This window comes from Martinezella miluonensis, assembly GCF_900094545.1.
In the GTDB taxonomy this organism is placed as follows: domain Bacteria; phylum Pseudomonadota; class Alphaproteobacteria; order Rhizobiales; family Rhizobiaceae; genus Rhizobium; species Rhizobium miluonense.
In genome coordinates, this window is sequence record NZ_FMAH01000023.1 from 1 (window position 1) to 103,755 (window position 103,755).

The 103,755-nt window shown below is 58.8% G+C and carries 90 protein-coding genes and 4 pseudogenes; 52 read left to right on the forward strand and 42 right to left on the reverse strand.

Annotation, left to right across the window (positions count from 1 at the left end):
- On the reverse strand, window positions 1–137 hold a 137-nt coding region (locus GA0061102_RS18285; protein ID WP_139115070.1), incomplete at its 3' end, for a sigma factor-like helix-turn-helix DNA-binding protein.
- On the opposite strand from GA0061102_RS18285, the gene GA0061102_RS34065 reads away from it, so the two are divergent.
- Window positions 84–575: a dTDP-4-dehydrorhamnose 3,5-epimerase family protein gene (locus GA0061102_RS34065; RefSeq protein ID WP_092851831.1), complete on the forward strand. Its 492-nt coding sequence runs from the start codon at window positions 84–86 to the stop codon at window positions 573–575. The two genes, GA0061102_RS18285 and GA0061102_RS34065, sit on opposite strands and share 54 nt — an antisense overlap.
- Before the next feature lie 143 nt (window positions 576–718).
- Here GA0061102_RS34065 and GA0061102_RS18295 read toward each other — a convergent pair whose 3' ends face one another.
- Together GA0061102_RS18295 and GA0061102_RS18300 are read right to left on the reverse strand one after the other, a co-directional pair.
- Window positions 719–1,732: a zinc-binding alcohol dehydrogenase family protein gene (locus GA0061102_RS18295; protein WP_092851833.1), complete on the reverse strand. Its 1,014-nt coding sequence runs from the start codon at window positions 1,730–1,732 to the stop codon at window positions 719–721.
- Between the two features lie 142 nt (window positions 1,733–1,874).
- Window positions 1,875–3,011, reverse strand: a complete 1,137-nt coding sequence (locus tag GA0061102_RS18300) for a mannitol dehydrogenase family protein (RefSeq protein ID WP_092851835.1) — start codon at window positions 3,009–3,011, stop codon at window positions 1,875–1,877.
- A 238-nt stretch (window positions 3,012–3,249) separates the two neighbouring features.
- Between GA0061102_RS18300 and GA0061102_RS34070 the strand changes: the two genes are divergently transcribed.
- Window positions 3,250–3,366 carry an SWIM zinc finger family protein gene (locus GA0061102_RS34070; RefSeq protein WP_159432175.1) on the forward strand — a complete coding sequence of 39 codons (117 nt, stop codon included), beginning with the start codon at window positions 3,250–3,252 and terminating at the stop codon, window positions 3,364–3,366.
- A 193-nt stretch (window positions 3,367–3,559) separates the two neighbouring features.
- Complete coding sequence (gene fba / locus GA0061102_RS18305) at window positions 3,560–4,624, forward strand: class II fructose-bisphosphate aldolase (protein WP_092851837.1); 1,065 nt, start codon at window positions 3,560–3,562, stop codon at window positions 4,622–4,624.
- A 9-nt stretch (window positions 4,625–4,633) separates the two neighbouring features.
- Here fba and GA0061102_RS18310 read toward each other — a convergent pair whose 3' ends face one another.
- The 7 genes from GA0061102_RS18310 to GA0061102_RS18340 form a co-directional block, all read right to left on the reverse strand.
- On the reverse strand, window positions 4,634–6,379 hold the full coding sequence (locus GA0061102_RS18310; protein ID WP_092851839.1) for a glycerol-3-phosphate dehydrogenase/oxidase: 1,746 nt from the start codon (window positions 6,377–6,379) through the stop codon (window positions 4,634–4,636).
- A gap of 61 nt (window positions 6,380–6,440) precedes the next feature.
- On the reverse strand, window positions 6,441–7,970 hold the full coding sequence (locus GA0061102_RS18315; RefSeq protein WP_092851841.1) for an FGGY-family carbohydrate kinase: 1,530 nt from the start codon (window positions 7,968–7,970) through the stop codon (window positions 6,441–6,443).
- 54 nt (window positions 7,971–8,024) lie between these two features.
- Complete coding sequence (locus GA0061102_RS18320; RefSeq protein ID WP_245298056.1) at window positions 8,025–8,780, reverse strand: DeoR/GlpR family DNA-binding transcription regulator; 756 nt, start codon at window positions 8,778–8,780, stop codon at window positions 8,025–8,027.
- 271 nt (window positions 8,781–9,051) lie between these two features.
- A complete protein-coding gene (locus GA0061102_RS18325; protein WP_167668014.1) occupies window positions 9,052–9,999 on the reverse strand; it encodes a D-ribose ABC transporter substrate-binding protein in 948 nt (315 codons plus the stop codon).
- A gap of 103 nt (window positions 10,000–10,102) precedes the next feature.
- Window positions 10,103–11,155 (reverse strand): ABC transporter permease, encoded by a 1,053-nt coding sequence (locus tag GA0061102_RS18330; protein WP_092851845.1) that lies wholly within the window; start codon window positions 11,153–11,155, stop codon window positions 10,103–10,105.
- A gap of 22 nt (window positions 11,156–11,177) precedes the next feature.
- Window positions 11,178–12,722 carry a sugar ABC transporter ATP-binding protein gene (locus GA0061102_RS18335; RefSeq protein WP_092851847.1) on the reverse strand — a complete coding sequence of 515 codons (1,545 nt, stop codon included), beginning with the start codon at window positions 12,720–12,722 and terminating at the stop codon, window positions 11,178–11,180.
- Window positions 12,719–13,375 carry a DUF2291 domain-containing protein gene (locus GA0061102_RS18340; protein ID WP_092851849.1) on the reverse strand — a complete coding sequence of 219 codons (657 nt, stop codon included), beginning with the start codon at window positions 13,373–13,375 and terminating at the stop codon, window positions 12,719–12,721. The genes GA0061102_RS18335 and GA0061102_RS18340 overlap by 4 nt, the downstream gene beginning before the upstream one ends.
- An 859-nt stretch (window positions 13,376–14,234) precedes the next feature.
- Between GA0061102_RS18340 and GA0061102_RS18345 the strand changes: the two genes are divergently transcribed.
- The 7 genes from GA0061102_RS18345 to derI all read left to right on the forward strand — a co-directional run bounded on the left by GA0061102_RS18345 (window position 14,235) and on the right by derI (window position 21,508).
- Complete coding sequence (locus tag GA0061102_RS18345) at window positions 14,235–15,785, forward strand: FGGY-family carbohydrate kinase (protein WP_092851851.1); 1,551 nt, start codon at window positions 14,235–14,237, stop codon at window positions 15,783–15,785.
- Window positions 15,786–15,853: 68 nt separating this feature from the next.
- Entirely contained in the window at window positions 15,854–17,365 is a 1,512-nt protein-coding gene (locus GA0061102_RS18350) for a glycerol-3-phosphate dehydrogenase (protein WP_092851853.1), read from the forward strand.
- A 22-nt stretch (window positions 17,366–17,387) separates the two neighbouring features.
- Window positions 17,388–18,320, forward strand: a complete 933-nt coding sequence (locus GA0061102_RS18355) for a sugar phosphate isomerase/epimerase family protein (RefSeq protein WP_092851856.1) — start codon at window positions 17,388–17,390, stop codon at window positions 18,318–18,320.
- Between the two features lie 123 nt (window positions 18,321–18,443).
- The gene (locus GA0061102_RS18360) at window positions 18,444–19,382 is read left to right on the forward strand and encodes a sugar-binding transcriptional regulator (RefSeq protein WP_092851859.1); all 939 of its coding nucleotides are present in this window, start codon (window positions 18,444–18,446) and stop codon (window positions 19,380–19,382) included.
- A gap of 115 nt (window positions 19,383–19,497) precedes the next feature.
- Window positions 19,498–20,274: a DeoR/GlpR family DNA-binding transcription regulator gene (locus GA0061102_RS18365; protein ID WP_092851862.1), complete on the forward strand. Its 777-nt coding sequence runs from the start codon at window positions 19,498–19,500 to the stop codon at window positions 20,272–20,274.
- Window positions 20,271–21,041 carry a triose-phosphate isomerase gene (locus GA0061102_RS18370; RefSeq protein WP_092851866.1) on the forward strand — a complete coding sequence of 257 codons (771 nt, stop codon included), beginning with the start codon at window positions 20,271–20,273 and terminating at the stop codon, window positions 21,039–21,041. The genes GA0061102_RS18365 and GA0061102_RS18370 overlap by 4 nt, the downstream gene beginning before the upstream one ends.
- An 11-nt stretch (window positions 21,042–21,052) precedes the next feature.
- On the forward strand, window positions 21,053–21,508 hold the full coding sequence (gene derI, locus GA0061102_RS18375; protein WP_092851868.1) for a D-erythrulose-4-phosphate isomerase: 456 nt from the start codon (window positions 21,053–21,055) through the stop codon (window positions 21,506–21,508).
- An 85-nt stretch (window positions 21,509–21,593) separates the two neighbouring features.
- Here derI and GA0061102_RS18380 read toward each other — a convergent pair whose 3' ends face one another.
- On the reverse strand, window positions 21,594–22,463 hold the full coding sequence (locus tag GA0061102_RS18380; RefSeq protein ID WP_092851870.1) for a glycerophosphodiester phosphodiesterase family protein: 870 nt from the start codon (window positions 22,461–22,463) through the stop codon (window positions 21,594–21,596).
- Between the two features lie 222 nt (window positions 22,464–22,685).
- Here GA0061102_RS18380 and GA0061102_RS18385 point away from each other — a divergent pair, with 222 nt between their 5' ends.
- Window positions 22,686–23,813 (forward strand): ROK family transcriptional regulator, encoded by a 1,128-nt coding sequence (locus GA0061102_RS18385; protein ID WP_092851872.1) that lies wholly within the window; start codon window positions 22,686–22,688, stop codon window positions 23,811–23,813.
- Window positions 23,814–24,016: 203 nt separating this feature from the next.
- Entirely contained in the window at window positions 24,017–24,634 is a 618-nt protein-coding gene (locus tag GA0061102_RS18390; protein ID WP_245298053.1) for a glycosyltransferase family 29 protein, read from the forward strand.
- A 54-nt stretch (window positions 24,635–24,688) separates the two neighbouring features.
- Here GA0061102_RS18390 and GA0061102_RS18395 read toward each other — a convergent pair whose 3' ends face one another.
- Complete coding sequence (locus GA0061102_RS18395; protein WP_092851874.1) at window positions 24,689–25,654, reverse strand: DUF1402 family protein; 966 nt, start codon at window positions 25,652–25,654, stop codon at window positions 24,689–24,691.
- 202 nt (window positions 25,655–25,856) lie between these two features.
- Here GA0061102_RS18395 and GA0061102_RS18400 point away from each other — a divergent pair, with 202 nt between their 5' ends.
- Complete coding sequence (locus GA0061102_RS18400) at window positions 25,857–26,177, forward strand: hypothetical protein (RefSeq protein WP_092852001.1); 321 nt, start codon at window positions 25,857–25,859, stop codon at window positions 26,175–26,177.
- Here the strand turns inward: GA0061102_RS18400 and GA0061102_RS18405 are convergent.
- Entirely contained in the window at window positions 26,165–26,839 is a 675-nt protein-coding gene (locus GA0061102_RS18405) for a transglutaminase-like cysteine peptidase (RefSeq protein WP_092851876.1), read from the reverse strand. The two genes, GA0061102_RS18400 and GA0061102_RS18405, sit on opposite strands and share 13 nt — an antisense overlap.
- Window positions 26,840–27,154: 315 nt before the next feature.
- On the opposite strand from GA0061102_RS18405, the gene GA0061102_RS18410 reads away from it, so the two are divergent.
- Window positions 27,155–29,626: a glycoside hydrolase family 3 C-terminal domain-containing protein gene (locus tag GA0061102_RS18410; protein ID WP_092851878.1), complete on the forward strand. Its 2,472-nt coding sequence runs from the start codon at window positions 27,155–27,157 to the stop codon at window positions 29,624–29,626.
- A gap of 99 nt (window positions 29,627–29,725) precedes the next feature.
- Here GA0061102_RS18410 and GA0061102_RS18415 read toward each other — a convergent pair whose 3' ends face one another.
- Window positions 29,726–31,804 (reverse strand): putative bifunctional diguanylate cyclase/phosphodiesterase, encoded by a 2,079-nt coding sequence (locus GA0061102_RS18415; protein ID WP_092851880.1) that lies wholly within the window; start codon window positions 31,802–31,804, stop codon window positions 29,726–29,728.
- A 480-nt stretch (window positions 31,805–32,284) separates the two neighbouring features.
- Between GA0061102_RS18415 and GA0061102_RS18420 the strand changes: the two genes are divergently transcribed.
- Window positions 32,285–33,577, forward strand: a complete 1,293-nt coding sequence (locus GA0061102_RS18420; RefSeq protein WP_092851882.1) for a TadE/TadG family type IV pilus assembly protein — start codon at window positions 32,285–32,287, stop codon at window positions 33,575–33,577.
- On the opposite strand, the gene GA0061102_RS18425 is transcribed toward GA0061102_RS18420, so the two are convergent.
- Window positions 33,567–34,481 carry a LysR family transcriptional regulator gene (locus tag GA0061102_RS18425; protein WP_092851884.1) on the reverse strand — a complete coding sequence of 305 codons (915 nt, stop codon included), beginning with the start codon at window positions 34,479–34,481 and terminating at the stop codon, window positions 33,567–33,569. The genes GA0061102_RS18420 and GA0061102_RS18425 overlap by 11 nt on opposite strands.
- A gap of 138 nt (window positions 34,482–34,619) precedes the next feature.
- Here GA0061102_RS18425 and GA0061102_RS18430 point away from each other — a divergent pair, with 138 nt between their 5' ends.
- Complete coding sequence (locus tag GA0061102_RS18430) at window positions 34,620–35,726, forward strand: aldo/keto reductase (protein WP_092851887.1); 1,107 nt, start codon at window positions 34,620–34,622, stop codon at window positions 35,724–35,726.
- A gap of 126 nt (window positions 35,727–35,852) precedes the next feature.
- On the opposite strand, the gene nrcR is transcribed toward GA0061102_RS18430, so the two are convergent.
- Window positions 35,853–36,206 carry a transcriptional regulator NrcR gene (nrcR, locus tag GA0061102_RS18435; protein ID WP_092851888.1) on the reverse strand — a complete coding sequence of 118 codons (354 nt, stop codon included), beginning with the start codon at window positions 36,204–36,206 and terminating at the stop codon, window positions 35,853–35,855.
- 328 nt (window positions 36,207–36,534) lie between these two features.
- On the opposite strand from nrcR, the gene GA0061102_RS18440 reads away from it, so the two are divergent.
- Window positions 36,535–36,750 (forward strand): hypothetical protein, encoded by a 216-nt coding sequence (locus tag GA0061102_RS18440; RefSeq protein ID WP_092851890.1) that lies wholly within the window; start codon window positions 36,535–36,537, stop codon window positions 36,748–36,750.
- A 49-nt stretch (window positions 36,751–36,799) separates the two neighbouring features.
- Here GA0061102_RS18440 and GA0061102_RS18445 read toward each other — a convergent pair.
- From GA0061102_RS18445 to GA0061102_RS18490, 10 genes and pseudogenes are all read right to left on the reverse strand, one after another.
- A pseudogene (locus GA0061102_RS18445) lies at window positions 36,800–37,403 on the reverse strand (ATP-binding cassette domain-containing protein); the annotation flags it as partial.
- Window positions 37,404–37,503: 100 nt separating this feature from the next.
- Window positions 37,504–37,857, reverse strand: coding sequence for a hypothetical protein (locus GA0061102_RS18450; protein ID WP_245298054.1), 354 nt, complete (start codon window positions 37,855–37,857; stop codon window positions 37,504–37,506).
- A 237-nt stretch (window positions 37,858–38,094) separates the two neighbouring features.
- Window positions 38,095–38,757, reverse strand: coding sequence for a dihydroxyacetone kinase subunit DhaL (dhaL, locus tag GA0061102_RS18455; protein WP_092851892.1), 663 nt, complete (start codon window positions 38,755–38,757; stop codon window positions 38,095–38,097).
- 55 nt (window positions 38,758–38,812) lie between these two features.
- A complete protein-coding gene (locus tag GA0061102_RS18460) occupies window positions 38,813–40,909 on the reverse strand; it encodes a bifunctional sugar-binding transcriptional regulator/dihydroxyacetone kinase subunit DhaK (protein WP_092851894.1) in 2,097 nt (698 codons plus the stop codon).
- Between the two features lie 130 nt (window positions 40,910–41,039).
- Window positions 41,040–41,681 (reverse strand): dihydroxyacetone kinase subunit DhaL, encoded by a 642-nt coding sequence (gene dhaL, locus GA0061102_RS18465; protein WP_092851896.1) that lies wholly within the window; start codon window positions 41,679–41,681, stop codon window positions 41,040–41,042.
- A gap of 13 nt (window positions 41,682–41,694) precedes the next feature.
- Entirely contained in the window at window positions 41,695–42,687 is a 993-nt protein-coding gene (locus GA0061102_RS18470; RefSeq protein ID WP_092851898.1) for a dihydroxyacetone kinase subunit DhaK, read from the reverse strand.
- A gap of 33 nt (window positions 42,688–42,720) precedes the next feature.
- On the reverse strand, window positions 42,721–43,494 hold the full coding sequence (locus GA0061102_RS18475; protein ID WP_092851900.1) for an SDR family oxidoreductase: 774 nt from the start codon (window positions 43,492–43,494) through the stop codon (window positions 42,721–42,723).
- Window positions 43,495–43,555: 61 nt separating this feature from the next.
- Window positions 43,556–44,545, reverse strand: coding sequence for a substrate-binding domain-containing protein (locus GA0061102_RS18480; RefSeq protein WP_092851902.1), 990 nt, complete (start codon window positions 44,543–44,545; stop codon window positions 43,556–43,558).
- Between the two features lie 84 nt (window positions 44,546–44,629).
- Window positions 44,630–45,634 (reverse strand): ABC transporter permease, encoded by a 1,005-nt coding sequence (locus GA0061102_RS18485; protein WP_092851904.1) that lies wholly within the window; start codon window positions 45,632–45,634, stop codon window positions 44,630–44,632.
- A gap of 55 nt (window positions 45,635–45,689) precedes the next feature.
- Window positions 45,690–47,168: a sugar ABC transporter ATP-binding protein gene (locus GA0061102_RS18490; protein WP_092852005.1), complete on the reverse strand. Its 1,479-nt coding sequence runs from the start codon at window positions 47,166–47,168 to the stop codon at window positions 45,690–45,692.
- 630 nt (window positions 47,169–47,798) lie between these two features.
- Between GA0061102_RS18490 and GA0061102_RS18495 the strand changes: the two genes are divergently transcribed.
- The 4 genes from GA0061102_RS18495 to GA0061102_RS18510 all read left to right on the forward strand — a co-directional run bounded on the left by GA0061102_RS18495 (window position 47,799) and on the right by GA0061102_RS18510 (window position 51,683).
- Window positions 47,799–48,515 (forward strand): FadR/GntR family transcriptional regulator, encoded by a 717-nt coding sequence (locus GA0061102_RS18495; protein WP_092852007.1) that lies wholly within the window; start codon window positions 47,799–47,801, stop codon window positions 48,513–48,515.
- Between the two features lie 64 nt (window positions 48,516–48,579).
- A complete protein-coding gene (locus tag GA0061102_RS18500; RefSeq protein ID WP_092851906.1) occupies window positions 48,580–49,554 on the forward strand; it encodes a mannonate dehydratase in 975 nt (324 codons plus the stop codon).
- A gap of 38 nt (window positions 49,555–49,592) precedes the next feature.
- Window positions 49,593–50,495, forward strand: a complete 903-nt coding sequence (kdgD, locus tag GA0061102_RS18505) for a 5-dehydro-4-deoxyglucarate dehydratase (RefSeq protein ID WP_092851908.1) — start codon at window positions 49,593–49,595, stop codon at window positions 50,493–50,495.
- A gap of 66 nt (window positions 50,496–50,561) precedes the next feature.
- Entirely contained in the window at window positions 50,562–51,683 is a 1,122-nt protein-coding gene (locus GA0061102_RS18510; RefSeq protein ID WP_092851910.1) for a lactonase family protein, read from the forward strand.
- On the opposite strand, the gene GA0061102_RS18515 is transcribed toward GA0061102_RS18510, so the two are convergent.
- Complete coding sequence (locus tag GA0061102_RS18515) at window positions 51,680–53,632, reverse strand: putative bifunctional diguanylate cyclase/phosphodiesterase (RefSeq protein ID WP_245298057.1); 1,953 nt, start codon at window positions 53,630–53,632, stop codon at window positions 51,680–51,682. The two genes, GA0061102_RS18510 and GA0061102_RS18515, sit on opposite strands and share 4 nt — an antisense overlap.
- Here GA0061102_RS18515 and GA0061102_RS33575 point away from each other — a divergent pair.
- Both GA0061102_RS33575 and GA0061102_RS18520 read left to right on the forward strand, forming a co-directional pair.
- Window positions 53,519–53,941: a hypothetical protein gene (locus GA0061102_RS33575; RefSeq protein ID WP_245298058.1), complete on the forward strand. Its 423-nt coding sequence runs from the start codon at window positions 53,519–53,521 to the stop codon at window positions 53,939–53,941. The two genes, GA0061102_RS18515 and GA0061102_RS33575, sit on opposite strands and share 114 nt — an antisense overlap.
- Before the next feature lie 335 nt (window positions 53,942–54,276).
- Entirely contained in the window at window positions 54,277–55,191 is a 915-nt protein-coding gene (locus GA0061102_RS18520) for a DMT family transporter (protein WP_092851912.1), read from the forward strand.
- 97 nt (window positions 55,192–55,288) lie between these two features.
- Here the strand turns inward: GA0061102_RS18520 and GA0061102_RS18525 are convergent, their stop codons facing one another.
- Window positions 55,289–56,851 carry a glycosyltransferase family 39 protein gene (locus GA0061102_RS18525; protein ID WP_092851913.1) on the reverse strand — a complete coding sequence of 521 codons (1,563 nt, stop codon included), beginning with the start codon at window positions 56,849–56,851 and terminating at the stop codon, window positions 55,289–55,291.
- A 514-nt stretch (window positions 56,852–57,365) separates the two neighbouring features.
- On the opposite strand from GA0061102_RS18525, the gene GA0061102_RS18530 reads away from it, so the two are divergent.
- From GA0061102_RS18530 to GA0061102_RS32650, 7 genes and pseudogenes are all read left to right on the forward strand, one after another.
- Window positions 57,366–58,712: a type 2 periplasmic-binding domain-containing protein gene (locus GA0061102_RS18530; RefSeq protein WP_092852010.1), complete on the forward strand. Its 1,347-nt coding sequence runs from the start codon at window positions 57,366–57,368 to the stop codon at window positions 58,710–58,712.
- Window positions 58,713–58,774: 62 nt separating this feature from the next.
- Window positions 58,775–60,076 carry a carbohydrate ABC transporter permease gene (locus tag GA0061102_RS18535; RefSeq protein ID WP_092851915.1) on the forward strand — a complete coding sequence of 434 codons (1,302 nt, stop codon included), beginning with the start codon at window positions 58,775–58,777 and terminating at the stop codon, window positions 60,074–60,076.
- Between the two features lie 2 nt (window positions 60,077–60,078).
- Window positions 60,079–60,921, forward strand: coding sequence for a carbohydrate ABC transporter permease (locus GA0061102_RS18540; protein ID WP_092851917.1), 843 nt, complete (start codon window positions 60,079–60,081; stop codon window positions 60,919–60,921).
- Window positions 60,921–61,976 (forward strand): ABC transporter ATP-binding protein, encoded by a 1,056-nt coding sequence (locus GA0061102_RS18545; protein ID WP_092851919.1) that lies wholly within the window; start codon window positions 60,921–60,923, stop codon window positions 61,974–61,976. Before GA0061102_RS18540 ends, GA0061102_RS18545 begins: the two co-directional genes overlap by 1 nt.
- On the forward strand, window positions 61,976–62,755 hold the full coding sequence (locus GA0061102_RS18550) for a glycerophosphodiester phosphodiesterase (protein WP_092851921.1): 780 nt from the start codon (window positions 61,976–61,978) through the stop codon (window positions 62,753–62,755). The genes GA0061102_RS18545 and GA0061102_RS18550 overlap by 1 nt, the downstream gene beginning before the upstream one ends.
- Complete coding sequence (locus GA0061102_RS18555; protein WP_092851923.1) at window positions 62,739–63,743, forward strand: LacI family DNA-binding transcriptional regulator; 1,005 nt, start codon at window positions 62,739–62,741, stop codon at window positions 63,741–63,743. The genes GA0061102_RS18550 and GA0061102_RS18555 overlap by 17 nt, the downstream gene beginning before the upstream one ends.
- Window positions 63,743–63,853 (forward strand): annotated as a pseudogene (locus GA0061102_RS32650) (inositol monophosphatase family protein); the annotation flags it as partial. The gene GA0061102_RS18555 and the pseudogene GA0061102_RS32650, both read left to right, overlap by 1 nt.
- Here GA0061102_RS32650 and GA0061102_RS18560 read toward each other — a convergent pair.
- From GA0061102_RS18560 to GA0061102_RS18585, 6 genes are all read right to left on the reverse strand, one after another.
- On the reverse strand, window positions 63,839–64,702 hold the full coding sequence (locus GA0061102_RS18560; RefSeq protein ID WP_092851927.1) for a glycerophosphodiester phosphodiesterase: 864 nt from the start codon (window positions 64,700–64,702) through the stop codon (window positions 63,839–63,841). The pseudogene GA0061102_RS32650 and the gene GA0061102_RS18560 overlap by 15 nt on opposite strands.
- 166 nt (window positions 64,703–64,868) lie before the next feature.
- On the reverse strand, window positions 64,869–65,606 hold the full coding sequence (locus GA0061102_RS18565; protein WP_092851929.1) for a tyrosine-protein phosphatase: 738 nt from the start codon (window positions 65,604–65,606) through the stop codon (window positions 64,869–64,871).
- Window positions 65,606–66,466 carry a carbohydrate ABC transporter permease gene (locus tag GA0061102_RS18570; protein WP_092851931.1) on the reverse strand — a complete coding sequence of 287 codons (861 nt, stop codon included), beginning with the start codon at window positions 66,464–66,466 and terminating at the stop codon, window positions 65,606–65,608. Before GA0061102_RS18570 ends, GA0061102_RS18565 begins: the two co-directional genes overlap by 1 nt.
- Complete coding sequence (locus GA0061102_RS18575) at window positions 66,456–67,397, reverse strand: carbohydrate ABC transporter permease (protein WP_092851933.1); 942 nt, start codon at window positions 67,395–67,397, stop codon at window positions 66,456–66,458. Before GA0061102_RS18575 ends, GA0061102_RS18570 begins: the two co-directional genes overlap by 11 nt.
- 109 nt (window positions 67,398–67,506) lie before the next feature.
- The gene (locus GA0061102_RS18580) at window positions 67,507–68,814 is read right to left on the reverse strand and encodes an ABC transporter substrate-binding protein (RefSeq protein ID WP_092852012.1); all 1,308 of its coding nucleotides are present in this window, start codon (window positions 68,812–68,814) and stop codon (window positions 67,507–67,509) included.
- Between the two features lie 17 nt (window positions 68,815–68,831).
- Window positions 68,832–69,704 (reverse strand): metallophosphoesterase, encoded by an 873-nt coding sequence (locus tag GA0061102_RS18585; RefSeq protein WP_092851937.1) that lies wholly within the window; start codon window positions 69,702–69,704, stop codon window positions 68,832–68,834.
- Between the two features lie 115 nt (window positions 69,705–69,819).
- Here GA0061102_RS18585 and GA0061102_RS18590 point away from each other — a divergent pair, with 115 nt between their 5' ends.
- Both GA0061102_RS18590 and GA0061102_RS18595 read left to right on the forward strand, forming a co-directional pair.
- A complete protein-coding gene (locus tag GA0061102_RS18590) occupies window positions 69,820–70,425 on the forward strand; it encodes a TetR/AcrR family transcriptional regulator (protein ID WP_092851941.1) in 606 nt (201 codons plus the stop codon).
- 596 nt (window positions 70,426–71,021) lie between these two features.
- Window positions 71,022–73,379 carry a methyl-accepting chemotaxis protein gene (locus tag GA0061102_RS18595; protein ID WP_092851946.1) on the forward strand — a complete coding sequence of 786 codons (2,358 nt, stop codon included), beginning with the start codon at window positions 71,022–71,024 and terminating at the stop codon, window positions 73,377–73,379.
- A 96-nt stretch (window positions 73,380–73,475) separates the two neighbouring features.
- On the opposite strand, the gene GA0061102_RS18600 is transcribed toward GA0061102_RS18595, so the two are convergent.
- From GA0061102_RS18600 to GA0061102_RS18610, 3 genes are all read right to left on the reverse strand, one after another.
- Window positions 73,476–74,243 (reverse strand): SDR family NAD(P)-dependent oxidoreductase, encoded by a 768-nt coding sequence (locus GA0061102_RS18600; RefSeq protein ID WP_092851949.1) that lies wholly within the window; start codon window positions 74,241–74,243, stop codon window positions 73,476–73,478.
- A gap of 226 nt (window positions 74,244–74,469) precedes the next feature.
- Window positions 74,470–75,711, reverse strand: coding sequence for an NAD(P)/FAD-dependent oxidoreductase (locus GA0061102_RS18605; protein ID WP_092851951.1), 1,242 nt, complete (start codon window positions 75,709–75,711; stop codon window positions 74,470–74,472).
- Window positions 75,708–76,025 carry a MocE family 2Fe-2S type ferredoxin gene (locus tag GA0061102_RS18610; protein WP_092852014.1) on the reverse strand — a complete coding sequence of 106 codons (318 nt, stop codon included), beginning with the start codon at window positions 76,023–76,025 and terminating at the stop codon, window positions 75,708–75,710. The genes GA0061102_RS18605 and GA0061102_RS18610 overlap by 4 nt, the downstream gene beginning before the upstream one ends.
- A gap of 179 nt (window positions 76,026–76,204) precedes the next feature.
- Between GA0061102_RS18610 and GA0061102_RS18615 the strand changes: the two genes are divergently transcribed.
- Window positions 76,205–77,245, forward strand: coding sequence for a LacI family DNA-binding transcriptional regulator (locus tag GA0061102_RS18615; protein WP_092851953.1), 1,041 nt, complete (start codon window positions 76,205–76,207; stop codon window positions 77,243–77,245).
- Between the two features lie 176 nt (window positions 77,246–77,421).
- On the opposite strand, the gene GA0061102_RS18620 is transcribed toward GA0061102_RS18615, so the two are convergent.
- Both GA0061102_RS18620 and GA0061102_RS18625 read right to left on the reverse strand, forming a co-directional pair.
- Window positions 77,422–78,456: a sterol desaturase family protein gene (locus GA0061102_RS18620; RefSeq protein WP_092851955.1), complete on the reverse strand. Its 1,035-nt coding sequence runs from the start codon at window positions 78,454–78,456 to the stop codon at window positions 77,422–77,424.
- Between the two features lie 196 nt (window positions 78,457–78,652).
- The gene (locus GA0061102_RS18625; RefSeq protein WP_092851957.1) at window positions 78,653–79,582 is read right to left on the reverse strand and encodes a sugar ABC transporter substrate-binding protein; all 930 of its coding nucleotides are present in this window, start codon (window positions 79,580–79,582) and stop codon (window positions 78,653–78,655) included.
- A 230-nt stretch (window positions 79,583–79,812) separates the two neighbouring features.
- Here GA0061102_RS18625 and GA0061102_RS18630 point away from each other — a divergent pair, with 230 nt between their 5' ends.
- The 4 genes from GA0061102_RS18630 to GA0061102_RS18645 all read left to right on the forward strand — a co-directional run bounded on the left by GA0061102_RS18630 (window position 79,813) and on the right by GA0061102_RS18645 (window position 83,412).
- Window positions 79,813–80,646 carry a sugar phosphate isomerase/epimerase family protein gene (locus GA0061102_RS18630; RefSeq protein WP_092851959.1) on the forward strand — a complete coding sequence of 278 codons (834 nt, stop codon included), beginning with the start codon at window positions 79,813–79,815 and terminating at the stop codon, window positions 80,644–80,646.
- A gap of 50 nt (window positions 80,647–80,696) precedes the next feature.
- Complete coding sequence (locus GA0061102_RS18635) at window positions 80,697–81,824, forward strand: S-(hydroxymethyl)glutathione dehydrogenase/class III alcohol dehydrogenase (RefSeq protein ID WP_092851961.1); 1,128 nt, start codon at window positions 80,697–80,699, stop codon at window positions 81,822–81,824.
- A gap of 139 nt (window positions 81,825–81,963) precedes the next feature.
- Window positions 81,964–82,335 carry a PsiF family protein gene (locus GA0061102_RS18640; protein ID WP_092852016.1) on the forward strand — a complete coding sequence of 124 codons (372 nt, stop codon included), beginning with the start codon at window positions 81,964–81,966 and terminating at the stop codon, window positions 82,333–82,335.
- Window positions 82,336–82,503: 168 nt separating this feature from the next.
- Window positions 82,504–83,412, forward strand: a complete 909-nt coding sequence (locus GA0061102_RS18645) for a TIGR03571 family LLM class oxidoreductase (protein WP_092851963.1) — start codon at window positions 82,504–82,506, stop codon at window positions 83,410–83,412.
- Between the two features lie 167 nt (window positions 83,413–83,579).
- Here the strand turns inward: GA0061102_RS18645 and GA0061102_RS18650 are convergent, their stop codons facing one another.
- Together GA0061102_RS18650 and GA0061102_RS18655 are read right to left on the reverse strand one after the other, a co-directional pair.
- Complete coding sequence (locus tag GA0061102_RS18650) at window positions 83,580–84,500, reverse strand: alpha/beta fold hydrolase (protein ID WP_092851965.1); 921 nt, start codon at window positions 84,498–84,500, stop codon at window positions 83,580–83,582.
- A 90-nt stretch (window positions 84,501–84,590) separates the two neighbouring features.
- Entirely contained in the window at window positions 84,591–85,448 is an 858-nt protein-coding gene (locus tag GA0061102_RS18655) for an alpha/beta fold hydrolase (RefSeq protein WP_092851967.1), read from the reverse strand.
- A 168-nt stretch (window positions 85,449–85,616) separates the two neighbouring features.
- On the opposite strand from GA0061102_RS18655, the gene GA0061102_RS18660 reads away from it, so the two are divergent.
- The 3 genes and pseudogenes from GA0061102_RS18660 to GA0061102_RS34075 form a co-directional block, all read left to right on the forward strand.
- On the forward strand, window positions 85,617–86,090 hold the full coding sequence (locus GA0061102_RS18660; protein WP_092851969.1) for a winged helix-turn-helix transcriptional regulator: 474 nt from the start codon (window positions 85,617–85,619) through the stop codon (window positions 86,088–86,090).
- 309 nt (window positions 86,091–86,399) lie between these two features.
- Window positions 86,400–86,853 (forward strand): annotated as a pseudogene (locus GA0061102_RS18665) (phytoene desaturase family protein); the annotation flags it as partial.
- Window positions 86,854–87,494: 641 nt separating this feature from the next.
- A pseudogene (locus GA0061102_RS34075) lies at window positions 87,495–87,557 on the forward strand (hypothetical protein); the annotation flags it as partial.
- A gap of 591 nt (window positions 87,558–88,148) precedes the next feature.
- Here GA0061102_RS34075 and GA0061102_RS18675 read toward each other — a convergent pair.
- Window positions 88,149–88,781, reverse strand: a complete 633-nt coding sequence (locus GA0061102_RS18675) for a TetR family transcriptional regulator C-terminal domain-containing protein (RefSeq protein WP_092851973.1) — start codon at window positions 88,779–88,781, stop codon at window positions 88,149–88,151.
- 244 nt (window positions 88,782–89,025) lie between these two features.
- Here GA0061102_RS18675 and GA0061102_RS18680 point away from each other — a divergent pair, with 244 nt between their 5' ends.
- The 12 genes from GA0061102_RS18680 to GA0061102_RS18735 all read left to right on the forward strand — a co-directional run bounded on the left by GA0061102_RS18680 (window position 89,026) and on the right by GA0061102_RS18735 (window position 103,567).
- Entirely contained in the window at window positions 89,026–89,871 is an 846-nt protein-coding gene (locus GA0061102_RS18680; RefSeq protein ID WP_245298055.1) for a uracil-DNA glycosylase family protein, read from the forward strand.
- Window positions 89,872–89,874: 3 nt separating this feature from the next.
- Window positions 89,875–91,500 carry a GMC family oxidoreductase gene (locus GA0061102_RS18685; protein WP_092851977.1) on the forward strand — a complete coding sequence of 542 codons (1,626 nt, stop codon included), beginning with the start codon at window positions 89,875–89,877 and terminating at the stop codon, window positions 91,498–91,500.
- A gap of 13 nt (window positions 91,501–91,513) precedes the next feature.
- Entirely contained in the window at window positions 91,514–91,834 is a 321-nt protein-coding gene (locus GA0061102_RS18690) for an NIPSNAP family protein (RefSeq protein ID WP_092851979.1), read from the forward strand.
- A gap of 51 nt (window positions 91,835–91,885) precedes the next feature.
- A complete protein-coding gene (locus GA0061102_RS18695; RefSeq protein WP_092851981.1) occupies window positions 91,886–92,950 on the forward strand; it encodes a BMP family ABC transporter substrate-binding protein in 1,065 nt (354 codons plus the stop codon).
- A 95-nt stretch (window positions 92,951–93,045) separates the two neighbouring features.
- Window positions 93,046–94,629 carry an ABC transporter ATP-binding protein gene (locus tag GA0061102_RS18700; RefSeq protein WP_092851983.1) on the forward strand — a complete coding sequence of 528 codons (1,584 nt, stop codon included), beginning with the start codon at window positions 93,046–93,048 and terminating at the stop codon, window positions 94,627–94,629.
- Between the two features lie 2 nt (window positions 94,630–94,631).
- The gene (locus GA0061102_RS18705) at window positions 94,632–95,669 is read left to right on the forward strand and encodes an ABC transporter permease (protein ID WP_092851985.1); all 1,038 of its coding nucleotides are present in this window, start codon (window positions 94,632–94,634) and stop codon (window positions 95,667–95,669) included.
- Window positions 95,666–96,556 carry an ABC transporter permease gene (locus tag GA0061102_RS18710; protein ID WP_092851987.1) on the forward strand — a complete coding sequence of 297 codons (891 nt, stop codon included), beginning with the start codon at window positions 95,666–95,668 and terminating at the stop codon, window positions 96,554–96,556. The genes GA0061102_RS18705 and GA0061102_RS18710 overlap by 4 nt, the downstream gene beginning before the upstream one ends.
- A gap of 15 nt (window positions 96,557–96,571) precedes the next feature.
- A complete protein-coding gene (locus GA0061102_RS18715) occupies window positions 96,572–98,089 on the forward strand; it encodes an amidohydrolase family protein (RefSeq protein ID WP_092851989.1) in 1,518 nt (505 codons plus the stop codon).
- Between the two features lie 510 nt (window positions 98,090–98,599).
- The gene (locus GA0061102_RS18720; RefSeq protein ID WP_092851991.1) at window positions 98,600–99,655 is read left to right on the forward strand and encodes a LacI family DNA-binding transcriptional regulator; all 1,056 of its coding nucleotides are present in this window, start codon (window positions 98,600–98,602) and stop codon (window positions 99,653–99,655) included.
- A gap of 6 nt (window positions 99,656–99,661) precedes the next feature.
- Entirely contained in the window at window positions 99,662–101,275 is a 1,614-nt protein-coding gene (locus tag GA0061102_RS18725; protein WP_092852018.1) for an acyl CoA:acetate/3-ketoacid CoA transferase, read from the forward strand.
- Entirely contained in the window at window positions 101,268–102,047 is a 780-nt protein-coding gene (locus GA0061102_RS18730; protein WP_092851993.1) for an enoyl-CoA hydratase/isomerase family protein, read from the forward strand. Before GA0061102_RS18725 ends, GA0061102_RS18730 begins: the two co-directional genes overlap by 8 nt.
- Window positions 102,047–103,567, forward strand: coding sequence for an aldehyde dehydrogenase family protein (locus GA0061102_RS18735; protein WP_092851995.1), 1,521 nt, complete (start codon window positions 102,047–102,049; stop codon window positions 103,565–103,567). The genes GA0061102_RS18730 and GA0061102_RS18735 overlap by 1 nt, the downstream gene beginning before the upstream one ends.
- The last annotated feature ends 188 nt before the right edge of the window (window positions 103,568–103,755 follow it).

Here is a 103,755-nt window from a genome sequence, read left to right on the forward strand (position 1 = left end):
CACGACAACCCGGCAACCGCCGCGCGCCGTAGCGTCTCGCGCACCGTCGAGGGCGCAGTCCCAACCCGCACCGCAATCGACTTGTGCCCAAGTCCTTGCTCAAAGCGATATCTCAATATCTCGCGGACACGCCGCATCTCCACTCTCTCCGCAGGCATCCCGTTCCTTCCTCGTCAACGTCCAAGGAAGAAACTTCACACCGGCAGACCACCCTTGCCAGATGCCCGCCAAAGGGGGCGCAATCATCTCGGAATAAGGGGGCGACTATTTCTCGGAATTGGGGGGCGACATCATTTCGGAATCAGGGGGCGGATTGCCTCGGAATTTGCATTCTATCGGCGGAAAACAAGCGTCAGCTTTGGATCCCGGAGGGATTTGCCCATGGCTTCCTGACATTGAGCGATCACGCCGAATTCGTTTACAAGACCACGAACTACTATGCGCGAGAGAGCGACCGCGGCATTTGCTGGAACGACCCGCAAATCGCCATCGATTGGAAACTTCATGATCAGCCGATACTCTCGTCGAAGGATCAGTTCCAACCTTGCCTCACAGATGCTGAATGCTTCGAGTGAAGTACTTCGGTATGATTATTCGCACTGAGAAAAGCATCCTCAAAGCTTAGCGCAAGAGGTCAGTCTGCGCGCACCCTTGGCGCGCAGCGGATGTTCTCTTAGACGTAAGGCCCGCTTCGATGAGCAGCTTACGCCGCTCCAGATTAGCTTACACCTAATATGGCCTTGATAACCCCGGCCTCGGGCCGCAGCCATTCCTTGAAGAGCGCCGGTCCATCGTCCAGCGAACCCTGATGCGTGTTCAGCGCCGCCGTGGGTACCTTGCCGCTTTCCATCTGCTTTACAACCTCCGCAAAGTCGTCCGGCTGCGCATTCCTGCTGGCAAAGAGCGTGGTTTCGCGCTTGTGAAACTCAGGGTCCGAGAAGGTAATGTCGTCGCGCACCACGCTGACGAGCACGTAGCGGCCGCCATGCGCGACAAAGCCGAAGCCGCGTTGCATGGCTTTGGCGTTGCCGGTTGCGTCGACGACGACGTCGAAAAAGTCGCCGTCGGTCAGGCGTTTTGCTTTTGCTTCCGCGTCGTCATTGGCAAGCAATGTCCCGTCGGCACCGAGTGCGGCGAGGGTGAACTCCAATCGGTCTTCGCGTATGTCCATCACGGTGACATCTGCACCGCGCGCCTTGGCGAAAATAATGGCGGACATGCCGATTGGGCCGGAGCCGACGACAAGGACGCGGTCCTTGGCCGTGATGCCGCCTCGCTTGACGCCGTGGGCACCGATCGCCAGGAATTCGATCATGGCGGCTTCGTCCAGCGAAGCCTTGCCGGCCGAGATGACATTCTGCTCCGGAAGGCACATGAATTCCGTCATACCGCCGTCGCGATGCACGCCAAGCACGGAAAGGCTCTGGCAGGCATTGGTCACACCGCGCCTGCAGGCGACGCATTTGCCGCAGGCGAGATAGGGAACTATGTAGACGTTCTCGCCATTCTTGAGGCGGCTCGATCCATTTGCATCCTCGACTGTGCCGGACAGCTCGTGCCCCATGACACGTGGATATTCGAGAAAGGGGTGCTTGCCCTGATAGATGTGAAAATCCGTGCCGCAAATGCCGACGCGTCTGATGCGCACCAAGACCTCACCCTCTGTTGGAGTTGGGACATCGCGCTCGATTAGCGAGAGACGGCCGGGTTCATTGCAGATCAGTGTTCTCATGATGATGCACTTTCGAAAGGCCGGCGTGCCGGCCGTTGGTGTTACAAAATAGGTGTCTGGCCGACGTCGCGAGGCGAGACCCAGGCTTGGTTCTGTTCATTCATCGCGTGTCCGGTCGGATTTGCCGCCGTGGCTCGAAACATCATGGCGCAGCCTCAACCAGCGGGTAGCGCGCTGCGATTTCTCTCAGCACCGGCGCGCTCGAAGGACTGCCTGCTCTGCCCGCCCATTCCAGGAAGGCGTGAATGCGGCGGCCAACTTTTTCGCGATGATGCTGACTGATATCGGCGATGCGATGGTCCAGAAAGGGATTGCGGAAACGGTCGATCGTCGTCGCGACATAGCTCTGCGCCACGTCGCCCATGCCGTTTGCGGCAAAGCCGGGCAGCACTTCGCTTTGATAGAGCCAATCCAGCCTTGCGCGTATGTCCTTGTCGGCCAGTATCGCGCGCACGGTTTCCTCCGCTGGCCGGTTTTCGCGCTGCCAGATCTCGGCAAGGAAGGTGTGGCCGAGATTGAGGATATGCAGCTTCAGGCGCTCATAGGGTTCCAGATCATCGGTCAATACGATGTTTGCGTGGGTGCATGGCGGGCGAACGCCTGGAGCTCGCTTGATCGCCCACAGCGCATAGGGTTCGGCAACAGCGCCAATCGGCTCGATCGGCTCGGAAACGATTCGGTCGACCAGGGTCTCCGCGAAAGCGACGCTGTCATCGAGCCAGGTATAGAATTCAGCGGGCGCGGCGTTGAGTCTGGCGCTATCGATCACAGCATGTTTAAGGACGTGGCCATTGCCAGTGACGAGCTCACAAGGAAGGATCACCAAGGGGCGAGCGGATGCCTGCCAGCGCTTGACGAGGAGAGCTGCGAGCTTGGCGGGGAAGGATCTCGGAATCTGGCCATTCACGCCAAAGCCGTCTTCCTCTGGTTGGGTCTGGTAGCCGGTGTCGCCGGTATTGGAGATGATGAATTCGGCATCCTCGGCAAAGAGCTTTGAGAGCTCTTCCCAGTTTTCGTTGGCAGATAGACCGCGCTCGACGCTAGTGACTTGCACGGATTGCTCGACGGGCTGCCCTTCCGACATGCCACGGATGGCGACTGGATAGCCCTCCGCATTGTTGAAAGCTTCAACGCGCCCGCTACGGCTGCTGGCGCCTGAAACCTGAACAACGGTGATGGGGCCGACATCCTGGCCCGATTGCCGCGCTTCATGCACGAAGAACGCCGCATGCGCCTGTAGAAACCGGCTGGTGCCGAACTGGATGATCCGCGAGCTCACGCCAAGACCCTCTTATGCTCAATGCTGATAAATATGGTCGCTTGATCAGGGCGATATGCCGACTTCAAGCATTTCTCCCATAATATGTTTTTTATCTATAGAAAACAGTTAAGCGATCGGCAGTCAAATGTTTTTAATGGCAATAGATAAACGCTATGACGCGACACCCTCGACCGAACATCGTGAGCACGATTGCGTGTTTCGAGCAGCGCAACCATGAATTCGTATCGGCGGCTATTTGAAAACGCCGCTTAGAGCTGGGGCGCCGGCCGCGCGATTTTTCTCTGGGGTATCCGACCCTTGCCGCCACGTTCTGGCGCTATTTCTTCATGAAAATCACAATAAAATGTCATAAAATTTGTGATTTTGTCATTTCTATTTGTTATCAGCGCGGGGAGGTGATGCACTCCGAGTGCGAGCGTCGTGCTTGCCGGAGTTCGAGGCAAGCAGGATGTCGACAGCGAGTATTCTGTTTGTGCGGCGGCTCAAAGCAGATAGCATCATCCAAGCGATCATAACTGCCAACTATGACCCAGGGAGAGAGTTGAATGGCACGTATCACCTTAAGGCAATTGCTCGATCATGCCGCTGAAAACGGCTACGGCGTTCCTGCTTTCAATATCAACAACATGGAACAGGCGCTTGCCATCATGGAAGCTGCCGATGCCGTCAGCGCACCCGTGATCATGCAAGCGTCTCGAGGCGCAAGGGCCTATGCCAATGACATCATGCTCAAGCACATGATGGATGCAGTCGTTGAGATCTATCCGCATATTCCCGTTTGCGTGCATTTGGACCATGGCAACGATCCCTCGAGCTGTATGACGGCGATCCAGGCCGGCTTCACATCGGTCATGATGGATGGTTCGCTGAAGGCGGATGCCAAGACCCCGGCCGATTGGGATTACAACGTCGGCGTGACGAAGACGGTTACCGACATGGCGCATCTCGGCGGCATTTCCGTCGAGGGTGAACTCGGCGTGCTGGGATCGCTGGAAACCGGTATGGGCGAGGCGGAGGACGGTCATGGCGCGGAAGGCAAGCTGTCGCATGATCAGTTGCTCACCAATCCTGAGGAAGCGGTGAAATTCGTGCGCGAGACCAAGGTCGACGCGCTGGCGATCGCCATGGGCACGTCCCATGGCGCCTATAAATTCACCCGCAAGCCGGATGGTTCCGTGCTGGCGATGAATGTGATCGAGGAAATCCATCGCAAGCTGCCGACTACGCATCTTGTCATGCACGGCTCCTCCTCGGTTCCTGAGGAATTGCAGGAGATCATCAACAAGTATGGCGGTCAGATGAAGCCGACCTGGGGCGTGCCGGTCGAAGAGATCCAGCGCGGCATCAAGAATGGCGTGCGCAAGATCAACATCGACACCGATGGCCGCATGGCGATGACCGGCCAGATCCGCCGCGTGCTGCAGGAGGATCCGAGCGAATTTGATCCCCGCAAATATATGAAGCCCGCCATGGCTGCCCTGACGAAACTCTGCAAGGAACGCTTCGAGCAGTTCGGGACCGCCGGTCATGCCTCGCGCATCCAGCCACTGACAGTCGCCGAGATGGCCAGGCGTTATAAGTCCGGTTCGCTCGACCCGGTTTTCTCCTGAGCCAGTAGATCAGCGTGTCGCCGGGATTGCCGCCCGGCGCACGCCTTCTTCGGTCAGCACCTGACCGTGAAACTTTGCCAGCGACGTCACGACGTCGTCGATTTCCCTGCTCAGTCGCTGTGCATCCCATTGCAAGGCCACAGCTGCGATCGCGCCGATTTCACGCAAGCCCTGGATCGTCAAGAGACCTTCGATCGCCATTGTCGTGCGGCGGAAGACAATATCCGAGAGATGGACGACCAATTCTTGCCGCGAGATCCAATCGATCTCGAGCGTGCTATGGCGTTGCGCGCCGCTGATACGTTGGCTGTCGCTATACTCCGAACGATGGGCAAGGATCGCCGCTGCCGTCGTGCCGTATCTGCTCAACAGCTCATCGGCCCTGCTTGCCTCCACGCCGGTTTTTGCTGCCATCGATCGGATCCAGCTCGTACGCTCATGGGAGCCCACCGGATAATCCCGTCCGCCGCCGATGGCGAGGCGCTCGGTCGATCTCTTTCGGCTGCGTTGAAGGCGCGTCAGCACAGTATCGGCAACCTCCTCGGCAAAGCCGCGGAAGGTGGTCCATTTGCCGCCGACGAGCGAGATGATCGGGAAGGGGCGTCCAAGCTGCGGCTCGAAGATGGGTGCGGAGTGATCGCGGCTGATCAGGCCCGGTGACGAGGCGTCCGAGGCGGGCAGGGGGCGGATGCCGCTATAGCTATAGGTCACCTGGTCGCGCTCGAAACGCAGGCTCGGCAGAAGCGACCGCACGCTGTCGAGGAAATAGTCGATCTCATGTTCTTCGCAGCGCACATTGTCGGGGTCGTCGCAGGGAATGTCGGTCGAGCCGACCAGCGCTTGGCCGAGATAGCCATAGACGAGGCAGATGCGGCCGTCGTCGGCCTCGAAATAGATCATGTGGCCGTTCAGGCTGCGCACCAGCTCCGGATGATCGAGCAGGATGTGCGAGCCTTTGGTGCCGCCGATGAGATGATGAGCCGGTGCGCCGAGAGCGGCATTGACTTGATCGATCCAGGGGCCGGCGGCGTTGACGACGAGCTTCGGCTTGACCGAGAAGGCATATCCATCCGCGCGTTGGAAGGTCAGTAGGCCTTCTGCCGCGGAAACGAGCTTTGTGGTATTCGCCGCCAGCGAGCCCTTGTTCGCCTCAAGCCCATCATTGACCAATTCATAGACCAACCGCTCCGGTCGGCTGATCTTAGCGTCATAATAGATGCCGCCCGCCACGATCTGTGGTGTGACATGCGGCATTTCCTTTAGGGCGCGGCCCTTCAACAGGAACCTGTGGCGGGGCATGACGCGGTTGCGCGACCCGAAGAAGTCGTAGAGCGCAAGTCCGATCTTGATGAGCACTGCGCCACGGCTGCGCGGAGCAGTCGTCGATCCGACAAGCGTGCGAAGGGCCGCCGGTATACCACGCATCCAAGAGAAGATCGGCACGAATGTCGGTAGCGCCTCGACGCAATGCGGCGCGTTCTTCAATAGAAGGTTGCGCTCAAGCGCCGATTGAGCGACGAGTCGGAATTCGCCGGTTTCCAGATATTTCAGGCCGCCATGGATCAGCCGTGATGGTGCTGCACTCGTTCCAGAGCCGAAGTCGGCTTTATCGACGATCAGGCAGTTGATGCCCTGGGCCGAGAGATCGCGAAACAATCCGGCACCATTGACGCCGGCACCGAAGATGACGACGTCGATCCCTCCGTCTTGAAGTTGCGAGAAGCGTTGTTTCAGATCGGCGGCCATATCGGTCATAACATTATCGTCCTGCTGAACTGCCGCGAAAACAGCCGGTCTGCGCGGCGTAATTGGCGGTCTAGTCTTGGGAGTGTTGAACTGCGAGATTGCCGATCCGCGGCCAGAGCGGCGACATCGCCTCGGCGATGTCGCGAAAGAGGTCATAGCGGATGCGATAGGCGGCACTGCGGGCGGAATCGGGATAATAGGTTCTGGCGATCTTGCCGACATTTCGGGGATCGCTTTCCGGGTTGGCGTAGACGCCGATCCCGGCGCCGGCACAAAGTGCTGCACCCCAGGCGGCTGCCTCGTCGGTTTCGGTGACGGTAACAGGCATGCCGAACACATCGGCAAACATCTGCACAACGAGCGGATTGCGCGACACGCCACCCGCCAACCGTGCCTGATTAAAGGAAAAACCGTCACTTAGGGCATCAATGTGAATCTTGTGGTTGAAGGCGATGCCTTCAAGGACGGCACGCAGCATGTCGCCGCGATCATGCCAGCCGCCAAGCCCGAAGAAGCTGGCGCTCGCATCGGCGCCGTAGGGCGAGCCGAACAGATATGGATGGAATAGGGCGCTCGACGGACGGTTGAACGCAGCCTCGATTTCGGGCGCCAACACGGCGTGGATCGATTGGCCTGAAGCCTCTGCTCCTGTACGCTCGCCGGCGCAAAGCTTGTCCAGGAACCAGTCGTAATTGGCCGTCGATGCCGGTGAGATCGACATGTTATTCCATTGTCCAGGCGCGATGGCATTGCGGCAGAACCAGCGGGGGTCGGCGCGCGGCTCCGACGAAAGTGTCTCATTGATCGAATAGGTGCCGGCAATGACGGCGACGACGCCGTCGGCATACCCGCCAGCGCCAAGGGCGGAGGCGGTCACATCATGCAGGCCGGCAACAACGGGCGTGCCCTCGGCAAGGCCCGTCCGCCTCGCGACGGCTTCGGTCACGTATCCCACAACCTCGTCGGATCGCGAGGCAGGCGGCAAGGCACCGATCATCTCACCGAGGTCGAACAGTTTCAGGGCATCCGGCGAATAGTCCTGCGTCGAAACATTGGTAAAGGAGGTGCTGGCCTCCGTCCGGTCGGTGCCGGCAACGCCAGTCAGGCAGAAGCGTAGCCAGTCTTTGCAGCTGAGGATATGCCCGATTTGTGCAAAGCGCTCGGGCTCATTGGCCTTGATCCAGGCAAGCAGCGCTGATGGGGCCGAGACATGCGGCAATTGACCGGTGAGCGTCAGGGCTTCGTCGGCAAGCGGGCTGTTCAACCATTGTTCGACGATCGACCGGGCGCGACTGTCGAGGGAAAGAATGGCGCGCCCGAGCGGCTTCTTGGCCTTGTCGACCAGATAGATGCCATCGCCGTGGGCAGTGGCGGCGATCGCCTGAATATCACTGGCGGGGCGGTTGCTGAGCTTGATCGCCTCGGCTATGGCGTCGGCCGTTCGGGTCCAGAGTTCCTCCATGTCGCGCTCAACGTGGCGGGCCTTCGGCATGAACTGGGTCACACGGCGGCGGGCGACAGCAATCGGAGTTCCATCGATATCGAAGATGACGGCCTTGGTGACGGTCAAACCGCTGTCAATTCCGAGCAGACTCGGCATTCTCATTACTCCCGATCGTGAGCGACGTAAGGCGGCCCCTGCCGGAGCCGTCCGTCAGGATCGCTCCTTGTCGCCCTTGGCGACGACCACATTGATATTCTTGTTACGCATGCGCTCCAGATGAGCGGCAGGTGTCTTCTCGTCGACGATGACGACGTCGAATTCGCTCAAATGCGCGAAACTATGCAGGGCCCGTCGTTCGAACTTGGTGTGATCCATCAGCAAGATGCGCCTGGCCGAACTGTCGAACATCGCCCGCTTGATGTCGACGATCTCGGGCGATTGATGAAACACGACATCGTCGATGATGGCTGACATGGAAATGAAGGTAACGTCGGCCCGCAGCCGGTTGATCTCGTTGATGGTCATGCGCCCCATGAAGGCGTTGCACCAATTGTAATACTGCCCACCAAGCGCCAGCAGGTTGACGTCATGCATGTCCTTGAGCGCATTCATCAGCGTCAGCGAATTGGTAATCGCCGTCAGCGGAACTTTGGCCGGCAACTGCGAAGCCATCTGCAGGACGGTGGTGGAATCGTCGAGGAAGATCGCCTGGCCCGGCTCGATGAACTGCATGGCGGCGGCGGCAATCATCTTCTTCTCACTTGCCTGTCGGTTGGCGCGGTAGACGTCACTCGATTCAATCAGGCTGGTCGCGGCGGCGGAGACGATGCCGCGCGTCTTTCGGAACAGTCCTCGGCTGACCAGCTCGTCAACGTCGCGATGTGCCGTCATCAGGCTGATACCGAACCGATCCGTCAGATCTTCGATACGCATGGAACCTTCCGCCATGACGGCTTCGGCAATCATCTGGCGTCGGGCGATCTGACGGGAGTGCCGGCTGTCGCTCGGCAACTCGTCTTGCAGGAATGATACGGGGCTTGTCTTGTCTTTCACGTTGGCCTCTGGCGCTGTGCCTTGCGGATGTTAATTTGCTGCAGCGAATGTCATGCTATGGGAAAAGAATAGAAAGAACAATTCGCTACTAGGGTTTCCGCAAGTTGTGTCTGACGTTCAGCCAGGGTGCCGCCGATAGCGGTCAAGGGGTTGGGGACGCCGGCTTGCGGCGCCCCCGATGTCATTACTCGGACAGAACGAACGGTGCCGTGTACTTCGCGACATTGTCCTTGGTGATCAGGAGGCAATCGAAAAGCTGCTTTTCGCTCTTGGCGCCGGTCTTGCCGGTCTTGATGAAGCTATCGGCCTGTTTGACGGCTTCTTGCGAGAAGACGGCAACCGGCTGCAGAACGGTGTACTGCAATTCGCCGGACTTGATAGCGGCGACCGCGTCCGGCGAACCGTCGAAGCCGCCGACCTTGACGTTGGCGAGTTTGCCGGCTTCCTTGAGGGCGGCGATCGCGCCGAGCGCCATTTCGTCATTGCCGGAAATCACGCCGCTGATATCCGGGTGAGCCTGCAGCATGGACTGCATCTTGTTGTGGCCCTGGGTGCGGTCCCAGTTGGCGACTTCCTTGGCAACCTTCTGCAGATCGGGATACTGCGTCAGTACGGTTTCATAGCCGTTCGAACGGGTTGCGGCATTGTTATCCGAGGGAGCGCCGAACAGTTCGGCATATTTGGCCTTGTCGCCAATAGCTTCGACCCATTGCTGTGCACCGATGGCCGCGCCCTGGGCGTTGTTGGAGACGAGCTGGGCCTTGGCAAGGCCTTCCTGGTTGATTTCGGCGTTAACGAGGAAAACCGGGATGCCGGCGGCCACGGCCTTCTTGACCGCACCGACGGAACCATCGGCATTGGCCGGATCGAGGATGATGGCAACCGACTTGTTGGTAATCGCCGTATCGATCAGGTTGCTTTCGGTATTCGTGTCGCCCTTGTGGGCACCGACTGTTGCCGTGTAGCCAAGCTTTTCAGCGGTCGCCTTGGCGACATTGCCTTCCGTCAGCCAGTAGGGGTTGGACGGGTCGTTGACGATAACGGTAATCTGGCCGGCGGCCCATGCAGCTCCTGTTAGAAGCGGTGCCACAGCAACCGCTGCCATGACAATGCGCAAACCTTTTTTAAACATTAGTCTCTCTCCCTTTTGATGAGCTCTGGTGATGCCGGCGAACCGGCCGTTCTTTCTCCGGCCGATGCATTTCATCGGTCGGTGACAAGGTCGTATGGAAGTGTCAGCCGGATTTGGTCCGCCGTCCGTACTGGATGCTGTTCATGAGAACGGCGAGCACGATGACCGCGCCGGTAAAGACTGTCTGCCAGTAGGCCGAGACGCCGATGATCACGAGACCGTCGGACAGGAAGCCGATGACGAAGGCGCCGAGCATGGTGCCACGCGTCGTGCCGCGTCCACCCGTCAATGCGGCACCGCCGATGACGACAGCGGCGATCGCCGTCAGCTCGTAGGTGGTGCCGGCGGTGGGGCCTGCGGAGGTCAGCTGTGAGGAGAGCACCAGGCCTGCGATAGCGGCGCAGACGCCCGACAGGACATAGACGACGATCTTGACGCGCTTGACCGGCACGCCGGAAAGATCGGCCGCACGCTCGTTGCCGCCTGAGGCATAAAGCCAGCGGCCGAAGGCCGTGCGGCTGAGGACGAGGCCACAGATGATAGCCAGTGCTGCAAGCACGATGACGCTGATCGGAATGCCGGCAAGCCGATTGAAGCCGAGCCAGCCGAAGCCGGTATTGCCGAGCTCCGGACGACCGCCAAGATTGTTGTAGGTAAGACCGTTGGTCATCAGCAATGCGATGCCGCGGGCGACGTAGAGCACGCCGAGCGAGGCGACGAAGGCGGGGACGCGCAGATAGGCAACCAGCACGCCGTTGACGGCGCCGATGACGGCTCCGAAAGCGCAGGTCAAAACGACGACGGCCCAGACTGGCGGATAGAGAATGACGCCAAGGCTCGAAAGAGTGACGCCCTGCATCAGGAAGCCGGCGGCGCAACCGGCAAGGCCGAGCGTCGAGCCGACCGACAAGTCGATGCCGCCATTGAGGATGACGAGCAACATGCCAATCGCAAGGATACCGAAGATGGCCACATGCGAGGACATGGTCAGAAAGTTGCCCAGCGTGAAGTAATTGGGCGACAGAAAGGAGAAGACCGCGATGATGACGATCAGCGCGAAGAAAGCGCGCCCTTCAAGGATCAGCCGTACGATATTGAAGCTTCGCCGCTGTTCGTTCGAAATGGGTTTCTTATCTGTGATGTTCGTGACTGACATAATCAGTGCTCCATGAATGCGGCTAGTGCGCGACCACTGCTTCGCCAGAGGCGGCCATGATCTTTTCCTTGGGGACGTCGGGACCGAATTCGGCTGATATCTTGCCGCGGTGCATGACGATGATGCGATGGGCGATGCTTAGGCATTCGGCGACTTCCGACGTCGAATAGATCACCGCCAGACCTTCCTTGGCGCGCTCTGCCAAAAGCTTGAAGACCTCGGCCTTGGCGCCGATGTCGATGCCGCGGCTTGGCTCGTCGAGCAGGATCACTCTTGGGTTCGTCGCCAGCATCTTGCCGATCACGACCTTCTGCTGGTTGCCGCCCGACAGCGAACCGATCGCCGCAGCGCCGCCATCGGTCTTGATGTGAACCTTGCGGATGGACTGGTCCACCAGTGCCCGCTCGCGGCCGCCTGAGGTGAACAGACCCTTGGTGAAGGCGCCGATGCTGGCAAGCGACAGGTTCGAGCCGACGGTCATCGTCTGGACGAGGCCGTCGCGCTGCCGATCTTCAGGCACCAGGACCAGGCCCTGCGCGATGCGGCCGGCGATGCTCAGGCCGCCAATGTCGGTGTTGCCGAGCAGCACGTGGCCGCCGCTCGATCTCAGGCGTCCAGCCACGCATTCGAGCAATTCGGTGCGCCCGGCACCCATCAGGCCGTAGATGCAGACGATTTCGCCGGCGCGGACCTGAAGCGACATGCGATCGACCGCATTGTAGGCGGCGCCGGACGGGCCTGGAACGGTGAGGCTATCGATCGTCAATGCGACGCTGCCCATCTTGTGGCCGGCCGGCGGGCTGCCGAGATCGAAATTGTCACCGACCATGTTGCGCACGATCCATTCGAGATCGATGTCCGTGCGCTCCGCATAGGCCGTCATGTTGCCGTCGCGGAGCACCACGGCGTGGTTGGTGATCTGGAGCGCCTCTTCGAGATGGTGCGAGATATAGACGATCGATACGCCGCGCTCCGTAAGGTCGCGAATGACCTTGAACAAGACCTCGACTTCCGTGGCGCTGAGCGCCGATGTCGGCTCATCCATGATCAGAATGCGTGAATTGACCGAAAGAGCGCGGGCAATTTCGACGATCTGCTGCTGACCGAGACGCAGATCCTCGATCGGTGTGAGCGGATCGATATTTTCTTCCAGCTCCTCCATCAGGACCCGGGTCTGACGCTCTTCTTCGGCAAAGTCGACCACGCCGCCCTTCATGATCTCGCGGCCCATGAAGATGTTGTCGCGAACGCTGAGATTGGGCGCCAGGCTCAATTCCTGGTGAATGATGGAAATGCCGCAGGAGCGCGCATGGGTAGACGAGGCGAAGCTGATCGGGCTGCCGTCGAGGATGATTTCACCAGAGGATGGCTGGATGACGCCGGAAAGGATCTTCATCAGCGTCGATTTGCCGGCGCCATTCTCGCCAAACAGCGTAGTGACTTCGCCGCGCCGAATATCGAAGTTCACGCCTTTGAGCGCATGGACACTGCCATACGACTTAGCGACGTTGCGGGCAGCGAGAACGACTTCGCCCTTTGCCACTCCATTTTGCGGGGCCTGGCTCATTTCACATCGACCTTTACCGGCGTGACAAGCCAGTTCTTCGGATTGATGAGCTTGAAGACACCGACAATCTTTGCAGTCTTGCCCGTCAGCTTCTCAGGATCGATGCTTCCAAGGGTTGCCTTCTTCATCTCGTTGTTGATGGCGGAGCCGGCATTCTGATATTCGATCTGATTGGTGAACTGGCCGAATTCGATCTTGCCGGTTGCATCGCGCAAATCTGTACCATTGATGGCGGGGCCGGTTTGTATGCGGACGGTGACACCATCCGGCATGCCGTCGACCTTGAACTCGTTAAGGTTGGCCTTGCGGTCGCCAAACGTGCCGCTGAGCGAGACTGGAAGCACGGGGCCGGTCGTGGTTGCCACGCCATATTTCTCGCCGGCAATCTTCTTGTCGGCAAGCACGGCGGTGGCGAGCGCCACCGCATCGACGGCCCGTTGCGCCACATCCATCTGCACCTTCGGGAATTCCTGGGCGCCATAGGCATCAGGTTGGAAGCCCTGTTCGCGCACGTCGTGCTCGGAGCCGATCTTGACCACTTTGGTATCGGCGGCAATGGCGCCAATCACGATCACGATGGCGGCGGCGCCCGTTATGATCTTGAGCTTGGAGCCTGTCGGCTTGGCGGTTGCGTATTGAATTTGCGTATTCATGTTCAAACGACCTTCGGCGTATCGGCCGGATTACTTGCTGGAGAAAGAAAGGCGCTGCGTTCCCGGCAAGGATCTATCGAAGACCGTTGCTGCCCATTAGAACATGCGGGCACTCCGCTAGGCTTCGCTTCAAGCCGTGATTGGAAAGGGAGTTCGACATCGGGATCCTCCTCAGCATATCGGGTGACCGTCTCCTCCAGTCATCCGTTTCGCTTCTGCAGCCGCTGATCTGCGGCCTTTGTGATAGAGTTGTGTTAATAACTGTATTTTGTATGTTATAAATTTCAGAGCCTGTCAATCGCCAAATATCGTGTTTCCTGCGTTCGTCATCATCTTGCAAGTTAACGTTCGCTGCCTTTGGTGGGCTGCAACTTTAGCTTGGAAAATCAAGCTTGAGATCGCCATCTCCGCCGCTGATGCGGTGTTGGCTTTGTGCAAAGCTCGGAAATAAGCCATTGATATAGAGCTATAATAGCAAAAAATATGGCGGGTTCGCCGACTCTCCGCGCGGATCACGCTTCTGGCGTATCACGCAATGGAATTCCCTTCCTCGGCTGGCTGCGACGATTCCTCCTAGGCATGATCGGGGAGTTGGCAATGCCTATTTTATATGAAAAAAATTACAACACCAGAAAATTTTTACTGTGACAATGATAGCTTTATGTTATAAGTGGGCAATCGCGTTACTGGATTGCGATTGGGTGAGGGGTGATCATGCGATCGGTCTTATTGTCTGGTCGTGGTGTGGGCACCTTCGCAGCGAAGGCTCATGTCAAAGGGCGAGCCGGGAGGAATGAGATGTTTTCTGTGAATGCTTGCGTCCCTGTCGCAGGGCGCGTGGTGATGGGATCGGCGCGCAATGCCTAAGAGTGACGGGATCATCATTGGGATCGATGCGGGAACCTCCGTCCTCAAGGCGGTCGCCTTCGACTTGTCTGGTCGGCAGATAGCTTCGGCGTCAGCCCGAAATCGATACGAGACGGGCGAAGATGGTTCCGTCACGCAGTCGTTGGGCCAGACCTGGTCCGATTGCGTCAGTGCTCTGCGCGGTCTTGGCGAAACGGTGGTGAATCTTGCCTCTCGCACCGCAGCCATAGCCGTGACCGGGCAGGGGGATGGCACATGGCTCGTCGGCGCCGGCAACGCTCCGGTTGGAGACGCCTGGCTCTGGCTCGACGCGCGTGCCGCGCCGACCGTGACGCGGCTGAGCGCCGGGTCCGGCAACCGCGCCCGCTTCGAGGCGACTGGCACCGGGCTCAATACCTGCCAGCAGGGTGCGCAGCTTGCCCATATGGATCGCCTCATGCCCGAGCTTCTCGATCGGGCAGAGGCGTCACTGCATTGCAAGGATTGGCTTTATCTGAACCTGACCGGCATTCGCGCGACCGATCCGTCGGAGGCAAGCTTTACTTTCGGCAATTTCCGCAATCGCCAATATGATCCGGTTGTGATCGATGCTCTCGGTCTTGCACGCAGGCGTTCGCTTCTGCCTGAGATCATCGACGGCACCGAAATCAGCCATCCCTTGACCGCCGGGGCGGCAAAAGCGGTTGGATTGCTTGCCGGAACTCCGGTGTGCCTCGGTTATGTGGATATGGTTATGACCGCTCTCGGCGCCGGCGTGCGCACGGGCGGTCAGAACGCGGCCTGCTCGACGATCGGTTCGACGGGCGTGCATATGCGCGCCAAGGCCGTCCCCGACGTTCAACTCAATGACGAGGGGACCGGTTATGTCATTGCCTTGCCGATCCCGGGCATCGTCACGCAGGTTCAGACCAATATGGGCGCGACGATCAATGTCGACTGGATCCTGCGGATAGCGGCGGATCTGATCTCTGAGGGCGGTCGCCAGGTTTCCTATTCGGACCTCATTCCGCGTATCGATGCCTGGTTTGCCGAAAGTCGCCCGACAAACCTTCTCTATCATCCCTATATTTCCGAGGCCGGAGAGCGCGGCCCCTTCGTCAATGCGCATGCGCGTGCCGGCTTTACCGGGCTTTCGACACGTCACGGCTTCGCCGACATGCTGCGCGCTGTGATCGAAGGGCTCGGCATGGCAACGCGCGATTGTTACACGGCCATGGGCGATATGCCGTCTGAATTGCGCATCACGGGCGGTGCTGCCCGCTCGCGCGCCTTGCGCGGTTCCCTGTCCGCAGCCGTCAATGCGCCGGTGAGAATTTCCGACCGCGAGGAGGCGGGAGCTGCCGGCGTCGCGATGATGGCGGCGGTTGCGGTCGGCGCCTATCCGGACATGGACAGCTGCATTGCCGACTGGGTGACACCCTTGCTTGGTGAAGCCGAAGCCCCGAACGCCGGGGATGCCGAGCGCTACGACCGCCTGTTTGACGCCTACAAGGATGTACGCGAAGCGATTGCGCCCGGCTGGGACAAACTTGCCCTGCACTAGCCAGCATAGCGCCCCGCTGCCCGTGAAGTTTGATTTGATGATGCCAGAGGCATCCGAAGGAGCACGACATGACTGAACCCGAAATCTTCGATCTCTTCGTGATCGGCGGCGGCATCAACGGTGCCGGCATTGCCCGCGATGCGGCCGGACGAGGCCTCTCGGTGATGATGTGCGAGAAGGGCGATCTGGCGGAAGGAACGTCGTCGCGGTCCGGCAAGCTGGTGCATGGCGGCCTGCGTTATCTCGAATATTACGAGTTCCGACTGGTGCGCGAGGCCCTGATCGAGCGCGAAGTGCTCCTCAATTCCGCAAGTCATATTATCTGGCCGATGCGTTTCGTGCTGCCGCACAGCCCGACGGATCGTCCTGCATGGCTCGTTCGCCTTGGCCTCTTTCTCTACGACCATCTCGGCGGCCGCAAGAAGCTGCCGGGCACGCGTTCGCTCGATCTGCACCGCGATCCCGAGGGAGCGCCTATTCTCGATCAGTACTCCAAGGGCTTCGAATATTCCGACTGTTGGGTCGATGACGCTCGCCTTGTTGTCCTCAATGCGCTCGATGCCGCCGCCAAGGGCGCGCAGATCCTGACACGCACCGCCTGCATCAGTGCCCGTCGCGATCAGAGCGGCTGGACCGTTCAGATGCGCGACCAGCATTCCGGCGAAGTGCGCACTGTGCGTGCCAAGGCGCTGGTGAATGCGTCGGGACCCTGGGTCAACGACATCATCCATCGCGTTGCCGGCTCCAACAGCAGCCGCAGCGTCCGGCTCGTCAAGGGCAGCCATATCATCGTTCCGAAGTTCTGGAACGGACAGCAGGCCTATCTGGTCCAGAACCACGATAAGCGCGTCATCTTCATCAACCCCTATGAAGGCGACAAGGCGCTGATCGGTACGACCGACATTCCCTATGAAGGCAGGCCCGAAGAGGTGAAGGCCGACGAGAAGGAAATCGATTATCTGATCGCGGCCGTGAACCGCTACTTCAAGGAAAAGCTGCGCCGTTCAGACGTGCTCGAAAGCTTCTCCGGTGTGCGGCCCCTGTTCGACGACGGCAAGGGCAATCCTTCGGCCGTGACGCGCGATTATGTCTTCGATCTCGACGAGACCGGCGGTGCGCCGCTTCTCAACGTCTTCGGCGGCAAGATCACGACGTTCCGCAAGCTTTCGGAGCATGCGATGCAGAAGCTTGCCAGGTTTTTCCCGAAGATGGGCGGCGACTGGACGCGCAGCGCCACTCTTCCCGGCGGTGAGATCCTGAATACCGACTATGTCGCCTTCACCGATAAGCTACGCACGGCTTATCCCTGGATGCCTCGCGCGCTCATCAATCACTACGGACATCTCTATGGCGCGCGCACCAAGCTGATCGTCGGCGACGCCCGTTCGCTTGAGGGGCTTGGCCGTCACTTCGGCGGCAATCTCTACGAAGCGGAGGCGCGTTATCTGGCCGCCTCGGAGTGGGCACAGAAGGCAGAGGACGTCCTCATGCGCCGCACCAAGGAAGGCCTGCGCATGACGGCCGAGGAGAAGGCGGCATTTTCCGCCTGGTTCGACGCCGAACTGGCGCTGGCCGCCTGAACATTGCCGGGAGACGACATCGATGCCCTTGACCCTGTCACTCAATACCAACCCGCTGGTGAACCGCTTCGCGGAGCCTTCAGACCTGATTGAAACAGTCGCTCGTGATCTTCGCATCCGCGATCTGCAGCTGACCCACGAATTCATCAATCCGAGCTGGCAGGCGTCGCTTATCCGCCGTCTGACGCGCGACATGCAGGTAGCGCTGAGGCGCACCGGCGTTCGCGTCACCTCCGGCATGACCGGTCCCTACGGCCGTCTCAATCATTTCGGTCATCCGGACAAGGATGTCAGGCGCTACTATGTCGACTGGTTCAAGACCTTTGCCGATATCACCGCCGACCTCGGCGGCCATTCCGTCGGTACGCAGTTTGCGATCTTCACCTACAAGGATTACGACGATCCGGCGCGGCGCGAGGAACTGATTGAGATCGCGATCGATTGCTGGGGCGAGGTGGCCGAGCACGCCCGGGCGGCCGGTCTTTCCTATGTCTTCTGGGAGCCGATGAGCATTGGACGCGAATTCGGCGATACCATTGAGGCATGCCTGTCGCTACAGAACAGATTGACGAAGGCGCCATTCGCCATTCCGATGTGGATGATGGCCGACGTCGACCATGGTGATGTCACTTCGGCCAATCCCGACGATTACGATCCCTATGCATGGGCACGCGCCGTTCCGAGGGTTTCGCCGATCATCCACATCAAGCAGAGCCTGATGGACAAGGGTGGACACCGTCCCTTTACGGCAGAATTCAACGCCAAGGGCCGCATTCAGCCGCAATCGCTGCTGAAGGCGTTTGCCGAAGGTGGCGCCAAGGATAACGAGATCTGCCTGGAGCTGTCGTTCAAGGAGCGCGAGCCGAACGACCGTCAGGTCATTTCGCAGATTGCCGAAAGTGTCGCCTTCTGGGCACCTCATATCGACACGGGCCTCAGTGATTTGCATATCTAGCTATAGAAATGATCTGGTCTCGAACCAGCAGTCAAATCGGTCACGAGGCGATGTCGAGGAAACCAAATCGGGATCTAGAAGTGGGCGGAACCTTATGCGTGAGACAATGAAAGGGAACGGTCTATGACGGATGCGGATGCTTCGCTCGCCGTGCGGGCGGCTTGGTTGCATTATGCCGGCGGACTGACGCAGTCCGAGGTGGCAAAACGGCTCGGTGTTCCCTCCGTGAAGGCACACCGGTTGATTGCGCGTGCCGTGGCCGACGGCGTCGTGAAAGTCACGATCGACGGCGATATTGTCGAGTGCGTCGAGTTGGAAACGGAACTAGTGGCGCGCTTCGGTCTGCAATATTGCGAGGTCGCGCCTGACCTTGGCGAAGACGGCTACGAGTTTCGCGCTCTTGGGCAAGCGGGTGCCGGATTTCTGCGCCGTGAGATCGAAAGCGGCAACAACAAGGTCATTGGCCTTGGCCATGGCCGAACCCTTTCTTCTGCGGTTCATCATATGTCGCGCGTCAGCGCCAGGGATTTGCGCTTCGTCTCGCTGCTCGGCGGGCTCACGAGAAACTATGCCGCCAACCCCTATGACGTGATGCATCGCATCGCTGAAAAGACCGGCATGCAGGCACATGTGATGCCGGTGCCGTTTTTCGCCAACACCCGCGAGGATCGCGATGTGCTGCTGGCGCAGCGCGGCGTGAGGGAGGTTTTCGATCTGGCAAATGGTGCCGAATTGAAGCTGGTCGGTCTGGGCACCGTCGACACGGAGGCGCAGCTCGTGCTCTCGGGTATGGTGGAACCGCGTGAGATCAAGGAAGTCACCGCCGCCGGTGGCGTCGGTGAAATCCTCGGCCACTTCTTCGACGCCGATGGCAATATCCTAGAGACGACGCTTTCGGCGCGCACTCTTTCGGCGTCGCTGCCGCGTTCGAAAAAGGAACGGCTGGTGGCGCTTGCCGGCGGGCTGCCCAAGGTCGAGGCCATTCGTGCGGTTTTGAAAAATCGTTGTCTCTACGGCTTGATTACCGATGAAAGAACGGCGCGGGCCTTGTTGAACGCATAGGCCGCCCTCGCTCCAGCAACGTGAATTCATCTCAATATCACAATACCAATGTTGAATTGTGATATATAAATGTTATATCTTCTTTGGTTCCATTGGCAAATAGCCGGAGAGCAAGGTGAAGCGAGAAGAGCGCCAGCAATTGATCATCAATTTGCTCGTCGAGCATAAGACCGTCGATCTCGACGATCTGGCCGATCGTTTCGCCGTGTCCAAGATGACCATTCACCGGGACCTTGACGATCTCGAGCAGGCCGGCGTGCTGCGCAAAGTTCGCGGAGGCGCGACGATCGATGCCGGCACGCAGTTCGAGAGCGATTTCCGCTTCCGAGAGCGGCAGGATCATGAAGAGAAGCTCAGCATGGCGCATTGTGCGCTGGATCTCGTTGAGCCCGGCATGACCGTTATGGTCAATGACGGGTCCATGGCCGCCGTTCTCGGCGAGATGCTGCTGCAAAAGCGCCCGTTGACGCTGATCACCAACAACGCAGCGATCATAGACCGCATGAAAAGCGAAAGCGGCATCACCGTGATCGCGCTTGGCGGCGTCTATTCCGCCAAGTTCAACGCCTTTCTCGGCGTCGTAACCGAGGAGGCGCTGTCGCGGCTGAGGGCCGACATCGCTTTTCTGTCGACGCCGGCCATCTCCGGCAGGCTTGCCTATCACATGGATGATAATGTCGTGCGCGCCAAGCGCGCCATGATCGCCTCAGCCGCCAAGAGCTGCCTGCTCGTCAGCCATCAACGCATCGGTCATACGGCCCTGCATGTGATGGCCGATCTCGCCGATTTCGATGCCATCATTACAGATCGCGCACCCGATGCCGCCATTCTCGATCAATTCCGTCGTGACGGCATCACTCTTACCATTGCTTCGAACCAGGATATGACATGACAGAGACGCCCCGCTATTGGATCGGCACCAGCTGGAAGATGAACAAGACGCTGGCGGAGGCGCGCGCCTTCGCCGAAGCCTTGCGTGCAGCCGATGCTCTTCGTGACGCGCGTATCCAACGCTTTATCATTCCGCCGTTCACGGCCGTTCGCGAAGTAAAGGCGATCCTGTCGGAAACCTCCGTCAACGTGGGCGCACAGAACATGCATTGGGCCGATCAGGGCGCATGGACGGGGGAAATCTCGCCGCTGATGCTGAAGGATTGCAATCTCGACATCGTCGAGCTTGGCCATTCCGAACGTCGCGAGCATTTCGGCGAGACCAACGAAACCGTGGGGTTGAAGGCCGAGGCCGCGGTTCGCCATGGTCTGATCCCGCTCATCTGCATCGGTGAAACGCTGGAGGATCGCGAAAGCGGTCGTGCAACGGAGATCCTGAGCGAGCAGGTTGTCGGCGCGCTCTCGCAGCTTTCTGCATCGCAGAAGCAGGCTGAAATTTTGCTGGCCTATGAGCCGGTCTGGGCGATCGGCGAAAAGGGGATTCCGGCCGAGCCTTCCTATGCCGATGCGCGCCAGGCCGAAATCATCGCGGTCGCGCAAAAGGTGCTCGGCCGAAAGATTCCATGCCTCTACGGCGGATCGGTCAATCCGCAAAACTGCGAAGAACTCATATCCTGCCCGAACGTAGACGGGCTCTTCATCGGGCGCTCCGCCTGGAACGTCGAAGGCTATCTCGACATTCTCGCCAAGTGCGCCGCCAAACTCTAAGGAGACACATCATGAAGCTTGCTATTGCTGGAGACAGCGCCGGCGAAGGCCTCTCCAAGGTTCTCGCCGATCACCTGAAGGACCGTTTTGACGTCAGCGAAGTGTCGCGCACGCAGGAAGGCGCCGACCCGTTCTACGCCAATCTCGCCGACCGTGTCGCCTCCGGCGTCATCGACGGCACCTATGACAAGGCGATCCTCGTCTGCGGCACAGGCATCGGCGTCTGCATCTCGGCCAACAAGGTGCCGGGTATTCGCGCAGCGCTCACTCACGACACTTATTCCGCAGAGCGTGCTGCGTTGTCGAATAACGCTCAGATCATCACCATGGGTGCCCGGGTCATCGGCACCGAACTTGCCAAGGCGATTGCCGACGCCTTCCTGGCGCAGAGCTTCGACGAGAAGGGCCGCTCGGCCGGTAACGTCAACGCCATCAACGAGGTCGACGCGAAGTACAACGCTCGATAAAGACCGTCTCCCAAGACGCGGAAAGCCCGGCCGCTCCTTCCGATCGGCCGGGCTTTCCTGTATCCGGCGCCGAGCTGACAGTCCGCTATCTGGCGCTTCGGCCCGCCAGCCACTGCTTGAATTCGACATTCGTGTCGGTCTGGATAGCACCGACGCCGGCTGCGACGAGCGCCCCCCAGACGCCATCGGGATACTTAAGAGCGCGGCTGTCGTTGAAATCGAGATTGTGGGAAACGTCGAGCGTATTGATCCACAGCCGAATGTTCTGGCGTTCGAGCTCTTCGCGGCCGGCCGCGAGATCAGCAATATCGGCAAACTTGACCTCGACCATCGGCGCGCGCAGCTGCTCGATCCGCCGCAGATCGTCGGCGAACTTGCCGGGCCTGACGGGGAACATCGGCATGTGTGCGATGGCGCCGAACCAGTCGGCGGTAAGCACCGGAAAGCTGCCGCTCTCAGGATCGACATCAGACTTGATGATGACGTGATCTTCCGCACCAAGCCGCCGGACCGCCGCAATGACCAGCGGCAGTTCGTGCGGGAACTTCGTATCAATATTGACGAAGACGCGGCCGCGCGCCTCTTCGAGAGCCTCCTCCAGCGTCGGCACTCGTTCGTCGGTTAGTGGTGCATCCTCGCCGCCGGCACCGGCGCGAAGGCGCGCATCGCGAACGGTTGAGAAGCTGCTGGCGCCGACCACGCCCTTGTCGGAGGTGGTTCGGTCGAGCGTCTTGTCATGGATGACGACAAGGCGGCCGTCAGCGGTCGCTTGCGTGTCGATCTCGACGAATTCGACGCCTAGCTCGGCAGCAGCCCGGATTGAAGCCAGCGAATTCTCCGGCGCTGCCGACCACAAACCGCGATGCGCGATGGTAAGAATGTCCGGATTGGAGCGAGACAGAAGGTCGTAAATGTCGGTGCGTGGCGCAAGAGCGGCGGTGGTCTGGCTGGACATGAAGGTGGCTTTCTTAAGCGAAGGGTTTTCCTTGGCGGTCGAGGAATGCAAACGCCAATGGTTCTGGCGCCGACCTTTCGCTTTGGGGACAGGCGGCGTAGTTGCCTATTAATACACATAGAGTGCAGTATTTGTGACAACCGTGCAGAAAGGCGCTATCGCTGGATTGCAAGCAGGCGTGCGAGAGGCTAAGGCGGGATTGCAGGATCGAGGATTAGGTGCATGATTGCGTTCGAGAAATCCCCGTTGGCGAGTGAAAACGAACGGCTGATCCTTGATATTGTTCGTCGCCATGAGCCGATTGCGCGCGCGCTGATCACAGGGCACACCAATCTCACGCAGCAATCGGTCCATCGCCTGGTGGAGGCACTGATTGCACGCGGTCTGCTCCGCACCGCGGCACCGCTTAGAGGCGTGCGTGGTCAGCCAAGTCCGACGATCGAACTGGTGAAGGAGGCGGTCTATTCCGTCGGCATTTCCATCAACACCGACTCAGCTATTTTGTCGCTTGCCGATTTCGGCTGCAACATCGTCGCGCAAGAGATGCTGAAGATGGTGCCGAGCGATCGCCGCGAAACGCTCGCCGCGCTCGCGGGAACACTTCAAGACCTCCTGGAAAGGCATGGCATACATCGTGATCGCCTGGTTGGGCTTGGTTTTGCCATGTCGGGCTTCTTCGTGCTCGACACGCATGTCTTCAACGCTCCCGAACCCTTGCGGGACTGGTCATTGATCGAACTGCGCCCGGAGCTGGAAGAGATTTTCAAGCTGCCGGTATGGCTGGAAAACAACGCCACGACAGGCGCGATCGGCGAGAGCCTGCGCGGGGTCGGGCGCTGGTGCCGAACCTTTGCCTATCTTTCCTTCAATTACGGATTTGGTGGCGGTCTCGTTCTGGAGGGTAAATCCTATGTCGGCTTCCACGGCAATGCCGGGGAATTCAGCATGATCTACACACCCGACGAAATGTCGCGGAGACCGGCCTTGCAATACCTGATTGCTGCTTTGCGTGAGAATGGCGTCCACATTGGCTCGATCGAAGAGCTGCGACAAAATTTCGATCCGGCCTGGCCAGGTGTGGAGGGCTGGCTCGCAGATACGATGCCTATGCTCGATCGATTGATCGCGGCATTAATCGGCGTGCTCGACCCGCAAGCCATTGTCTTTGGCGGGCAATTACCTCAGGAATTGGGGCGGATGATGATCTCCCGCGTGCTCATGCCATCTGAGCGTCGCCATCGCTATGGCGTCGCGCCAAATGAGGCGCGACTGGTCCTCAGCGAAACGAAGGGAGATGCCGCCACCCTCGAGGCGGCTTTACTTCCGTTAAAGTTCGTTTACTTTTTGTAACATTGCGGCCTTAATCGGCGCGCATTTGGGTGAGCAATGTGGCGCCGACCCCCGCGGACATGTGAACGGCGGACATAGCTAACCTCGGAAAGCAGGCCTTGGGCGCGACAGGAAACCGGATATCCGTTCCGCTGCATGACAGATTCAGCGGATTGTCAGAAGGCGTTGATAGACCACCGTCGGAATTTGCTGGACGACCGCAATTGGCGCGTAAGACTGCTATTATCATCGGCAATGGAAGGCTGGAGCGTGATCTTTCCAAGGTCATCGACGATGCCGAGTTTGTCATGCGCTTTAACGAGCCGAACCTCCTCGACGACAGGAGCGGCTCTCGCACAGATGTGCTCGTGCTGGCGGCGTCGAGCAAAGCTTTGCATAAGCGGATGGTCGATCCGGCCTTTCTGGAAAATGCGGCGCTCAAGTGCGCAAAAGTACTGATGCTCGCCTACCATCCCGAGATCATCCGCAAATATCACCCGCAGCCCAACATCTTCCAGCGCTTGAGGGGTCGAAGGGCCGATTGGACAGCGCAAGCGATTGAACTTATCGGGCATGCCGGCAAGGAGATCCGCATCATGCCGCCGCAATTCTATGCCGAGGGCTGTGCTGAGCTCGGTATTGCGGCGAACCAGATGCGGACCGTCTTTCCAAGCACCGGCTTTCTCGGCATCTGCTATGCTCTGGCCAATTTCCCCGCCTCCGAATGGGATATCCGCCTATGCGGCTTCGGTTGGAAGGGGTGGAGGCGGCACGACTGGCAGAGTGAGCGCGCCTGGGTCGAGGACAAGATTGCGAGCGGCCGCATCGGCATGCTTGCGTGAGCCAGGCGAGATCGACTTCATTCAGCTATGGATTTGAAAGGGCATGGCCCTTTATTACTGCCCTAACAGGCTGTTCAGCTCAGATAGCCTGTCATTGACCAGCCAGCCATAATAGTTCTCTTCCGGCAGCTTCTTCCCGCCGGACGCATCCGACGCTTGCCGCAGGGCAAGGGCGCGCCGGCGCGGTTGCCCGACATTATAGAGCGTGGCAGTCAGGCCGGGATTTTCACTGATATCAAAGCCCTGAGCGCGATAGACATCCATGGCATCCTTGACGATCGCTGCGATGTAGATGACGCTGCGGTCGGGATCCATGATATCACGGTAGATGGCTTGCGGATCCTCGGCCGATAGCTTCGGCAGGCCGCTGGTGGCATGCACGAGATCGGTGACCTCAAGCGCGGTCAGCGGGCTGATCTGACCAAGGCCAAAGGTTTGCCCCGCAAAAAACGGCTGAAAGAAAGCGCGCTGGAACGTCATGTTTTCATAGGTGACGCCGTCGATGACCTTGCCGCGAAAACTCTTGTCCCAGGTTTCGTCGCGGCATTCCCACAATTCGGCGCTGCCGGTGAAGGCGTCGCAATGGGCGAATTCCGGCTTCTTTATGAAGGACTGGACGCTCACATCCTTGTAGCTGAACTTGAAATCGGCCTGAGAATAGGCGAGGGCCTTTACGTAATAGGACTTCACCCTGTTGACGATCGTGATGTTGTAGGTGTGTTCACCAACAAGCGCGCCGACGATATGGATCGGGTCGATCCTATAGGCCTGTGCAGCCTTCTTGATCGAAGCGATCAGCTCCTTGTCTTCGCGAAGCACACCGACGATCTTCTGGTATTTTTCCTCGTAGCTCGTGTTGAAGGCCTTCGCCCGCAATGCCGATGTGTTGGGGATCGGCGGCTGTGTGCTGTTGCGATTGCCGGGCGGCACACGCACCAGATCATGCCCGAAAGAGGCGGCCGTCAGGGCAAGAACGAAAAGAAGACTGAGTGCCGGAATTCTCGACAGGCTTGTACGCATTCGCAAGTAGACTTTCAAAAATGTTCCCCGGCACGGGGATGATCTTCATAGTCGAACAGCCCGCAAAGGCAAGGGCAGGCGCTTCTTCTGTCCGGCGAATCACAATAAACTTTGCATGAAGCAGCTTCTGGCTGCATTGGTGAATGGCAATGCTGCCGAGGCGAGTTTTAGGCCTGCCGTCCTGGTTTTCGGGAGGATTTCGTTGAAACATCTTGTTATGGCAGGAAGTATCCTGCTTGCGGCCGCGCCGGGCGAAGCCGTACCGACGATGGCTGATGTTCCAGCCCTTGCCAAAACCGCCGTTGCGCGAAGGATCGATGTGCCGGCGTCTGCCATTCACATATTGAGCGCCAAGCCGAGTGAGCGAATGCCTGGCTTTGTCGTCTGCGGCCGCGTCGATACAGCCTCCGGAGCAGGGGACGGCGAGCGCTTCTTCGTGATCATACCGGGTGATTTTGCCATACTGGATCAGGATGGCAAAGGCTTGGTCGATACCTACTGGTCCGCCAATCACTGCGAGTGAGAGGCCAATGCCTTGCTGATCATGGCGAGCTGTTCAGGCGTGCGTCCGGATTCAAGCCGAACCCAACTATTCGGATTGTCGGCGGACTGGCGCTTGATGAAGGTATAGCCCGTGCCCTCCCAAGGTTTGACCGTGTCCGTGAGGTTGTCCAGGATAAGGTCGCCATCGCTCGTGCGAGCCATCAGGACAAGATGTCCCTCGTTATTCCTGTCGAGAACAACGGTCAGCAGCAGTGCGGAGCGGGACCAGCCTGCTTCGATAAGCAGCTTCTTCTTGAGGATAACGTAGTCGTTGCAATTGCCGGCGCCGTCGTCGGGATAGGTCCACCAGTTGATGATGCCGAGTTTGTAGATGCCGTAATGGTCGTTGTCGCCGACGCCCCGGATCTCGTGATTGACGAGGCTGTTGACCTGCTGCAATTGCCCCCAACGCTCCTGGTCGATCGTGACGAACTCATCACTTTTCTCGCCCGCCGCGCATTCCGCCGGCTGTGCCGAACAGAAGCCGGCCCAGCCGACCGGTACGCTCGCATCCGTGACCACCCGTGCAAATTGACGGGCTGGCGTATTCGCGGCATTCGCCACCGGCTTTGCAGTGGTGACTGTCGAAAACGACAGGCCGGCTACGAAGAGAAGGCTTGCAGCGATGAGGAATGAACGCATAGTCGGCTCCATGAATTGCGCTCATGAAATCCGATGCGGTCAAATTTATTCGGAAGAAGATCATTCGCATTTTAGCGAAGTCGCGTTTTGGGCTGCCATGAACCATAGCGCTGATGCCGCATAGCGATTTTTCCTAGGCGAAGGCACGGCGACCCAGCTGGTCGAAGATTGAGCCGCGAGCGGAAAGATATGTGATTTCATCGACATATGACGATTGCCGAATGGTCTTGACCGCGTTTATGATTTGGTTACTTCAAATAGCGGTCCCCGGCATGAGGGTGCCGGGAGCGTGCGGGAAACACATCGGGAGGCTTTATGATCGACGATATTCTCGACCGGATGACGCTTGAAGAGCAGGTTTCGCTGCTCTCCGGTGCCGACTTCTGGACCACGGTGCCGGTTGAGCGGCTTGGCATCCCGAAAATCAAGGTCACGGATGGCCCGAACGGTGCGCGTGGTGCAGGCTCGCTGGTTGCCGGTGTCAATGCCGCCTGCTTTCCTGTTGCCATCGCCCTCGGCGCGACTTGGAACCCGACGCTCATCGAGCGCATGGGTGTGGCTATCGCCGGCCAGGCCAAAAGCAAGGGCGCGTCTGTTCTACTGGCGCCAACGGTCAATATTCATCGTTCAGGCCTGAATGGACGCAACTTCGAATGCTATTCGGAAGACCCTATGCTGACGGCGGAGCTTGCCGTTGCCTATATTCAAGGCGTGCAGAGCCAAGGTATTGCCGCAACGATCAAGCATTTCGCCGGAAACGAATCCGAGATCGAGCGGCAGACGATGTCTTCGGATATCGATGAGCGCGCCCTTCGCGAGATCTATCTGCTGCCGTTCGAGAAGGCGGTCAAAAAGGCCGGTGTCATGGCGGTCATGTCTTCCTATAACCGGCTGAACGGAACTTATACAAGCGAGCATCCGTGGCTGTTGACTACGGTTCTGCGCGAGCAATGGGGCTTCGACGGCATCGTCATGTCCGATTGGTTCGGTTCTCATACGACCGCCGCAACGGTCAATGCGGGGCTCGATCTGGAGATGCCGGGGCCGGCGCGCGACCGCGGCGAAAAGCTGGTGCAGGCGGTGCGCAACGGCGAGGTCAAGCTCGAGACCGTGCGCATGGCCGCCGGGCGTATCTTGAAGCTACTCGAGCGCGTCGGGGCCTTTGAGAAGGCTCCCGACTTGAGCGAGCATGCACTGGATTTGCCTGAGGACCGGGCTTTGATCCGTCAATTGGGCGCAGAAGGTGCCGTGCTTCTCAAGAATGACGGCATTTTGCCGCTCAAGAAGGCCGGGCTTGGACACGTGGCAGTCATCGGGCCGAATGCCGCAGAGGCTCGGGTCATGGGTGGCGGCAGCGCTCAGATTGCCGCCCACTACAGGGTGAGCCCGCTTGAGGGGATCCGCGAGGCGCTGTCGAATGCCAACAGCATCCAATACGCTGCCGGCTGCCGCAATAACCGGCTCATCAACGTCTTTTCCGGCGAGATGCGAGTGGAGTATTTCAAGGGCCGTAGCTTGGCTGGCTCGCCGGCTGCGATCGAAACGGCTGATGTAGGCGAGTTCTTCTGGTTCGATCTGCCGTCGGCGGAACTTAATCCGAGCGATTTTTCCGCGCGTATGACGGCATTCTACACGCCCGCCGAAAGCGGCGAGCACATTTTCGGCATGACCAATGCAGGTCTCGCAAAGCTCTATGTCGATGGCAGGCTTTTGGTCAATGGTTTCGATGGCTGGGCGCGGGGCGACAATTATTTCGGGACGGCTAATGTCGAGCAACGTCAAAGCATCCATCTGGAGGCCGGTCAGCGATACGAGGTCGTTGTCGAATATTGTGCCTTGGGGGCGACTGGGGAAGGCATCAATCTGACGGCCGTGCGCTTTGGCGTGGAGAAGCCGCTCGGCGACGCCGATATGGTAGCGGCTGTCGAAACCGCCCGGGCTGCGGACGTCGCATTGCTATTTGTCGGCCGTGACGGTCAGTGGGATACCGAGGGGCTCGATCTACCCAATATGCGGTTGCCAGGCCGCCAGGAAGAGCTGATCGAAAAAGTGGCGGCGGTGAACGCCAATACCGTTGTCGTCCTGCAGACGGGTGGTCCGATCGAGATGCCATGGCTAGGCAACGTCAAGGCTGTGCTACAAATGTGGTATCCAGGCCAGGAACTGGGTCATGCGGTTGCCGATGTGCTGTTCGGCGATGTCGAACCCGGTGGCCGCCTGCCGCAGACCTTCCCGAAGCAGTTGTCGGATAATTCTGCGATGACCGGTGACGAAACCGTCTATCCCGGCAGGGATGGTCATGTTCGCTATGCCGAGGGGGTCTTCGTCGGTTACCGTCATCATGACACGCGGGGCGTGGAGCCCTTGTTTCCCTTCGGCTTCGGCCTTGGCTATACGCGTTTTTCCTGGGGCACGGCGGAGGCATCGGCGGCGCAGATAGGCCCGGAAGGCATCACAGTCTCTGTCGACATCACCAACATTGGCGACAGACGAGGATCGGAGCTCGTGCAGCTCTATGTGCGCCCGCTCGCTGCGACGGTTGAGCGGCCGGACAAGGAGCTGCGTGCCTTTGCCAAGCTTCAATTGGCGCCGGGCGAGACGGGTACGGCCTCGCTGGTCGTGGGCCCGCGCGATCTCAGCTATTTCGATGAAGAGACGAAAGCGTTTCGCGCCTCAGCTGGTCGCTATGAGCTTCTCGTCGCTGCCAATGCCGCCGACATCCGCTCTACCGTTACGATCGAACTCGCAAGGGAATGGATCGGCGAGGCCTCGGACCGTTCGATCTGACAGTTAGAACGCAACGGTGGCTGGGTTCAAGATGATTGGTGAGGCGTAGAAGTCCTATGCCTCGCCGGCGCGGGTTATCTTATCGTTGGAAAGACAGTTTCACCGACGCCGCATGCGCTGCGGCGGGACGCGACCCGAGAAGGAGGAGGCAAGTTCTTCGTCTGCCGTCTGTTCCATTTGAAAGATCTGCCCGATGGGCTTGGGTCTTCCAAGGAAGAAGCCCTGTGCCTCATCGCAGCCTTCGATGCGAAGAATTTCCAGCTGATGGTTGGTTTCCACGCCCTCGGCCAGAACCGGGATGTCGAGGCTCTTGCCGAGGGTGAGCACAGCGCGAACGATCGCCTTCGCCTGAATGCTGTTGTCGACCTCGTTCATGAAGGAACGGTCGAGCTTGATTTTGTCGAAGGGGAATGAGCGCAGCGTATCGAGCGATGAATAGCCCGTTCCGAAATCGTCAATGGCTATGGTGACGCCAAGCGCCCGGATCTGTCGCAGCACATGCAGCGTCCGGGTCTTGTCGGCGATGATCGTCGACTCTGTGATCTCCAGTTCGAGCCTCGACGGCGACAGGCCCGTTTCCAAAAGGATCGAATGGACAAGCTTGGCGAGGTCTGCATGCGCGAACTGCACGGGTGAGAGATTGACGGCGATCTTGTAGGGCTTGCTCCAAGAGGCCGCCTCCAGGCAAGCGTTTCGCATGACCCATTCGCCGATGACGAGGATCGTGCCGCTTTCCTCAGCGATGGGGATGAATTCCGAAGGCGGCACTGCGCCGCGTTCGGGGTGATTCCAGCGGACCAAAACTTCGTAGCCGCACACCTCTCCCGTCCGAACGGAAGTCTGTACCTGATAGTGCAAGTCCAGCTGATCCAGCTCAACCGCGCGCCGCAGATCCTGTGCAAGCGTGTGGCGCGCGCGTGCCGCCTCGTCCATTTTGGATTCGTAGAAGCAGACGGCGCGACCGACATCGGCCTTGGCGCGATACATCGCCAGATCGGCATTGCTGATCAGGCGTTCCTGGTCGTCGCCGTCATCGGGATAGATGGCCACGCCGATGCTTGCGCCGGTTACGGTCTCGAAGTCATCGATGCGGATGGGTTCGAACAGAAATTTTTCCAGTCGCGCCACGAAATCCAGAAGTTCGCTCTGATTCTGGAATCGCTTCGCGGCTGCAAATTCATCGCCGCCGACGCGCGCGACGAACTCGCCGTCCTTGATAAGGCGGATGAGTCGGCGTCCGATTGCCTTCAGCGCCTGATCGCCCGCCTTATGGCCGCGCAGGTCGTTGATTTCCTTGAAGCGATCGAGATCTATGCCGATTACTGCGAGCCTTGCGCCATCTTCCTTCGCACGTTCTAGCGCGCCATCGAGATAGTCGTTGAAGCTGCTACGGTTGGGTAGGCCGGTCAAAAGGTCGTTCAGCGCCATGTGCTGGAGCTTCTGAATGGATTCCTGTGAGGCGCGTTCGTCGATCATATAGCTGGCAACGCCCGTGCCGATGACGAGCAACCAGCCGCCGGCGACCGCTACGGCCATGGCTTTCAGCGCATAGGAATCGACAAGACCGGCGCCGGTGGCCAGCGGCGTGACGGAGACGGCTGTCATCGCGGTAAAATGCAGCAAAACCACAGCCAGAACGAAAAGTACGAGCGCAGCCAGCGACCAGTGACGCCATGGCCGACGGATTGCTTGATTGAGGGCAGCTGCGGCCAGCGTTACCGAAAGGACGACGGAAGTGAAGACATAGCTCTTGTCCCATTCGACGATACCATCGACGTGGTAGGCCATCATGCCGGTGTAATGCATAGTCGTGATGGCGAGCCCGACGATCACGCCGCCTAATTCCGGAGCGAACCGCGGCAGGCGCGACAATGCGATTGCAATCCCCCCGGCGCATCCGGCCACGGCGAGCAGAAACGAAGCCATTGTGAGGATCGGATCGAAGGTGACGGGTGCGCCGACCTCATAGGCCAGCATAGCGATGAAATGCGTGCACCATATCGACGCGCCTGCAGCTACTCCGGTCAGAAAGATCCAGCCGCCGCGTTGAAGTCCGTGCGTCTTTTCCGCCCGCCGCAACAGGTTGAGCGTTATCCAGCTGCCGCTGACACAGACAAATGCCGCAAGAAATACGAGCCACAGATTATGCGCTGTGACGATGCATGAAAGGACGCGCACTTAAAGAATCCCAAATCTGGTCACTGCAGGGACGTCCATTTGATTTGCGACCCTCACAACTGAAATTGCTGGTTACGCTTTCGCGGGCAAACACTAAAGATCGAGTAAATACAATCTGCGCAAATTGTCGGGAAAACTGCTGTTCCATATGGGTTTCTCGATCGTCGCGCCTGCGTGTTATTTACGGAAACGTCAATGCGCTGAATAAATTAGATCTTGTCTGCCGACCAAATCTGGGTCGCTAAATGATTTCGACCGCGCAAAAGTATATTTTTTGCCTTTAGGTAAATTTTACATAAATTCTGATGCACTAAAATAGAAATACATCATTATCGGAATGTCAATCTTTATTTGCGATACTATTATTAAGTATATTTGAAAGTACTGCTGCTTTCTGCATATGCGCTATTTGTCTATCTAACCTCCACCAGAGAGAGCTTGTTCGTGAAGATATTGAAAAGCTGCGTAAAACCTTTTCGCATGCTATGTAAGCAATCTCGAAAATTGATTGCCGACAGGTCAGGCAATTTCGCGACCATAACTGCTCTCCTCGCCGTTCCGCTGATCGTTGCGGCTGGTCTCGCGATCGACGTCACCGATGCGATGCTTATCAGGAACGATCTCTACAATGCGGCCGACGCAGCTGCTGTCGGCGCCATCGCGTCGTCTTCTCCCGCCGTTGCGGCAGCGATGGCCATGACCAGTGACGGCACCGTCACCGTTGGCCAGGATGACGCGAACAAGCTTTTCTTCGGCCAGACGTCGAGCGATTTGCAAAATGTGCCTGTGAGCGTGAATATTGCGGTGACGAGAGCCGCAAACGTCGTGTCCTCCAGCGTCAGTTTCTCCGCAAGCGTGCCGACAACGCTGATGCAGTTGATGGGGCAAACCTCGATCCCGATTGGTGGCGTTGCATCCGCGCAATATCAGATGGCAAGCTTCATCGATTTCTACATGTTGCTGGACAATACGCCGTCCATGGGCGTTGGGGCGACTTTGAACGATATTACAACCTTGCAGAGCCACACCAGCGACACTTGCGCTTTCGCCTGCCACAATCTCGATACGACGAACAATTATTACAATCTCGCGAAAAGCCTCCACCTAAACATGCGCATCGACGTGGTGCGGCAAGCAACGCAGTCGCTGACAGACACGGCGACGACGAACCGCCTCACTCCCGATCAGTATCGCATGGCAGTCTATACCTTTGGAAGCAAAGCCGAGGCTGCGGGCTTGACCAACGTCTCCGCACTCTCTTCGGATATGACGCAGGTGAAGAGTTCCGCCGGCGCCGTCGACTTGATGACCACTCCCAGCCAGAACTACAATAGCGATCAGGACACGAGCTTTGATACCATGCTCACCCAGATGAAGCCGATCATCGGCACTGGTGGGAGCGGAGCCTCCAGCGCCGACCGGGCGAAGGTATTGTTTTTTGTGACCGATGGCGTGGGCGACAGCCACAAGCCGACAACCTGCACCAAGCCGACCACCGGCGGCCGCTGCCAGGAGCCGCTCGATACGTCCTTCTGTCAGCCGCTGAAGAACCAGAACGTCAAGATCGCCATTCTCTACACGACCTATCTGCCGCTGCCGCAGAACGCCTGGTACAATACCTGGATTGCACCATTCCAATCGCAGATCGGCACGAACCTGCAGAATTGCGCTTCGCCTGGCCTCTACTTCGAAGTCAGCCCGACGCAGGGCATCACGGACGCGATGAATGCACTGTTTCTGAAGGTCATTCGCACGCCGCGGCTCACTGGCTGACGGCGTGCTCGCGCCCGACCTGTCGGACCGTGTCGATGAAGGCCCTGAGTTTCGGCGCGAGCTCGGCGCGACGTGGAAAGTAAAGAAACAGACCGGCTTCCGTTACGGCGTGGTGAGGCAGGAGCTCAATCAATCTGCCGGCGGCAATGTCCGATTGGACCAGAGGCTCGAACACATAAGCTATGCCGACGCCTGCCAAAGCCAGCTCGATTGCCGAGTGAGATTCGGTGACGATGGCCTGGCCTTGCACCGTGACGGCCACATCCCGTCCGTCTTCAACGAATTCCCATTGATAAAGGCCGCCGGAACGAATGAGCCGGTAGCCGATGCAATTGTGGTTTGAGAGGTCGCCGAGCGTCATCGGACGGCCGAAGCGACTGACATAATTGGGCGAGGCGACAACGATCGACCGGAACGGCGGCGTGAGGCGTACGGCGACCATATCTTGCGCGATCATCTCTCCGATGCGGATGCCGGCATCGAAGCCTTCCGAGACGATATCGGTCAGCCGCTCGTCGGAAAAGATCTCCACCTCGACTTCGGGATAGCGTTCGCTCATGGCCGCAATCACGCGCGTGACTGCAAGCGGCAGGCAGACACGGGCGGCGTTGATGCGCAGCAGCCCGCTCGGCCTTCCGTTGATCGCACGGATGCGCTCGATCCGCTCGTGAATGTCCTGCAAAGCAGGGGCCACCGTGCCGATCAGGTCCTTGCCGGCCTCCGTTAATGCGACGCTGCGTGTCGTGCGTGCAAAGAGTGGCTGACCGAGCCGCTCTTCCACCAGTCGGACGGCATGGCTGACGGCTGAAGCGCTCATTCCCAGCTCGTTGGCGGCAGCTGCGAAGCCACGGCGGCGCGCCACGGCGACGATGATGGGCAGGTGTGTAAGCAAATCGCGATCCATTACTGAGCCATATCGCATAATGCATGCGAATTAAATGATCTTATAAAAAGAACGAAAGTCGGCGAACTTGTCTCCATCAAAACGCCCGGCGCCATGAACGATCCAACGAGGCCGAGCGCTTCAAAGAGGAGCACACCTATGAGCATGGAATTCTATACTCTCGGCAATAGCGGTCTGAAGGTAACCCGGCTTGCTCTCGGCACCATGACATTCGGCACCGAATGGGGTTGGGGAGCAGATAAGGAAGCGGCGCGCGCCATCTTCAACGCCTATGTCGATGCCGGCGGCAATTTCTTCGATACTGCCGACGCCTATACAGGTGGCACGTCGGAAAGCTGGCTCGGCGAGTTCATCGCCGAACGCGGACTGCGCGACGATGCGGTGATTGCGACCAAGTTCACCATGAACCTTACCGCACAGTCGCCAAACGCCGCCGGCAACGGTCGCAAGAACATCTTGCGAGCCGTCGAAGGCTCATTGAAGCGGCTCAACACTGACCATATCGATCTCTATCTGATGCATTGCTGGGATCGGCTCACCCCACCTGAAGAGGTGATGCGCACACTTGACGACCTCGTTCGCTCAGGCAAGGTGCTCCATGTCGGCCTGTCCAATGTGCCGGCCTGGTATGCCAGTCGCGCTCAGGCGGTTGCCGACTACCGCGGTTATGAGCCGATATCGGCCTTGCAGCTCGAATACTCGCTGGCTGAGCGCAATATTGAAAACGAATTCGTTCCGTTTGGCACACGTTATGGCGCGGGCATCATGGCCTGGAGCCCGTTGGCGAGCGGCCTTCTGAGCGGCAAGTATCGCGCCAGCGGCAGCCAGCAGACGGAGGGTCGGCTTGAGACGGTGCGAGGCACGGCAAATCCCGGCTTTCAGAAATTCACCGAGCGCAACTGGGCAATCGTCGCGGAACTGGAGAAAGTGTCGGCCGAGCTTGGGCGCAGCATGGCGCAGGTGGCGGTTAATTGGGCCATGACACAACCGGGCATTGCCTCGATCATCATCGGGGCAACGATGCTTAGTCAGTTGAAGGACAATCTTGGAGCTTTGGATTTCGAGATTCCGCCGCAACTGCGCCAGCGGCTAAACGATGTCAGCGCCTTACAGCCAACCTTCCCCTATTCCTTCTTTGGATCGGAGATTCAGGGCTCTATGACCGGCGGGCAGACGGTGGGCGGGAAGCCGGCCGGCTACTATCCGGATCTCAATATTTCGGGAAAATTTGCAGGAGTGAGCTGAAGCGGTAAGCCAGGATCAGCTAGACGCGGGCGTTCTTCTCTACCAATTCACCAGCGCGATGCCAAATGGGGAAGGGAACCTTATGGGATGATTGCCAAGCGATGGCAGCAAGACAACTGCTCGACGTCAAGACTTATCGTGCAGGGCACTGTCCGTAACTTTCGACTCCGATTTATCCATGTCGGGGTCAAAAACCTCTGAAAGTGTCTTCAAGATCCGCAGCACGCCCGGATGGTCGCAAGTATAATATCTGAACTGTGCTTGCCGGCGTACCTTGACGATCCCAGAATGATAAAGTCGTGTCAAATGTTGGCTCAATGCAGATTGGGATATTCCAAGCTTTTTTGCCAGACTATTGACGTCTTCTTCGTGGTCGGACAGGTAAATACAGACCTCCAAGCGTTTCGGATTGGAAAGCTGGCTTAGAAGATCCGCGTGATAGATGAGGCGGTCATCTTCTGTAGTTTCATCTGAGTACATGCCGCATCCGATCGTCTATGGGTGTTTAAGCTTTGAAGTTCAGGCACCAAACGATAATCAATGCAAAAATTGCAAAATTATGTTCTGAGCCATTGCAAATATATTGCACCCTCGCCGAGCGACTGAACCTCCCACGGGGCTGATCACCACGGCGCAACCCTCGTCAATCGACAATTAGGGTCGTATTGCATTTTGTGAATATGTCGGCGAGCGGTTTTGCAATTATCCTGTAACAAAATCGAACGAACTGCCTTGTTTTTGTCCGGCTTTTGACATCGCACTGCAAATTAAGTGGTCTATCTTATGCTGGTACGAACAGGAGATAGCGATGACGCACAGGGACCTGACGATCACTGAAGTTCTCAAAGACCCGCTGATCCGCCAGATCATGCGCGCGGATCACATCTCTGTTACTGGGATGGCAAGCTTGTTGAAGGACGCGGCGCGCAGGCAGCGGCGTGCGCGAGAGTTTGCCTTGTCCGCTGATTTCGCACAGATCGCCAGTGCGGCCGCACGGACTGTTAATCAGGCCGATTTGCGCTGATATCGCTGCTGTCGGCTATGGGTTCGGCGTTTCGCAGGTCAGGTTGACTTCAATTTCCGTTTTGGGGCCGCGCTGCTTTATATGCGGTGGCATTGCCTTTCGGAAGAGATGGCCGATTATCCAAACGGCGCAAAAGCGAGCTCCCTTTTCTCCCGCGATGGACAAGATCAAGTTCACTGACGAGCTTTGCGCCACCCTCGCGGCGCTCCAAGGTAATCTTGCGGCTGTGAAGGCTGCCAACTCGGCTCGGTGTGCGACACTGATAGTGGTGACCTTCGGCAATTCATGGATCACCATGTCCATCATGTTGTCCCGGCTCTTCTCATCGAGCACGATGATGTCGGGATTGTGCAAAAGGAGACGTGCGAGGGCGAGGCGCTGCTTTTTGCCACCCGACAATGTTTGGTCCCAGGGCGCATCTTCCTCGATCTTGTCGTTCAGATATTCGAGGCCGACCTTCTCCCTGACGGCCTTGATCTCATCTAGCGTCCAGTCATCGGCTGCATGGGGGACGCGACGACGCGGCGAAGCGTGACCGACGGTATATATAGGGCCGCTGCGGCGGCATAAACAATCGGCGATTGGGATGGAAATTGACGCTGCCGTGACCAGGGCCAGAGACCGAAAATTGCTCGTACCAGCGCGCTCATGCCCATGCGTTGAGAAAACGACGCAGCGTTCTGCCGCGCCATTTCCTGCTGCAACGCGGAGCGCTTGCTCCGGACCCCATTAGGAAATTGTTATTCGAGCCGCTTATTCACCAACGGCGTTGGCGATACGGCAAAGATTTTTGCTCATGTTCGGGGCCACTTGCCCCTGTTGCACGATGAAAACCACATCGACTCGGCTGCCCTTGTCATTTTTGCGGACCACGACGCGCAGGGTTTGTGGCCGTCCGGATCCGCTCGTTTCCTGCTGAGCCGTCAACGTGCCGAGCTTCTTCTCCACATTCACATCGACAAAGCCCTCGGCCAGAACCGCGCCGGAAACCTTGTCAAAGGCCGCGTTCGGATTGACTGACGGAAAAACCATCCAGGTCTTGTAGGTGACACCCGTGACCAACGGAACACCGCTGCTCTCATAGTGGCTCGCGCAGGTGTCCGCCAAAGCCGGAGACGCCGAGAGAACCGCAAGCGCAAATGCAAAACCTATCCTTGTATGCATCATTGTGCAGCCTTTTTGATTGATCAGAATGGGGCGACAAACCAATAGTGAGCAATTGATACTATCATGCCGCGAATATGTCTATCTGCGACAGCGCGCATAAATGGAAGATTTCAGACGGGAGCCTTTCGCGGCCTGGTGGACTGACTATGGCAAATGAAAACGGTGCCGTCGGGGCGGCTATGGATGAGCTGCGGTTCCGCCTTCCACAAACGTATCCTTCATCGCACGCAGGATGATTACCGCTGATGCCGCGCCAGGATCGATGTGTCCGAGCGACCTTTGCCCAAGACGGGCCGCCCGGCCGCGAGCGGCAACCATGGAGCTCGTCGAATTCGCACCGGTTTCGGCAGCGTCCAGAATGGCGTTCCACATGCCGGCGACTTCAAGCGAGCGTGCCCTGGCATCGATGGCAGCTTCGGCTGCGGGGATCCAGGCGTCCAGCATGGTCTTGTCGCCTCGCTGGCCCTTGCCGCGCTGCTGAATGCCCGCGCGCATCTCGTCCACAATCATCGCCTGGGAGGCCGGGGAAAGTGACTCATCCGTCTTCAGTGCCTGTGCGGCTCGGCGGAAGGCTGTCGCGTAGAGCGGGCCCGTCGATGCGCCGACGGCATCCAGAAAGGCGGAGGCTGCAACGGCAAATATCTCGGAGGGTAGCGCCTGAGCAGGGTCCAGCTTCGTCAATTCGGCGTTCACCGCCATGAAGCCGAGGGACATGGTGATCCCGTGATCCGCGTCTCCGATCGCACCATCAAGCTCGGAGAGACGGTCTTTCTCTGCATTGATTGCGATGGATATGCGCTGAAACATGTTGCCCAGGCATCGCGCGGCTTTTTCCGACATCGTCTTCCTCCCGGTCCCAGCAGTTATGTAGGCCGCCGGGCTCATTCTTATATGATCATCCGACCCTCAGAGCGAAGGTGTCGCACGGATGGTGCAACAGCTCCGTCAGCTCCTGATCGAGATGCAATATGGATATGGATGCGCCGACCATGTCGAGCGACGTACAGTAGTGCCCCACCCAGTTCGCGTCGATCTTGATGTCCTTGGCGCTTAGCCTCTGCTCGACGCGTCGGAACAGAATATAGAGTTCCATCATCGGCGTCGCGCCAAAGGAGTTGATCAGAACGGCGACACGGTCACCGGCGGCGGGCTTCATCTCGGCAAAGATCCGGTCCAAGACGCGATCCGTGATCTCGTCTGCACTCATCATTTTCTCGCGGGTAACGCCGCGCTCGCCATGGATGCCCATGCCGAACTCGATATCGTCCGGGCCGATCTCGAAATTATGCCGTCGTGTCTGCGGCATTGAGCAAGGCTCCAGCGCGACACCCATGGTGAAGGTTCGATCGTTGGCCTTGCGCGTCGCGGTTTCGCAGGCATCGAGCGACAAGCCCTTGTCGCAGGCAGCTCCGGCAATCTTGAAGATGAAGAAATTGCCGGCAACGCCGCGCCGTCCTTCTTTATCCTCGATGGGCGACGATGCGATGTCGTCGGTCGTCAGCACCGTGCGGACGTCGATCTGCTGTTCCTGCGCCATTTCGGCAGCCATTTCGAAGTTCATGACGTCGCCGGCATAATTGCCGTAGACGAAGAGCACGCCTTGACCGCCTGAGGCTGCCTTGGCGCATTCGAGGATGGGCGTCGGGGGAGGCGAGGAGAAGATGTTGCCGATGGCAACGGCATCGGCCAGACCCTTGCCGACATAGCCGAGAAAGCCGGGTTCATGGCCCGTACCGCCGCCGATGACGAGGCCGACTTTCCCAGGCCGGGGACCATTCCGCGCAACCAGCGCCCGGTTCGATCCCTTGATTGGTGCGATGTGAGACGCATGCGCCTTGACGACGCCGTCCAGCATCTCGTCGACGACGTCGTCGGGATTGTTGAGGAATTTCTTGATGTGCGTGCGATAGTTGCTCGGCAACGCCACGCTGTTGTCTGCCCGTGGACGCTGGGTCGCCTTCTGATCGAGGGCCGTGACGCCATCGGCGTTCAGAATGCCTCGACCCGTGGCGGCGTCCGTGATCAGTACGTTGATATAGCCGCCGCGCAGCGCGGCAAGGATCGCAGGCACCTTGTCGAAACCACCGGCGACAGCGATGCGCAGGCCGATCGATTTCAGCATGTCGAGGGATATGCCGATGGTCCGCTCATCGAGAGGTCCGGCGACGGGCTGGCCCTTCGTATCGATGAAGCGCCCGGCAACGACACCCACTGCATTCTTGACCAGATAGTCCTGCAGCGAGACGGATTCAAAAAAGCCGCTGCTGTGGATGGTCGAGTTTGGCCGCAGCGACGACACGCCGAAGACCGCCTTGTTGGCTTTGGAGAGCACCGCAAATTCATCTTCGATCAACGGTTCCTGCAACAGGATATCACGGACTTCCGTCGTCGAAACGATGGCTGGAGCAGTAATGTTGACGAGCTTCCCACCGGTGGCATTTGCGAAGGCCGCCGCGCAAAGCTCCGGCGTATAGGCAAAACGCGCCCGTGTGCCACCCGTAGCCTGAACGACAGTGACATCCTGCAGGTTCGGAACATTCGCCTGTTCACCGATTGCAAGGACCGTGCGACCCCAAGCGACGGCGAGCGTATCGCCTGACTTCAGCAGCTTGGCAATCGCCTGCGCACCAGCCGTTCCCAGGCGGTCGATCAATGGGCGTGCCCCATCGTCGCTGGGGACGACAAGACAGTCGTGCAGCCCGAAATGGCGTTTCAGTTCAAGCGCGATCGAAAGGGAGCTCAGGCGTGACGGTTCGAGCGAGATATTGACGATGCCGCGGCTGCGCGCGTCAGCGAGGTAGCTGTTCACGGTCGCCCGGGAGATACCCATGATGTCAGCGATATCGCCCTGGGTCCTGCCGTCTTCGTAATAGAGCCAGCAAGCCCAGACGTAGGGGTCGTCGCCATAGCGCAGCGGCATGCTGTCGGTCGCGTCCGGCACGCCCGTTTTGCTTGCACCAGTTTTGCTGACCGAAGATGCCTTACCTGTCATGACGATTCACTGTTCCCTTTTCCCGCCCGAAGATGGAAGCAATAGCGCATGTTTGCAAATGCTTCTTCTTGAGGGGGCGGCGCGCGACCCCACGGTGGATCGAGGGATCGCGCAGCCTTGGGAGAGCCCGTTATTGCAGTTGAGCGCGAGCGCCCAGGGAAAGCTCTTTCAGGATGACCGCGCAGGAGGTCGCACCGGCATCCAGCACGCCGAGCGAGCGCTCGCCCAGCCGGCTGGCGCGGCCAATCTTGGCGACCAGATTGAGCGTGGAGTCACGGCCAGCCTCGGCAGCAGCCACCAACGCATCGAGCGCGTCGGCAAACGACTTGCCGGCAGCATTTGCCGCGTCGAAGGCCTCGATCGCCGGAACCAGCGTGTCAAGCAACGTCTTGTCGCCGACCTTTGCTGAGCCGATCGACTGAATGCCTTCGAGCCCGGCATGAAGTGCTCGGCTATAGGCTGCGCTGTCGATCGCCTCGATACCTTCGAGCTTTTCGGCAAACTCGGTGAACATGATACCATAGAGCGGGCCCATGGAGCCGCCGATCTCGGTCATCAGTACGGTGCCCAACGTTTCAAGCGAAGCCGCAAGCGACTGGTTCTTGCCCTTCAGGCGCTCCGCGGCCATGCCGAAGCCCTTGGCCATATTCACACCATGGTCGCCATCGCCGATCTTGCCGTCGATCTCGCTGAGATAGGCGCGGTTCTCGACAATGCGATCAGCCATTGCCAAGACGATGTTGCCAGCCGTTGTGTTGTTGAATGTCTGCATGCGTGCGCGCCCCTCAGAGCAGTGTCGTGCACTTGACCTCGACGTCCAGAAGCTCTTTCAGCTCCTCGTCGAGCGCCATCACGGTCAGCGTCGCGCCGACCATTTCGAGCGACGTGAAGTAGTTGCCGACATAGGTCTTGTAGATTTTCAGGCCCCGTTCGGAGATCTTCGCCTCGATCGTATCGTTCAGGATGTAGAGTTCGTTGACCGGGGTCGCGCCGAGGCCCGATACGAGGACGGCCACTTCCGTTCCGGCTGCCAGATTGTGATCGTCGAGCACGATCTGGCACATGGCTTCACCGATCTCGGCTGCTGTCTTCAACGGCTCCACGCGAACGCCGGGCTCGCCGTGATGACCGATGCCGACTTCCATGGTGCCCGGCTCGATCTGGAAATTGGGATGACCGACGGCGGGCAGGGTGCAGGGACCGAGTCCAATACCGACCGAGCGGCAACTGTCGATCGCTTTCTGCGCGGCAATGCGGACTTCCTCAAGGCTTGCTCCCTTTGAAGCCTTGGCGCCGCCGATCTTCCACATGAAGATTTCGCCGGCCACGCCTCGGCGCTTCTCGCGCTCCTCCGCCGGTGCGGAGCAGACATCGTCGTTGGCAACAACGGTGACGACTTCGATGCCGTCCTTTGCGGCAAGCTTCGTCGCCATCTTCACGTTCATGTTGTCGCCGGCATAATTGCCGTACAAGCAGATGACGCCGCGACCGCCATTGGCCTCCCGAATAGCGTCATGGAAGCTTTTGGCCGTCGGAGAAGAAAAGAGCTCGCCGACTGCGACCGCATCCAGCATGTTCCTGCCGGCATAGCCGATGAATGCCGGCTCATGACCCGAACCGCCGCCGGTGACCACGCCGACCTTTCCAGCATGGGGCGCATCCTTGGCGACGACGACGCGCGGATTTTCTGCTAGACGGACGATGTCCGAATGTGCCTTGATGAAGCCTTTTACAGTATCTTCAACGACTTCATCGGGATTGTTGACGAACCGCTGCATGGTCACTCCTGTCGAATTGTCGAGCATTTGCGCTCAGAGAATGGTGTAGCCGCCGTCGATCAGCAGATCGGCGCCGTTGATCATGTCCGCGCCCGACGACGAGAGGAAAACAGCCGCAGCTGCAATCTCCTGCGGGAAAGCGAAGCGGCCGGTGGGGATGCGCTTCTTAGCTGCCTCGCCCTTTTCGCCGGCCCAGGCCTTCTTGCCGAGCTCGGTCAGGACGATGGTTGGCGAGATGGTGTTGACGCAGATGCCGTGCTTGCCCCATTCGGCGGCGAAGGTCTTGGACATGCCGATAACGCCGAACTTGGAGGCGCAATAGGCGACATGCTCTTCGATGGCGACAGTGCCCGCCTGGGAGGCGAGGTTGACGATCTTGCCGCCTTTGCCAGCGGCGATCATGGCGCGACCAACAGCCTGGGTGACCAGGAACGTGCCCTTGAGATTGATGTTGATCGTCTTATCCCAATGATCCAACGACAAATCCTCGGCGGGCGCGAGAAAGACGACACCGGCGCTGTTGACGGCGATATCGATGCCGCCGAAATGCGAGACAACGTCGCTCACTGCCTTGTTGACCGAAGCGGGATCAGAGACATCACAGGCAAACGGTGCGGCTCCGCTGCCGATTTCGGATGCCTTGGCCTTTGCCATATCGACATTGATATCGAGAACGGCGACCTTTGCACCCTTGGATGCGAACGCTGCCGCAACGGCAGCGCCGATGCCGGAGCCGCCGCCCGTGACGAGGGCGATCTTGCCGGAGAGCGGGAAGTTCAAATCGATGTCTGGAGATGTCTCGGTCATCTTATTCAAGCCTCTGTCTTTAGGGGAAGCGGGGCGAGATCCTCGCCCCGCCGCATTCATTTTACTTGCGGGTTTCGAGCAGCTTGTCGACGTTCTCTGCCGTTACCGGGGTCCACGGAACATTGTAATTCTTGTTCTTGCCTTCGTTGAACGGCATGTCCGGATACTGCTGCCAAATCTTGGATTCCGGCTTGTAGTTGCTTTTCTTGGCTGCGAAGATCGCAAGATCGAGTGCGCCCTGCGCCTGTGCGCTTGCGTCCTGCAGGATGGAGGTCATCGTGCCTTGCTTGACGGCGTGGAGTGCATCAGTGATGCCGTCGATGCCGGCAATGGAGAAATCCTTGACGTTGAGCTTGGCTGCCTTGATCGCTTCGATCGCGCCCAGCGCCATCTCGTCATTCTGGCCGATAACGCCGTTGATCTGACCCGGATGCGCCGTCAGCCAGTTTTCCATCAGCGTCTGCGCTTCTGCGCGCGACCAATTGGCCGTCTGGTCTTCCAGCACCTTCACATTCGGGCACTCGGCAAGCGCCTTCTTGTTGCCCTCGAGGCGCGAGATCTGCGCCGATTGGCCGATCGGGCCTTCGAGGATGACGACATTGCCCTTGCAGCCGAGCTTGTCGAGCACGGTCTTGGCTTCCATGTAGCCGGAAACCGTATCGTCGGAGCCGACATAGGACGACAGCAGATCGGAGTTTACGCGGGTGTTGGAGCCGACGACCGGGATACCGGCGTCATGAGCGGCCTGAACGGCGGTCGCTGCGGCTTCGATATCGATCGGGACGAAGATGATCGCATCGAACTTCTGCGTGATCATCGTATTGACCTGTTCCTGCTGGACGAGCGCATCGTAGCGACCGTCGAAGATGGTCAGATCAACGCCACCGCTCTTGACGGCAGGGTGTTCTTTGAGCGCTGCCGACCAGATCTGCATGAACTCGGCATTCAGGCCATAGGGGGCCGCGCCGATCTTCAGCTTCTTCTCCTGAGCAAGAGATGGCGAAGCCAGAAGTGCAGTTGCTGCAGCAAGAGCAATAAGCAATTTCTTCATTACAATTCTCCTCCGTTGAAAGTCCGGCGGCCGTCGTGACGCGCCGTTTGGTTTCCTGGTGCGAACACAGGGATTTCTTTGGGCTCAGTTGCCCAGATTTCTCTTTTGGTCGAGCATGACGGCGCCAACGATGAGCGCCCCTTTGAGGACCTGCTGGTAGTAGGATTGGATCCCCATCAGATCGAGGCCGTTATTCATGACGCCGATGATCAATGCGCCGATAAGCGTGCCGGTGATGCGACCGACGCCGCCGGAGAGGCTGGTGCCGCCAATGACGACAGCCGCGATCGCATCGAGTTCGTAAGCGATGCCGGCCTGAGGCAGAGCTGAGCCGGTGCGGGCAGCAAGGATCATGCCTGCCAGCCCGGAAAGGCCGCCGGAAATGACATAGACCAGGAAGCGCAGCTTGCTGACATTGATGCCCGAGGTGATGGCAGCATGCGGATTGCCGCCGACGGCATAGATATACCGGCCGAAGCGCGTGCGGTTGAGGACCCACCAGGCGATGATGAAGACGATGGTGAGCAGGATGACGGGCATCGGGATGGACAGAATGCTGCCGGTACCGATCCAACGGAAATCGGGGGTGAGGGCCGGAACCGGCTTGCCGCCACCATAGATCAGTGTCAGGCCGCGTGCTGCCGAGAGCATGCCGAGCGTCGCGACGAAGGCTGGAACGGCGAAGCGCGAAACGATGAGGCCGACCAAGGCGCCACAAGCGACACCGACCAGCAGCCCGACCGCGAGCGCGACATAGGGCGGATAGGGGGCGCCAACGATACCGGCCGTCGCGGAGGTGGTCGCGAAGCTCGCGCTGACGATACCGGTGAGCGCGACCACGGAGCCGACGGAGAGATCGATGCCGCGCGTCAGGATGACGAATGTCATGCCGATCGCCAACACGCCGTTGATCGAGGTCTGCAGCAAGACGTTGGAGATGTTACCGGCCGTCAGGAAGTATTGGTTCGAGACCGAGAGAACGGCGGCGAGCAGCAGGAAAGCGAGAAAGATCCCGTATTCCTGAATGATCAGTCTGCGCCGGTCCGAGCCGAACCAGGAGTTGGACTGATTGTTGTCAGTGGCGGTCATTGCAAATACCTCTTGTTGCCGGGCGCTGTTTTCTGGGCTTCGAGCTCTGTCGCATTCAGGTCGACAGATGCACGAGCGCTTGCGCGTCGGCCTCCTCCCTCTTGAGAATTCCGGCAGAACGCCCCTGACGCATCACCAGGATGCGGTCGGACATGCCGAGAACCTCGTCTATTTCGGACGAGATCATGATGACGGTGCCGCCTTCGGCGGCGAAGTCGCAGATGATGCGATAGATCTCGCGCTTGGCACCGACATCGACGCCGCGCGTCGGCTCGTCCAGCAACAGCACTTTCGGCTTGCGCAGGAACCACTTGCCGAGCACAACTTTCTGCTGATTGCCGCCGGAGAGGCCGGAGACGGGCATGCTGTCGCGTGCTGCCTTGATACCGAAGTGCTTGATCATCTCCTGGCTGGCGCTGGCTTCCGCCCGGCGATCCATCGAGAAACGCGGGCTCATTTCAGGAAGACTTGCCAGGCAGATATTGTTGCGCACGCTGTCGATGAGGTTAAGGCCGGTCAGCTTGCGGTCTTCCGTCACAAAGGCGATGCCGTGCTGCATGGCTTCGGCAGGCTTGCTCACGGAGATGGGCTCTCCGGCCAGCTTGATCTGGCCATTATCGACGGTATCGACGCCGAAAATGCAGTTGAAGATCTCGGTTCGGCCAGACCCCATCAGGCCATAGATACCGAAGATCTCGCCCTTATGGGCGGTAAACGAGATATCGTTGACCTTGCCTGCCGCCGTCAGGCCTGCAACTTCCAGCCCGGGCGTTGCCGTCGGCACATTGGTCTTGATGTATTCCTCACCAAGCTCGCGGCCGACGATCATGCGGATGAGCCCGGGCCGATCGATATCGGCGAGAGCGCCGCTGCCGACATAGGAACCATCGCGGAAGGCTGTGTAGGAATCGGCGATCTGGAAGATTTCAGATAGCCGGTGCGAGACATAGACGACGCCTTTGCCCTCGGCTTTCAGTCGCTCGATGGTCGAGAACAGCTGCTGCGCTTCCTTCTCACCAATCGCCGAAGTTGGCTCGTCCATGAAGATCACTTCGGCATCGTGGCTGAGCGCCTTTGCGATCTCGACCAGTTGAATCTGGGCGACCGAGAGATTCATCATGAATTGGGAGGCACGGATGTTGAACTGCAGTCGGTCGAGCAGGGCCTGCGCATTTCGGTTCATCGTTTTGAAATCGATGCCACCGAACCGCGCCGATGGTTCGCGCCCGAGATAGATGTTCTCCGCAACGGTCATATGCGGGATGGGGCTGAGTTCCTGCTCAATGATGGCAATACCGGCGGCGAGGGCTTCGGCAGGGCTTGCATAATCCACATCCTTGCCGCGGCGGCGAATGGAGCCGGCATCGCGCTTGTGGATGCCCATCAAGATCTTGAGGAAGGTCGACTTGCCGGCACCATTGCCCCCGCACAAGGCGTGGACGGAGCCGGGGCGCAGCTGAAAGCGCCCGTCGCGCAATGCAGCGACGCCGCCAAAGGACTTCTTCAGCCCCTCTACTTCAAGCAGGAATTCCACGTTCCCCTCCGCACGCTGAATGCCGGTCCAAAAGATCGACTGGAGCCAATCTCTGTCTTCGAGCACTGATGTTTACAATATTCGAGTTACGTTAGACAAATGTCAATATGGCAATTCAGATTTAACGAAACGGCGGTTCTGGCCTTTTTTGAGAAGGTGGCGGTTTCGGAGAAATAGGTTTCGAAATTTGTCTTAATTATTTGATATTTCATCACAAATAATAGTTACGCATGCTTCTCTATCGGGTGGTCTGGAAGGCTGGGCTGATGACGCTGATTGCTGCGGACGGAGGGATTGGCTCTTCCGGGCGTCTCGCATCGTGATGTGGAGAGCGTGACACCGAGGCGGACGCTTGCTTATTTCCAAGCCGCCTTGCAGTCTCTCTTTGCAACGTCGGGAGCAGGAGGGTCGGGAATGCTACCGCTCAAAATTTCGGTCCCGTTGTGCGGGCTGGATCCGGAAAGTTGATCTCGCCGTATTACGGCAGCGTGGTCGCGACTATGCTTGCCAATGAGAACGTGAGCCGCTGATTGCCGCTGGCACGCATTCCATGTCATATTATGAATTGACGAGTGACTGGATAACGAAATGTTATCCGGAGAGGCTCGCGGCGGCCGGATGGAGCAGGAAATGACGATAATCGGCCGAGGCCGACAAAGGTTGGCGCAACAGGTCATCGACCAGCTGCGTCAGCAGATCGAAACGGGTAAACTTCAAGCGGGTGATCAGCTTCCCACGGAGCCGCAGTTGGAGGCGACATTCGGCGTTAGTCGCACGGTCGTGCGCGAGGCGATCGCCGATCTGCGCGCCGCAGGCCTCGTAAAGCCGGTCCAGGGCAAGGGTGTATTCGTTTCCGAGATGACGGCACGACCAGGGTTGGTGTTGACGCCGGTCGAGATCAAGAGCATTCCCGAGACGCTGGAATTGCTAGAGTTTCGCATGGCCGCCGAGGGCGAGGCGGCTGCGATTGCGGCCTATCGCAGAACCGCCGAACAGGAAGCCGCCATTGCTGCCGCCAACCGGAAAATGGCGGCTCTGATAGAGCAGGGGCTTTCGACGGTCGAAGCAGATTATGAGTTTCATCTGGCCGTTGCGATCGCCACCAACAACCGCTTCTACGTCGACGTACTCCGGCATTTCGGTGCGCGCACCATCCCGCGCGGGCAATTTCCGACATTGCCGGAAGCCAATGATCGCGCCTATCTGGAGAAGGTTCACGCCGAACATACGGAAATCCTCGCTGCAATCGCCGAGCAGGATCCCGATCGTGCGCGTCAGGCGATGCGGGCCCATATGACGGCGAGCCAGCGGCGCTACCGGCAACTGGCGGAGCAGCAGCCTCAATAAGGCTCGACTCCCAGTGAGAGTCATATTATGTCATATGATATAAGTTCCGTGGGAGATGCAGCGGGTGTATGTGGGAACACAGGTCGAGGCGCGAGACGATGATGACTACCGGGTCTTTGCGCAATTAGGGGTAAAGCATATCTGCGCGGACCCACCGGGAAGACCGGATCGCTGGACGCTGTCCGATCTCGAGCGTCACCGTGACAAGATCGAAAGCTTTGGGTTGGTTCTGGACATGATCCAGCTGCCGCTGCCCTCGCAGCCGATCGAGAAAGCCTCCTATCCCGACATCCTGCTTGCAGGGCCTGATCGCGACCGACAGATCGATGCGGTCTGTCAGTTGATCGAGGAAGCCGCCGCCGCCGGCATCCCTTCCGTGAAATACAATCTCAATCTCATCGGTATTCCGCGTACGCCGGACGAGCCCGGACGAGGAGGCTCGATGAATGCGAGCTTCCGTTGGGACAAGACCGACCGTGAAGCCGCACCCGGCCTCGCGGGCGTTTTGTCGGAAGACGAAAACTGGGAGCGCATCGACTATTTCCTCGCGCGCGTTGTTCCCGTGGCTGAAAGCAATCGCATTCGTCTGGCGTGTCACCCGCACGATCCCTATACGCCACCTGGATATCGCGGCGTGACGCGTGTGCTGGGCTCCGTGGAGGGCCTGAAGAAATTCGTGCTCATGCGCGAAAGTCCCTATCATGGGCTGAACTTCTGCCAAGGCTCGATCGGCGAGATGCTCGACAATCCGCGCGAGGAGATTGACGACATCATTCGCTGGTTCGGCATGCGCGGCAAGATTTTCAACGTCCACTTCCGCAATATCCGAGGTGGCAAGCTATCATTCATGGAGACCTTCCCGGAGGAGGGCGACATGGACATGGCGCGATCCGCCCGGATCTACAAGGAGGTCGGTTACCGATACATGCTGATGCCCGATCACGTCCCGACGATCAGCGGCCGCGATCCGACCGGCGTCGCCTTCGCTTTCTGCTACGGCTACATCGCCGCCCTTCTGCAGACGCTTGAACAGGCCTGAGATTTGATGGTCCTACTGACCGAAAAGAGGATTTCTCCATGAACCCGAATGAACTGAAGAAGGCCGTTGGCAGTGGGCTGCTGTCCTTTCCCGTCACGCACTTCAATCAGGATCTGACATTCGACGAGGCGAAGTATCGCACTCATGTCGAATGGCTGGCAGGTTACGACGCGGCGGCACTCTTCGCCGCCGGCGGAACGGGTGAGTTCTTCTCTCTCAATCCTGCAGAAATTCCGCAAGTTGTCCGCGCCGCCAAGGCCGCGGCCGGCAGCACGCCTATCGTTTCTGGAACCGGCTACGGCACTTCGCTTGCCGTGGAAATTGCCAAGTCGGCGGAAAAGGCCGGCGCGGACGGTCTGCTGTTGCTGCCGCCCTATCTGATGTTTGCGGAGCAGGCCGGTTTGATCGCTCATGTGAAGGCGGTCTGTAATGCCGTCGGTATCGGTGTCATCGTCTATAACCGCGACAATGCCGTGCTCAGTGCCGAGAGCCTGACGCGCCTGGCAGACGAGTGCTCCAATCTCATCGGATACAAGGATGGCGTCGGCGATGTCGACAAGGTCATCGAAATAACCACGACGCTCAAGGATCGCCTGGTCTATGTCGGCGGCATGCCCACCCATGAAGTCTATGCGCAGGCCTACTTCGCTGCGGGCGTGACAACCTACTCGTCGGCCGTCTTCAATTTCGTGCCAGCGCTGGCGCAACGTTTCTACAAGGCCCTGCGTGCCGGAGACCAGGCAACGGTGGACACGATCCTGAAAGGGTTTTTCTTCCCGCTCGTCAATTTGCGCAATCGCAGGAAAGGATATGCAGTCTCGATCATCAAGGCGGGACTGCGCGTTCTCGGCAAGGAGCCGGGTCCAGTAAGGCCGCCTTTGACCGATCTGACGGCGGAGGAAATGGTCGTGCTGGAGAAGATCGTCGCCGCGGCCGGATGAGATTTGCTAGAAGGTCCGTATTATCGATAAGCCATGCCGGCCGTCGACGCCCGGGTGAGGTGAATTATGAAACAAGATTCCTTCAATACACCTGCCCGGATCTTCGTCTACGTCTCTGCTGCCACCGCAGGGACGATAGACATATACGCGATGGATGACGCGACAGGCGCGCTCACGCCGGTTTCAGCCTTCGACGCGGGCGCGATGGTTATGCCGACGGTCGTTGCGCCAGATAAAAAGCATCTTTATGCGGCCATTCGGGCGCAGCCGTATCGGCTGCTGACTTTGGCGATAAATCCTCTAACCGGCGAATTGGTACAGGAAGCCGTTGCTCCTCTGCCCGATAGCATGGCTTACATTTCCACGGATCCGTCGGGCAGCTTGCTCCTCGCCGCATCCTATGGCGGCAACAAGGTTGCAGTGCTGCGGATCGGCGGAGATGGGCTCGTCACTGACGGAGAGGCGCAGATTATCCCCACCGGGCGCAACGCGCATTCGGTCGTTAGCGACCGGAGCGGCAGGTATGTCTTTGCGACCAATCTCGGTTCGGATGCCGTACTGCAGTTCATTCTCAACCCCGAGACCGGTCGGCTGGAGGCAAACGACCCACCGCATGTGACGACGGGGTCGGGTTTCGGCCCGCGTCATATCGTTGTTTCGCCGGACAACAGATATGTCTATGTCCTCACGGAATTGACCGGCCATGTCATTCACTACGCACAGGATCAGGCCAAGGGAACGTTGGTTGAGGTCGAGAGCGTACATTCCGTTCCCGATAAGGCTGGGCTGTTTCCAGGCGTTGCACCGCCGGCTCCTGCGCCAATTGGGACGACAACGTCGACTGTCAGCCAGGCGCATGACAGCAAACCAAAGGTTTGGGCTGCCGATATCGCCATCACGCCGAACGGCAAGTTCCTCTATACCACCGAGCGAACCACGAGCACGATCGCGCTCTTCCATGTGGACGGGCAGGATGGAACGCTGACCTATGTCACCAACAATCCGACGGAGCGGCAGCCGCGCGGCATTCGCATCGACCCGTCGGGCCGGTTCCTGGTAGCGTCTGGCGAAAAGTCCGATCGGCTGTCGGTCTATTCCATTGGCGAAGCCGATGGCGAACTCTCTGCCGTCGGCAGGTATCCGGTCAATGCCGGCGCGAACTGGATCGAAATCGTGACGTTCGCCTAAGATGATTGCAGGGCATTGCCCGCTTGTTCAGCCGTCCTGACAATAAGATCTTCAACCTCGCGAGGGGGAAGGGGTCTGGCAAAGAGGTAGCCCTGAAACATCTCGCATCCGGCACCAGTAAGGAAGTGCATCTGTTCCTCCGTCTCCACTCCTTCGGCAACGACCTCCAGCTCGAGAGTTCGTCCAAGCGATACGATGGCGGAAGTGATAGCCATGTCACCCGCTTTACTGGGGATATCGGCAATGAACGATCTGTCGATCTTCAGTCGGGAAAGTGGGAAGCGGCGAAGCGTGCTCAGGCTTGAATATCCCGTGCCGAAATCATCGATCGCCAGGCTGACGCCGAGTTGCGTTAACTCGTGCATGCGTTCAATGGCGCCTTCGACGTCACGCATGATCAGGCTTTCCGTTAGTTCGAGTTCGAGCCATCGGGGTTCGAGGCCGGCAGATTGCAAAGCGGAGGCGACCTGGTTCGTCAAAGAGTTCTCAGTAAACTGTCGAGCCGATACATTCACGGCCATGCGTAGTGCAGGAAGGCCCCGGTCCTGCCAGGCGCGGGCTTGCCGACAGGCTTTGCGCAGAACGATATCGCCGATCGGAACAATTAGCCCCGTTTCCTCGGCCAGGGGAATGAATGCCCCCGGGAGCAGCAAGCCTTCGACAGGATGTTGCCATCGCACCAGCGCTTCGACACTGATCACGTTGCCGCTGCGGATGTCCTTTTGCGGCTGATAATGGAGCACGAACTCGTCTCGTTCCACTGCACGCCGCAATTCCTCGATGCGGATCAGCTTGTTGCGGGCTTCCTCTCCCATGGCAGGGGTAAATAACTGAATGTCGTTGCGGCCGGACTCCTTGGCGCGATAGAGCGCCATATCGGCATTGGCGAACAGCTCTGAAGCCGTGTCGCCATGTTCGGCGGAGCAAGCAAAGCCGATGCTGCAAGTAACCCGAATTTCGACGCCGTCGATGGTCAAAGGTTCGGAGATGGCTTCTCGAACAGCTTGCAATCTGTCGCAGACCGGGTCGAGGTTCTCCTCCAGGACGATGATGAATTCATCGCCGCCGATCCTCGATACGAAGCCGCCGCTTCCGATGCACGTCGATATTCGCTGTGCGACCACCTTTAGCAATTCATCGCCGGCGGCATGTCCGAGACTGTCGTTGACCAGTTTGAAATTATCCAGATCGACGAAGGCGACTGCCACGAACTTTTGTTCCTGCGAGGCGCTTTCCAGGAGATCCACGAGCTTACGGTCGAGCAGCGTACGATTGGGCAGGCCGGTGAGAGCATCGTGTTCGGCAAGAAAGGCGATATGGGCAATGTCATGGTGTCGATCGATGGCGATTCCTACCGTTTGCGCCACGCCTGCGAGGAATTCCATGAGGCCGGTTTCATCGCCATCAGTTTTTTCGATTAACAGCGCCCCGTGCCTGCCGCCGTCCCGTGAGAAAATGGGGAATTCAATGGCTTCGCCGGCGAAAGTCTCTGCTTGAGCGCCATGCACAAGGAAGTGAATGCGTTTTCCTTCAAGCAACCGTTCGAGGAGCAAGCGGGCATCCTTTAGAAACGACCAAAGCTCGACCCCTCTGGCAACATCCTGGAGGAGCTTGGTCTGTGCGCTCATCAGCTCTTCCGCACGCTTGCGGACCGAGATATCGCGCGACGCACCCACCACGCCGATGATATTACCGCTTCGGTCCCGCAAGGGTACGCGGGACATCATCAGCCATCCCTCGCCTCTCAGGCGCCTTTCTTCGACACCGAGATCCGGCTCGCCTGTCTCCATGACGTGCTGCTCGACTTCGTCAATTTTCTTGGCGTCGGCCACCGGATGAATTTCCGCATCCGTGAGGCCGATCAGCTCCTCGACATGCGTGAAACCATTGTTGACGACGATAGCGCGATTGGCAAAGAGGAAACGGCCGTCTCTATCTTTGGCATAGATGAAATCCGGAACGTAATTGATCATCGCCTCGAGCCATTCGTATCGCTCGGCCAGCGACAGATATTGAGCCCGAAGCAATTCGAACTTTTCACGGAAACGCACGTCATCACCGTTTGGATCTACGATCATCGATTGCGGCGATTCACCCGGTTGCTGCGTCATCAGTATTCTCTCACTTGGCCAGCCGACAATAGCGGAAACCGGTTATGCAACAGTGAAAAGACATGCTCCAATTTGGCCATCATAAACAAAGGGTTAAAGCCGCGTTGCAACAATTCGGAATCCCGTGTCGATGGGCACGGTGAATAAACTGCGGCTTTGCGCCTCTGTCTGATGTCCCGATCCTAGATCTGCTCCGCGGGTTGATCTATCCCGTCCGGGAGCGGCGCCGCTGCGCCAGAGGCGCAATTCGAAGACTGCGATGCAAGTTTCCACATGCCATTTCTCCCGCAGGCTGGAATGGCTGTGTTGTGGATTTTGATTGTCAGGAAACGGAGAAGATCCGATCGAGACGCGGTTCAAGTCTGGCCGTATCGATCACCACTGGCGACAAGTCTTCCCTTACGCAACTGCGCCTTGCGGCGCAGAGGTAAAACCGGTTAAAGCCCGGTGGAGAAAAACAGGCATTCAGCAGAGGAAATATCATGAATCTTCACAAAGCCGGCACGGATGGCAATCTCGTGCTCGTCGGCGTGGCTCTGATGTTTCTTGGCGATTTCATGTTCGCGCTGAACGATGCGATGGCCAAATGGCTGGTTGTGAGCTTCTCCGTCGGACAGATTCTTGTGATCCGCTCGCTTGGCTCCTTCATCATCCTCACGCCTATGATCGCGCGGCAAGGACGCGATGCGCTCTTTCGGATCGAGCGACCGCCATTACAGATCCTGCGGGTGGTGTTGACGACGGCCGATGTCGGCCTGTTTTATGCCGCGGTCGCCTATCTGCCCCTTGCCGATGTGATGACCTTCTACATGGCCGGTCCCATTTACGTTGCAGCGATCTCCCATTTTTTCCTCGGTGAGAGGATCGGTTGGCGGCGTTGGTTGGCGGTTTTCGTCGGCTTTATCGGCGTGATGATCGCGCTCAGACCTTCGGCGGCAATGCTCTCATGGCCATCGATTTTCGGCCTGACAGGCAGCCTCGCTTTTTCGCTGACACTGGTCCTTGCCCGGCGACTGCGGCAGACCAATGATGCGACGCTCGTGGCGTGGCAAACCGTTGGTGCTCTTCTCGCGGGCTTGGTGCTGAGCATCGGTAATTGGCGCTCCGCATCTGCGCTGGATTTAGGCGCCATGCTGGCGCTCGGCGTTGTCGCGGGGACCGCCCATATGCTGATCACGCGTTCACTGAAGCTTGCGCCTGCGTCCTTGCTTGCCCCGCTGCAATATACGCTGTTGATCTGGGCGATCGCGCTCGGCTTTCTGTTCTTCGGTGATATCCCGGATGCTCAGATCCTCGTCGGATCCATCATCATCGTGCTTGCCGGCCTATTCATCTTCCACCGGAAAAACCTTACCGACAGCATCCCCAAGGATGCCGTCGCACGAGATGGGCATTGAATTGGCGGTTTCCGCCTAAGGATAGAGGCCGCATCCGGCACGCTACGGCTTTTTCTTTGGCCTTGCGGAGAATGCAATAGCAGCCCGCTCTCAGCCGCTACTCAGCCGTTGGGTAATACCACGCATAACCAAAATGGTAGCGATCCGGATCTCTCCCGTAATAATAGGGAAGGCCAATATCCTGTTGCGCCGGCAATTGAATTGCCTTTCCGAATTTTGCTTCAAACCATTGTTTCAGCTCATCCGGCATGGACGATTGCTGTCCATTTCGCTCGTTCCAGACCAGCAGGATGGGGCTTCCCCCCATAGCCTGACGACTAAGGTCTGATGCGGAATATTCTGTGGAGATCACGGGTGTGTTTGGCATGTTGACACGGATATTACCTGCCTTGTGCCATGTCGTCGTCACAACGGCCAAGGGCTGTTTTCCTTCTGCCCCAATAACTTCGTTCAGGAAGGTCGCATAGGGCGTGTTCAAATGCCCATAGGAATGAAAGAACCGTGCAAGAAGGATGTCTGCCGCAATTATGATGGGCAGAGCCACCATCAAAGTGAGGGGTATAAAGAGAAATTTCTTCAACTCGGCCTCGCTTTGGCTCCCCGCGGCGTCGAGCTTCAGACAGAAATAGAGCGGCAGCAGAAACAGAAATGGGAGAAGCCAGCGATCACGAAATTCGGTGAGCGTCACAATGAAGATCAACGCCACCAAGATAATCGCGGTGCTTGCGAGTATCCTTCCGATGAAATCGCTCCATTCGCTTCTGGCGCGCAGCGATCGCAGGAAAGCTTGGCGAAAAACCAGGAGGAAGATCAAGGTCGTGGGGATGGCGATCTCCACGGTCGTTTTGACCAAATCGGCAATTCCGTGGGCGATATCGGATAGCTTCCCGCCAGCCCCTTGTTCCGACATGGTATTGACCGTGGTGGTCAGGACCAGATCCATATTGGATACCATCCACACTGCGTGTGGCAGTACAACCAGAACGGAAATGGCCAGCGTCACCAGGACACGGATATCAAGAATCCGCTTGCGTCCCTCGGGGTGACAGAGGGCTGCGACAAAGACGCTCATCACGACGAGAGCGAAGTTGTACTTCGTCAGCATTCCAAGCCCGGCCCACAGACCGATCATCGCATAGGAGATGAGGGTAGGTCGACGAATGGTTGTCACCACGAAATAGATGAGCATGACAACCGCAAGCAGCGTCAGCACCGTATGGGTGAGGTCCCTTTGTGCCTGCCAGAATATCTGCGGCATCGTCAGGAGAGACAGCGTTCCGACCGCCGCCAGCTTTTTATCAACCACGAGTAGGCGCAGCAATTTATGGTAGCTGGCATAGACGAGAAAGAGCAGGAGGTTCTTCAAAATGACGAAGGATGCGACGCTCATGCCGAAGACATGGAAGACGCCGTATTGAAGCCAATTGTAGAGAGGCGGCTGGGCGTCGTATCCCCAGGCAAGCCATTGTCCTACAAAAAACTGCTGGGCTTCATCGATCCGTAGCGAGCCGGAGATAAAGATGCGAATGGCGGCCTGGACTACGAAGTATGCAGCCAGAGCCCAGGGCACCCATCCAAAATCGGAGGATACCTGGTTACCGCTAATGGATGCTTCCTCTTCGAATGCGTCGATAGCGTTGCCATTCTGCAGAGGCTTCATCCCGATCTCCCGCATTTACCAATATCGTCACCCGGGCAATGTCACAGATGTTGCCGGTGCGCAACGCTTTCCGTGTCACAGTCTCACCAAGACTTGGCTCAGACGGCGGATAAATATGCCTTAGATGATCATGATTCCCCGGTGTTTGGCCATATGTCCCGGCTCTGTATGAGCTGTGATGGCTGCCTTCAAGCGTTGCAGGAGCGCCAAAAGGGGGTATCTCAAACTGACGTCGCCCGTCGCGAGAAACTCGCAAGAAATCGGCAATACCGTCGTGCGTTGAGCAAAATACGTCCTTCGGGAGAATTACGTCACTTCCGGATGCCCGAACAATTCGCCTTCTTCCGACATCGCTGCAGTAATTTTGCACACGTGCTCAATTTTGTCATGCCGCGGTTATGTTTGCCCCCTAGAGCGGACTGGTTACGTTTTCGCGGGTTTTCAACGCGGCCATCAATATCAGTGATGACGCGTCAAAGAGGCCACACACCGCTCTTCCGGAGAGATGAAGAAAATGACCATTTTGCGGACTCTGAAATCCATCACTGTCGCGGCCGCTATTCTGGCCTCGACTTCCGTATTCGCATTCTCCAAGGACGTTTCCATCAGCGTATGGGCCGGCGGCACCGGTCCGAACGATGTCTATCGCCTCGACGCCATCGAGATCGCAGCCCAGCAGCTGCAGCGCCAGGCCGCTCTCAGGGGGCAAGACCTGAAGATCACCGTCGAGAAGAAGGCCTATTCCGGCTGGGATGACTTCAAGCAGGCGCTGACCCTTGCCGCCGAAGCTAAGACCGCCCCGAACATCGTCGTCAGCGGCCATGAGGACATTGCGCCCTGGTCCCAGGCCGGCCTCATCGTTCCGATCGAGAATTACGTCGACCTCGACGCTTGGCCGCTCAACGGCATCTACGAGAACCTGCTGCAGATTGCCTCCTACAACGGCACCGTCTACGGCATCCCGCAGGACGCCGAATCCCGCCCGATGTTCTTCTGGAAGCCGTATATGAAGGCGATCGGCTATAGCGATGCCGATCTGGACGCACTGCCGCAGAGCGTCAAGGACGGCAAGTACACCATGAAGAACCTGCTCGAAGACGCCAAGAAGATGCAGGACAAGGGCCTTGTCCAGCCAGGCTACGGCTTCTATCCACGCAACAGCAACGGCCCGGATTACTGGCAGTTCTACACCAGCTTCGGTGGCACGATGGAACAAGACGGCAAACTCGTCTTCGACAAAGCTGCCATGACCCGCACCTATCAGTTCTTCGCCGATGCCGTGAAGGCGGGCGTCACCAAGAAGAACCATATCGGCATGCCGAGTGACCAATGGTGGAAGGAGGTCGCCACGGGCAAGGCCGGTACATGGGACGGCGGCACCTGGCACTATGCCCGCCTCGTCAACCAGGAAGGTCTCAAGGACTTCTTCGGCAACGTGATCTTCACGCTGATCCCGGCAGGCGAGGGCGGCAAGGCCAACACACTGACCCATCCTCTCGTCTACCTCCTGACCGCCGGTCACGACAAGGAGGACACCGATATCGCCGCTCAGCTGATCACGATTGCGTCCGAGCCGCGCATCAATGCGCTGCATGCGGTCAAATCCGCTCACCTCGGCATTTCTCAGGCTGAATCCCAGGTCGATTTCTACTCGGCCGACCGCTGGACCCGTGAAGCTACCGAGCGCCTGCTGCCGCATGCCAGTGCAATGCCGAACAATTCCGATTTCGGCACCTATTGGAACATCATGTGGAAGAATCTTCAGGCATCCTGGACCGGTGACAAGACCGTCGACGCGGCTATCGGCGATGCCGAGAGCGAGCTGAAAAGCACGCTCGGTGGCAAGATCGTCATCCGCTAGGATCGAAGCACTCTTCCGGGCGGCGGCGACCCGCTGCCCGGTCGGTCGGCGAGGAGGCTTCCATGAAATCGTCCAGAACACTCGGACTGGTAATGATCGCGCCCGCGGCGATCATGATCGTTCTCTTCTTCCTGCTGCCGGTCGTTCTGACGGCGGTCTTCTCGATGACCAACATGACGACCGCGACGGGCATTTCCGGCGGCGTCTACCAGATCGCGCCCAATTCGCTGATCACGCTGAAATCGGCGATGCCCAACATCGCCGCCGAAATGGCCGAGCCGCGCTATACGATAGACGAGGTGGGCCTCAAGGCCGTGGAACGGCTGGGCCTTGCGCCTGGCATTGCTGCGGAATTGCGAGCCAAACACACCGGCGAGGTCTTCCCCAAGCGCCGCGACGCTGAGCGCATGATCAAGGATCTTGCCGAACGGCCTTCGACACGTGATGTCAAGCAAATTTCCGAACAGTTCAACCGCTCTGTCCTCAACACGCGCTTCGACAGCAAGGAGCAGCTCTTTTCAGCCCTGGATAGTCTAGGGCTTGAGCTGGCGCCGGAACTGAAGGAAACCGTCGCCAAGGCCACCTATACCGGCTGGACCTGGACGACCGACAACTTTTCGCGCATGGCCAACTCGCCCGATATGGCGCGCGTATTGCTGAATACCGCGCTCTATGTCGCGCTGGTGCTAATGCTCTTCAACGTCGGTTATGCGCTGCTGCTCGCGATCTGGACACATTACATGCCGGCGAGGCCGGCCTCGATCTTCCGCGGCATCTGGCTCCTGCCGCGCATCACCCCGGTCGTCATCTATGTGATGCTGTGGAAATGGCTCGCCTGGGATACCGGCTTCATCTCGATCCTGATGGGCAAGTTCGGCTATCCCCCGAAGAACTACCTGCTCGACAGCGCCTACAATGCCTGGTTTTTCGTTGTGCTGATCAACGGCTTCATCGGCGCCTCGATGGGCATGCTGGTCTTCTCCTCGGCGATGAAGGCCATTCCGAAGAGCCAGTTTTATGCGAGCGAAGTCGACGGCGCGTCGCGCTGGCAGCAGATCCGCTACATCATCCTGCCGCAGATGCGCTGGCCGATCCTCTTCGTCACCTGCTACCAGACGCTTTCGCTGCTTGCCTCCTTCAATGAAACCCTGCTCGCCACCAATGGCGGACCGGGAAACGCGACCGAAATCTGGGCGCTCGCCGCCTATCACACCGCGCTCAAGAACTATGCCGGCAACCTCGAATACGGGCTGGGTGCCGCCATGGCACTGGTGCTCGTCGTCATCGGCGTGACTTTGTCGCTTCTCTATCTGCGCGTCTTCAACTACGGCACGCTTGTCGCCAAGCCCCTGATCGAGGATTGACCATGGTCGAACGATCGCAGCCCCCGGTAAATTACCGCAGCTGGCCCGTCATATCGGTGCTCACCATCGCGAGCCTGCCGCTGCTCTTGATGTATGTCTATCTTTTCCTCGACACCGTGACGGTGAAGCAGGCGGACGCGCTGCTGCCCTCCGGTTTCACACTCCAGCATTGGCGCTTCCTATGGCAGACGACGGAGGGCAAGGCGAACATCTGGCAGGTGACGGCGAATACGCTGCTCTTTTCGGCCTGCACCACCAGTCTCGTCCTCATCGTCTCGTCGATGGCGGGCTACGTGCTGTCGCGGCTGAATGTGCCGGCACGTGGCTTTTTCCTTGCAGGCGTCATGGTGCTGCATGCCTTTCCGTCGGTGACGCTGATCATCGCCATCTTCATCGTGTTGCAGGTGATCGGGCTCTATAATTCGCTGATCGGCGTCATCCTGGTAAAGGCGGCGATCGATCTGCCGCTCGGCATCTGGCTGATGAAAGGCTTCTACGACACCGTGCCCTGGGAGATCGAAATGGCTGGCGTCGTCGACGGCGCTTCGCGCTTTAGGGTGTGGCGCAGTCTCGTGCTGCCGCAGGTCCAGCCCGGTATCATGGCGCTCGGCCTGTTTTCCTTCCTCTCCGGCTGGGGCGAATTCATCCTGCCGCAGGTGCTGGCGCCAGGCAACCAGGTGCAGGTGCTTTCGGTTTATCTCGCGGACTTCCTCGCCGACGACAACAATTATGATTTCTACATGTTCAAGGCAGTCGGCGTCTTCTACCTCGTGCCGGTGCTGCTCGTTTACGCACTCTTCAACAAATACCTCATGAACATCTATGGCAGCGGGAGCAAAGGCTGATGCGCATCCTCCTCGACAATTTTTCGAAGAGCTTCGGCTCCACCAAAATCATCGAGAACATGCGGCTCGAAGTCGGTAGCGGCGAGATGCTGGCGCTGCTCGGCCCCTCCGGCTGCGGCAAGTCAACGACGCTTTTCGCTATCTGCGGCATTCACCGCCCAACCGGCGGGCGCATCCTTTTCGGCGACCGCGACGTCACCGATCTGCCAAGCCAGGTCCGCAATGTCGGCGTCGTCTTCCAGTCCTATGCCCTTTATCCACACATGACGGTTGCCGAAAATATCGGCTTTCCCTTGAAGGTGAAGGGGGTGCCGGCTGCCGAAATCCGCAAGGAGGTCGACCGCATCGCAGCGCTCGTCCAGATCGGCAACCTGATGGGCCGGCGACCGGCCGAGCTTTCCGGCGGCCAGCAGCAGCGCGTGGCGCTCGCGCGTGCGCTGATCCGCAAGCCAGACGTGCTGCTGCTTGACGAACCGCTCGCCAATCTCGATGCCAAGCTGCGCCTCGAAATGCGCTCGGAAATCCGCCGCCTGCAGCGCGAGACCGGCATCACCGCCATCCTCGTCACCCATGACCAGGTGGAGGCGATGAGCATGTGCGACCGCATCGCCATCATGAAGGAAGGCGAGATCGTCCAGATCGCCACGCCGGCGGAGATGTACAATGATCCGAAGACAGCTTTCGTTGCCGGGTTCCTCGGCAATCCGCCGATCACCTTCCTGCGCGGCGTCATGGACAAGGGCGCCTTTGTCGTCCCCGAAAGCGAGATTCGCGTGCCCCTGCCTGCTGCCGTCGACGCTTCCGAAGGCACGAAGCTGATGCTCGGCGTGCGGCCGGAGCATTTCACCCCGACGGGCGACGTCGCCGTATCTGGCAAGATCACCTTTGCCGAAACTCAAGGCCGTGAGAACCTGTATGACGTGCTTCTCGCTGGCGGGCCGCTACTGCGCTCGATCCAGCCGGTGCGCAACGACATTCACGTCGGCGACGATGTCCGCTGGGCGATCGACAGCCGCTGCATCCTTGTCTTCGACGAAAATGGCAGGCGGCTCTGATGGCCCGCGATTTCTCGGCGTTCTTTGCGCGTTACAGCTGGCCCTCTGGCAAGGGGCGGATTCCCTTCTGCATCGGCCATCGCGGCGCTAGCGGCCACGAGCGCGAGAATACGATCGCCGCCTTCCGCCGGGCTGCTGAACTCGGCGCGGAAATGTGGGAACTCGATACGCAATTGACCAAAGACGGCGTGGTCGTGGTTTCGCATGACGACCACCTCGACCGCGTCTTCGGCATTGACCGCCGCATTTCCGAAATGACGGCTGCCGAACTCGCCGCCCTCGAAGGCGTCGACGTGCCGAGCTTTTTGGAAGTCGCCGCTCTCGCTCGCGAGACCGGAACTGGTCTCTATGTCGAACTCAAGGCGCCTGGAACCGGCATGCTCTGTTGGCAGCATCTTGCCGGGATCAACCAGCGCTTCGCCTGTCTCGGCTCCTTCGATATCGCACAGGTGCGCGAACTCAGCGACGCGGGCTGTGATTTTCCGCTTTCCGTGCTGGTCCGTGTCGGCCATGATCCGCATAGTCTCGGCGACGAGGCCGGCGCGGATATCCTGCATCTTTGCTGGGAGGGGGCTGGCGAGCGTCCGCAGGACCTGGTGACCGACGCGCTGATGCGCCGCGCCTTCGACGCGGGCCGCGAGATCGTGCTTTGGCACGAGGAGCGGCCAGCCATTCTCGATGACATCATGAAGCTGCCGGTCCTTGGCATCTGCACGGATCTGCCCGATCTGATGCGGCCTCCGGCGATGAGGGAAAAAGCAGTTGGCAGACAAGGATAAGGGGCCGCGCAAGGTAACGTCCTTCGACGTGGCGCGTGTGGCCGGCGTCTCGCGTGCCGCCGTTTCACGCGCTTTCACGCCGGATGCCAGCGTCTCGCCGAAGACGCGAGAGAAGGTCTATCAGGCTGCCAAGGAACTCGGCTATCGCGTGAACTATCTTGCACGGAGCCTGACCAACAAACGCTCCGATCTCGTCGGCCTCGTCGCCGCCGGCCTCGACAATCCGTTCCGTACGCTGCAGATCGAGCATCTGGCAAAGGCGTTGCTCGCCCGTAATTTCCGCCCCATCCTGCTGCCGACCTCTCAGGAGGCGGATACTTCGACTGTTATCGGCCAGCTGCTGCATTACGCCGTATCGGGTGTCATCGTCACCTCGGACGCGCCGCCGACCGAGATCTGCGAGCAGTGCGCGGCCGAAGGCGTGCCGATCGTGCTGATCAACAAGGGCAACGACATCCCCTTTGTCGACCGTATCATCTCGGATGACCGTATGGCCGGTCATCTGGCCGCCACCCATCTGATCGACAGTGGCGTGCGAAAACCCGCCGTGATGGCCGCACCCGCGATATCCTATACGGCGCGGCGGCGCAGCGAGGCGTTCATCGCGTGCTGCGAGCAGCTCGGTGCCGAGGCGCAACTTCTGCAAATCAAGGTCAACGACTACCAGAGCGGCTATGATGCGGCGGGTGAACTTGCCGCATCCGGCATCGACGGGCTGTTTTGCGCCAACGATTACATGGCCTGCGGCGTGATCGACCGCCTCATGCATGGCCGCGGCCGCAACGATGCTCCACCGCTGCGCGTTATCGGCCATGACGACATTCCGCAGGCGAGTTGGTCCGCCTACGACCTCACGACCATCCGCCAGCCCTGCGACTTCCAGGCCGAACAGACCGTCGATCTGTTGATGAGCCGGATGGCCGAACCGGACCTGACGGCACGGGTCGAACTCACGCCGGTGACGCTGATAAAAAGAAGGACTGCTTGATGAATTCCGCATTCGACGCCGCCGCCATCCGCGCGCGGGCGGAGGTCGCGATCACTGTTGCCCTCGAGGTCGGACGGGAGACCGCCCGGTTTCGGTTAACCCGTCATCCGCTGGCGCCAGGCGCGCTCGGTCGCCAGTGCCTCATCGGTGGTGATCTGGTCTGGTTTCAGCGCCATCAGCGCCGAGAAATTCGTCCACTCCTCTTCGCTGAAACCAGCCTCCGGATCTCTCAGGGTGAAGGTCCAGGCATCGACGCGTTTGCCCTCGTCACGGCAGAGACCGATCATATCCAGGCCTTCCTTGGCGGCATTGAGGATCAGCGACCAGTGGAGATAGATTGTGTCAGGTTCGGTTGGGCCGCGCAGGTCGGCGCGTAATTCCATCTCGACAGCCTTCCAACCGCCGACTTTCCTAATGTCGTAAAGCTTATCGGACGGATCGATGCCGCGCAGCACCTCGGGAAGCTTCTCCTTGACCGCGACGATGAGGTCGAGGCTGCCACCGCTGATGATCACCGCGGCAGCGATATCTCGGAAATTCTCGGCAAGATGCCGTATGCCGCGCGCGCCGATCGCTTCAAAGTCGTCCTTCATATCGAATTGCAGCAATGCGGCCGGATGCGTCGATTGCATCATGGCAGCGAGATCCTCGCTGAGGATCAGCGGCCGCCCTCCGTCCTGCATCCTAATATCGCTTAGGTCGGTAATGCTCTTCCCGGCGATCGGTCCGTGTCCTGTTGTCTCACCTTCGAGCTGCTTATCATGCAGCACGACGAAGCCGCCATCGCCGCGCACACGCATATCGAGCTCCATCGAGGCGCCGACGGTAAAACCCTCCGCCATCACCTCGGCAGAAAACAGTGGATCGGAAAACCGCTTGCGTAGGCGGTGCCATTTCAAGCGAGTGCGATGCCCCTCGTGCAAAATCTCCAGGCCCTGCGCATCCTGCAATCTCGTCATCTCCAGCAACTCTCCATGATGCCACTCTCCTGGCTTGACGAGCCGTGATTATCAAGGGTCGGAGGCGGCTTTCATCGACGGGATGGCCGGCCTGTCTGAGGTGCGCGTCGGCTGTAGTTCAACCGCAATGCGGCTGAAATCAGCCCAGCGGGCGACAAAGCTGGGCCTACGGGCGTCCCAAAAGCCGTTCTCTTAGGCGTCGAATGACGTCAGGCCGGAGGCCTGCCGCGGCGAGATAATCCGCCGCAGAATGGTAGTCCTTTTCTATGAAGGCGATCGTCGCGGCCATGGTCGCGGGATCGCAGGCAAGCAGTGGGCGGAATTTCTCGATGTCGGCACCCCGCGCGAGGGCGCTGGCAAGTATGTCGTCGATCAACGGCTCGATCAGACGGCCGGTGAGCGAATAATCTTCGAGAATGCTTGCCGTATCGACGCCGGCGTTTGCAAGCAGCAGGGCGGCGATGATGCCGGTGCGGTCCTTGCCCGCCGTGCAATGGAAGAGCACGACATTGTCACCTGCCTCGGCAATCAGCGTCAATACGGTGCATATGGCTTCTTGGCGTTCCCGCAGGGCTTGGACATAGAGATCGAGCAGCGTGTCGGTGTCGGGTCTGTAAGGGGGCGCCAGCGTATCGAACAGCGAGATATTGTGATAGCGCACTGCCTCGTTGCGACTGAACGGATTGGGCTGATGCGTGAGCTCCGTCGCATTGCGCAGGTCGATCACGACCCTCACGCCTTCCCCGATCAGGGTCGCCATTCCTTCCTTATCCAGGCGGTGCAGCCCGTCGGAGCGAAGGATCCGTCGCCAGAGCGTGGTCGTCGTGCCGGCGGAATAACCCCCGAGATCGCGAAGGTTGTAGGTGCCCTTGATGGGCAGGTGACGCATAGCATGGAGGTCCATCAGCGTATTCCCGATTTCATGAAGGAAGAAACGACCTGCCGCTGCAGTACAATATAGAGGATGAAAACCGGCAGGCTAGCCATAGTGGAAGCGGCCATCAGCGGCCCCCATTGTGTGCCTTCCGAGCTCATGAACATCTGAATGCCGATCTGGATCACACTGTTTTCCGGTGTGCGGGAGAGGAGAAGCGGCCAGAAATATTCATTCCATGTCGAAATGAAGATGAGGATGGCAAGCGACGCGATCGTGCCGCGCAGATTGGGTGTGATCACCTCCCAAAGAGTGCGCCAGCTGCCGGCACCGTCCATCCGCGCCGCCTCCAGCACCTCGTTCGGAAAGCTGCGCATCGCCTGCAGGAGGAGAAGTACGGCGAGCGCCGAGGCGAAATGCGGCAGGATCAAAGCGGTCACGCTGTCGAGCAGGCCGAGATTGGCGACAATCAGGTAGTTCGGGATCATCACGACCTGCAGCGGCACCAGCCAGGTAAGCGCGATGAGGATATGGACGATCTTGTCGCCACGAAAGCGCCAGCGTGCGAAGGCATAGGCCGCCAGCAACCCGGTGAGGAGCTGGATAACGGTGACGACCGCCGACACGATCAATGTGTTTATCAGCATGCGCCCGATCGGGATGGCGCCGAGCGCATAGACATAATTGTCCAGCGAAGCCGCGGTCGGCCAAAGGCTTTGTTCGAAGACGCGATTGGCCGGCCGCAGCGATGTTATGATCATCCAATAAACGGGGAACAGGCAAAGGAACGACAGGACGATCATAATCGCGTGGCCGGCGGTCTTCTCGGCTCCAAGGATGAGACTGCGGCGCTTGCGCATGCTCGGCCGGGTGAGGACATCAGTTGTCATAGAAGGAAAACCTGTCGATCAGTCGGAACAATAGATATGCCAGGATGCTGAAGCCGATGAAGAGGACGACGGCGGCCGCCGAACTCCAGCCGACCGAAAGGCTGGAGAAGCCAAAATCCCAGAGAAGATAATAGATGTTGGTCGTCGCCCCGAGCGGCCCCCCGCCGGTGAGCACATTGATGTAGGAAAAGCTCCACTGCGCGCCGAGCAGGATGGTCATCATCACCAGAAACAGGACGGTCGAGCTGAGGAGCGGCAACCGGATGTCGCGGATAATATCCCATCGACTGGCACCATCCACGCGGGCCGCCTCGATCAAGGAGGGATTGATATTGGCGTTTGCTGCAGAAAGGATCAGCGTCGAAAAGCCGATTAGCTTCCAGCCAGTTAGCACAATGATCGTCCAGATGGCGATCTTCGGGTCTTGAAGGAAACGTGGTGCGAAAATTCCCATGGCCTTAAGGGTCATGGACACCATGCCGTGACCAGGGTCGAGCAACCAGCGCCACAACACCGCCGCGACGACAGGGGCAACGATCATCGGCACGAAGATCATCGCCCGGTAGATGGTGCGCGAGCGCGCCGGCAGATCGGCGGTGAAGATGGCAATCGCCAGCGGCAGCAGGACGGCGATAGGAAGCAGGCCGACGACGTAGATTCCGGTATTGCGCAAGGCCTGCCAGAACTTCGGCAGAGAGAAGATATTGATATAGTTGGTCCAGCCGATAAAGGTCACCGGCGAGGTCGCCAGCATGTTCCATTCGTAGAAGCTCAACCGGAAGGCATCGATCAGCGGCCAGTAGATCCAAAGGACAAAGGTCGCAATCGCAGGCGACAGATAGAGCCATGGCAGATAGCCGCGCCGGCGAGCCTGCCGATGGGACCTGCTCGCTGCGACCGGCGATGGGGTGGAGGCGGTTATGGTGGTCATGGCGTGGTTGTCTGCCCCATCGCTGCTAGTCTCTCGGTGCGGGTCGAAGATATTGCTTGGGCTGGAGTGACCTCCTCCTGCCGACAGGCGGGAAGAGGCCGCTATCGGCTCAGTTGGAGTTCTTCGGCATCAGTGCCTGGGCAGTGTCCTGGGCCGTCTTCATTGCCTGAGCGGGATCGCCGCCACCGAATACGGCCTGTTCGGCGCCATCCATCATCGCCTTGGCAATCTGGCGATAGTTGGGGCCGGGGAAGGATTCCCAGGGTTCCAGCACGTCCAGCTGCTTCAGGTTAGGCTGGACGAGCGGATGCTCCTTGACCCAGTTACCGAGATATTGCGGATCGTTGACGATATCGGTGCGTAGCGGCAGATAGCCGATCTCGGAGGTGATGACCGTGTAAGCATGCTTGGACGTCATGAATTTCATGAGCTCCCAGGCAGCGCGCTGCTTGAGCGGATCAGGGCTCATGATGACCAATGCGCTACCGGAATTGTTCGGCCGCACCGGCTTGTCGCCGAAGCGGGGCATGGTCGTGGCGCGCAAGTCGAAATTGCCCGCGGCACCCTTAACGAGATAGGCCTGGATGGCGGAGGTCTGCAGATACATCCCAACCGTGCCAGCAGCCATCCCGTCCATTGCGGCATTGATGTCGAGGTTGGAATAGACGCCGGCAGTATAGAGGTCGTGCAGCATCGAGACCGCTTCCACGGCCGCTGGTGCGGCAAAGGTCAACTTTTTGCGATCGGCAGAGAGCACGTCGCCGTTGTTGGAGCGGATCAGCCCCTGAAACAGCCAGTCGCCCGCAGATGGTCCGAAGATGCCGGTGGCGAGACCATCCTGGCCGGTCTTGTCGACGATGGCCTTGGCTGCGACCTTTATCTCGGCCCAGGTTTGTGGCGGCTGGTCTGGATTGAGGCCCGCCTTGCGAAACAGGTCGGCATTGTAGAACAGGACCGGCGTGGAGAAAGTATAGGCGAGACCATAGGTCTTGCCGTTATAGACCCCAAGCTTCAGACCTTTCGGCGATATGCCCTCGAAATGAGCCGTAAGTTCCGGGGAGGGGACGGCGTCCTCAAGTGCGATAGCACCGAGATTGTTCACGAAGAAATCGAGGTCGGAGAACACCATCTGGGCGATGTCAGGCCCATGACCGGCGGCAACGTCGGCCTGGATGCGGGTGCTGATATCGGACGATGGAACACCAACGCCGTTGACCTTGATATTCGGATTGGCCGCTTCGAATTCGGTAATCAGCCGCTTGGTGGCTGCGGCGCCATTGCCGGTCGAGGCAAGGTTGTAGTTGTAGTAGTTGATGGTGACCGGTGTTTCCACCTTGGCCGGGATCTGGCCTGCAACCGCTGCCGATGCGAGCGTCGCAAAGGCGAAGCTCGCGCAAAGGAACATTCTGAGTTTCATCTTGGAAATCTCCCCGATCATTCAGCAGCGGCAAATGCCGCCTGCTCTTCATACTTCCTGAGGATTTCGGTCATGTCGGCGAAGGTGAAGCTGTGCAGTTCGCGCCGCTCGGAGGGCTGAGGCACGAAGGAAACCGTCAGGCCGGATGGACGCACGGTGCCGATTGCGAAGGATGCACCGGATAGCATGCGCAGGCCTTCATGCAGATAGAGCACGTCGGTGGCCGCATGCTGACCGATGCCGACGATCACCGGGATGCCGTACCAGTTGCTGACGCGGTCGAAATGGATGTGACCAGAGAGAATGCCGATGATGTTGCGACCTTCGAGAAGAGTGCGCAGCTTTTCGGAGTCGGCGATAGCAAGCGATTCCCACTCGAGATCCGGATTGGCGTCGAGCGCCGGAGCGTGATGCATGACAAGCAGCTTCGGCAGTTCGGGGTGGTTGGCAAGCTCGGCTTCGAGCCACGCAAATTGCGAGGCCTCGAAGCTGCCGCCGACCTTGAACGGATGGCTGGAATCCATGACGACGATGTGGACGCCGTCGATCACGGAGGCATGGTCGTAGGGCGCGCCGAGGTCCTCGGTGCGGTCGGTCATCGCCGCGTAGAAGCCATCGCGCTTGTCGTGGTTACCGAGTGCGTAAAGCACGGGAATACCGAGGTTGGCTTCACCCATGATGCGCTTCAATTCCTCATAGGAGCCGACATCGCCGCGATTGGTCAGGTCGCCGCTTGCGATGATGAAGCTTGGGCTTGGTGTCAGCCGTTTGACGTCGGAGAGGATGGCGACCAGCGTCTTCGATGTTTCCGAGTAGAGGTGATCGTCCTTTACCGTCGGGTCGGAGACATGCAGATCGGTGAGGTGAACAAAGGTGGTGTGTGCCGTCATGATGTCGGTTCCTGTGCGTCGTGCGCTTTCCGGTGGTTGTCTTGAAAGACGCTTGCCTGTTAGACGCCATATCGATACACAGGCGACATGACAGGTGAATGAAGGTTCATTCAGAATGGAATTAGATCCCGCCCGACGCGAACGCATCCTCGATGCCGCCGCCAAACTGATCGTTGCAAACGGTCTGCAATGTTCCATGGCAGCGATCGCGGATGCCGCCGGGGTGGCGACCGGCTCGATCTACAATTACTTCAAATCGAAGGACGATCTCATTCGCGGGGTCTATGCGCGGCTGGCTTCAACCGTCGCGGCGCATCTCATTCCTTCGCCTTCGGATCCAGACGGGCCGCGCGAGCGTATCATCCGCTACATATACGACTATATCGACTTTATCTGGCAGGATCGTCAGCGCGCACTCCTGTTCGAATATCTCTCCAACGTGCCGCTGATTTCGGGCGACGAACTGAATGCCATCTTCGATGAGGTGACACAGTACTCCGTTGGCCTGATGAGCGCGGCCAAAGCCGCCGGCCTGCTGCAGGATCTTCCGTCCTCGACGATGTCCGGTTATATCGGCGGCGGCATTCGCAACACATTGAAATGGCGTCGCTTCAATCCGGCCCCGCTGTCGGACAAGGAACGCGATGAAATCGCGCTTATGTCCTGGAATGCCATTGCAACCCTGACCGAGAGGGCGACGAATTCTCCTCTGAGCGATTGAGTTGAAGACTGTCGTGCGACTACCGCTTTGGAGGAGCGTGTCCTGAACGGGCTGTAATGGCCCAGCGTTGCATAGGCGCAAAGCAACGCTAGGAAGATAGTTTAAATAGTCTGTCTAACTATTTGATAGTTTTATTCTGTTAGGCGCTCTCTGCATGGCCAGTTTGCTCCGAAACATTCAGCCATAAGCAAGCCATCTAGGTTAAGGCGCTTGCCAACTCCGTAAGGTGCGGCCCAAACCACCTATGCTATTTGCCGGCCGGTCCACCGCGCCTCCGGTCCAGGGGCGGTCGCATCACGACGGATGAAGTCTAGTAGATGCGTCTAATTGTGCGCTGCGGCATCAATATATGACGCATGGCAGGTTAAAATAGTCAGTTTTTCGGAAGTTGCCGCGTTTTTCTTCATGACCAAAAGTCATATTAATGCGGATCGCGAAGGCGATATCTGGATATACTGTTTCTTAATCAAGAACATCTAGATTTTTAAAGATGCAACCGGCTCAAATTGTTGTTGGCCGCTCGCGGAATCTTGTTTCTTTCAGAGGCACGTGGGGGCGCGCCGAGTGATCGCATCGCCACCCGATAAGGTGGTGATATGATTTTGAAATCTGCAACTAGCCGCAATATTCTCTCGGTAGCCGCATGCGGCGTAGTCGCGACGGTGGCAGCTTCCGCCATCCTTATTGACTCTGCATATACGAATATTCGCCAGTCGAGTCTCAATGAGATGCAGCAAATCGCCCGCACCACGGCAGCCGGGTCGGAAAAGACGCTTGGAGAGGCGATCACCGTCGTCAATTCGCTGGAAACGGTCCTGTCCACTATGAAGGACGCCGGCGACGCAAACCGGACGACAGCTGATAAAATCCTGAAGAATATGCTTGACGGCAATCCGACGGCGCTCGGCGTCTGGACGGGTTGGGAGCCGGACGCCTTCGATGGGAAGGACAAAGACTTCGCCGGCAAGGAAGGCCACGACGCAACCGGCCGCTATATTCCATATTGGGTTCGCAGCGGCGGCCAGATCACCCACGTCCCTCTTGCTGACTATACGGTGTCAGGCGCAGGGGACTACTACCAGCTCCCCTTCAACCAACGAAAGACCGTTGTCATAGAGCCTTATTCCTACGCGATCGACGGCAAGCAGGTGCTGATGACTTCCATCGCCAAGCCGATCATGGTCGATGGAAAGCCTGTGGGTGTTGCCGGCCTGGATATGGCTCTCGACGATGCTCAGAAGGCCATCTCCGCAATCCATCCCATGGGGACGGGCTTCATGAGCCTCGTTACCAACGGCGGAGGAATGATCAGCCATCCGGACGCTGCGCTCATCGGAAAGAACATAAAGGATGGCGGCGCCGAGACAGCAGGCTGGGATCGGCTGATTGCCAATCCCGGTACGGAACATGAAATAACCGGTCCTGATGGTGGGATTTATTTTGCCATCGCCGAGCCGGTGAAATTGACCGACACCATATCCTGGTATGCAGTTGTCGTGGTGCCGAAGGCCACGGTCTTCGCCCAGGTTAACAGTGTCGTCAGAAACGCTGTCGTGGTCACCTCGATCGCTGCCATTCTACTCGGACTTGCCGGCTGGCTGATTGCGCGGAAATTTATCCGTCGCATCGAGAACGTCATCGGCGAAACCGATCGGATCGCGAACGGTGACCTTAATGTCGCGTTGAAGGATCGCGAGGCTCGCGATGAAATCGGAGACCTCTCGCGCTCGCTGCACATCTTGCTGGAAAGCAACCGTGAGAAGGTCCGGCTGGAAGCCGAGGCGGAAGTCAGTCGCGCAACACAGGAGACAGAACGGGCCGAGCGTGCCCGTATCAACGACGCCCAGGAAGCGGAGGTGAAATTCGCCGTCGGTGAGCTTGCCGCCGGTCTCATACAGCTTTCGGACGGCAATATGACGGTCCGGCTCGACCAGCCCTTCACCTCGGCGCTTGATGCAATCCGCGGCAATTTCAATGCTTCGGTCGAGAAACTGCAAGCAGCCATGATCTCCTTCTCCGAAAACGCGTCGGTGATCCAGAGCGGGTCGGAGGAAATCCGCACAGGCGCGGACGATCTTGCGAAGCGGACGGAGCAGCAGGCGGCCTCTGTCGAGGAGACTGCTGCAGCGCTTGAGCAGATCACCACCTCGATCAAGGATTCCACAACGCGTGCGGAGGAGGCGGCAGCGCTGGTCGGACGCACGAAAGGCAATGCCGAGCGATCCGGCCAGATCGTCCATAGCGCTGTCGAAGCCATGACCGGCATCGAACAATCCTCCCAGTCGATCTCCAACATCATCGGCGTGATCGACGATATCGCCTTCCAGACAAACCTGCTGGCCCTCAACGCCGGTGTCGAAGCTGCTCGCGCTGGCGAAGCCGGCAAGGGTTTCGCCGTGGTAGCACAGGAGGTCAGGGAGCTGGCGCAGCGCTCCGCCACTGCGGCAAAGGAGATCAAGGCGTTGATCCATTCGTCTGGCGATCAGGTCAAAAAGGGCGTCAGCCTGGTCGACCAGACAGGCGAAGCACTGCGCGCGATCGTTCAGGAGGTCCAACTGATCGACACCAACGTGCAGGCGATCGTGCAATCGGCACGTGAGCAATCGACAGGCCTCCAGGAAATCAACACCGCCGTCAATCAGATGGACCACGCAACACAGAAGAACGCTGCGATGGTGGAGGAATCCAATGCGGCGACACACACGCTGGCCAGCGAGGTCTCATCGCTCTCTGCCCGCCTCGCCCAGTTCAAGTTAAGCACTGCTGCGGGGAGGGTGGTTTCGCTGGGTGCTTCCATGCAGAGAAAAAATGACACGGTCTCTCATGCCGCTCCGGCTGGCAGAGCTTCCGGCGCAGGCGCCCAGCCCTCCGGTCAGCGAGCATTGGGCGAGAAACTGAGATCTGCCTTCGGGAGAACCTCGCAGGCGGCAAGTCCGGTCTGGGAAGACTTCTGATCGGTTTTGATCCAAATCGGCCGTTCGGCAAGGCTATCGGACCTGCTCCGGAAGAGCGGGCACTACAAGCCTGCCGGCTGCCGAACGGTTCGCTGGTCAGATCGCGGTAAAGCCGTTGTCGACGAACAGGTGAATTCCGTTGACAAAGCTGGATTCATCCGAGGCGAGATAGAGAGCGGCTCGCGCCACATCTTCCGGTTCTCCAATCCGGCCCTGCTGTGCGGCGATCGCTTCATCCGAAACGTCGACGCCAAGCGCTTGCAGCTCGGCGACCTCGCGCAAGCCATGCGGCGTGCGGATAAAGCCCGGACAAACGGCGTTGCACCGAATGTTTCGATCACGGAATTCGACGGCAATGGCGCGCGCGAACATGTGAACAGCACCCTTCGTCGTATCGTAGAGTACCTCCATCGGCGTTGCCGCGACGGCCGAGATCGATGATGTGCAAACGATCGAGCCGCCACCTGCTGCAATCATCCCAGGCAGAACGGCTTTGGTCATCAGGAACATCGAGCGCACATTGACAGCGTGCAACCATTCCCAATCTTCGAGTGTGGTTTCGAGAAACGGTTTGATGACGATCGTGCCGGCGTGATTGAAGAGCACGGTCGCGGCACCGAAACGGTCCTCGATGCCTTTGACCGCAGCATTGACGGCTGCTTCGTCCGAAACGTCGGCAACCCAATAGTCGGCGGTGCCACCGGCATTGCGGATCGCCTGTACCGTCTCAGCCGCCGCGGCGCCATTTCGGTCGATAATCGCGACCTTTGCACCTTCGTCCGCAAACAGGCGCGAGGCGGCCCCACCCATCCCGGTCGCTCCCCCCGAAATGATCGCAATCTTGTTCTTGAGCCGGTCCGTCATTTCCCCCCCTTGGCGTTTCCCGCTTGGTGCGAACCAAAATGGCGCGCAGCACAAGTCGACGCTTCAAGGATCTCTTGAATCTTGGAGCTTGTCGACATCGTTCTGAAACAAGCGCATTCAATCGCCTCCGTTGCCTTGCTCCACATCGTCATTGATGTGCTCCGGCATTCACCGGCGCAGACCTGAAGGCCAAAACAAGCAGTGGCAGCGTTCGTGCGATGGTTTGTTACGCGGCTCGTGGCAGAAGGGATTTCAGGTTTGCGTGGGCCGCCAGCGCCTCGATTGGCGGAGTGACGCGCTTGGCAATCAGCATCTCGCTCAGCTTGATGTCCTTGGCGACTTTATTGCCAGGCCCGACGCCGCTTGCAGCGACCAGCCGCTGGTCTGCATCGAGATGAAACAGGATGAAGGCGCCGTCGCCCAGATCTCTCCGAACGGTCATCCGTCCCTCATCGACAAGACCTGCGATCTGTAGTGTGTGATCGAACTGGTCGGACCAGAAATAGGGGACGGCCTGAAAACTGCGTGCAGCGCCCATCAGATTAGCTGCTGCAAGAATGCCCTGATCCTGGGCATTGCGCCAGGCTTCGAGGCGCAGCCGGCGTCCGCCGTAGAGGGGATGCGGAAAGGAACAGCAGTCGCCGGCGGCATAGATATCCGTCACCGACGTTTCCAGGCGCTCGTTGACCGCAATGCCGTTATCGATTGCAATCCCGGCCTGAGCGGCAAGCTCGGTGCGCGGCTGCGCGCCGATCCCAACGACCAGCACATCCGCCGCGATCACATCTCCATCGGAAAGGGAGATACCGACCTGCTGCTCGTCCGCTTCGATCCCCAGAACCGCCACACCGCATTTCAAGGCCACGCCGTTGCGCTGATGCAGGGCTGCGATCGTTTCAGCGATCGATTCTGGCACGCCGCGCTTGAGAATGCGCTCCTGCGACTCGATGACCGTGACTCTCGCTCCACGCCTGCGCGCGGAGGCGGCGACCTCAAGACCGATGAAACCGCCCCCAAGCGCACCCACATGCATATCGGCACGGATCGAGGAGCGAAGCGCCAGCGCGTCGTCGATCGTTCTCAGATAAAGGATCCGGCCGCTGGAAGGCGCGTTCGGTAATTGCCTGGGTGTCGCCCCCGTCGTCAGCAGCAATTTGTCGTAAGGCAGCGCCCGGCCATCCGAGAGGATCAGCTGCTTTCCGGATGTGTCGATGGCGCTCGCCGATGCTCCGCCGATATGCTCGATTGCCTGCGCGCCCAGCACGGCGTCGTCGAGAACGGCGGACGCTTTGGGCTCTGCCTCATCGAGCAAAACCTGCTTGGAAAGCGGCGGCCGCTCGTAGGGAAGATGCACCTCGTCGCCGATGAGGGTAATGGAGTGCTCGTAGCCGTTCCCTCTGAGGCTCAGCGCGGCGCGGGCGCCGCATTCGCCGGCGCCGACGATGATGATGCCCGTATCGCCGCTCATACTCCGACACCGATCATGACGCGATCGCCTTCCACTCTGACCGGGTAGGTTCTCAGATTGATGCAGACCGGCGCGCCGCGTGCCTCGCCGGTCTTGTAGCTGAAGCGGCCATTGTGCTTCGGACACTCGATGATGTCGTCCATGACGAGCCCATCGGCCAAATGGATCTTTTCATGAGTGCAAAGCCCATCCGTCGCAAAATACTCGTCGTCAGGGCTGCGATAGATCGCAAAGGTTTTTCCGGCGTGATCGAAACGGACAACATCCTCCTGATCGATTTCATCGGCAGCGCAGGCATCAACCCAGGTCGTCATTTCTTCCTCCTCATTGCAGCTGTCACAAAACGCGAAAGCCATCATCTGATGCTGGGAGCAAGTCGACATTGCGCTTTGATCGCGCTTGGTTTTCTCCTCCCGGCTGGTTTAGAGCATGCGCGAGATAGGCCTTCACTTTCCACGCCGATTATGATCATTTTTCATCAAGGAGGAGCGGAATGAAGAAGGCACGTCTTGTGGATATCGCCGCGGCTGCAGGTGTCGGCATTGCGACCGTGGAGCGCGTTCTGAATGAACGCGGCAGCGTCAGGCCGCAGACAGCGGAAAAGGTGGTACTGGCAGCCAAGCGGCTGGGTTATAAGGGGCTGATACCAAGCCTTTATCGCGGCACGATCCGCATCGAGGTTGTCTTGGTGCGGCCGGAATCACCGTTCTTCAGCAGGCTCAATCGTGCTTTTGAGCGGGTCGCCGCCTCGTTGGATAGCTCGATTACAGTCCACCGGACCTTTATCGAAGAGAGCGACATCGAAAGATTTGCCGCACATATCGCCAATAGCGGCATTCGACGGCATGGCTTGATCGTCGTGGCCATCGATCATCCGAAAATCAGAGAGAGCTTGCGAAAGGCGCGCGCCGCCGGCATCGAAGTCGTCCAGATCGTCTCCTACCTCACCGGTAGGGATGACGTGTTCGTGGGGATCGACAATTATGCCGCGGGCCGAACCGCCGGATTCTACATGTCGCGCATGCTTCGGCATGCGAAGGGAAGCATCGTCGCTATCTGTCATAGCTGGGCTTATCAGATTCACAAGGAGCGCATTCGCGGCTTCTCCGATTATCTCGGGTCCGATGGCAGCTCCGCACTGCAGTTTTCAGAGGTGGTCTTCGGCCTGGATGACGATGTGAAATCCGCCGAGATGATGACGCAGGCGCTGCGTCGCTGTCCGGATATTGTCGGCGTCTACAATGCCGGCGGCGCCAATCTCGGCGTCGGCTCAGTGCTTCAGCGTCTTCGGGAACAGCGAGGAAGCGAGTTCGTCTGGATAGGGCATGAACTCAACGACGAGACTCGCCGCTTCATATCATCGGGGCTGATGACGCTCGTTCTCGATCAGGCGCCGGAAACCCAGGCAAGGCGCGCGTTGGATACCATCCTATCGCGAATGGGGATCATCGACGTGCCTGTCAGCGAGGACCCGGTGCCGTTCCTGACCTATACGGCAGAGAATATTGGCCAACATCAAGTCACCGATAAGTGATAAATCCGGAGCCTGCGGAAGGAGGGCCGCAGGCTCCGGTATTTCCCGCCATCATCAACCGCTTAAATCGGTGGCGGGGGGAGAGCGAAAATGATGCATATGGAACACTAAGGTCACTCGGCAGGGCCCTGATATCGTTGCAATAGCCGCAAAGATCTGGCCGGCCGTAGTCCGCCTCAGCTCGGTGTGCCGGAGCGGCGGGCCTGTTTCTCTGCATATTTCTTGGCGCGCTCCATGAAGCGCTTGTTCATACGGTCCTCGGCCTCTTTCGAGCCGTCGTGAAAGGTGCCGAACCACTGGTCGAGCGGGATGACACCGTCGGCGTAATTGCACTCGAAGAATTTGTGGTGGAGATAATGATCATAGGCGTGGGTATCGATCCCAGCATCCTCACTGATCACGATCTTGTCGAAGCCGGCATGGCCCGGTGCTGGAGCGAGAGCAGCATGCGTCAGATGGAACAAGGCGTGGATCGGATTGGACGGTACGATCCAATGGATGAGAACGCCCGAAAAATACAAAAGATGCTCGACTGGGTGCATCGCAAGCCCTGACCAGGGGCCGGGGTTGACGTTGTTGTGATGCAGCTTGTGGACCGCGTGGTAGAGCGGCGGCCAGTGGATCAGACGATGCACGAGATAGAAATGCAGATCGCGGAATGCCGGGATCAGCAGCATAATGACAATGCAATAGATCGGGTGCTCGGCAAAATCGACGTAGGGAATGATGCCATTCGCAAAGGCCCAAAGTGTCAGCACCTCGAAGGCCGTCCAGAGGGGTATGGCGCTTGCGAAGGTCCAGATTACATTGTCGACGGTCTGGTTGCCGAAGAGGAAGGCAGAGTTATCCTTCGACGGCCACTTGCTATTGTATTTGAAGCTCGTGCCCTGCTTCTTCTGCATATAAAGGCGCAGGTGAAAGGCGCCGAAGAACAGGAAAACCAAGGTGGCATTGCGCAGGAGAAGATAGGCGATCCAGCCCGGCGCCAGTGTTTTCATCGTCTCCATGGAGGGCGTCGCATAGAGCCACAACAACGTCGCGACAACGGCGTAGACGACATTCCAGGGCATCAGGTAGCCGGGATAGCCGAAGAACCATTTCAGGAATGCGATCGGTTTGGCCGGCCAGATGAAGACAGGCGGATATTGCAGAAGCTTGTTGGGTTTCCAGTCCCCGCGCTTGTCGCGCGTGCCGTATAGCGTGTCGTCCATGAGGTGCCTCCCAGTTGGCGGAACTATGCGGTCAGTGTCAGCGGCGTCGGCTGGAAACGACAGCATTGATTTGATGAAATTTGCTCACGGCGGCGGAAAGTGCGCCAGCCTGAAGTCGGGGGCGAGAAGGAGAGACCGGAGGCCACTCCTTCCCGTGCATCGCCAGCCGTGCTCCTCGTTGCCGGCGCTTGCCTCTTCAGTTGAGGCTTTCGAACTGAACCATGTTGTCCTTCGTCACCAGCTTGAAGGGGATCCAGACTTCCCTGTCGATTTGCTCGCCCTTGATCGCCTTCACCGCTGTATCGATGGCGCCACGGCCTTGCGCCTTGGCGTCCTGGAATACGGTTACCTTGAGATCGCCTGATTTCATTGCCTGCAGCGCATCCGGCGTCGCATCGATACCTGCAACGATCGTCTTGTCGGTCGAGCCGCCGGCGTTCTTGATCGCGGAAATAGCGCCCAGCGCCATCTCGTCGTTATTGGCGATGACGGCATTGAATGTCAGGCCGGAGGTCAGCCAGTTCGAAACGAGATCGGCGCCATCGACACGGCTCCAATTGCCCACCTGCTCGCGCACCACCTTGATGCCGCTGCATTCGCTTGATTTCAGTACGTCATGCACGTCCTGCGTTCTCTGGCGCGCGGCCTGGCTGCTGAGGTCGCCGACCATGACGACGACATCGCCCTTGCCGCCGAGCATGCGACAGACTTCCTTGGTCTGGAGCGTGCCGGATTCGGTTTCATTCGATCCGACGAAGGCCTGCTTCTTTGCGAGCGTCGTCAGGTCGGTCGGCTGGATGTTGACGTAGATCAGCGGAATGCCGGCCTCTTCTGCTATCTTGCTCATGGCCGGCGTGCCGTCTGAATCCACCGGATCGACAATAATGGCCGAGACGCCGCCGGCTGCGAAGTTGCGCACCTGATCGAGCTGCTTGTTGACGTCGTTGGCGGCGTCCACCACCTGCAGGTCGAGGCTCTTGGTCTTGGCATAGTCCTGCATGCCATTGGCGATCAAGGTCTGGAAATTGGTCGTGAGGTAGCCCATAGAGACGCCGATCCGATCGGCGGCATGAGCTTGTGACGACAGCACGAGAGCGAGCGCGCTTGCACTCAAAAACTTGAACATGTTTTCCTCCCAGGAAACTGCGGCCCAAGTGACCGCTAGGCAAGAGTTAACGATGGAGCCGGTCGGCGTCCGAGAGTATTTTGATGAAAAACCATCACGCCGCTGGCTCTCGGCCAAGCGAATACATCCGCTTTGCAATGAAACGCGGCCATGATCAAAACCCATCATCGCGCTGACTGGCAAAGCCATCGAATTCATGATCTGAGCAGCTTACTGGTACGGGAGGAACTATGCAGGATTTGCTCATATTCCAGTCGCTTTGGTCCATGGAGCGACGCAGCGCACGATTTCCGGAGCTTTCTCTGGAGGAGAATATCGAAAAGATCGCCGCCGCCGGTTTCGATGGCATCAGCACCCATTGGTATGATCGCAATCTCGTTGCTCGTATTGCAGGCCTCCTCAAGCAGCATGGTCTGCAGGCGGAGGGGCAATGCTTCCCAAAGACCGTCGACGATCTAAAGCCCGCGCTAGAGGTCGCCGCCGAATACAATGTCCATCATATCTGTCTCCAGCCCGACGTGCGGTTGCGGCGGCTTGAAGATTGCATTCCCCTGCTGGAAGGCTGGCAACGGCTGGCGGAAGAGGCCGGCATCGACGTCTGGATCGAGACGCATCGCGACCGGATGACGACGGATCTGTTCTTCACGCTCGACCTGCTCGATCGGCTGCCGGACCTGCAGCTGCTGGGCGACATCTCCCATTTCCTGGTCGGCCGGGAATTCGCCTGGCCCGTATCCGACGAAAATCACGCCCTTATTCATCGGATACTGGATAGTTCCTGGGCCTTTCACGGCCGCGTTGCTTCCCGTGAGCAGGTCCAGATCGAGATTTCCTTTCCGCATCACAGGCCTTGGGTCGATCTTTTCCTCGGCTGGTGGGACTATGGCTTCAGGAGCTGGCGCAAACGCGCGGCCAAGGATGCGACGCTTGCCTTCACCTGCGAGTTGGGACCGAAACCCTATGCCATCACCGGAAGGGACGGCGAAGACACCACCGATCGGTGGGAAGAATCCCTGCTTATGAGGCAGGAAATACGTGATTTGTGGGCAAAGACGTCAAGCTAGCAAATCAAACGAAATATCAGCGATAGACTACTGATTCTGGAGGGATTTCCATGGACGTAAGAGCAGCCGTAGCGGTGCAGGCCGGCAAGCCGCTTGAGGTGATGACGGTTCAGCTTGAGGGGCCAAGAGCCGGCGAAGTGCTGATCGAGGTCAAGGCGACCGGTATCTGCCATACCGACGATTTCACCCTGTCGGGGGCCGATCCCGAAGGCCTGTTCCCGGCCATCCTCGGCCATGAGGGTGCCGGCATCGTCGTCGATGTCGGACCGGGGGTGACCTCGGTGAAGAAGGGCGATCATGTCATTCCGCTCTATACGCCCGAATGCCGCGAATGCCCCTCCTGCCTCAGCCGGAAGACCAATCTGTGCACGGCGATCCGCTCGACCCAGGGCCAGGGCCTGATGCCGGACGGCACCTCGCGCTTCTCGATCGGCAAGGACAAGATCCATCACTATATGGGCTGCTCGACCTTCGCCAATTACACCGTGCTGCCGGAGATTGCCGTTGCCAAGGTCAACCCGGACGCGCCTTTCGACAAGATCTGCTATATCGGCTGCGGCGTCACCACCGGCATCGGTGCGGTCATCAACACCGCCAAGGTGGAGATGGGCGCAACGGCGATCGTCTTCGGTCTCGGCGGCATCGGCCTCAACGTCATCCAGGGCCTCAGGCTTGCCGGCGCCGACATGATCATCGGCGTCGATCTCAACAACGACAAGAAGGAATGGGGCGAGCGCTTCGGCATGACGCATTTCGTCAATCCGAAGGAGGTCGGCGACGACATCGTGCCCTATCTCGTCAACATGACGAAGCGCGGTGCCGACCAGATCGGCGGCGCCGACTATACCTTCGACTGCACCGGCAACACCAAGGTGATGCGCCAGGCGCTGGAAGCCTCGCATCGCGGCTGGGGCAAGTCGGTGGTCATCGGCGTTGCCGGCGCCGGCCAGGAGATCTCGACGCGTCCGTTCCAGCTGGTGACGGGCCGCTCGTGGATGGGGACGGCCTTCGGCGGCGCCCGCGGCCGCACCGATGTGCCGAAGATCGTCGACTGGTACATGGAAGGCAAGATCGAGATCGATCCGATGATCACCCACACCATGCCGCTGGAAGACATCAACAAGGGCTTCGAGCTCATGCATTCCGGAAAGAGTGTCAGGGGCGTCGTCATCTACTGACGGGGTCGGCAAGCTAGTCGGAAATTTATTGGCAATCCGAGCGACGGATATGCCGATGACCATCGTTCAAGAATCACGCCGATCTCGGGATGAGGTCGGCGGCTTGAACAGAATGGCCTTCAGGCAAAAGGATATGCCCATGACCCGCAAGCTGCTAAGTGTGACCGCCGCCGCTCTCTTCGCCCTGTCCTCGGCGACTGTGGTTTTTGCACAGACGACCACACCTGCGACCACCGCAACGCAGGCTCCCGTCACCGCCCCATCCGCTTCGGCACCATCTTCGGCCATGCCGTCGAAGGATGAAATCAAAACGGCGCGGCAGGCCTGCCGACAGGATGCGACCGGACAGGGCCTCAAGGGTCAGGCACGCAGGGATTCGGTCAAGAGCTGCCTTCAGCAGAAGTACCCGGTCCTGGCGAAGCGCAAGACCTGTCACGATCAAGGCACGGCCAAGGGTCTGGAAAAGAAAGCGCTGCGCGACTTCGTCAAGCAGTGCATCGCTGCTGGCTAAGCTGCGGCGAACCTCTGCTCGGATTTCCATCCGCCACCAAAATATGGTCCGTCAATATCGGGCGGACCATGGCATCCCAGGCAAGAGCCAGTTCTTCCACAGCGCACCCTTTTCTAGAAGACGATCGTCCTTATCTCTTTGTCAGGGCAATATGTTTCGGGGCGCACAGTGTTTTTTCACAGGGACCAGCTTTCATTCGGTATCGTCTTGCCGGCTCAGACGAGAACGCTTGCCGATGTGCAATTCGATGTTCAGCTCGGCATCGCTGGCCATGCCGACAGATTAGGCTTCGATGCATTGTGGGTGAGGGATGTTCCCCTCAACAGCGAGAGCTATCCCGACCCGATCGGACATGCGGATCCATGGGTTTTCCTCGGAGCGCTGGCGACCGCCACTTCCAATATCCGCCTGGCGACGGGCGCAATCGTCCTGCCGTTGCGGCATCCTCTTCATATTGCCAAGGCTTCGCTTTCTGTCGCGGCCCTCTCCAAGGGACGGTTTGTTCTGGGGCTCGGCTCCGGCGACCGGCCCAGCGAATATGAAATGTTCGGCAGAGACGTTGAAAGCCGCAAGGCTCTTTTCCAGACCCATTGGGAGCGCCTTGCCGCAGCGCTGCGCCCCGATCAAGCCGTCATCAATGAAGATGGCCAAGTTCGGGGCGATTTCGCCATAAGGCCGAGCTTGCAGGGGACGAGCATCCCGATGGTGGCGGTAGGTTCGTCGGCACAATCGCTTGAATGGATCGCGCGAAACGCGGCGGGATGGATGACATATTATCGTTCGCTGTCCGTGCAGAAAGATCGGTTGACGCTCTGGCGCAACGCGCAAACGAAGGTCACGACCGAGTTTCGTGGTTTCGGCCAGTCCATGGTTCTGGAACTGCTCGACAAACCCGATGCGACATATGAGGAGATCAATCTTGGAGGCAGGACAGGTAGACGAGGGCTGATCGATACACTGTCGGCCATGCGCGAGGCCGGCATTCAGCATGTCGCATTCAACCTGATTTCGGAAGGCAGACCGGCCACCGAGGTTATGGATGAAATCGCCGCAGATATCATGCCGGCGCTGCGCTAGGCGACTGCATTGTCAACCCGGCTGCTGCAGATTCGGCAATGTCGTAGTCTGCGAGAGACGCAAGTTACCATCGCCAGATAGCATAAAGATAGTTTCATTTTAAAACTACGAAGGGCGAAAATTCGCCCGGCTCACCGTTTCAGATCTATAACTCAGTCGAAGCGCCGTTAGGACTGACGGATGAAGTCCGAGATCAAGCTGGCGACTGTATTTGGGGCGTCCTCAAAACAGTAGTGCCCAACGCCGGGCAGGCGGATGGTCTGGGCGGCCGGGAAGATGGCCGCAAACAGCGGTAGGAAATGCTCGGCGCCAAGCGTGCGGTCCGCGTCTCCCCAGATTGCCAAGGCGGGTTTGGTGCGGATCGCCTGGTTGGCCGCGGCATCGGGCGTCTCGAAGCTATGGGCGCCGGTGGCAAAGCCCTTTGCCCAGCCGATCGCACCAACGCAGTCTGCTGGATCCGCGAAGGGCGCGCTATAGGCGGAAATCCAGCCATCGTTGATGATGGCATTGTTCTCGAAGCCGTTGAGCTTGAGCGTGCTCAGGATATTGAAGCCAAGCTGTCCAAGCACCGCCTCGAGACTGCCTTTCGCATCCGCTTGCATGATCCATTGGAACCAGGGCGAGGTGCTGGCATTTGCCAGGACCCTGTCGAGAAGATCTGCTTGGCCGAACGGCGTTGGTGCATTGGCTGAGATCACCCGCCGAATCCGGCCTGGATGCCGGGCAGCAAGCCCCATGCCGACCGGGCCGCCGAAATCGTGCATGACGAGCGTAATTTCGTTCAGATCGAGCGCGAGCACGAAGCGCTCCAGGTTGTCGATGTGATCCTGAAGCCAGTAGCTACGGTCTTGCGGCGTTTCGCTCCTGCCGAAGCCCATATGGTCCGGCACGATCACCCGATGTGTCTGGCTGAGGACAGGAATCAGGTGGCGGAACAGATAGCCCCAGGTGGGTTCGCCATGCAGGCATAGCACGACCCCACCGTCTCGCGGTCCTTCATCGACATAGTGCATCCGAAAACCGGGTGCGTGGGTGTAGTGCGGCGCGAATGGAAACGTGCCGCCGAAAGTGGCGTCGGATGTGTTCATGGGAGAGAGTTCTTTCGCTGAGGGGCGGCTGCGCGCGATGGTCGTCACGCAGCTCGCTGTGAGGCTAAGCGTTGGGTTTTCGGCGTGTTTCTAAAGCGTCGCCGCAAACCGCTTGATATGGGCTGCAATCGCCTCCGCCTGCTCCTCAAGCGCGAAGTGGCCGGTGTCGAGGAGGTTGAAATCGGCTTTCGGCAAGTCTCTTTGATAGGGGTAGGCGCCAGAGGGCGGGAAGATGCTGTCGTTTTGGCCCCAAACGATCAGCGCCGGCGGCTGATGCTTGCGGAAGTAGCCTTGCCATTCCGGATAGAGATCCGGATTGGTCCGATAATCAAAGATGAGATCGAGCATGATCTCCTTGTTGCCGGGGCGGTCCAGGAGAGCTTTTTGCAGCACCCAGCTGTCAGGGCTTATGTTCGAGATGTCTTTGACGCCGTGGGTGTAGTTCCACTTCAGCGCCTCATCCGAGGTGGCTTCCTCGCGAATTTTCCGGAAATTTTCCGGCGAGGGATCGCGCCATAGCGTCCTGGGCAGTTCCCAAAAGCTGTCTGGCAAACCTTCCTCGTAGGCATTGGCATTTTGGACGATCAGAAACGAGACCTTCTCGGGGTGCCGCGTGGCGAGGCGATATCCGACCGGACCGCCGAAGTCCTGCATGTAGATCGCGTATTTCCCGAGGCCGATCCTGTCGGTGAATTTCTCCATCACGTCAGCCAGGTGGTCGAAGGTGTAGGAGAACTCGTCGCGGGATGGCGCCGAGCTGTAACCGAAGCCCGGATAGTCGGGAGCAATGAGATGAAACTGATCGGCCAGGCGATCGATCAGCTCGCGGAACATGAAAGAGGATGCGGGAAAACCGTGCAGGAGCAGGATTGCAGGGCGATTGGCGTCGCCTGCCTCCCGATAGAAGATTTCGACCCCGTCAACGTCGATGCGGCGATACTGCGTCATGGGAACTCCTCCATTATTCCAGCTATGTGGCTGCAAGCAGGTGTGGTTGCAGATTAAAACCACAAGCCGTGTATCACTTGAGGTTTTAGTTTGCAACCTCTATATTTTTGAGGGGTGGATCGCGTTGATCACTCCGGACGTCGATAAATAGAGTGCGAGCCGAAGGCGATGGCAAAGAGAATTAGTCATAAGGATTCGATATGCGGCGTCGCGAGGCCGCTTGATGCCATTGGCGATTGGTGGTCTTTGCTGATCGTCCGCGACGCCTTCAACGGCCTGCGGCGCTTCGGAGAGTTTCAGAAGAGCCTGGGTCTTGCGAAGAACATTCTTTCAGCCCGGCTACGCAATCTCGTGGACTACGGCATCATGGATGTAGCGCCTGCATCGGATGGCAGCCCCTATCAGGAATATGTGCTTACGGAGAAGGGGCGAGGCCTATTTCCGCTTCTTGTCGCCCTTCGGCAATGGGGCGAAGATTTCTTCTTCGAACCCGGCGAGAAGCATGTGCTTCTGGTCGATCGCAAGGTTGGTATGCCGGTGCGAAAGCTGGAGCTTCGCTCGCAGGACGGCCGGGTGTTGGGACCGGAGGACACCGTCGTGACATGGGTACCAGAAGCAGGTGACGTGAAGCCCGCGCCGTAAGAACGGCGCTCGAGGATTGCCGCGATGTCGCAGCCCGCGAGATCAACGCGTTTGCGTCATGACTGGCATGGAATCACGCTATTCCCATTGGACGGGCGGGAAACAGATGTTCGGCCATCAGGTCGATGAAGGCGCTGACCTTCAGCAAAATCTATGAGGTCGACGGACACAATATGCGGAATGGGATCGCATTGTTCCCAAGTCGACCACTCGCCCAGAATCGTTGTCGGCTCGCCGCCGGAGAATGCCGCTTCTTAAGCTCCGATCAGTTTCTTGCTCTACGCAAGGTTTCCGAAGGGCTTTTTGTATGGGCAGCCGACAGCACTCGATCCCAGCCGCGCGCCGGAAGGTGCCGCGATCCTATGGCTGCAATTGCCCGATACGCCCCGTTTCATCAAGGGCGATGCCGCTGGCGAAATCGAGTGCCCCGCCGATGGCCGCTGGACAGAGGTATTGCGCGAAGCCTTTGCCGACCGCATCGAGGCCATGCTGCGCCGTCACATCGAGAATTTCGACGAAGCCTTGCTTTCACGACGCTGCTATTCCCCCCCGCGATCTGGAGGTCCTGAATGTCAATCTCGTCGGCGGCGACCCCTATGGCGGCTTCTGCGGGCTCGACCAATTCTTCCTCTGGCGCCCGTTCAAGACCTCGATCAATCACAAGACCCATGTGCCCGGCCTGTATCACATCGGCGCATCGAGCCACCCCGGACCTGGCTTGGCGGGAGGATCAGGTTTCCTGCTGGCGTCGTCACTGAAATAGACGGCGGCTGTTCGCGCGAGAAGAATTGACGGCGGTGTCGGCTTCATCTCGCTTCAGCGACGATCTAAAGTCGAGGCCTGGAGTCCGATAATCGACTGAGCATCGGCCAAAGCTCACTTCCCAAGATCCTTGTATTGCGACGGCGCTCTCTTTCGCCCCGCACCTCGACTGCGCGAACTTCCTTTGATGGATTTAATGCAAGGGTAGAGCGTTTCGCAATGAGCCTGCCCATCCGGGCAGGTTCGCTAAGTCTGCGGCAAATGCTAATATTCTAAATACCGGCTCGGGCACCACCTACGAGCCGGATTGCGCAGCGTCCGGCGACGATAGCCATGCCCCAATCATTGTCGTCGGACACGCGCCCTTTTTCTCAGCAAGCCAATGTGCTCTTTGCTGCGGCCGACGGGTCGTGATCTTGATCCTCCTGCTCCCGCCGCCCTTCTTCTCCTGCATGCCCGTTGGTTTGAGCAAATGAAGGCTGCCAGTTCAGTTTCATAGCGCGCATCGAGCGTCGCCTCCGGGCGCTCAGCACCAAGACATTACGTGAGCCTTGCAAAAGCAGCATGCCTCGCTTGCAGGCATGTGCATTTTATTTAGGCGGGTAAATGCATATCTAGCGGTCAGACACAAAGGAGACAGAGATGAGAGTTATCGAGAAGATTAAACGTTTTTCCGCAGTCCGCAAAGCAATCCGTGAGCTTTCCGCATTGGACGACCATGCGCTCGCCGATCTTGGCATTTCCCGTTCGCATATCGCTTATGCGGTCAACGGAACCCGTGGCATCTAAGCGTTATCCGGACGCTTTTCCTGCCGGCTGATCGAACTGAGCGAACCGTGAAGCGGATTGGGATGGAAACATCCCGTTGTTGCCGCCGGCTCGCTGAGAACTAGCTTTCCAGAAGCACAGCGGAGGTTTCTGGAGTTTCCAGGCGGCTTTAATGCCGCCATTTGACTTTGCCCCGTGCAGTTTATCTCAACGGCGAAGACATGCTCCGAACCAGCATCCCCGCAATGAGCCGGCCCTGGTAGTTTACCGCACACGCTGGCCTCGCGAGACGTCGCCGCAAGGGTTTATCCGATGCAGTCTCGGCACGGCTGGCTTCGGTATCTCAATCGCCAATTCCGGCCTCTATAGCGATAGTCCGCCAGACTGCTGTTTCGCATCGGATAACGATACCATCAACATTGCCAATGACGCCGTCTCTTAGACAAGGATAGGCAGGCCAGTGCGAAGCCGGCCAATCAGGGCGAATGATATGTCGTTGCCCATTGCAGAGAGTTTAGTTTGGCGCTCCTATTCGCGCGGCAGGACACCGCGCAAAACCGTTTCAGCGATCGTCTGGGCCGCCATTTCATAGTCCTCGACTTTCAACCGGGACTTTTTCAAGCCATCGGCGGCAATCGGTTCGAACTCGGCGTAGAACTGCGTTGACGCCCAGAGCATGATGAACAGGTGTCGGGGATCGACTGGCAGGATTTTGCCTTCGGCAATCCAGCCCTCGATCACGGCGACATGCTTATCAGTGACGTCGCGAATATGCTGGCGATCCTTCTTCTTCAGAAAGCGAGCACCCTGGATGATTTCGCTGGCAAAGAGCCGGGTCTCGGCGATGTTCTTGCGGGTATAATCGAGCTTGGCGCGAATGTAGAGGCGAAAGGCATCGGCCGGCTCGCGATCGGCGGTGATGAATTTCAGTGCGTTGTCCCATCCGTCGAGCAGGTGAGCGATGATCGCTGTGTAGATCTGCTCCTTCGACGAAAAGTAGTAATAGACGTTTGCCTTCGGCAAGCCGGAGGCTTCCGCGATTTCTGCAATCCGGGTGCCGTCATAGCCCTTGCGCGAAAAGATCTCGATTCCAGCCTTGATGATCAGCCGAATGTTGCGCTCGCGGATTTTTTCGTCCGGTTCATTGTGTTCGCGTGGCATGCCCGCTCCGTCTTCCAATTTCCCATGCTTTGGACCGGCACTTGCAAATGGCAACAGCACACATTCGCCAAAGCCCGCTTTTCCACTGAAAAGCAAGGGCTGGCACCAATCCAAAAAGTTGACGATGTGATCAGGAAAAACTGACCAAGTCGTCATTTTTTTACTTTTAATAAGTTGACACTTTGGTCAGGTTTTGTCTAGTCTTCATCCAGCAAGCGAAGACGCGGGGGACGATTTCGTGCCAATGACTTTAAAAGATGCGATGGCGGAAGCGTTTGCCGGCTGGGAAGGGGATCTGCCGCCCGACTGGCGCGCCGCCTTGGGTAGCGTTGGCGATGATTTCAGCCGTATCGACGCGGATCTGGAATTCGAGGCCTGGGAGCCGATATTTCCGGTGCGCCGCGGACGCCATTTTCCCGGTCAACCCAAGGGTGCGCATGCGCTCGCAGCCTTCGACGGGATCGCGCCACAGGAAGTCCGTTGTATGATCCTCGGCCAGGATCCTTATCCAGAGCCGGGTTTTGCCACTGGTCGCGCGTTCGAGGCGGGCAATCTCGCGTCATGGAACGAGCTCGACAAAATGTTCTCGAAGAGCATCCGTGCCTATATGCAACTCATCGCCGCAGCGCGGACCGGTAATCAGAACCTTTCCGAAAGCTTCGAGCGCTGGCCGGACGTCCGACAGATGCTTTGCGATCCGGATTGCGGTTTCGAGGGGCCAAGCGCGATCGGTGACCGTTGGGTTCGTCAGGGCGTGCTTCTGCTCAATGCTTCGCTGACGCTTTCGCGTTTCAAGGTCGACGTAGATCCGCATCAGGCGAGGGGACATCTGCCTTTTTGGCGACCGCTGATGCTCAAAGTGATCGCCACCTTGCGTGAGCGCGATCAGCCGATCGTCTTCATAGGCTTTGGCGATGCCGCGGCTGACATCCTTGCGGAAGCCGGCCTCAGCGAATGCGTATCCGGCAACTGTGCCTTGATTTTACGCGATCATCCCGCTTTTGCCGAGCATGTACTCGGTCGGGAAAATCCATTTCTTCTTTGCAATTCCTATCTTGAGGCGAGGGGCGCAAGCCCCGTCGCATGGTAAGCCATGACAATTTCGTCGGAATACGACTACATCATCGTTGGTGCCGGCTCCGCCGGCTGCGTGCTTGCGAACCGCCTGTCGAAAGACCCGAAGACCCGCGTGCTGTTACTTGAAGCAGGCGGCAAGGATCGCAATCCGCTGTTTCGCCTGCCTATGCTGATGGGCAAACTGTTTCACTCGGGCATCTACAATTGGCATTATCACACAGAGCCGGAGCCCTCTCTCAATAACCGTTCGCTCTATTGGCCACGCGGCAAGGTTCTCGGCGGCACCTCCACGATCAACGGCATGATCTATGTCCGCGGCAATCGGCACGACTATGATCGATGGTCGCAGTTCGGCCTGCCTGGCTGGTCCTATGACGAAGTCTTGCCCGCCTTTCGCCGTTCGGAATTCCATGTGCAGCGTAACGGACAGTTTCATGGGGACGGAGGCGAACTGACGGTCTGCCGTGCGCGCGGTCACAACCCATTGATGGATGTGTTTTGCGAGGCGGGGCAACAGGCCGGTTATCCCTTGAATGACGATTTCAATGGCGAGACGCAGGAAGGTTTCGGCCGCTACGATTTCACCATTCGAAAAGGCAAGCGCTGGTCCACGTCCTGGGCTTTCCTTCGCCCTGCGATGCACCGCGCCAACCTCACGGTGATCACGGGTGCTGAGACCACACGCCTGCTGATCGAGAATGGTAGAGCAACCGGCGTCGAGTATATTAAAGCCGGAAATGTGTCGGTGGCGCGCTCCGCGGGCGAAATCGTGCTCTCTGCCGGGGTTGTCAATACGCCCAAGGCACTGCTGCTATCGGGTATTGGTCCGGCCGACGAACTGAAGGCAATTGGAATCAAGCCGCTTCTCGATCTACCAGGGGTCGGCAAGAATCTTCAGGATCATGTCGATTGCGTTATGAGTTGGGAGTGCCGTCAACCCATAACCCTGTTCGGCGATTTACGCGCCGACAAGCTGATCCCCGCCGTCGCACAGGGAATGCTGTTCGGCGAAGGTATCACCACGACCTTTCCCTATGAGGCCGGCGCATTCGTCCGCTCCAATGATGGATTGGTCGCGCCCGACATCCAGCTCCACTTCATGCCGGCGCTGGAAAAGACTGCCAATCTGCATTTTCCCAATCCGTTCCGTAAAAAGCAACGTGTCGAAGCCAATCATGGCTTCACCATTCGCGTCGGGCCGGTCAATCCGGTCAGCCGGGGCGAGATCACGCTGCGATCCACCAATCCCACCGACAAGCCGAAGATCCTCGCAAACTACCTGCGTGACGATTTCGACGTCCGGACCATGATCGACGCCATTCGATTGACGCGCGATATCGTTGGCCAGAAGGCTTTCGATGGTTATCGCGGACTTGAGCTGGCGCCTGGGCCAGCGGCGAAAAGCGATGCTGATCTGACCACGTGGCTGCGCGCTACTGCCATGACCACCTTCCACCCCGTCGGCACGGCCAAGATGGGCAACGACCCAATGGCCGTTGTCGATGCAGAGCTCAAGGTGCACGGCATCGATGGCCTACGAGTGGCCGATGCCTCGATAATGCCGATCATCTCCAGCGGCAACACCAATGCCCCAGCCATCATGATCGGCGAAAAATGCGCCGAATTCATCCTGAACGCTTGAAGGAAGCAAAAGAATGATCCTCGAACACCGCACCTATACCTTCAAACCGGGCACGGTCGACAAATGGATGAAGAAGTACGAAGCCGAGGGCCTGCCGATCCAGAAGCGGCATCTCAACCGGTTCGTCGGGCTGTACGTTTCGGAGATCGGGGTGCTGCACACCACCGTGCTGATGTGGGCCTATGACAGCCTTGCCGACCGCGAGGCACGTCGCCAGGCCATGTATGCCGATCCGGAATGGCAATCCTTCATTGCAGGCGTCTGGGCGCTTGATGCCATCCAGAAGCAGGATGTCATGATCATGAATCCGGCGCCCTATTCGCCGCTCGCCTAGGAAAATTTAGTAGCGCGACTTTAAACAACTAAAAGAGAGGGAACTGCACATATGAAAAACACCAAAATTGACAATGATCTTTCCCGCGGGTTCGATCGCCGTACTTTCCTCCAGCTCGGCGCCGGCGCGGCAGCGTTCAGCCTGGCCACCGGGCTACTGCCGGAAGCGGCGCGGGCAGCCGGCGGTCTGGTTGCGCTGGTTCATACGCAGGCGGCCGGAGACAACGGCCCGGTCGATGCGATGATTGCGAAGCTCAAGCAGCTGTCCACGGAGCAGGGTTTTACCTATCGCGCCGTCTACGCACAGGATCCCGCAACCTACGAGACCGTGTTCCGCACGCTCGGAGATGCCGGCGCATCCATTATCGTCTCGACCTTCAATGAGGTTGCGGAACCATTCAAGGCGCTTGCCCCTTCCTATCCCAACACCAAATGGATTCAGCTGTTTGCCGACCCCTTTGAGCCGGCCATCCCGAACGTCGTCACGGTTTCCTATGACTATTATCTCGGCTGCTACCTTTCCGGCGTTTTCGCCGCGAAGATGTCGAAGACCGGCAAGATCGGCTTCATCGGCGGCGTCTCTATTCCGCCGCTCAACGCAGACTTCAACGCGCTGAAAGCCGGTGTCCATTCGGTCAATCCGAATGCCACGGTGACAGCTGCTTTCGCGGGGTCGTTCCAGGATCCGGCCAAGGGTCAGGAAATTGCGACGCAAATGTTTAACGATGGCATCGACTATATACAGACCGATGCGGCAGCCACCGATGGCGGCATCATTTCTGCGGCCAACGAGAAGGAAGGCCGCATGGTTAGTTGCCTGTCGCCGGCACAATTCGCGCTTGGCCCGAAATCGGTGATTTCGATCGTCGGCCTGGATTACGGCGTGTCGCTTTACAACGAGGTCGGCAAAGCGCTGGGAACCGGATGGAAAGGTGGCACCCACGAACATACCGGCCTTGGAACCGATGTCATCAACTTCATTCCCTCGCCATTGTTTGCCGAGCATGGGCCGGCTGCGCTGACCGCGACGGCAAAGGAAGCCTTGAAGGATGTCGACAAGGTGCGTGCCGGCATTCTCGGCGGTTCCGTTAAGGTCGACTTCAATACAACCCTATAGGCGCTGCGTTAGCCGGCCGCACGAGGGCGGCCGGTAGGGTATCTGAGGTCCCGGCGGCAGCGTCGGGACCGTTGAATCATGTCGGAAAGCTCTTCATGTCCAATCATTCCCCGCCTGCACTCGCATGCCGCGACGTGACCGTTCGCTATGGCGATGTCACGGCGCTCTCGGAAGTTTCGATCGAATTCGAAGCCGGCCTCATTCATGCCGTTCTTGGCCAGAATGGAGCGGGCAAAACGACATTTGCCCGCGTTGCGTCCGGTCTCGTGCAGCCGACAACGGGGAGGGTGGAGATCGGAGGACAAGCGATCCGCACCGGCCATGTGCGTGACAGCCGCGAGGCGGGTGTCGAGCTTGTTCATCAGAGCTTCGCCTTGCCGCCGTCATTCACCGTAGCTGAGGTGATGGAATTCGGTGCACCGGGCCATGGCGGTTTCTACTCGCGCAAGGCACTGGCGGAGAAGTGGCGTCCGCATTTACAGAGCCTCGATATCCAGGTCGATCTTTCGCGGCGCATCCGCGATCTGCCGGTCGAAACTCAGCAGAGCATCGAAATCGCTCGTGCGCTCGTCACCGATGCGAAGGTATTGATCCTCGACGAGCCGACGGCAGTTCTCTCTCCTGCTGGCATCGACATGCTTTTCGCCCGAGTGCAGCGGTTGAAGGACCGCGGCGTTACTGTCATTCTCATTCTTCACAAGATCCGCGAAGTACTGGGCATCGCAGACACCATCAGCGTGTTGCGCGGCGGCCGGCGGGTGGAAGGCCCGGTACCGAAAGCAGATCTCTCGGCCGAGCGCCTTACGGCACTGATTGTCGGCGACGCGGTCCGATCACAAAGTGCAAAGGACAGGGATGCGCTGCTTGGTATTGAGCAACCGCATGGCAAACTGCCTTTCAAGCATTCCGTTAATGCAGCGCAGGCACCGGCATTGACGCTGAAATCGGTCTCTACCGTCTCGGACGACGAAGGCGCGCCGCTTGAGAATGTCAGCCTGTCCGTACGGCCCGGAGAAATCGTCGGCATTGCCGGTGTCGAGGGCAACGGGCAGAAGACATTGGTTCGCGCCATCGCCAACCTGGCGGCACTTTCGTCCGGCACGATCACGCTTTCCGGGCAGGATGTCACGACAAAGACAGTAGCCGCTCGCCGCAACGCCGGGCTGCGTATCATTCCGTTCGAGCGCAATGTCGAGGGCCTCAGCCTGACCAGCTCCTTGTGGGAAAACTGGAGCGCGCGCGAATTGCTCCAGGGTTCCCTGCTGCAATTCGTCAACCCCGCGCGTATCCGAAAGCTTTGCGATCGTTCCCTGAAAAGCTGGGGTGTCCATTATCATGTCTCCTCGCAACCCGCCGGCTCTCTGTCGGGCGGGAACGCTCAGAAGGTTATTCTGGCCCGTGAAATCGATGCGGATGCCAAGCTCATCATCGCCGCTCAGCCGACACGCGGACTCGATATCGGCGCCACCGCCTTTGTTTGGAAGTCCCTGCGAGCGGCGCGCGACAGGGGAGCGGCGATCCTGTTGATCTCTTCGGATCTGGACGAACTTTTCGATATTTCCGACCGCGTGTTGGTCATGCTGTCTGGCCGCGTCGCCGGTGAGTTCGTCGAACCATACGATATCCACTCGGTCGGTGCGGCTATGGTCGGGGCAACATCGGCGAGAAAGGAAGCTTGACGATGAAAAGCAGGATTGTCGTCATTCTCCGCAGCCTGATCTTCGTGGCCCTCTCGCTGATCCTCTGCGCCGTGATTTTCCAGTTTGCCGGCTACAATGCACCACAGATGCTGGTTGCTGTCGCAGATGGCGCATTTCTGCGTCCGGGCGCCGTCGAGCAAAGTCTGAGATGGGCGTTGCCCTTGTTCATCACGGCTGTCGGCGTCAGCATTTCCTTCCGTGCCGGTTTTTTCAATATCGGCGCGCAGGGGCAGTTCTATGTCGGCGCGATCGCTGCCGCCTTTGCGGCAGAAGCCTTGCGTGGCGGTCCTGCGCTCGTCGTCGTTCCGCTGATCTTTCTGGCAGGCATGACGGGTGGAGCGCTTTGGGCGCTTTGGCCAGGCCTGCTGAAACTGCGCTCCGGTACGGATGAGGTCATTACCACGCTAATGGGCAACTTCATGGCTGGCTTGCTTCTGGTCTATGTAACGTCAGGGCCATTGAAGGATCCGTCCGGCACCGGGCAGCAGGCTTCGAGCCGCCCGATCGATGCGGCCTATCGCATCTCCAACTCGCTTGGGCTGTCCCCGACGATCATTGGTATTGCGTTTGTCGTGGGGATCGCGATGTGGCTTCTGGTCAATCGCACCGGCTTTGGTGTCCTGGCAAGCCTTGCCGGCCGAAACGGCACCATGGTGCGTTGGCAAGGTGCAAAGCTCTGGCAGCTCGGATTGTCGAGTTTCATCATTTCCGGTGCGTTGGCAGGCCTAGCGGGAACGATCGAACTGATAGGCCCCAACGGCCGCATCGCTTCCGGATTCCTGCCGACGCACGGCTTCACTGCCATCCTGATCGCGTTGGTCGCCAATCTCTCGGTCGTCGGCACCGCCGCCGTATCCGTCTTCTTCGGAGGATTGGCATCGGCCGCGCTCTATCTGCCTATCATGGCCGGCTTGCCGGCCGCGGCGATCGACATCATCAATGCCGCCATCGCGCTGTTTATCACCGCCAGGTCCAACGTCGTCGAGAAGCTTCTGCGTCTGGGAGGACGTCCGCAATGAACGACATCATCATCGCCATCCTGCGTTCGGGTACGCCACTGGTCTATGTGACACTCGCCGGAGTCATCGCACAGCGTGCAGGCGTCTGGAATCTCGGTCTCGAAGGCCTGATGATCATCGGCGCTTGCGCCACCATCCTCGGAATCATGCTGACGCACTCCTTTATCCTGGCCATATTCATCGCCATTCTGCTCTGCGTCGCAGCCTCGATGCTGCTGTGGTTCGTCATCGAGAAGCTAAAGGCCAATCCGATCATTGCCGGGCTCGGTCTGACCGGTCTCGGCGTCGGCGGCACGGCGCTGGCGGTCGAAGCGATCTTCGGCAGCCAGGGGACAGTGACGGCTCCCTTCGGGGTGCCGAAGCTTGGCCCGGCTTTCGGTTCCTACGGTGTCCTGTCGATCTTCGTTGCAGCCATGCCTTTCGTCGTCTTCGCCATGTGGTTATTGCTACGTCGCAGCCGCTTCGGTCTGCAGCTTGCAGCGAGCGGCGAGCATCCCTTTGCCGCGCGGAGCGTCGGCATCCAGCCGCAACGCATGCGTCTTGTGGCCTTGTCAATCGGCGGCATGCTATGCGCCATCGGCGGAGCGGAACTGGCAGCGGGAAGCCTGCAATTCTTTGCACAAGGGATGACGGCCGGACGCGGCTTCATGGCGTTCGCCGCTGTTATCTTCGGTGCGGCCCATCCGGTTGGCGCCACGCTGGCGGCGTTCTTCTTCGCTATTGCCAGTGCGCTCGGCATTCGCGCACAGTTGATGTTCGGCGAGAAAGTGCCGCACGATTTGTTGCAGGCGCTTCCTTACCTCGCCACCGTGTTCGGCGTCTGGCTTTCCGGCCGGCTAAGTGGTGCCAAGACTGCGGGAAGCTTCGGCGAGCTGAAGGACCAATAGGGGAGAGAAACGGCCATGAACAAGACCCTGATCCGCAATGCCAATATCCTCGCGGTGGATGCAGCACATGGCACGAAACCCTTCTCCGGTGACCTTCTGGTCGAGGGCGGATTGATTGCCGCAATCGGCCCCGATCTGGCCCCGCCGGATGGAGCGCGCATCATCGATGGCCGCGACCGGCTCATCATGCCGGGGCTCGTCAATGCTCACACCCACTCCAGCGAAACCTTCTTTCGCGGCCGCTACGAAGGGATGCCGTTGGAGATTTGGCTGCTCTACGCCTATCCGCTGCTGATGAACGATCCGATCGGAAAGCGGCTGCTCTATTTGAGAAGCTTGTTGCTGGCGATGGAATCGCTGCGCAATGGCGTCACCACTCTCTGTGACGACTTTTTTGATCCGCCACGCCATAATCTCGATCGGCTCGGCACGGTTTTCCGCGCCTACGACGATGCAGGCATCCGCGCGAATGTCTCAAGCGCGGCCATGAACATTCATACGCTTGATGCTTTACCTTTCGCACGCGATGTGATGTCGGCGGGGTTGCAGTCTCTACTCGATTTCGGACCACCGATGAAGGCCGAGGCCTATGTCGATTTCTGCAAATCCGCCTTCGACAACCTGCACGGCCGCGCCGGACGCGTGAATTTTATGATTGCGCCATCTGCTCCCCAACGCTGCACACCAGATCTCATGATGGCCTGCATGGAACTGGCGATGGAAAAGCACGTGCCGTTCCATACTCATGTGCTGGAAACCCGGACGCAGGCGATTACCGGCCATGAGCTGCATGGCAAGAGCCTCATCGCCTACATGCGGGACCTGGGCCTTCTTCGACGCAATACGACGATAGCGCACTCTGTCTGGGTCAGCGACGACGACATGTTGCTGATGGGCGAGGCTGGTGTCTCGGTTGCCCACAATGCCATATCCAACCTGAAACTCGGTGCTGGCATCGCGCCAGTCAGGCGCCTTATGGATGCAGGCGTCACGCTGGGCCTCGGGACTGATGGCGTCTCATCCAACGATACGGCACGCATTTTCGACGTCATGCGCGTGGCAGGTCTTATCCATTCTGTTTCAGGACCGGATTATGGCAAATGGGTCACGGCCGACGAGATCCTGCGCATGGCAACGATCGGTGGCGCAAAGACGGCAATGCTCGAGCATGTCACCGGCTCGCTGGAGATCGGCAAATCCGCCGATCTCATGATTCTCAATTTGCGGTCCTATCCGTTCCTGCCGTTCAACGATGCGGCGAAGCATCTCGTCTATTCAGAAAACGGTTCGTCCATCGAAAAAGTCATGGTCGCCGGCCGTATCGTCATGGAGGACGGCCGCCTGACGACCGTGGACGAGGCGGCCGTCTTCGCCGAGCTGGCCGAGCTCGTGCCGGCGTGGCTGGAAGAGCATGCCGAACTCGAACGCCGCAATGGCATATTCGCCCCGGCCATGGCCGAAATTCACCGCCGTGCGACGCTAGCAGAATTGCCACTTTACCGCTATCAGGGCGATCTCCCATTTCTGGGTTGAACCACGCCACTCATAGAAAGGTGTTTCTATCGGAGAGGCAAAGGCGATCCTATGTCGATCGCTGCGGGGCAGTTGCGAGTGCTAGAGCGAGAGTGGTTCTAACTCATTGAGTAAGATAGAGAAAATCGCCTCCTGCCTTGTATTGGCGACTGCCGCTCTGACATCGGAACTATGTGCCCGTCGCAAGCTTGCGATTTTGGCGGCATCAAAATTTAGGCCGACGACACAGCGAAGCGGCGGCGCGGTTTTGAACGGTTGCTGAGCCACCACGAGGTGTCACCGATAGGTTCGCAAGGAAATACTAGAACGTTCCAAATTTTGGCTGCCTTCACGATCTAAGTGGCTATAGCCGCGTAGGGCTCATCAGTAAATACCGCAAAAATAAGCATTTTTCCAGTTATATCGGAATGACCCAAGGATTACGCATCGACTTTGATGATTTTTCCGACTTGACAACATTGGAACGTTCCAATTATTAACGCCGATATGGCTCGGGCCTTGGAGAACCTCATGAAAAATGAACGGGTAACCGTCATTGACATCGCGAAGGCGGCAGGTGTGTCGAAGTCGACGGTCTCCCTCGTTCTTCAGGGATCTCCGCTGGTCAATGACGGTACCCGGGCAAAGGTTACGGCTGTCATGCGCGAGCTCGGTTACGTCTATAACCGCGGTGCCGCCAACCTCAGGCAATCCAGCTCGAAGTCGAAGATCCTCGGCGTGGTTGTCAACGACCTGACTAATGGGTTCTTTGCCGAGCTTGCCGTCGGCGTCGACATGGTGGTGCAGTCCGCTGGTTTTGTTCAGTTCCTTTCCAATACCAGCGAAAGTCTGGATCGCCAGAGTGAGGTCATCGCCTCCATGCGCGAGCATGGAATCTCGGGTCTGATATTGTCGCCGGCCCGCGCAACGACCGCGGCTGATCTCAAGCCGATCGTGGCTTCAGGCATCCCCGTCGTCGTCGTCGTGCGCAACGTGCCGGGAGCTCGAGTGTCATCCCTCGTATCGGATAATCAGCAAGGCACATTTGCCAGCGTGCGGCATCTCGCATCCCTTGGGCATCGGCGGATAGCCTTCCTGGGAGGGTTCAACGATACCGCCGTCTTCGAAGACCGGCTTCAAGGGTATCGTGCTGCTATGGCAGCCCATGGCATGAAGCCTGACGATAGCCTTGTCGTCCCGTCCGCGCCCTCCAGGGCAGGCGGTGTTGATGCCATTGGACGAGCGTTAGCCATTGACGTCAAGCCGACGGCCGCCGTCTGCTTCAACGATGCGGTTGCCTTCGGCGTATGCGATGGGCTTCGCGCCAAGGGCCTGGAACCGGGAAAAGATTTTGCGGTGGTCGGCTTTGACGACGTCATCGAGGCGAAAACAGCGGTTCCGGCGCTGACGACCATTTCGGTCGACCCACAGGCGATGGGCCGGCGGGCCGCTCAGCTCCTCTTGAAGCAGATCAATGCCGGCAAGGCCGAGGCGGAATCGATCATTTCGTCCGTGCGCCTCGTAGTGCGCAGCAGCTGCGGGGCAGAAGGCGCTGATCCGTCCGTTAAAGTTGAAACAGGACTTTAGATGAACATGAGCAAGCATATTACGCCGGCGGAAGCCGCAGCCCTTATTCCGGATGGCGCCATCGTTTCGGTGTCGTCATCCAGTGGACTAGGATGCCCCGATCTTATGCTGAAGGCGATCGGCGAACGTTTCGAAACGACCGGTCATCCGCGCGATATCACCACACTTCATCCGATTGCCGCTGGCGACATGAGCGGCATCAAGGGCGTGGACTATATCGCCAAGAAGGGACTGTTGAAGCGCATCCTCGGCGGATCCTATCCGTCCGGCCCGTCCAGCGCCGAACCGCCACTCATTTGGCAGATGATCACCAATAACGAGATCCCCGCCTATAATATTCCCTCGGGCATCATGTTTGATATCCACCGCGAGGCTGCCGCGAAGCGTCCAGGGGTTTTGACCAAGGTTGGCATGGATACCTTTGTCGATCCCAAGCGCCAGGGCTGCGCCATGAACGAGCAGGCGACCCGGGAGCCCGTGGTCAAGCGCGTGTCGTTTGAAGGTGACGACTACTTGTTCTTCCCGTCGATCGTGCCGCAGGTTGCTATTATCCGTGCGACCACGGCAGACGAGCGTGGCAATCTCACCTACGAACACGAAGGTGCCTATCTCGGCGGTCTTGATCAGGCTCTGGCCGCCCGCAACAATGGCGGCGTTGTCATCGCTCAGGTCAAACGCATCACGAAGGAAGGTTCGCTAAAGCCCCATGATGTGCGCGTACCCGGGATGCTCGTCGACTACGTCATCGTCGATCCCGATCAGAAGCAGACGACGCAGACCCTCTACGATCCCGCCATCTCAGGCGAAATCTTCCGTCCGCTCGACAGCTTCAGTGTTCCGGAATTCAACATACAGAAGGTGATCGCCCGGCGCGTGGCTCAGGAGCTCCAGACCGGAAGCTGCGTCAATCTTGGTTTTGGTATTTCCGCCAACGTGCCGCGTATCCTTCTCGAAGAAGGGCTCCATGGCGCCGTCACCTGGGTTATCGAACAAGGCGCCGTCGGCGGCGTTCCGCTGCTTGATTTTGCTTTCGGCTGCGCATCGAACGCCGACGCCTATATGCCGTCGCCATATCAGTTCACCTATTTCCAGGGAGCCGGCTTCGATGCCTCGCTGCTTTCCTTTCTGGAAATCGGCAGCGACGGTTCCGTCAACGTGTCGAAGCTGTCCTTCCGTCCGCATGTGACCGCGGGTGCCGGCGGCTTCGTCGACATCACGGCGCGAGCGAAGAAGATCGTCTTCTCAGGCATGTTCAATGCGGGAGCAAAGCTCGCCATCAACGACGGCAAGCTCGTGATCGAGAAAGAAGGCAAGCTGAAGAAGCTCGTCAACGAGGTGGAGCATGTCACCTTCTCGGGCAGGCGCGCTATCGAGCAGGGCCAGGACATCACTTACGTTACCGAGCGCTGCGTCATGAAATTGACGCCGAATGGCATCGTACTGACGGAGATCGCTCCGGGTGTCGATCTGCAGGAACACGTCCTTAGTCAATCCGAATTCCCGCTCATCGTATCGGAAGACCTCAAGATCATGGACGCGAACCTATTCGCTGAGGCGAACATCGACCTTTCGCTTCCAAAGAAGGATGCCCGTGTTCTGGAGGGTGTCTTCCATGGCTAGCGGTACGGTAAGGGTCGAGGTCGAAGGCCATATCGCGACGATGACGGTCTCGCGGCCGGAGAAGCTGAACGCGCTCGACCTCGATATGCTCAAGGCCCTGTCCGATGCCGCGGACGAGGTGGAAGCTAACGCTCAAGTCCGCGTCGCGATCCTGACCGGCGAAGGCAAGGGTTTCTCGGCAGGCGGCGATATCAAGGCGTGGGGCGGCATGCGCCCGGAAGAGTTTGGTCATGCCTGGGTTCGTCACGGCCATCGCATTTTCGAGCGGCTGGCCACGTTGCGCGTTCCCCTTATCGCTGCTCTCAACGGGCACGCGCTTGGCGGTGGTCTTGAACTCGCTGGTGTTGCCGACATCCGCATAGGGGAGGAACACATCAAAATCGGCCTGCCCGAAACCGGCCTTGGCATGGTTCCGGGGTGGTCGGGTACCCAACGGCTCGTGAAACGCTTCGGAGCCCAGATCGTGCGTCGCATGGCGCTCGGTGGCGAAGTCTTTACCGCCGAGGAGGCGCGTGGTCTCGGGCTCGTAGATGCTGTTGTCGCGACCGGCAAAGCTGTCGTCGCGGCGAACGAATACGCGGCGCGTATCGCCGCCAGAGGACCGGCGGCCCTCGAAATAGTCAAGCTCATGATCGCCTCCGCCAATGACGAGGACAACGGCACGGCAGTCGAGGCTCTTGGGTCGATCCTCGCCGCGAAGACCGGCGACCTCAAGGAGGGTGTCGCTTCATTTACCGAGAAGCGCTCTGCAAAATTCAAAGGAGAATGGTGATGACGGTACTGGTGACGCCAAAGGCTCTTGCCGACCATAAGGCTCGAGACTTCAAGATGCTGATCGACGGCAAATGGGAGGCCGGCGCTTCCCAGCCAATCGAGCGCATCGCGCCGAGCCACGGCATCGTCGTCAGTCGTTTTCCGACGGGCACAAAAGAAGACACGGTGCGCGCCATCGCTGCGGCACGCAAGGCGTTTGATCGCGGCCCATGGCCCAGAATGACCGCGTCCGAGCGCTCGGCCATCTTGTTGAAGGCGGCCGATCTCATCGCCGCGCGCTCCGAGGAACTCGCCTATCTCGATGCCATCGAAGCCGGTAAGCCGATCTCGCAGGTTCGTGGTGAAATAGCGGGTTCGGTCGACATTTGGCGCTATGCCGCGGCTCTTGCCCGCGATCTTCATGGCGAAAGCTATAATACCCTTGGAGACGGCACGCTCGGCGTCGTCCTGCGTGAGGCGATCGGCGTTGTCTCCATCATCACGCCCTGGAACTTCCCGTTCCTGATCGTCGGTCAGAAGCTGCCATTCGCGCTGGCAGCCGGCTGCACAACGATCGTGAAGCCGTCGGAGCTGACGTCGGGATCGACGCTCGTCTTGGGCGAAATCCTCCAGGAAGCCGGTGTGCCCGATGGCGTGGTCAATATTGTCACCGGTACAGGGCCGGAGGTCGGCGCCATCATGACCTCGCATCCGCAGGTCGACATGGTTTCCTTCACCGGTTCGACGGGTGTCGGCAAGCTGACGATGACGAACGCCGCGCAGACCTTGAAAAAAGTGTCTCTCGAGCTTGGAGGAAAGAACCCTCAGATCGTCTTCCCGGACGCGGATCTGGATGCGTTCATCGATGCCGCGGTATTCGGCGCATATTTCAATGCGGGCGAATGCTGCAACGCCGGTTCCCGACTGATCCTGCACAAGAGCATCGCTTCCGATGTCGTCAAGCGGGTCGCGGAGCTCGCAAAAGACGTCAAGGTCGGCGATCCCCTCGACCCGTCCACTCAGGTCGGCGCGATCATCACGCCTCAGCATCTTGAGAAGATCAATGGCTATCTCGCTGGCGCAAAGGAGAGCGGCGCGAAAGTAGCCCATGGCGGTCAGGCTCTCGATTTCGGCATGGGTCAGTTCATGGCGCCGACCATTCTCGAAGCAGTCACGCCGAACATGGCCGTGGCTCGCGAGGAGGTCTTCGGACCCGTTCTCTCCGTACTGACCTTCGAGACGACGGCCGAAGCGATCGAGATCGCCAATTCCATCGACTACGGCCTGTCGGCCGGCGTGTGGAGCCGCAATTTCGACACCTGCCTCACGATCGGCCGCAAGGTCCGCGCCGGAACGGTCTGGATGAACACCTTCATGGATGGAGCGTCGGAGCTTCCGTTCGGCGGATACAAACAATCCGGCCTTGGCCGTGAACTCGGCCGCCATGCCGTCGAAGATTATACCGAGACCAAGACGCTCAACATGCATATCGGCGCCCGAACCAACTGGTGGATGCCGCAGAAAGACAAGCTGGCCTGACAGCCGGCAAAGGACTGCGCCCGAGGAGGGCGGGGAAATAGTGCAGGAATGGTTCCTGCACTTCAAACTTGAACTGGGAGGTTCTCAATGCGCAAGTTTCTGACGACGACGGCGGTATTGGCGCTGGCGGTTGGTGGTTTGGGCGTATCGGCTCGGGCTGCGGATGTGAAGGAAGTGCAGATGCTGCA

Coding starts and splice junctions, on each gene's coding strand:
- GA0061102_RS18295 (WP_092851833.1), bottom strand. CDS start 1,732: ATGAGAACACTGATCTGCAATGAACCCGGCCGTCTCTCGCTAATCGAG.
- fba (WP_092851837.1), top strand. CDS start 3,560: ATGGCACGTATCACCTTAAGGCAATTGCTCGATCATGCCGCTGAAAAC.
- GA0061102_RS18310 (WP_092851839.1), bottom strand. CDS start 6,379: ATGACCGATATGGCCGCCGATCTGAAACAACGCTTCTCGCAACTTCAA.
- GA0061102_RS18315 (WP_092851841.1), bottom strand. CDS start 7,970: ATGCCGAGTCTGCTCGGAATTGACAGCGGTTTGACCGTCACCAAGGCC.
- GA0061102_RS18320 (WP_245298056.1), bottom strand. CDS start 8,780: ATGATTGCCGAAGCCGTCATGGCGGAAGGTTCCATGCGTATCGAAGAT.
- GA0061102_RS18325 (WP_167668014.1), bottom strand. CDS start 9,999: ATGTTTAAAAAAGGTTTGCGCATTGTCATGGCAGCGGTTGCTGTGGCA.
- GA0061102_RS18330 (WP_092851845.1), bottom strand. CDS start 11,155: ATGTCAGTCACGAACATCACAGATAAGAAACCCATTTCGAACGAACAG.
- GA0061102_RS18335 (WP_092851847.1), bottom strand. CDS start 12,722: ATGAGCCAGGCCCCGCAAAATGGAGTGGCAAAGGGCGAAGTCGTTCTC.
- GA0061102_RS18340 (WP_092851849.1), bottom strand. CDS start 13,375: ATGAATACGCAAATTCAATACGCAACCGCCAAGCCGACAGGCTCCAAG.
- GA0061102_RS18345 (WP_092851851.1), top strand. CDS start 14,235: ATGCCTAAGAGTGACGGGATCATCATTGGGATCGATGCGGGAACCTCC.
- GA0061102_RS18350 (WP_092851853.1), top strand. CDS start 15,854: ATGACTGAACCCGAAATCTTCGATCTCTTCGTGATCGGCGGCGGCATC.
- GA0061102_RS18355 (WP_092851856.1), top strand. CDS start 17,388: ATGCCCTTGACCCTGTCACTCAATACCAACCCGCTGGTGAACCGCTTC.
- GA0061102_RS18360 (WP_092851859.1), top strand. CDS start 18,444: ATGACGGATGCGGATGCTTCGCTCGCCGTGCGGGCGGCTTGGTTGCAT.
- GA0061102_RS18370 (WP_092851866.1), top strand. CDS start 20,271: ATGACAGAGACGCCCCGCTATTGGATCGGCACCAGCTGGAAGATGAAC.
- derI (WP_092851868.1), top strand. CDS start 21,053: ATGAAGCTTGCTATTGCTGGAGACAGCGCCGGCGAAGGCCTCTCCAAG.
- GA0061102_RS18380 (WP_092851870.1), bottom strand. CDS start 22,463: ATGTCCAGCCAGACCACCGCCGCTCTTGCGCCACGCACCGACATTTAC.
- GA0061102_RS18385 (WP_092851872.1), top strand. CDS start 22,686: ATGATTGCGTTCGAGAAATCCCCGTTGGCGAGTGAAAACGAACGGCTG.
- GA0061102_RS18395 (WP_092851874.1), bottom strand. CDS start 25,654: ATGCGTACAAGCCTGTCGAGAATTCCGGCACTCAGTCTTCTTTTCGTT.
- GA0061102_RS18405 (WP_092851876.1), bottom strand. CDS start 26,839: ATGCGTTCATTCCTCATCGCTGCAAGCCTTCTCTTCGTAGCCGGCCTG.
- GA0061102_RS18410 (WP_092851878.1), top strand. CDS start 27,155: ATGATCGACGATATTCTCGACCGGATGACGCTTGAAGAGCAGGTTTCG.
- GA0061102_RS18420 (WP_092851882.1), top strand. CDS start 32,285: ATGCTATGTAAGCAATCTCGAAAATTGATTGCCGACAGGTCAGGCAAT.
- GA0061102_RS18425 (WP_092851884.1), bottom strand. CDS start 34,481: ATGGATCGCGATTTGCTTACACACCTGCCCATCATCGTCGCCGTGGCG.
- GA0061102_RS18430 (WP_092851887.1), top strand. CDS start 34,620: ATGAGCATGGAATTCTATACTCTCGGCAATAGCGGTCTGAAGGTAACC.
- nrcR (WP_092851888.1), bottom strand. CDS start 36,206: ATGTACTCAGATGAAACTACAGAAGATGACCGCCTCATCTATCACGCG.
- GA0061102_RS18440 (WP_092851890.1), top strand. CDS start 36,535: ATGACGCACAGGGACCTGACGATCACTGAAGTTCTCAAAGACCCGCTG.
- dhaL (WP_092851892.1), bottom strand. CDS start 38,757: ATGTCGGAAAAAGCCGCGCGATGCCTGGGCAACATGTTTCAGCGCATA.
- GA0061102_RS18460 (WP_092851894.1), bottom strand. CDS start 40,909: ATGACAGGTAAGGCATCTTCGGTCAGCAAAACTGGTGCAAGCAAAACG.
- dhaL (WP_092851896.1), bottom strand. CDS start 41,681: ATGCAGACATTCAACAACACAACGGCTGGCAACATCGTCTTGGCAATG.
- GA0061102_RS18470 (WP_092851898.1), bottom strand. CDS start 42,687: ATGCAGCGGTTCGTCAACAATCCCGATGAAGTCGTTGAAGATACTGTA.
- GA0061102_RS18475 (WP_092851900.1), bottom strand. CDS start 43,494: ATGACCGAGACATCTCCAGACATCGATTTGAACTTCCCGCTCTCCGGC.
- GA0061102_RS18480 (WP_092851902.1), bottom strand. CDS start 44,545: ATGAAGAAATTGCTTATTGCTCTTGCTGCAGCAACTGCACTTCTGGCT.
- GA0061102_RS18485 (WP_092851904.1), bottom strand. CDS start 45,634: ATGACCGCCACTGACAACAATCAGTCCAACTCCTGGTTCGGCTCGGAC.
- GA0061102_RS18495 (WP_092852007.1), top strand. CDS start 47,799: ATGACGATAATCGGCCGAGGCCGACAAAGGTTGGCGCAACAGGTCATC.
- kdgD (WP_092851908.1), top strand. CDS start 49,593: ATGAACCCGAATGAACTGAAGAAGGCCGTTGGCAGTGGGCTGCTGTCC.
- GA0061102_RS18510 (WP_092851910.1), top strand. CDS start 50,562: ATGAAACAAGATTCCTTCAATACACCTGCCCGGATCTTCGTCTACGTC.
- GA0061102_RS33575 (WP_245298058.1), top strand. CDS start 53,519: ATGAATTTCCGCATCCGTGAGGCCGATCAGCTCCTCGACATGCGTGAA.
- GA0061102_RS18520 (WP_092851912.1), top strand. CDS start 54,277: ATGAATCTTCACAAAGCCGGCACGGATGGCAATCTCGTGCTCGTCGGC.
- GA0061102_RS18525 (WP_092851913.1), bottom strand. CDS start 56,851: ATGAAGCCTCTGCAGAATGGCAACGCTATCGACGCATTCGAAGAGGAA.
- GA0061102_RS18530 (WP_092852010.1), top strand. CDS start 57,366: ATGACCATTTTGCGGACTCTGAAATCCATCACTGTCGCGGCCGCTATT.
- GA0061102_RS18535 (WP_092851915.1), top strand. CDS start 58,775: ATGAAATCGTCCAGAACACTCGGACTGGTAATGATCGCGCCCGCGGCG.
- GA0061102_RS18540 (WP_092851917.1), top strand. CDS start 60,079: ATGGTCGAACGATCGCAGCCCCCGGTAAATTACCGCAGCTGGCCCGTC.
- GA0061102_RS18545 (WP_092851919.1), top strand. CDS start 60,921: ATGCGCATCCTCCTCGACAATTTTTCGAAGAGCTTCGGCTCCACCAAA.
- GA0061102_RS18550 (WP_092851921.1), top strand. CDS start 61,976: ATGGCCCGCGATTTCTCGGCGTTCTTTGCGCGTTACAGCTGGCCCTCT.
- GA0061102_RS18560 (WP_092851927.1), bottom strand. CDS start 64,702: ATGACGAGATTGCAGGATGCGCAGGGCCTGGAGATTTTGCACGAGGGG.
- GA0061102_RS18565 (WP_092851929.1), bottom strand. CDS start 65,606: ATGGACCTCCATGCTATGCGTCACCTGCCCATCAAGGGCACCTACAAC.
- GA0061102_RS18570 (WP_092851931.1), bottom strand. CDS start 66,466: ATGACAACTGATGTCCTCACCCGGCCGAGCATGCGCAAGCGCCGCAGT.
- GA0061102_RS18575 (WP_092851933.1), bottom strand. CDS start 67,397: ATGACCACCATAACCGCCTCCACCCCATCGCCGGTCGCAGCGAGCAGG.
- GA0061102_RS18580 (WP_092852012.1), bottom strand. CDS start 68,814: ATGAAACTCAGAATGTTCCTTTGCGCGAGCTTCGCCTTTGCGACGCTC.
- GA0061102_RS18585 (WP_092851937.1), bottom strand. CDS start 69,704: ATGACGGCACACACCACCTTTGTTCACCTCACCGATCTGCATGTCTCC.
- GA0061102_RS18590 (WP_092851941.1), top strand. CDS start 69,820: ATGGAATTAGATCCCGCCCGACGCGAACGCATCCTCGATGCCGCCGCC.
- GA0061102_RS18595 (WP_092851946.1), top strand. CDS start 71,022: ATGATTTTGAAATCTGCAACTAGCCGCAATATTCTCTCGGTAGCCGCA.
- GA0061102_RS18600 (WP_092851949.1), bottom strand. CDS start 74,243: ATGACGGACCGGCTCAAGAACAAGATTGCGATCATTTCGGGGGGAGCG.
- GA0061102_RS18605 (WP_092851951.1), bottom strand. CDS start 75,711: ATGAGCGGCGATACGGGCATCATCATCGTCGGCGCCGGCGAATGCGGC.
- GA0061102_RS18610 (WP_092852014.1), bottom strand. CDS start 76,025: ATGACGACCTGGGTTGATGCCTGCGCTGCCGATGAAATCGATCAGGAG.
- GA0061102_RS18615 (WP_092851953.1), top strand. CDS start 76,205: ATGAAGAAGGCACGTCTTGTGGATATCGCCGCGGCTGCAGGTGTCGGC.
- GA0061102_RS18620 (WP_092851955.1), bottom strand. CDS start 78,456: ATGGACGACACGCTATACGGCACGCGCGACAAGCGCGGGGACTGGAAA.
- GA0061102_RS18625 (WP_092851957.1), bottom strand. CDS start 79,582: ATGTTCAAGTTTTTGAGTGCAAGCGCGCTCGCTCTCGTGCTGTCGTCA.
- GA0061102_RS18630 (WP_092851959.1), top strand. CDS start 79,813: ATGCAGGATTTGCTCATATTCCAGTCGCTTTGGTCCATGGAGCGACGC.
- GA0061102_RS18635 (WP_092851961.1), top strand. CDS start 80,697: ATGGACGTAAGAGCAGCCGTAGCGGTGCAGGCCGGCAAGCCGCTTGAG.
- GA0061102_RS18640 (WP_092852016.1), top strand. CDS start 81,964: ATGACCCGCAAGCTGCTAAGTGTGACCGCCGCCGCTCTCTTCGCCCTG.
- GA0061102_RS18650 (WP_092851965.1), bottom strand. CDS start 84,500: ATGAACACATCCGACGCCACTTTCGGCGGCACGTTTCCATTCGCGCCG.
- GA0061102_RS18655 (WP_092851967.1), bottom strand. CDS start 85,448: ATGACGCAGTATCGCCGCATCGACGTTGACGGGGTCGAAATCTTCTAT.
- GA0061102_RS18660 (WP_092851969.1), top strand. CDS start 85,617: ATGGCAAAGAGAATTAGTCATAAGGATTCGATATGCGGCGTCGCGAGG.
- GA0061102_RS18675 (WP_092851973.1), bottom strand. CDS start 88,781: ATGCCACGCGAACACAATGAACCGGACGAAAAAATCCGCGAGCGCAAC.
- GA0061102_RS18680 (WP_245298055.1), top strand. CDS start 89,026: ATGACTTTAAAAGATGCGATGGCGGAAGCGTTTGCCGGCTGGGAAGGG.
- GA0061102_RS18685 (WP_092851977.1), top strand. CDS start 89,875: ATGACAATTTCGTCGGAATACGACTACATCATCGTTGGTGCCGGCTCC.
- GA0061102_RS18690 (WP_092851979.1), top strand. CDS start 91,514: ATGATCCTCGAACACCGCACCTATACCTTCAAACCGGGCACGGTCGAC.
- GA0061102_RS18695 (WP_092851981.1), top strand. CDS start 91,886: ATGAAAAACACCAAAATTGACAATGATCTTTCCCGCGGGTTCGATCGC.
- GA0061102_RS18700 (WP_092851983.1), top strand. CDS start 93,046: ATGTCCAATCATTCCCCGCCTGCACTCGCATGCCGCGACGTGACCGTT.
- GA0061102_RS18705 (WP_092851985.1), top strand. CDS start 94,632: ATGAAAAGCAGGATTGTCGTCATTCTCCGCAGCCTGATCTTCGTGGCC.
- GA0061102_RS18710 (WP_092851987.1), top strand. CDS start 95,666: ATGAACGACATCATCATCGCCATCCTGCGTTCGGGTACGCCACTGGTC.
- GA0061102_RS18715 (WP_092851989.1), top strand. CDS start 96,572: ATGAACAAGACCCTGATCCGCAATGCCAATATCCTCGCGGTGGATGCA.
- GA0061102_RS18720 (WP_092851991.1), top strand. CDS start 98,600: ATGAAAAATGAACGGGTAACCGTCATTGACATCGCGAAGGCGGCAGGT.
- GA0061102_RS18725 (WP_092852018.1), top strand. CDS start 99,662: ATGAGCAAGCATATTACGCCGGCGGAAGCCGCAGCCCTTATTCCGGAT.
- GA0061102_RS18730 (WP_092851993.1), top strand. CDS start 101,268: ATGGCTAGCGGTACGGTAAGGGTCGAGGTCGAAGGCCATATCGCGACG.
- GA0061102_RS18735 (WP_092851995.1), top strand. CDS start 102,047: ATGACGGTACTGGTGACGCCAAAGGCTCTTGCCGACCATAAGGCTCGA.